General features: G+C 26.3%; 88 protein-coding genes and 1 pseudogene. 19 read left to right on the forward strand and 70 right to left on the reverse strand.

Going from position 1 to position 95578, the window contains the following annotated elements:
• From BUE91_RS00005 to BUE91_RS00030, 6 genes and pseudogenes are all read right to left on the reverse strand, one after another.
• Positions 1–947, reverse strand: a pseudogene (locus tag BUE91_RS00005) (YadA-like family protein); the annotation flags it as partial.
• Between the two features lie 141 nt (positions 948–1088).
• The gene (locus BUE91_RS00010; protein WP_073507542.1) at positions 1089–1775 is read right to left on the reverse strand and encodes a pseudouridine synthase; all 687 of its coding nucleotides are present in this window, start codon (positions 1773–1775) and stop codon (positions 1089–1091) included.
• A complete protein-coding gene (gene scpB, locus BUE91_RS00015) occupies positions 1762–2295 on the reverse strand; it encodes an SMC-Scp complex subunit ScpB (protein WP_066899936.1) in 534 nt (177 codons plus the stop codon). Before scpB ends, BUE91_RS00010 begins: the two co-directional genes overlap by 14 nt.
• An 8-nt stretch (positions 2296–2303) precedes the next feature.
• Positions 2304–3362, reverse strand: a complete 1059-nt coding sequence (gene mreB / locus BUE91_RS00020; protein ID WP_066899934.1) for a rod shape-determining protein — start codon at positions 3360–3362, stop codon at positions 2304–2306.
• A 13-nt stretch (positions 3363–3375) separates the two neighbouring features.
• Complete coding sequence (locus tag BUE91_RS00025; RefSeq protein WP_083573690.1) at positions 3376–5865, reverse strand: DNA translocase FtsK; 2490 nt, start codon at positions 5863–5865, stop codon at positions 3376–3378.
• 228 nt (positions 5866–6093) lie between these two features.
• A complete protein-coding gene (locus BUE91_RS00030; RefSeq protein WP_073507543.1) occupies positions 6094–6654 on the reverse strand; it encodes a histidine phosphatase family protein in 561 nt (186 codons plus the stop codon).
• 104 nt (positions 6655–6758) lie between these two features.
• On the opposite strand from BUE91_RS00030, the gene tsaD reads away from it, so the two are divergent.
• Together tsaD and BUE91_RS00040 are read left to right on the forward strand one after the other, a co-directional pair.
• Positions 6759–7757: a tRNA (adenosine(37)-N6)-threonylcarbamoyltransferase complex transferase subunit TsaD gene (gene tsaD, locus BUE91_RS00035; protein ID WP_073507544.1), complete on the forward strand. Its 999-nt coding sequence runs from the start codon at positions 6759–6761 to the stop codon at positions 7755–7757.
• Between the two features lie 84 nt (positions 7758–7841).
• Positions 7842–8654, forward strand: coding sequence for a DUF4912 domain-containing protein (locus tag BUE91_RS00040; protein ID WP_143605228.1), 813 nt, complete (start codon positions 7842–7844; stop codon positions 8652–8654).
• Positions 8655–8689: 35 nt separating this feature from the next.
• On the opposite strand, the gene BUE91_RS00045 is transcribed toward BUE91_RS00040, so the two are convergent.
• From BUE91_RS00045 to BUE91_RS00115, 15 genes are all read right to left on the reverse strand, one after another.
• Entirely contained in the window at positions 8690–9226 is a 537-nt protein-coding gene (locus BUE91_RS00045; protein WP_073507546.1) for a hypothetical protein, read from the reverse strand.
• Positions 9227–9245: 19 nt separating this feature from the next.
• On the reverse strand, positions 9246–9851 hold the full coding sequence (locus BUE91_RS00050; protein ID WP_073507547.1) for a hypothetical protein: 606 nt from the start codon (positions 9849–9851) through the stop codon (positions 9246–9248).
• Between the two features lie 16 nt (positions 9852–9867).
• Complete coding sequence (locus BUE91_RS00055; RefSeq protein ID WP_073507548.1) at positions 9868–10401, reverse strand: hypothetical protein; 534 nt, start codon at positions 10399–10401, stop codon at positions 9868–9870.
• A 102-nt stretch (positions 10402–10503) separates the two neighbouring features.
• On the reverse strand, positions 10504–11487 hold the full coding sequence (locus BUE91_RS00060; RefSeq protein WP_073507549.1) for an alpha/beta hydrolase: 984 nt from the start codon (positions 11485–11487) through the stop codon (positions 10504–10506).
• Positions 11478–12470, reverse strand: coding sequence for an alpha/beta hydrolase (locus BUE91_RS00065; RefSeq protein WP_066899915.1), 993 nt, complete (start codon positions 12468–12470; stop codon positions 11478–11480). Before BUE91_RS00065 ends, BUE91_RS00060 begins: the two co-directional genes overlap by 10 nt.
• A 49-nt stretch (positions 12471–12519) precedes the next feature.
• Positions 12520–14004, reverse strand: a complete 1485-nt coding sequence (locus BUE91_RS00070; protein WP_073507550.1) for a methyltransferase regulatory domain-containing protein — start codon at positions 14002–14004, stop codon at positions 12520–12522.
• Between the two features lie 8 nt (positions 14005–14012).
• Complete coding sequence (locus BUE91_RS00075; RefSeq protein WP_073507551.1) at positions 14013–15740, reverse strand: phospho-sugar mutase; 1728 nt, start codon at positions 15738–15740, stop codon at positions 14013–14015.
• A gap of 20 nt (positions 15741–15760) precedes the next feature.
• Positions 15761–17023 (reverse strand): murein hydrolase activator EnvC family protein, encoded by a 1263-nt coding sequence (locus tag BUE91_RS00080; RefSeq protein WP_073507552.1) that lies wholly within the window; start codon positions 17021–17023, stop codon positions 15761–15763.
• Between the two features lies 1 nt (position 17024).
• A complete protein-coding gene (locus BUE91_RS00085) occupies positions 17025–17963 on the reverse strand; it encodes a cell division protein FtsX (protein WP_073507553.1) in 939 nt (312 codons plus the stop codon).
• Positions 17964–17973: 10 nt separating this feature from the next.
• Entirely contained in the window at positions 17974–18894 is a 921-nt protein-coding gene (locus BUE91_RS00090) for a transketolase family protein (RefSeq protein ID WP_066899903.1), read from the reverse strand.
• A gap of 9 nt (positions 18895–18903) precedes the next feature.
• A complete protein-coding gene (locus BUE91_RS00095) occupies positions 18904–19713 on the reverse strand; it encodes a transketolase (RefSeq protein WP_066899901.1) in 810 nt (269 codons plus the stop codon).
• 13 nt (positions 19714–19726) lie between these two features.
• A complete protein-coding gene (locus tag BUE91_RS00100; RefSeq protein WP_073507554.1) occupies positions 19727–21046 on the reverse strand; it encodes an MFS transporter in 1320 nt (439 codons plus the stop codon).
• A 49-nt stretch (positions 21047–21095) separates the two neighbouring features.
• On the reverse strand, positions 21096–22013 hold the full coding sequence (locus tag BUE91_RS00105) for an alpha/beta hydrolase (RefSeq protein ID WP_073507555.1): 918 nt from the start codon (positions 22011–22013) through the stop codon (positions 21096–21098).
• A gap of 10 nt (positions 22014–22023) precedes the next feature.
• Positions 22024–23163 (reverse strand): nucleotidyltransferase family protein, encoded by a 1140-nt coding sequence (locus tag BUE91_RS00110; RefSeq protein WP_073507556.1) that lies wholly within the window; start codon positions 23161–23163, stop codon positions 22024–22026.
• A gap of 7 nt (positions 23164–23170) precedes the next feature.
• Positions 23171–24214 carry an oxidoreductase gene (locus tag BUE91_RS00115; RefSeq protein ID WP_073507557.1) on the reverse strand — a complete coding sequence of 348 codons (1044 nt, stop codon included), beginning with the start codon at positions 24212–24214 and terminating at the stop codon, positions 23171–23173.
• A gap of 93 nt (positions 24215–24307) precedes the next feature.
• Between BUE91_RS00115 and BUE91_RS00120 the strand changes: the two genes are divergently transcribed.
• The 5 genes from BUE91_RS00120 to BUE91_RS00135 all read left to right on the forward strand — a co-directional run bounded on the left by BUE91_RS00120 (position 24308) and on the right by BUE91_RS00135 (position 29161).
• Complete coding sequence (locus BUE91_RS00120; RefSeq protein ID WP_073507558.1) at positions 24308–27358, forward strand: alpha amylase N-terminal ig-like domain-containing protein; 3051 nt, start codon at positions 24308–24310, stop codon at positions 27356–27358.
• 733 nt (positions 27359–28091) lie between these two features.
• Positions 28092–28241, forward strand: a complete 150-nt coding sequence (locus BUE91_RS07380) for a hypothetical protein (RefSeq protein ID WP_241497045.1) — start codon at positions 28092–28094, stop codon at positions 28239–28241.
• Positions 28238–28552, forward strand: a complete 315-nt coding sequence (locus BUE91_RS07385) for a KilA-N domain-containing protein (RefSeq protein WP_244889854.1) — start codon at positions 28238–28240, stop codon at positions 28550–28552. The genes BUE91_RS07380 and BUE91_RS07385 overlap by 4 nt, the downstream gene beginning before the upstream one ends.
• A gap of 120 nt (positions 28553–28672) precedes the next feature.
• Positions 28673–28903 carry a hypothetical protein gene (locus BUE91_RS07390; protein WP_244889855.1) on the forward strand — a complete coding sequence of 77 codons (231 nt, stop codon included), beginning with the start codon at positions 28673–28675 and terminating at the stop codon, positions 28901–28903.
• 42 nt (positions 28904–28945) lie between these two features.
• On the forward strand, positions 28946–29161 hold the full coding sequence (locus BUE91_RS00135; protein ID WP_143605230.1) for a hypothetical protein: 216 nt from the start codon (positions 28946–28948) through the stop codon (positions 29159–29161).
• 320 nt (positions 29162–29481) lie between these two features.
• Here BUE91_RS00135 and BUE91_RS00140 read toward each other — a convergent pair whose 3' ends face one another.
• The 12 genes from BUE91_RS00140 to cls form a co-directional block, all read right to left on the reverse strand.
• On the reverse strand, positions 29482–30069 hold the full coding sequence (locus BUE91_RS00140; protein ID WP_073507561.1) for a hypothetical protein: 588 nt from the start codon (positions 30067–30069) through the stop codon (positions 29482–29484).
• Between the two features lie 93 nt (positions 30070–30162).
• Positions 30163–30729, reverse strand: coding sequence for a hypothetical protein (locus BUE91_RS00145; RefSeq protein WP_073507562.1), 567 nt, complete (start codon positions 30727–30729; stop codon positions 30163–30165).
• A 16-nt stretch (positions 30730–30745) separates the two neighbouring features.
• Positions 30746–31285 carry a hypothetical protein gene (locus BUE91_RS00150; protein ID WP_073507563.1) on the reverse strand — a complete coding sequence of 180 codons (540 nt, stop codon included), beginning with the start codon at positions 31283–31285 and terminating at the stop codon, positions 30746–30748.
• A gap of 87 nt (positions 31286–31372) precedes the next feature.
• Positions 31373–32701: a PTS galactitol transporter subunit IIC gene (locus BUE91_RS00155; RefSeq protein WP_073507564.1), complete on the reverse strand. Its 1329-nt coding sequence runs from the start codon at positions 32699–32701 to the stop codon at positions 31373–31375.
• A 15-nt stretch (positions 32702–32716) separates the two neighbouring features.
• Positions 32717–33553 carry a Cof-type HAD-IIB family hydrolase gene (locus BUE91_RS00160; protein WP_073507565.1) on the reverse strand — a complete coding sequence of 279 codons (837 nt, stop codon included), beginning with the start codon at positions 33551–33553 and terminating at the stop codon, positions 32717–32719.
• On the reverse strand, positions 33543–34511 hold the full coding sequence (pip, locus tag BUE91_RS00165) for a prolyl aminopeptidase (protein WP_073507566.1): 969 nt from the start codon (positions 34509–34511) through the stop codon (positions 33543–33545). Before pip ends, BUE91_RS00160 begins: the two co-directional genes overlap by 11 nt.
• Complete coding sequence (locus tag BUE91_RS00170; protein WP_073507567.1) at positions 34508–35497, reverse strand: alpha/beta hydrolase; 990 nt, start codon at positions 35495–35497, stop codon at positions 34508–34510. Before BUE91_RS00170 ends, pip begins: the two co-directional genes overlap by 4 nt.
• A complete protein-coding gene (locus tag BUE91_RS00175; RefSeq protein WP_066899875.1) occupies positions 35488–35955 on the reverse strand; it encodes a hypothetical protein in 468 nt (155 codons plus the stop codon). The genes BUE91_RS00170 and BUE91_RS00175 overlap by 10 nt, the downstream gene beginning before the upstream one ends.
• 123 nt (positions 35956–36078) lie before the next feature.
• Positions 36079–36495, reverse strand: coding sequence for a helix-hairpin-helix domain-containing protein (locus tag BUE91_RS00180; RefSeq protein WP_073507568.1), 417 nt, complete (start codon positions 36493–36495; stop codon positions 36079–36081).
• Positions 36492–37865: a coproporphyrinogen III oxidase gene (locus BUE91_RS00185; protein ID WP_066899871.1), complete on the reverse strand. Its 1374-nt coding sequence runs from the start codon at positions 37863–37865 to the stop codon at positions 36492–36494. The genes BUE91_RS00180 and BUE91_RS00185 overlap by 4 nt, the downstream gene beginning before the upstream one ends.
• A gap of 3 nt (positions 37866–37868) precedes the next feature.
• On the reverse strand, positions 37869–38675 hold the full coding sequence (locus BUE91_RS00190) for an undecaprenyl-diphosphate phosphatase (protein WP_066899868.1): 807 nt from the start codon (positions 38673–38675) through the stop codon (positions 37869–37871).
• 34 nt (positions 38676–38709) lie between these two features.
• Positions 38710–40263, reverse strand: coding sequence for a cardiolipin synthase (gene cls, locus BUE91_RS00195; protein WP_066899866.1), 1554 nt, complete (start codon positions 40261–40263; stop codon positions 38710–38712).
• A 632-nt stretch (positions 40264–40895) separates the two neighbouring features.
• Here cls and BUE91_RS07395 point away from each other — a divergent pair.
• Both BUE91_RS07395 and BUE91_RS00210 read left to right on the forward strand, forming a co-directional pair.
• Positions 40896–41294, forward strand: coding sequence for a hypothetical protein (locus BUE91_RS07395; protein ID WP_073507569.1), 399 nt, complete (start codon positions 40896–40898; stop codon positions 41292–41294).
• Between the two features lie 19 nt (positions 41295–41313).
• On the forward strand, positions 41314–41625 hold the full coding sequence (locus BUE91_RS00210) for a hypothetical protein (RefSeq protein WP_073507570.1): 312 nt from the start codon (positions 41314–41316) through the stop codon (positions 41623–41625).
• Between the two features lie 185 nt (positions 41626–41810).
• Here BUE91_RS00210 and BUE91_RS07495 read toward each other — a convergent pair whose 3' ends face one another.
• Complete coding sequence (locus BUE91_RS07495; RefSeq protein ID WP_280521775.1) at positions 41811–41939, reverse strand: hypothetical protein; 129 nt, start codon at positions 41937–41939, stop codon at positions 41811–41813.
• Between the two features lie 163 nt (positions 41940–42102).
• Here BUE91_RS07495 and BUE91_RS00215 point away from each other — a divergent pair, with 163 nt between their 5' ends.
• A complete protein-coding gene (locus BUE91_RS00215) occupies positions 42103–42975 on the forward strand; it encodes a PQQ-binding-like beta-propeller repeat protein (RefSeq protein WP_073507571.1) in 873 nt (290 codons plus the stop codon).
• On the forward strand, positions 42965–44533 hold the full coding sequence (locus BUE91_RS00220) for an ATP-binding cassette domain-containing protein (protein ID WP_073507572.1): 1569 nt from the start codon (positions 42965–42967) through the stop codon (positions 44531–44533). The genes BUE91_RS00215 and BUE91_RS00220 overlap by 11 nt, the downstream gene beginning before the upstream one ends.
• A 44-nt stretch (positions 44534–44577) precedes the next feature.
• Here the strand turns inward: BUE91_RS00220 and pulA are convergent, their stop codons facing one another.
• The 33 genes from pulA to BUE91_RS07025 all read right to left on the reverse strand — a co-directional run bounded on the left by pulA (position 44578) and on the right by BUE91_RS07025 (position 82359).
• Positions 44578–47364 carry a type I pullulanase gene (gene pulA / locus BUE91_RS00225; RefSeq protein WP_073507573.1) on the reverse strand — a complete coding sequence of 929 codons (2787 nt, stop codon included), beginning with the start codon at positions 47362–47364 and terminating at the stop codon, positions 44578–44580.
• A gap of 83 nt (positions 47365–47447) precedes the next feature.
• Entirely contained in the window at positions 47448–48656 is a 1209-nt protein-coding gene (gene purD, locus BUE91_RS00230) for a phosphoribosylamine--glycine ligase (RefSeq protein WP_066899854.1), read from the reverse strand.
• 8 nt (positions 48657–48664) lie between these two features.
• Positions 48665–50170 (reverse strand): bifunctional phosphoribosylaminoimidazolecarboxamide formyltransferase/IMP cyclohydrolase, encoded by a 1506-nt coding sequence (gene purH / locus BUE91_RS00235; RefSeq protein ID WP_073507574.1) that lies wholly within the window; start codon positions 50168–50170, stop codon positions 48665–48667.
• Complete coding sequence (gene purN, locus BUE91_RS00240; RefSeq protein WP_073507575.1) at positions 50167–50715, reverse strand: phosphoribosylglycinamide formyltransferase; 549 nt, start codon at positions 50713–50715, stop codon at positions 50167–50169. Before purN ends, purH begins: the two co-directional genes overlap by 4 nt.
• Complete coding sequence (gene purM / locus BUE91_RS00245; RefSeq protein ID WP_066899848.1) at positions 50703–51704, reverse strand: phosphoribosylformylglycinamidine cyclo-ligase; 1002 nt, start codon at positions 51702–51704, stop codon at positions 50703–50705. The genes purN and purM overlap by 13 nt, the downstream gene beginning before the upstream one ends.
• Before the next feature lie 20 nt (positions 51705–51724).
• Complete coding sequence (purF, locus tag BUE91_RS00250; protein WP_073507576.1) at positions 51725–53095, reverse strand: amidophosphoribosyltransferase; 1371 nt, start codon at positions 53093–53095, stop codon at positions 51725–51727.
• On the reverse strand, positions 53088–53807 hold the full coding sequence (gene purC, locus BUE91_RS00255; RefSeq protein WP_073507577.1) for a phosphoribosylaminoimidazolesuccinocarboxamide synthase: 720 nt from the start codon (positions 53805–53807) through the stop codon (positions 53088–53090). The genes purF and purC overlap by 8 nt, the downstream gene beginning before the upstream one ends.
• Before the next feature lie 18 nt (positions 53808–53825).
• On the reverse strand, positions 53826–54623 hold the full coding sequence (locus BUE91_RS00260) for a hypothetical protein (RefSeq protein WP_073507578.1): 798 nt from the start codon (positions 54621–54623) through the stop codon (positions 53826–53828).
• 2 nt (positions 54624–54625) lie between these two features.
• Entirely contained in the window at positions 54626–55093 is a 468-nt protein-coding gene (gene purE / locus BUE91_RS00265) for a 5-(carboxyamino)imidazole ribonucleotide mutase (RefSeq protein WP_066899840.1), read from the reverse strand.
• Positions 55094–55104: 11 nt separating this feature from the next.
• Entirely contained in the window at positions 55105–58815 is a 3711-nt protein-coding gene (locus BUE91_RS00270) for a phosphoribosylformylglycinamidine synthase (RefSeq protein WP_073507579.1), read from the reverse strand.
• 121 nt (positions 58816–58936) lie between these two features.
• Positions 58937–61636, reverse strand: a complete 2700-nt coding sequence (locus BUE91_RS00275) for a DEAD/DEAH box helicase (protein ID WP_073507580.1) — start codon at positions 61634–61636, stop codon at positions 58937–58939.
• Positions 61629–62471 carry a hypothetical protein gene (locus tag BUE91_RS00280; protein WP_066899835.1) on the reverse strand — a complete coding sequence of 281 codons (843 nt, stop codon included), beginning with the start codon at positions 62469–62471 and terminating at the stop codon, positions 61629–61631. The genes BUE91_RS00275 and BUE91_RS00280 overlap by 8 nt, the downstream gene beginning before the upstream one ends.
• The gene (gene recF / locus BUE91_RS00285; protein ID WP_073507581.1) at positions 62458–63534 is read right to left on the reverse strand and encodes a DNA replication/repair protein RecF; all 1077 of its coding nucleotides are present in this window, start codon (positions 63532–63534) and stop codon (positions 62458–62460) included. The genes BUE91_RS00280 and recF overlap by 14 nt, the downstream gene beginning before the upstream one ends.
• Complete coding sequence (locus BUE91_RS00290; protein ID WP_066899831.1) at positions 63531–63734, reverse strand: RNA-binding S4 domain-containing protein; 204 nt, start codon at positions 63732–63734, stop codon at positions 63531–63533. The genes recF and BUE91_RS00290 overlap by 4 nt, the downstream gene beginning before the upstream one ends.
• A gap of 44 nt (positions 63735–63778) precedes the next feature.
• Complete coding sequence (locus tag BUE91_RS00295) at positions 63779–65374, reverse strand: CTP synthase (protein WP_143605234.1); 1596 nt, start codon at positions 65372–65374, stop codon at positions 63779–63781.
• A gap of 1 nt (position 65375) precedes the next feature.
• Entirely contained in the window at positions 65376–65810 is a 435-nt protein-coding gene (locus BUE91_RS00300; RefSeq protein ID WP_066899827.1) for a hypothetical protein, read from the reverse strand.
• Positions 65811–65819: 9 nt separating this feature from the next.
• Positions 65820–66305: a hypothetical protein gene (locus BUE91_RS00305; RefSeq protein ID WP_066899825.1), complete on the reverse strand. Its 486-nt coding sequence runs from the start codon at positions 66303–66305 to the stop codon at positions 65820–65822.
• A 1-nt stretch (position 66306) separates the two neighbouring features.
• On the reverse strand, positions 66307–67269 hold the full coding sequence (locus BUE91_RS00310; RefSeq protein WP_073507583.1) for an ROK family protein: 963 nt from the start codon (positions 67267–67269) through the stop codon (positions 66307–66309).
• Positions 67270–67277: 8 nt separating this feature from the next.
• The gene (locus tag BUE91_RS00315) at positions 67278–67772 is read right to left on the reverse strand and encodes a PTS sugar transporter subunit IIB (RefSeq protein WP_073507584.1); all 495 of its coding nucleotides are present in this window, start codon (positions 67770–67772) and stop codon (positions 67278–67280) included.
• Positions 67773–67840: 68 nt separating this feature from the next.
• Positions 67841–68827, reverse strand: coding sequence for a class II fructose-bisphosphate aldolase (locus tag BUE91_RS00320; RefSeq protein ID WP_066899819.1), 987 nt, complete (start codon positions 68825–68827; stop codon positions 67841–67843).
• 267 nt (positions 68828–69094) lie between these two features.
• Entirely contained in the window at positions 69095–69535 is a 441-nt protein-coding gene (locus tag BUE91_RS00325; protein WP_219335332.1) for a Fic family protein, read from the reverse strand.
• 297 nt (positions 69536–69832) lie between these two features.
• The gene (locus BUE91_RS00330) at positions 69833–70474 is read right to left on the reverse strand and encodes a pyroglutamyl-peptidase I (protein ID WP_066899817.1); all 642 of its coding nucleotides are present in this window, start codon (positions 70472–70474) and stop codon (positions 69833–69835) included.
• Between the two features lie 2 nt (positions 70475–70476).
• Positions 70477–71523: an undecaprenyldiphospho-muramoylpentapeptide beta-N-acetylglucosaminyltransferase gene (gene murG / locus BUE91_RS00335; RefSeq protein WP_073507585.1), complete on the reverse strand. Its 1047-nt coding sequence runs from the start codon at positions 71521–71523 to the stop codon at positions 70477–70479.
• On the reverse strand, positions 71516–72634 hold the full coding sequence (locus tag BUE91_RS00340; RefSeq protein WP_073507586.1) for an FtsW/RodA/SpoVE family cell cycle protein: 1119 nt from the start codon (positions 72632–72634) through the stop codon (positions 71516–71518). The genes murG and BUE91_RS00340 overlap by 8 nt, the downstream gene beginning before the upstream one ends.
• Positions 72627–74000 carry a UDP-N-acetylmuramoyl-L-alanine--D-glutamate ligase gene (gene murD, locus BUE91_RS00345; protein WP_066899811.1) on the reverse strand — a complete coding sequence of 458 codons (1374 nt, stop codon included), beginning with the start codon at positions 73998–74000 and terminating at the stop codon, positions 72627–72629. Before murD ends, BUE91_RS00340 begins: the two co-directional genes overlap by 8 nt.
• A 9-nt stretch (positions 74001–74009) precedes the next feature.
• On the reverse strand, positions 74010–75098 hold the full coding sequence (gene mraY / locus BUE91_RS00350; protein WP_073507588.1) for a phospho-N-acetylmuramoyl-pentapeptide-transferase: 1089 nt from the start codon (positions 75096–75098) through the stop codon (positions 74010–74012).
• Positions 75098–76315: a UDP-N-acetylmuramoyl-tripeptide--D-alanyl-D-alanine ligase gene (locus tag BUE91_RS00355; protein WP_073507589.1), complete on the reverse strand. Its 1218-nt coding sequence runs from the start codon at positions 76313–76315 to the stop codon at positions 75098–75100. The genes mraY and BUE91_RS00355 overlap by 1 nt, the downstream gene beginning before the upstream one ends.
• Positions 76316–76380: 65 nt before the next feature.
• Positions 76381–78264 carry an ABC-F family ATP-binding cassette domain-containing protein gene (locus tag BUE91_RS00360; RefSeq protein WP_073507590.1) on the reverse strand — a complete coding sequence of 628 codons (1884 nt, stop codon included), beginning with the start codon at positions 78262–78264 and terminating at the stop codon, positions 76381–76383.
• Positions 78265–78300: 36 nt separating this feature from the next.
• A complete protein-coding gene (locus BUE91_RS00365) occupies positions 78301–79014 on the reverse strand; it encodes a GH25 family lysozyme (protein ID WP_066899803.1) in 714 nt (237 codons plus the stop codon).
• A gap of 8 nt (positions 79015–79022) precedes the next feature.
• A complete protein-coding gene (gene serS, locus BUE91_RS00370; protein WP_066899801.1) occupies positions 79023–80291 on the reverse strand; it encodes a serine--tRNA ligase in 1269 nt (422 codons plus the stop codon).
• The gene (locus BUE91_RS00375; protein WP_066899799.1) at positions 80285–80926 is read right to left on the reverse strand and encodes a hypothetical protein; all 642 of its coding nucleotides are present in this window, start codon (positions 80924–80926) and stop codon (positions 80285–80287) included. Before BUE91_RS00375 ends, serS begins: the two co-directional genes overlap by 7 nt.
• 4 nt (positions 80927–80930) lie before the next feature.
• The gene (whiA, locus tag BUE91_RS00380; RefSeq protein ID WP_066899797.1) at positions 80931–81821 is read right to left on the reverse strand and encodes a DNA-binding protein WhiA; all 891 of its coding nucleotides are present in this window, start codon (positions 81819–81821) and stop codon (positions 80931–80933) included.
• 385 nt (positions 81822–82206) lie between these two features.
• On the reverse strand, positions 82207–82359 hold the full coding sequence (locus BUE91_RS07025; RefSeq protein ID WP_180371189.1) for a hypothetical protein: 153 nt from the start codon (positions 82357–82359) through the stop codon (positions 82207–82209).
• A gap of 413 nt (positions 82360–82772) precedes the next feature.
• On the opposite strand from BUE91_RS07025, the gene gap reads away from it, so the two are divergent.
• The 8 genes from gap (at position 82773) to BUE91_RS00420 (ending at position 89127) form a co-directional block, all read left to right on the forward strand.
• A complete protein-coding gene (gap, locus tag BUE91_RS00385) occupies positions 82773–83780 on the forward strand; it encodes a type I glyceraldehyde-3-phosphate dehydrogenase (RefSeq protein WP_066899795.1) in 1008 nt (335 codons plus the stop codon).
• A 164-nt stretch (positions 83781–83944) separates the two neighbouring features.
• Positions 83945–84379 (forward strand): 50S ribosomal protein L13, encoded by a 435-nt coding sequence (gene rplM / locus BUE91_RS00390; RefSeq protein WP_066899793.1) that lies wholly within the window; start codon positions 83945–83947, stop codon positions 84377–84379.
• A gap of 12 nt (positions 84380–84391) precedes the next feature.
• The gene (gene rpsI / locus BUE91_RS00395; RefSeq protein ID WP_066899791.1) at positions 84392–84784 is read left to right on the forward strand and encodes a 30S ribosomal protein S9; all 393 of its coding nucleotides are present in this window, start codon (positions 84392–84394) and stop codon (positions 84782–84784) included.
• Positions 84785–84946: 162 nt separating this feature from the next.
• Positions 84947–86134, forward strand: a complete 1188-nt coding sequence (locus BUE91_RS00400) for an MFS transporter (protein ID WP_073507591.1) — start codon at positions 84947–84949, stop codon at positions 86132–86134.
• An 80-nt stretch (positions 86135–86214) separates the two neighbouring features.
• Entirely contained in the window at positions 86215–87159 is a 945-nt protein-coding gene (locus tag BUE91_RS00405) for a hypothetical protein (protein WP_143605886.1), read from the forward strand.
• Positions 87160–87176: 17 nt separating this feature from the next.
• Positions 87177–87416 (forward strand): DUF2087 domain-containing protein, encoded by a 240-nt coding sequence (locus BUE91_RS00410; RefSeq protein WP_066899782.1) that lies wholly within the window; start codon positions 87177–87179, stop codon positions 87414–87416.
• 68 nt (positions 87417–87484) lie between these two features.
• Positions 87485–87916 carry a DUF2185 domain-containing protein gene (locus BUE91_RS00415; protein ID WP_066899780.1) on the forward strand — a complete coding sequence of 144 codons (432 nt, stop codon included), beginning with the start codon at positions 87485–87487 and terminating at the stop codon, positions 87914–87916.
• Positions 87916–89127 (forward strand): hypothetical protein, encoded by a 1212-nt coding sequence (locus tag BUE91_RS00420; protein ID WP_073507593.1) that lies wholly within the window; start codon positions 87916–87918, stop codon positions 89125–89127. The genes BUE91_RS00415 and BUE91_RS00420 overlap by 1 nt, the downstream gene beginning before the upstream one ends.
• A gap of 13 nt (positions 89128–89140) precedes the next feature.
• On the opposite strand, the gene fni is transcribed toward BUE91_RS00420, so the two are convergent.
• The 3 genes from fni to BUE91_RS00435 all read right to left on the reverse strand — a co-directional run bounded on the left by fni (position 89141) and on the right by BUE91_RS00435 (position 95255).
• Positions 89141–90082, reverse strand: a complete 942-nt coding sequence (fni, locus tag BUE91_RS00425; protein WP_073507594.1) for a type 2 isopentenyl-diphosphate Delta-isomerase — start codon at positions 90080–90082, stop codon at positions 89141–89143.
• 8 nt (positions 90083–90090) lie between these two features.
• Positions 90091–92640, reverse strand: coding sequence for a DNA mismatch repair protein MutS (mutS, locus tag BUE91_RS00430; protein WP_066899774.1), 2550 nt, complete (start codon positions 92638–92640; stop codon positions 90091–90093).
• A gap of 68 nt (positions 92641–92708) precedes the next feature.
• A complete protein-coding gene (locus tag BUE91_RS00435) occupies positions 92709–95255 on the reverse strand; it encodes a sialidase family protein (RefSeq protein ID WP_073507595.1) in 2547 nt (848 codons plus the stop codon).
• Between the last annotated feature and the right edge of the window lie 323 nt (positions 95256–95578).

The raw sequence follows: 95578 nt of genomic DNA on the forward strand, positions 1-95578 counted from the left end.
CAAGCACTTGCTATTTTTGAGTATTCTCTATATTTTTCATCAATATTTGTTCCATTTTTTATAATTTTTTGCATTTTATTGCTAGAGTTAGGAACCATGTTAACTTTATCTTCAGTTTCAGCACTTTGTAATAATTTTTCAATTTCATTTTTTAAATCTGTGTACTTTTTCTTTTGATCATCTGTCAATTTATCTTCTAACTTAACTGTTTCATTAGTTAATGCATCATATCCCAGTCTTTCTTCATCATTCTTTTTAGCTACTGAATATGAACCTAATGCAACAGAATGATCAGACTCGACTTTTGCATTACTACCTAAAGCTGTTGCTCCAAATAGATCATCATCTATTTTACTATCTGCTCCTATAGCCACGTTATTTTCACTATATGAACCACTAGACTTAGCTCTATGACCTATTACTACTCCATTAAGTTGTGAATTAGTTTCCTCTCCTATAGATATTCCCTTATTGTGACTTATAGCCTTTTTTCCTAATGCTATAGATCCTGAATTAGCCTGACTTTCTGCTCCTATTGATATGGCATTTTGTCCATCAGTTTTTGAACTTTTACCTATTGCTATACTATCTGTTGTATTCGCCTCAGCTTTATTTCCTATTGCTATAGCATTATTTGAATGAGCCTTTGAGTTTGTACCTATTGCTATTGTATCTGAGCTTTCAGCACCATTAAGACCTTCTGTTTTAGCTCCTTTTCCTATAGATATACCACTAGTTGCTTTAGAGGTTGCCTCTGATCCTATTGCTATTGATTCTTGCTTTTCAGCTTCTGCCTTATATCCTATAGCTATTGATTTATCTCCAGTGTCTTTTGCTTCACTTCCTATTTTTACTTTATTATTATCTGTACTTATATTTGAATTTGTATTTGTATAGGTAATTACAGAAATTAATAAAAGAATTTTAATCAAATTAATGTTTCTCATCTTTAGTGCACACAATAAGGTTGTGCAATCTTCCCCTCCTTGTAACGACTTATTATACTTTTTATTTCCTCAATTATACCCCCCCCCAACTCGTTTTGTCAACATTTAAAAATATGAGAACTTTAAAATTCTCATATTTTATTATAGACTTTTAAGATACTTAATTTCTTCTTCTGTCATTTTTCTATATTTTCCAGTTTCCAATCCTTTAAGTGAAAGTTCCCCAACCTTTACCCTTATTAAAGATTTAACTGTATAACCTAAAACTTCAAACATTTTTCTAATCTGTCTATTTCTTCCTTCATGTATAGCAACCCTTACTTCTCTTTTAGTTATAACCTTAACTTTTGCAGGAAGAGTTCTTTGTCCTTCAATAACTACTCCATGTTTTAAAGCTTCTATATGATCATCAGTTATATCACTATCTATTTTTGCAATATAACTTTTGTATAATTTTTTCTTAGGATGCATAACATTATTATATATATTCCCATCATTACTAATTATTATTAGCCCTTCTGTCATATAGTCTAATCTACCATAAGTAAATAATCTTTTCTTAGACTTAATTAAATCTACAGCAAGTGTTCTTCCTTGTCTATCTTCATTAGAGCATAATACTCTTTTAGGCTTATTTAGAATATAGTATTCGTATTCTTTTTTTACTGTAACCTTTTCTCCATCTATTCTAACTATATCGCCATCTTCTACTTCACTACCTATAACAGCAATATTCTTATTAATAGTTACTCTACCTTCTATAATTAAATCATCAGCTTTTCTTCTGGAACAAAATCCAGATTCAGCTATATACTTATTTATTCTCATCTTCTTCCTTTCTGTTCATAAGCCAGTTACTTTTATCAAATTCTAGTAATTCATCTTTATTTCCTATACCTAAATAAGCATAAAAATCCTCAGTTACTTCATATAGATTAGGGTTACCTAAAGTTTTTTTTCTACCACTAATATATATTAGCTTCTTATCAAGTAGTACAGGTATAATATGATCTGCACCAGAACTTCTAATTTCCTCTATTTCAGATTTAGTTATAGGTCCTTTATATGCAATTATAGCTAAAACTTCAAAAGAAGATTTAGATAATTTTCTTAATTTAAGTTCTGGAGTGAAAAAGTTTTTAATAAGCTCACCTTTTAAAGCATTAGTTCTTAAAAAAACTTCTTCATTTTCAAAACATACATTTATTCCTTTTTCTTTATAATCATCAACTAATTCTTCTATAACTTTTTTCATTTCATCTTCATTTACTTTAAAAAAAGATGATAATTCTGAAAGACTTATACTTTCTTTAGAGATAAATAAAATTGCTTCTAAATCTGATTTCATATTTCCCCTTAATATTCATTCGTAGTTGGGAGTAGCATATTTTTATATTTTTCAAATTCTTGGAATATATTTGCTATCCCATTTATTACAGCGTATATAGGTTCGTTACATACCGTAACTTTTAATTTGAACTTCTCTTCTATTTTATCTTTTAATATTTTTATACTTGCTCCTCCACCAGATAGATATATACCTGTTTCATATATATCAGCAGCTATTTCTGGTGTAATTTCTTCAATAACCTTATCTATCTCATATATTATATGATCTATACTCTTATTAATAGCATCATTAACTTCCTTTACAGAAATTTTAATTTCCTTAGGTATGCCTGTTACAGATTCAGCTCCTTTAATTTGAAATAGTTCTTCTAAGTCATTTGAATTAGTTGCAGAAATTTTTAAATCTTCTGCTGTTTTTTCACCTACATTTAAATTAAATTTATCTCTAACATATTCCATTATATCTAAATTTAATTGATCCCCTGCTGTTTTAATAGAATGAGTTTTTGCAGCACCTCCAGAAACTATAAAGGCTATTTCTGTAGTTCCTCCACCTATATCAACTATTAAATGTCCCTTAGGTTCAAACATATCTATTCCTGCACCAACTGCTGCTGCTATAGGTTCTTCAATAAGATAAACTTCTTTAGCTCCTGCATCTTTAACAGCATCAACAACTGCACGTCTTTCAACCTGAGTAACTCCACTTGGTACACATATTATTACTCTATCGTTATATAGTTCTCCTTTTTTAATTTTACTTAGGAAAATAGATAACATTTTTTCAGTAATTTCATAATCAGATATAACCCCATTTTTTAAAGGTCTTTTTACTTCCATATATCCTGGAGTTCTTCCCATTATTTCTTTAGCTTTTTTTCCAATAAATTCTATACTATCTTCTGCTTTTGTATTTATTGCAACATATGTAGGTTCATTTATTACTATATTTTCTCCTTTAACATAAAGTACAGTATTAGCAGTTCCTAAATCTATTCCTATGTCTTTAACATCTTTATTTAAAACAAAGTTCCTTTTTAATGCCTTAATTATATTTTTAAACATATTTTTCCTCTCTTTAATCTAGTTCTGAATTTATATATCTATTTTGTTCGTCAATAACACCATTATTTCTAAGTTCTTCACATAATTTTGAAGCTCTGTTAAATCCTGTACTTAATTCTCTTTGCAATAATGAAATGGATAATCTATCTATATTATTTCTTTTAGCTATTTCAACTGCTTTTTCATAAAGTGGATCTCTCATATTATTATTCTGTTCTTCTTCAACCAATATCTCATTATTATATACCGCAACTTTCTTACTCTTAATAATATCTGTTAATCTATTAATTTCATCATCTGATATATATGCACCTTGCACTCTTTCAAGTTTAGCCTTACCATTATCCAAGAATAACATATCTCCCATGCCAAGTAATTTTTCTGCTCCAACCTGATCTAAAATAGTTCTTGAATCTGTATTAGATCTTAGAGCAAATGATATTCTACTTGGAAGATTCGCTTTAATCATACCTGTTACTACATCAACAGAAGGTCTTTGAGTTGCAACTATTAAATGTATACCTATAGCCCTAGCTTTTTGAGCTATTCTTGCTATAGATTGTTCTACATTATTTGAAGATACCATCATTAAATCTGCTAACTCATCTATTATTATCACTATATATGGCAACTTTTCCTTAGCATATTTATTATTATACGCCTCTATATTTCTAAGCCCAAGACTTGCAAGCTTCTTATATCTCTCTTCCATTTCATTAACAGCCCATTTAAGTGCTATAGCTGCCATGTTGGGATCTATAATAACAGGGGTTAATAAATGTGCTATACCATTATATGGCATAAGTTCAACCATTTTAGGGTCCACCATTATGAACTTAACTTCATCATCACTTTTCTTACTTATTAATGATGAAATTATGGTATTAATACAAACTGATTTACCACTTCCTGTAGTTCCTGCTATTAATAGATGAGGAAGTTTTGCAATATCTATAATCTTATTATTCCCAACTATATCCTTACCTAATACTACAGGTAATATTCCTTGATCAAGTTCTCTTGATTTTATAAGATTAGAAAAATATACTGGTTCTTTGATTTTATTTGGAGTTTCTATACCTATAGCATCCTTACCAGGAATAGGGGCTTCTATTCTTATTCTTTCAGCCTTTAAATACATAGCTATATCATCTTCAAGTTCAGTAACCTTTTTAACTCTTACATTCTTAGGTATTTTTATCTCATATCTTGTAATAGTTGGTCCCGTTCCATAATCTACAACCTTTGCATCTACTCCAAAATTTCTTAATACTTCTTCTAAATTTTCTATATTTTTTTCTATTTCCTTCTTCATTTCAGATATTTTTTCAGGATCCATACTCTTATCCTTAAACACTTCTGAAAGTGCAACCTTTAATTCTTCTCTATCTATAGCTTGAATCGGTTCTGGAATTATTTTTTCTTCTACTTTTTCAATTTCCTCTATTTCTTCTTCAAACTCTAAGTTTTCTTGAATTTCTTCTACTACTTTATTATGTTCAATAATTTCTTCTATTTCAGGTATTTCTATTTGTTCTTCTTGTTCCTCTTTTTTATTTAAAACTTCATAATTATCTTCTGCCATTTTTTGAAGAGCTTTTTTTTCTTGCTCTAATTTAGATTTTTCTATTTCATACTTTCTAATTTCAAGCATTCTATCATAATATTTATTCCATTCTTTTTGCTTAGCGCTCAATTCTTTTTCGCTATAATATTCTACTTCCTTATTTTCTTCAATCTTATCTTCATCTAATTTTTTGAATATCTCATCATCTAACTTTTTATTAGTCTTATTTACAAAGTAGTTTACAAAGTTTTCTTCAAATTGTTTTTCTTCTGCTTCCTGTAATCTCTTTTCATAAATTTTCTTTGCTTCAATTATTTTCTTCTTATTTAAATATTCTTCGCTTGAATAATAATCTAGTGTGTTAGTTATATTTAAATATATTAATCTAATAGTCTTACCCATAGCAAAAAAAGAAGTAAGTATAAAAAGTGCAACAGTTAAAACAAAAAACCAAGTCTTATTTATCACAGAAAAAAATGGTATAGAAAGTGCAGCCCCTATTATCCCACCACCTTTATACATAAAGGCATTTGCTAATATTTCCTGTCCTGCTTCAAACATTGTAGTTCCTGTTATTTTACCTAGATTAAATATAGTTAAGCTAACTGATAAGAACATAAATGCAAGAACCCACATTATTTTTCTTATTAAAGGCATAGCTCTTATATTCTTCCTATTTTTAATAGCTAAAAAATTAAAACTTATTACTAATAAAAGGAATATCTTTACCGTTTTACCAAAAACTATCTTTAGGTTTGCAACTATTAAGCCTAATAAAGTTTCTATAAAAGTATCCGTAGATATAAATCTTTCCATTAAAACTAATCCAAGTAAAAATACTGCTATTATTAGTATAATTGCATTTATCCATACATTAGGGTTGTTATTATTTATATTTTTATTTATACTCTTCTTACTTTTCTTATATTTAGACATATTTTCCTCCTAAAATACATTACTTTAATTTTAACATATCTACTACATTTTTTAAAGGGAAAATCTTCAAATTATATATTACATAGTAAAGAAAAAAGCCGTCGGTGAAACGGCCTTAAAAAGGAGTTATGAAGAAAAAGTTCTTATCTTTTTCTCTTGGTATGTTCTGATTATATATCATTAAACTTTGAATTATTCATTGTTAAAACTTAGTATTTCATTAGATGTTTAAATTTCTAATTTTAAAACTCCTCCATTTTCTATAATCACTGCCGGTTCATCTAACTCTTTACCATTATGTTCTAGTATAGACATAATAGAACCATGTGCAACAACTAATATAGTTGCATTTTCTCCATATATTCCTTTTAATTCACCAAGCTTATTTAAAGCTCTTGCTTTAACATCTTTTACACTCTCAAATCCTTCAAAAAAATCTGAGGGTACAAAATCTTCTGAATACGTTTTATATTTTTTCCATAAATCAGCATACTTACTTTTAAGAATTTCTATAGGAAGTCCTTCTAACACGCCAAAACCAACTTCTCTAAATTCCGGATGTTCATTTCCTTCATTTTTTATTCCAAGTATTTCTAATATTCTTTTCTTAGTTTCAACAGCTCTTCCTAAATCACTACTACAAACATAATCAAAATGTATTCCTTTTAATTTTTCAGCTGCTTTTTCATGTGATTTATCATCAGGTAGTAATGGAGAATCTTCCCAACCTTGTATTCTTTCTTCAAGGTTCCATTCCGTTTTCCCATGTCTTACTAAATATACTATCATTTCTACCTCCAAAACTTTTAATTACTACCATTTTAACACAATATATTTCCCTTTACAAGTTTATACAAATTTGTTAAAATGAAAACAGAAAAGAGGTATATAATATGTTGATTTTAGCTATTGAAAGTTCTTGCGATGAAACATCTGTTGCCATATTAAAAGATGGTAAAAATGTGTTAAGTAATATTATCGCAAGTCAAATAGATATACATAAGGAATATGGTGGAGTAGTTCCAGAAATTGCTTCAAGACATCATATAGAAAATATATTAACTATTTATGATAAAGCACTTAAAGAAGCTAATTGTAAAATTAGCGACATTTCATACATAGCTGTTACCAACACTCCTGGATTAATAGGTTCTCTTTTAGTTGGATTAATGTTTGCAAAAGGATTAAGTTTGTCAAATAATATACCTTTAATTCCTATAAACCATATTGATGGTCATATTTTTTCAACTTTTATAGATTATGAACCAAAACTTCCTATGTTAACTTTAGTTGCATCAGGTGGTCATACATCACTATACTTAGTTAATGAAAATAAGGGTTTAACATTACTTGGAGAAACTCTTGATGATGCCATAGGAGAGGCTTATGATAAAGTCGCAAGAATACTAGGACTTGAATATCCTGGTGGTCCTCTACTTGAAAAATTGGCAATTATGGGTAATAATAGTTTTGAGATACCTACTCCAAAAGTTTCAGATTATGAGTTTAGTTTTAGTGGTATAAAAACATTTATTACTAATTATGTAAACAAAAAGAGAATGAAAGGCGAAGATTTTAGTAAAGAAGATCTTGCAAAAACATTCCAAGATAAGATTATAGAGGTTTTAATAGATAAGTTATCAAAGGCAAGTAAAGAAAAAAATATTAAGAGTATATCTGTAGTTGGAGGAGTTTCGGCAAATAAAGCTATACGTGAAGCTATAATTAATTCTGAACACTTTAAAGGATTAGATATATTATTTCCTAAATTTGAATATTGCACAGATAATGCTGCAATGATAGCCTCTGCATGTTATCATAAAAATTTAAGAAAAGAGAATATGTTTATAGATGCAATAGACACAAAAAGAAAAAAACAAGGAGATGTATAAGTGTATTTTATATTACTGTTACTAATACTAATAATCTTATTTCTTATATACAAGAAAAAAAATAAAATAAAAGGGGATTATAACATGGAAAAAGTAGAAATGATAGATTTAGAAAATTCAGAACTTAGTCTTAGAGAAATGCTAAAAATTAAAAAAGCCAAATCTAGTAGTTATAGAAACTATCCTAACCAGACTTCATTAAGACAAATTTATAAGAAAAAACCAAAATATTTAAACCGTGGTTATATCTTTACTGAAAACAATCATGATGAAGATAAATTAAAAGTTGAGATGTCTAAATATTTAATATTTGAACAACAAGAAAAAAAATATTTTAATAAAAAAACTTTACCAAAACAATATCATAGTAATGAAATAGTATTAATACCAAAAAATTCTAATACATTATTTACTTATTGGGAAATTAGAGAAGATTTTTATTATAACTTAAATAATAATACTAAATTAATTAATGAAAATCCTGTTATAATACTCAAGAATATAGACGGAGAAGAAAAGGTAAGATTACAAACTCATTCAAGAAATGGAAGTATGTATATTAATAACGTTGATTCTAATCAAGAATATATAGCTTACTTAGTATACCTAGATGAATTTAATAATACCATAGAAGTTGAACATTCAACTGAAGCAAATGTGCCTAATCCATTACCTTCTGATAACTTTGATGTAAAATGGGGTATATCTGAGATTAAAAATATAAATGGTTATCAAGTTATATCTTTTAAAAATGTTGATAAAAATAATGTATCTTCTTATTTAGGATACAAACAAGAAGTTTTATATAAGGAATTATTATCAGATGAAGAGATACAATCATTAGTGAAAAAAGAAAATGAAATTAATCTATTAAATGGATCTTCATTTCAAGATTAATCAAAATAACAAAGGTGGTCAAAGACCGCCTTTATCTATTTAAAAATATAACCCATTTCTATACCAGCTACAAATCTATTTTCATATCCAGTAAATATCCCTATATTATATTTATCTAATACTTTTACACCAGATGATATTCTAAATAATGGTATAACACCAAAATATGGAATGTTATTAACTGATTCAATTTGTTTTATAAATACACCTGTCCCTAACTCTAATCCACCGTATATTTTAACATTTTTATTAATCAAAAAATTTCCTTCACCTTTAATTCCTAAACCAATATGACCACGTCCTATCATCCTGTTACTTGCAGAAGATTTAATAGTTAAACCAGTTAAAGAAACTTTAGGTCCAAATGTAACAGACCATTTATTTGAAAACTCATGCTTATACTCAGGAATAAAAGATATTGAAAAAGATATTCCAGATGAATTATTATTACCAGCTAAATCATTTTCTAAAACATAATATACCGAACTTTCAATTCTATATCTTTCATTTCTGGATTTTGTAAAATTTATTATACCCATAAATAACAAAAATATTAATAAACTTTTTTTCATTACTTCTCCTTAATTTTAATTAAAATGTATATCCTAGCTCTACACCAAAAATTCCCTTAGTATGTCCAGTATATATTCCTACATTATACCTGTCTTTCATCTTTAACCCAATTGAAAGTTTCGCAAGTGTTATAGATCTAAGTTTATCTCTATAACTATTATTTAAAATTCCATTCATAGAACTACTTACAAGATTATTATTTAATGGAAATTTTATTCCTATTCCTACACCTATCTCTATTCCGCTATATATCTTAAAATCTTCTTTCAATTTGTAATTAAAATCTGATTGTATCCCCAAAATTAAACTTGGAATATATTCTAAATTAACACTATTACTATCCATGTGAATTATCTCTGCATTCGCCGTAATTTTAGGTCCAAATGTTACATCTATCCTATTATTAAATTGTGCTTTCCATTCTGTTAAAAAAGATAAAGATGTAAAATAAAAATTTCCTCTCCACCAACTAGAAATTTCATCTTTATCAACAACACCCATTGTTGCTTCCACTCTATATCTTGGTCCTGTTATTTTAGTAGAAGCCTTTTTTAGAGTTTGATGCGTATTTGAAAATGAAATTAAACCAATAAATATAATTATTGATAATAGTATTTTTTTCATATATTATTCCTTTCTCTTAAAATGTATATCCTGCTTCTACACCTAACAGACCTTTAATATGTCCTGTATAAAATGCCACATTGTACTTGTCTTTTAATTTAACACCAAATGCGATTTTACTTATTGAAGTAAATTCAAATTGTACATGAGGATCACCTTTAATAATAGGAATTTGAAATCCTATACCTGCTCCTGCTTCTATTGATGTATATATTTTAATATTTTCTTTCAATTTATAGTTAATGTCAACTTCACCACCTAAAATTATACTCTGTCTTATTGTTGGCATTGTAGGCTTATCTAAATAAATAGCAAAATTTCCTGTAATTTTAGGTCCAAATGTAATATCAAACTTTTCGTTAACTTGACCCTTCCATTCCGATAAAAATGAAATAGAACTTGATAAAAAATTTTTATTTTGCGATACTTTTTTATGTTCTCTAAAACCAAGAGTTCCTAGAGATCCCTCTGCCCTATACCTTGGTCCAGTAACATCAACTGAAAATGAAATTATACATGAAAAATATAATATTAATAATAATTTTTTCATTTATTCTCTCCTATTTATACTTATTTTACTCAAATATTATACCCCCCCCCCATGTATTTTGTCAATATATAAATAAAAAAGGATACAGTTTGAACTGTATCCTTAATTAATAAACTCTTTTATCTCATTTACACTATCTATAGCACTATTACTATATCCTATTTTATCTATGAAGGCATGAACTTCACCAGCATATCTTATACATGTTGAATCTACTTTATTTTCTTTAAGTCTTTTATGGAAGTATTCTGCCTCTAATCTTAAATAATCATATTCTGATGTAAAAATTAATGTTTTTGGAAATTTTTTAAGCAACTCATCTGGTGTATTAATTTGAGATATTAAATAATTATCTTTAGATTCCTTAGTCTTAACATATGTATCTTTAACAACTGATATGATTTCTTTTAATTCCATTATTAAATCTTTTATTAATGGAGTATCAGAACTATTTTCATCTATATCATATTCTTTCATGTTCCACATAAAATCATCTCTACAATTATCATTTATATCTACAAGTAAAAAAGGATAATAAAGGATTAAACCTTTAGCTATTTTGCTTTTTTCTTCTACATCTTTAATACATATTGAAGTTGCAAGTCCTCCTCCAGCACTATCTCCACATAAATAAATATTTTTATATTTATTTTCTAAACACTTAAGTATTTCATAACCCTCATTTATAGATGTTGGATATGGGAATTCTGGCGCCAGTGAATAATCAACTGAAATTACTGTTGCTTCTGTTTGTTCTGCTATATATTTACAACTATTATGAACTATATCTGTAGATCCTCCAAAATATGCTCCACCGTGGAAATATATTATTAATTTATCTGTATTTTCTAAATTTTTAGAATATTTTACTACCCTAATACTATTTATCTTTTCTATTTCTATCTTAATGTTACTCGTTGTAATATCTTTATTGATAGAACAAGCTGCTGCTCTCATTTTTTCAATTTTTGAAGAGAATTGTTTTGTTTTTAGCTTCTCTACTTCTATCGTTCTTAGTTTTTCTATTTCTTTAACTTCTTTTAACAGGTAACCCTTGATATGTCCCTTTCCCTTTTTTATTTCCATACAAACTCCTTTATTTCATTTACACTATCTATAATATTACTATTATACCCTGTTTTGCTAATAAAAGCATGAACCTCACCTAAATATCTTATACACTTTGAATCTATTTTATTTTCCCTAAGTCTTTTATAAAAATATTCTGCTTCTAATCTTAAGTAATCATATTCTGAGGTAAAAATTAATGTTTTAGGAAACTTTTTAAGTAAACTATCTGGTGCATTAATTTGAGAAATTAGATAATTATCCTTAGATTCTTCAGTTTTAATATACATCTCCCTAATAAATGGCATAATATCCTTTAAGTATAATATTGATAGTTTTATAGCCTGTTTATCTATGCTATTTTCATCTATATTATATTCTTTAATGTCCCACACAAAATCATCTCTACAACTATCATTTAGGTCTATAAGTAACACAGGATAATACAAAATTAATCCCTTGGCTATATTACTTTCTGCTTCTATATCTTTAATACATACTGATGTTGCAAGTCCTCCACCTGCACTATCTCCACATAAATAAATATTTTTATATTCATTCTCTAAATACTTAAGTATTCTATAACCTTCATTTATAGCTATTGGATATGGAAATTCTGGTGCAAGTGAGTAATCAACCGAAATTACAGTTACATTTGTTTGTTCTGCTATATATTTACAGCTATTATGTACAAGATCTGTAGAACCTGCAAAGTATGCTCCTCCATGAAAATATATTATTAGATTATCTTTATCTTCTAAATCTTTTGAATATTTTATTACTCTAACTCCAGTTATATTTTCTATCTCAGTTTTAATATGAGTAGTTGTAATATCTATATTAGGTGCCCAAGTTTCATATCTAAGTTTTTCAAGTTTTGAAGAAAATTCTTTTAATTCTCTTTTTTTTGATTCTTTAATTCTTAATTTATTTATATATTTTACTTCAGAAGAAAGATTTCCCTCTTTATACTCCTCTTCTTTTGGTCTTCTTCTCTCCATAATACTCCCATCATTTTAAGTAAAAAGGATTCACTTTTTAAGCAAATCCTTATCTGTATAACTCATGTACCTTTACTAACCTTTTAATTTCACTTATTACAAAGTCTGCAAGTTCTGAAAAATTTTTATTTGTATTAGAAACTAATTCTTCTGTTTCAAATTTTTTAATTATCTCTTCTTTTAAATTATCTAAATCATCTTTGTATAATAGGTCTATTAAAGCGCTTAAATATTCAGGCATATCAATAATTTCACCCTTATAATTAGAAAATGCTATTTTACTATTACCCTCAAAATGATATTTTAAGTAATTTAAATTCATTGGACCAATTTTAGTTTCTTTAGAATTTCCTCTTTCATATACATCATATTCTATATTTTCTCTATATATCATTCCATATATTTTATAATATTCATCTTTACCAAATTTTTCAATTAATTCCTTAATTTTAATATTTCTAGGGTATCTTTCTGTTAAATATTTTAATAATTTTCCATTCTGATCTCCAACTTCTACTTCCCCATATTTCCATTTACCATCTTCAAAGTTATATATTCCTCTAACATAAATATCATTTAAATTTTCTAAAAATATTTCATCTGTTAAATTAATTTTTTTTGAATTTTCACTATGAGTTATAATGCTGGTTCTAAATTGTGCATTTCTTAAAAAATCATAATATTGTTCTTTTGCTATCCTATTTTCTCCACATTCATTATTGATTGCAGTTTTAACTTCTTTATTAAAGTTAGGATAAGAATTAGAAATACTACTATCTATTACATGGATTAAATCATGTTTTTCTAACATTTTAGAAAACTCATAAAAATATATAGGGGTGTTATATTTTTCAAAGTATTCATGGTATAAGTAGTGTTCATCTTTATCTAGTAAACTCTCTAATACTGATTTCATATTTTCATCAACTATAGAGTTATTTAAATAAAATCTAATTGCACTCTTACCAATTTCAACTTTATTTTGATCATTTATGTCTAAGGCTCTATCTTTCAAGTTTGTAATACTAAATAGCATTAAATCTCTTGCAATATCTATTCTCTTCCACCCAGGGTATGTATTATATGAAATTACAGCTACTCCATTTTCTGTCAAACTTGATTTAACAACTTTTAAGATAGCTTCCTTTACTTCATCGGGTACCCAAGAATATACCCCATGACAAATTATATAATCAAATTTTCCAAACTCATTATTATATTCCACAATATTTTTATGATACAATCTAATATTTTTTAATCCTATTTTTTCTATTATGCTATTACCCTCATCAATTTGTACCTTAGATAAATCTAATCCAATAACTTCTGAATTAGGGTTTGAAAGAGCTATAGGAATAATGTTTCCACCAAAAGAACAACCTATTTCTAAAACTCTCATTTTATTTAAATCTTGTGTTTCAAATTTTAATATCTTCATTACATTTTTTAGATGTAATGGTTGACATCTTTTAAAACTTTTAGAGATATATGGAATAGAATCATAAGATTTTTCCAACTCTTTTATATCATCCATAATAACCTCTAATCTATACTATATAAGATATCTAATACTTCTTTTTCAAATACAGTTAACTTTTCTAATGATTTTTCTTCTACTAAATCCTTAACATAGACATATAGTTTAATTTTAGGTTCTGTTCCAGATGGTCTTAATGTATACCAGCTTCCATCATCGTATAAGAATTTAATAGCATCTGTTGGTTCTATATCACATGGAGATATTTGCCCAGTTTCAACATCAAATATTGTTTGTTCCTTGTAATCTGTTATTTCTTTAAGTTCAGCATTTCCTATAGTTCTTGGGAAGATTTCTCTAAATTTAATCATCATTCTTTTAATTCTTTTTGCTCCTTCCATACCGTCAAGAACTACTGAAACACCTTTTTCTTTATAATATCCAAATTCTTCAAATAATTCATTTAAAACATCTATTAATGTTTTATTTTGCTTTTTATAATAAGCTGCCATTTCTGTTAACATAAGTGCAGATGAAACTCCATCCTTATCTCTTAAAAATGTCCCTATGTTATATCCTATACTTTCTTCATAACCAAAGATGTAGTTTTTTTCTTTACTTTCTTCATACATATTAGCTATAGCACATATGTTTTTAAATCCTGTAAGTACATTAATCATTTCTATTCCATATTTATTAGCCACAGCTGTTCCCATTTCTCCTGTAACTATAGATTTAACTATTACTGGATTTTTAGGGAAAATATTTTTTTCTTTCATAGTTGATACTATGTAATTGATTAATAATACTCCTGTTTGATTACCATTTAAAGCAACTACTTTGCCATTATGCATAACTTCAACAGCTAATCTATCACAATCAGGGTCTGTCGCAATTAATATATCTGCATTTTTTTCATATGCTAATTTTTCTGAATATTCAAATGCTGCTAAATCTTCTGGGTTAGGATAAATTAATGTAGGGAAAGTTCCATCTGGCATTTCTTGTTCTTTAACTACATAAACATTTTCATAGCCTTTTCTTTCTAAAACTGTTCTTACAGGAACATTACCTGCTCCATTTAATGGTGTATATACTACTTTAATGTTCATATCTAATTCATCATTAGATCTTAAAGAAGTATTAATAACTTCCTTATAGAAAGCTTCATCAACCTCTTCACCTATTATTACTAATAAGCCTTTTTCTATAGCTTCTTCCTTAGTTAAAGTAACATACTTACCAAAAATATCTAATTTAGAAATTTCTTCAAATACTGCATCAGATATTACTGATTTAATTTGAGAACCTTCTTCCCAGTATACCTTATATCCGTTATAGTTTTTAGGATTATGACTAGCTGTAATATTTACACCTGATATTGCTTTATAATATCTAATAGCATATGAAAGTTCTGGCGTAGGTCTTAAACTATCAAATAAATATGCACGTATACCATTACTAGCCATTACTAAAGCTGATAATAGAGCAAATTCTGGTGAAAATATTCTACAATCATGTGCAAAAGCCACTCCTCTATCCATCGCTTCTTGGCCTTCTTTTTTTATAACATTAGCCAAAGCTTGTGTTGCACGTGCTATTACATATTCATTCATTCTATTAGTACCTGCACCTAATTTACCTCTTAGTCCTGCTGTACCAAATTCTAATTCTTGATAAAATCTATCTTCTATTTCTTTTTCATCATTTGAAATTGATTCTAGTTGACTTCTTAAATCTGCATCTAAATTTTCATTGCTTAACCATTTATTATATTTATCCATATAATTCATGTTACCACTCCTCCTTTTTGTTATAAATAATTTATTGGATCTACATAGTTTACACCTTTTCTTACCTCGAAGTATAGATTTGGTTCTTTTGTTATGCTATCTCTTCCTAAAATACCTATAATTTGACCTTTATTTACTTTTGCTCCACTTGCAACTCTTACTGAAGAAAGATTTCCATAAACTGTTATAAAGTTACCATGGTCTATCATAATTACTGCACCTAATCCTTTAAGTGAACCTGAATATAGTACTACTCCACTATCTGAAGCTTTAACATTTTGACCTAAACTTCCACGTATTTCTATACCTTTACTCGTAATACCTTTAGTTTTTTCTTGACCATAAGCAACTACTATAATCCCATTAATAGGCATTATAAATTTACCTGTACCCTTAGGAACTGCAACTTCTTTAATAGTTTCTGTTTTACCTATATTTTCTCCACTAGTTTGATTTTTCTTAGCTGTTTCTGATTTTTTTCTAGCATCTTCTTCTCTTTTTTTAGCTGCTGCAATTATTGCATTAATTTGTTGTTCTAATCTTTTCTTTTCTGCTATTAAACTTGAATTTGTTATTTCTATCTTCTTGTTTTCATTTTTTAAACTATTTTGAAGATTTTGTAAGCTCTTAACTGCATTATCTTTATTAATCTTAGCTCTTCTTAATTCTTCTCTTTTACTTTCAAGTTCTTTTTTCTTCTTTTCTACTTTTCTTGCTTCTTGTTGTGTCTTATTTTTTAATATTTCTTCTTGTTTCTTATGAATTTCTTCTTGTTTCTTATACTTTTCGATTTTTTTAATATTATTTTGACCTTGCTCTAATATTTTTATTAAATCATTAGTTTTTTTAGCTGATTCTGAAGAAAATGATTGTTTTTGAAATACCTTAGCATTAATTACTTTATTCCATGTATTAATCTTATTTGAATAATCTGTTTTTCCCTCAGTAATTTTTCTACTACTTTCTTCAATTTTTCTTATGCTTGATCTAATTTCTTTCTCACTTTTACCTATTTCTTTAAGTAAAGAGACATATTCATTTTGAATAACACTATATTCTTTTTGTAACTTAGAAATTAATGTATCTAATTCCTGTATTTCTTTTCTTATAGCTGTCTCATCTTTTTTAGCATTATTTATCTTACTATTATTATTATTTATCTTATTTGTATTATCTTTTACCTGTTTATCAATCTGATTTATTCTATTCTTGTTTTTATCAATATTGTTTCCAAAAGATGCTAAAGATAAAAGAGAAAGAAAAAGCATAACCTTTTTCTTCATATTATTGCTCCTCTCTTAAATCTTTAAAATCTTCCTCTACTTCTTCTGTTATTTCATTTTTACTTTTTTCATAATATTTAATATTGTAGTATCTATTTAATAATAGATAATTAATAACAAATACTAATATTAGTGTAATTAATAAAACTATAAATAAAACATTAGTTTCTTTTCCTAAAGTACTAAATCCTTGAACAGCAGTAGAACCTTTAGCTTTTTCTATTAATCCTACTATAGAACTTCTAATTTGAACATACATTAAATAGCTTATAGCTCCTGAAATTAATACTGCTATTACTGATTCTAAAAAGAAAGTAGTTTTAATAAATTCTTTAGATTTTCCTTCTAATAAGCTCTCATATATTTCTCTTTTTCTTGTCTTAACTGTAAGTCCAACTATATTAAATATTATTATTACTGAAAAGATTATAAGGAAAATAACTGCATATTTAATGAAATAATCAAGTGCTGAACTAAACATTACTGTTTGATTAACAACTTTAGCCCTTAAATCTATGCTTGATACTTCACTTAATTCACTTAATTTAGTATTTAATTCATCTATATTAACATCTCTTCTTAAATGTACAAAAAAAGCATCTTCTAAAGGATTAGGTTCTGAACTTAAATCTACATTCAATTCTCTTTCTAAAGATTTTAATGCAACATCTTTAGATACAAATCTTAATGAACTAACTCCATCTAAGTTTAAAACTTTTTCTTGTAAAGCTTTCTTTTCTTCATCATTTAAATTATTGATATATAGAATTACTTGATTTGCTTGCTCTTCTTTTAATCTGTATGAATCAGCATTTAATGCCCCAAATACAAAAATATTTATCAGCGTAAAAATTAGTATAAATGTTGTAACTACTGAAAAAAAAGCTCCTTTTTCAGCTTCAATGTTTTCTTTAACCCCTCCAAATAATTTACGTGTCATTTCTTCCTCCTTAAATATTTTCAAGAATCAATTCTACTATTTTTCCAGCTCTTAAACCATATTTGTCTAACATTACATTTCCGTCAGCACTTTGTCCAAATACATCATTAATACCATGTTTAATTACTTTTGCTGGATAATTTTCAGAAAGATATTCAGATACAGCTCCTCCAAGGCCACCTATTATTGAATGTTCTTCTGAAGTAATAATAAATTTACATTCTTTTGCTGCTTTTAGAACAGTTTCTTCATCTAGAGGTTTAATAGTAGACATATTAATTACTCTAGCATTAACTCCTTTTTCTTTTAATATTTTCTCTGCTTTTAAAGCTTCATTAACTAATAGTCCTGTTGCAATAATTGCAACATCTGTACCTTCTGTTAATGTAGTTGCTTTACCTATCTTAAATTCATACTCATCAGTATATATATCCTCAACTGGTAATCTTCCAAGTCTTACATACACAGGTCCATTATATTCAGCTGCTGCAAATATCATTTTTTCTGTTTCTGTAGCATCTGCTGGTTGAAGTACTACCATACCTGGAATTACTCTCATTAATGCTATATCTTCTATAGATTGATGTGATCCTCCATCTTCTCCTAAAGAAATACCTGCATGTGTAGGACATATTTTAACATTTAATTTAGGGTATGCTATTGAGTTTCTTATTTGATCATAAGATCTTCCAGCTGCAAAAATTGCAAATGTTGATGCAAAAGGTATTTTCCCAGTAGTTGCCATACCAGCTGCTGTTCCTATCATATTTGCTTCTGCTATTCCTAAATTAATATGTCTTTCAGGAAATTCTTGATTAAAGAATGTAGTCATAGTAGATTTTGATAAATCAGCCTCTAAAACTACAACATCTTTGTTTACTTTACCTAATTTAACTAACGCTTCTCCATATGCTTGTCTTGTTGCTTTCATTTTTTCCTCCTACTTTAACTCTTCTAAAGCTTTATTTAATTCTTCAAGATTTGGTGCTTTACCATGCCAACCAGCATTATCTTCCATAAATGAAACTCCCTTACCTTTTGAAGTTTTAGCAATAATTACTGTTGGTTTTCCTTTAACTTCTTTTGCTTCTTTTAAAGCTGCTCTAATTTCATCAAAGCAATGTCCATTAATTTCTATTACATGCCAATTAAATGCTCTGTATTTATCTGCAATAGGTGTTATTGGCATAACTTCAGATACTTTACCATCTATTTGTAAATCGTTATAGTCTAAGAATGCAACTAAATTATCAAGTTTAAAATGAGCTGCTGACATAAATGCTTCCCAAATTTGTCCTTCTTGCATTTCTCCATCTCCTAATATAGCATAAACCCTATAATCTTCACCAGATATTTTAGCTGAGATTGCCATACCTTGTGCTGCTGATAATCCTTGTCCTAATGAACCAGTAGACATGTCAATTCCTGGTAATTTTTTTAAATCTGGGTGTCCTTGTAATGGAGAACCAAATTTTCTTAATTCAGTTACTAAACTTTTATCAATGTATCCTTTTTCCATTAAAGTAGCATAAAGTGCTGGCACTGCATGACCTTTGCTTAATACTAATCTATCTCTATTAGGCATTGTTGGATTTTTAGGATCTATGTTCATTTCTTCAAAATAAAGCACTGTTAAAATATCTGCTATTGAAAGTGATCCTCCTGGATGTCCTGATTTTGCGTGGTATATCATTTCCACGATGTTTCTTCTAATACTTTTTGAAATTTCTTTTAATTCATTTTTTTCCATTTTATTCCTCCAATTATATTTCACTTTTCTTTAAATAATAGCTGACAAATGATATGATTAAAAATACTACTGCTATTGTTAGAGTTGTCATTACTCCAAATCTAGTTGCTCCACCTTTTCCTCCTATAGAAAGCACTAAAGTTGTAGTTACTATTTGAAGTAATAATGCAAGTTTTAAAAATAGACCCTGCACCCCAAACATCATACCTTCAACACTTACATTGTATTTTTCATAAAGTTTTGTTGATATTTCACTTAGCATAGCTGGTGGGAATATGAAAGCTGATCCACTTACTCCTGCACCTACTATTGAAAACATTGCAAAAAACATTAATTTACTTTTTTCACCTAAAAACATTAACCCTAATATCCCAAGTATTATTAATGCTAAATCAAAAAGCATAATCTTTCTATAATCAAATTTCTTACATAAAAATTGAGTTATAGGGAAGAAAATTGCTGATACTGCAAATAATATAGTTGTTGGTGTACTAGCTGCTTTTTCACTTTGACCTAATATTACAGTTACATAATATAGTACAGAATTTCTAATAATATTAAATCCTGAAAAGAAGAAGAAAAATCCTATAAAATATAGCATTATTTCCTTATTCTTCAAATATGAAAAGGCTTCATTAAAATTAATTTTCTTAGCATCGCTTTTATTTTTATGCCCAACCTTATTTTCTTTTAATAATAATACAGAAACTATTACTATTATTGCACTTATTACAGAAAACCCTGTAACCATTATTCTCATAGCTTTAATAAAGCTCCGTCCAGATTTTATCATATTTGATAAAATAATAGGGCTAAATATTAATGGAACAGCTGTAAATACTAATCTAAATATTGATTGCATTGTAGAAAGATTTAATCTTTCTTCCTTATTTGATGCAAGATCAGGAATTAAAGCATTATATGGTCCTCCAACTAATGTATATGCTATAAAATATATACTACCTACAAACGCTAAATAAAGTGTTGCCATTAAAGGTCCACTAGTAAGTGGGAAGAAAAAAGCTATCATCGATAAGGCTAAAGGTATTATTCCTATTAGCATGTAAAATGATCTTCTTCCTAAACTAGAATTTGAATTATCCGACATATATCCTACTATAGGATCTGCTATAGCATCTACAAATCTCATAATTACAAATGCAATTGCTAGATATATAGGTGGCATTATTAAACTAATACCATAATCTGCTATAGCTTTTTCTGAAGGTAAATAAAAATATTGTATCCATTGATTAAAAACTTGATCTAACATAAAATATGCGACACCAAGTCCATAAAAAATATATGTTGCTTTCGTCAATTTTTTAGTCATAAATTTCTCCTTTTTTCTTTTCCCCTATTGTATATTTTATCATATTTTTTTATAAATTCAAAAAGTTTTCTAAAGAATAAGTATACTCCCACTTATACTGTAAATATATCCTTACATGCTGACCTTTTCTGAAAGCTTTAAATATTGGTCTTATAACCTTCTCATCTTCAACGCTCTTATCTTTAATTATTTGATATTCATTATTTATCATATCATAAGGCGTTATATCATCTTTTTCAGATTGAAGTATTAAAGTCGGAACTTTTCCTAACACCTTAGATAATCTTAATTCATTTAATTTACCATCTATTCTAAAATTAAATCTTGCAAGGGGGAGAGACATTATCACGTAAGGTATCTTAAAGCCTAAAAATAGTGAATGGTGTAATATTGTCTTCTTAACATTTGATACAGGAGAATCAAGTATCATCTTTTCTATTACAACCCCTCTTATTTTAAGTTCTTCCTCATATAGATATGGTACTAATGCACTTCCCATACCGCCTTGGGAGAAACCATAAAGTATAAACTCCTTTGTATTAAATTTCTCATTTAACATTAAAATAGTATTTTTAATATCTTCAGAAAACTTATAACCAAATGCAGTTTTTGCAACATCTGATTTTCCTGAATTCCTTAAATCTGGTATAAAAATATTATATTCTTCATTAAGTTGCATATCTGTAAATAGTTGTAAAAACTTAAGACAAAAAATCCTATTATTCTTTCTACCATGACTAATAATTATAGTCTTTTTTGCATTTTCTTTTTTAATATACCACCCATAAAGATTGATATTTGATGACATATATGCTATTTCTTCAAATTCCATATTAAAAGAAAGAGGCGAATATTTCCCGCAAATAAATTTATTTTTACTTTTCATTACATCTTTTAAAGACTCTTCAAGAGTAACCTTAGGATATTTTTCTATTACGTTTAAAAGATAATCATCTAATAAAAACACATCTTACCTCCTATCTTGTATAATATACATTTAATTTTTCCTTACATTCTGTAAGTATTTCGTGAATAATAAAAGCATTTTTTTCTATTTTAATTAAACTAGAGCCAATATGTTTTTCTATATCTTTCCAATTAACAAATATCTTAGGATTATTTAACTTTTTAAGATATTTTGCCCCTTTTTCATTTATTCCCAACACTCTTATATACTCAACATCTTTATCTAAGGATATATCATTTTTTTCAATATTTAAAAGTGTGTTAAGAATTACCCTTTTTATCCTACCTGCATTAAAATTTCTACTAACATAAAGCGATAAAAACTCTTCCATGTTTCTAGATTCTTTCATGCATCTTTTAACCCTATTATACATACTATCACTAAAATCATATACTTTTATTATATCTTCCTTTGTTCTAACATTAAATACATACTTAAACATATTAAATATCTTATCTTCAACAAAAATATTTTTCCTATCTTTAAGTACTTTTAAACAAGATTTAGGAACAAAATTAGATATGTCTTTAGAAATATTTTTTCTTATCATAGTTGCAGATACTATATTCCCATCACCTTCAATATCATTATATCCACTTCCTATCCTTTTTAAGCCATAAGGTAATATATTAAATGAATTTCTTTCTATACTCTTAATATATGATATAGCAAGGATATTATTTGACTTATATATATCCTTAAACCCATATTCATTTAATACTAATTCATGCGATTTAGTGTATGAATTTCCCTCTTTTATATACCCCCTTAATTTTTCATTATAACTTTCTTCTTTTTGCACCCTAGTTATTTTATAAATCTCATCAATATTTTCAGTCTCAATACCAAATACTTGAATATCACAACCTAGCTCATTTAATATCTTAACAGAGTACTCACAAAAAATATCAGCATTTTGTATAGAATAGTATACTGGAAGTTCAACTAAAATATCATAATCTTCTTCTAAAGCTATTTTAGCTTTTTCAAATTTATTAAGAATAGATATTTCTCCTCTTTGCACAAAATTTCCAGAGATTACACCTATCTTTATTAAAGGTTTTTGTTTAGATATCTCATTTATTTGATATTTATGTCCATTATGAAATGGATTAAATTCTGCTACTACACCTACTACCCTATCTTTCATAGCTCTCCTATTTTTTTAAATTTTTTTCAACAAATCTTTCTTTATAATAAGCTCTTTTTATTGATTTTCTTGAAGGAATATCTATATTATTCTTAAAGGCTTCTTCAATTATCCAATTAGGATTTCTAAGCAAAGCTCTTCCTGCAGCAATTAAATCTATTCCAAGATCTCTAATTGCAAATTCAGCTAAATCAAAATTATCTATTTGTCCAACTGCAATAACTGGAAGTCCAACTATTTGTTTAATAGTTTTTGCAAAATTTAATTGATAACCTGGATAAAAAGAAAGTGTCCCATCATTTACAGTTCCTCCACTACTTACATGTATTACATTGATATTTTCTTTGAAATCTATTAATACATTTGCTAAATCAGTAGAGGAATATCCTCCTTCTATCCATTCATATGCTGAGATTCTCACTCCTATTATACCCTTAAATTCTTTTTTTACCTCCTCAAGTATCTCTCCTAAAAATCTTGCCCTATTTTTTAAGCTACCCCCATATTCATCTTCTCTATTATTAGAAAAACTCGAAAGAAATTGATTAATTAAATATCCATGTGCAGCATGTAATTCTAGATAATCATAACCTGCAATTTCTGCCCTTCTTGCAGCTAATTTAAAATCATTTATTAAAGATAATATATCACCTTTTTCCATTTTTCTTGGTTTAGCAAAGTAATCACTAAATGGAAGATCTGAACTTGAAAGTATATCTGCATTTTTAACAAGACCTTTTCTTCCTGCATCACCTATTTGAATACCTATTTTACTTCCTAACTTATGTACACTCTCTACTAATTTTTTCAATCCTTCAATATGATCATCAGACCATATACCAAGATCTTGCTCGCTAATTCTACCATCTTTTCTTACAGCTGTAACTTCTTGTATTATTAATCCAACATTTCCTATAGCTCTTGCACCATAATGAGCTAAATGAAAATCATTTACATAGCCATCTTCTGCTTCATAAATATCCATAGGAGGCATTACTATCCTGTTTTTCAACTCTAAATTACCTAAAACGTATTTTTCCAATAATTTCATTAATATCTCCCTTCCTTTATTTATCTACCTAAAGTATAGCATAATTTTACATTTTTTGATATAATAGAGCTGGCTGTGAAAGGAGTTTTTTTAATGGAATATATTTTAGGAATTTACAAAAATGGCAAATTTTTTAAAGAAGTTAAATTAAATAGGAAAAACGATAAATATATATATAAATGGGCAAAGGTAGATGTTGCCTCATATTTTTTTACAATAACTAAAGTGGAAAATACTAATAGAGAAAATTTTAATATTACTTACAATCATACTAGTCCATTTGCTTCTGAATTTAGAGCATATGCAGATAGTAAAAGTTCTCCAAAAACTATTGCAGGTATACAATCAGGAATAGATATATTAGTAGTTTTTAATCCACATGATTTTAGTTTCTTGCTACAAAAGAAAAAATTTGTAAAATTTAATGTAGATATATCAAAATTCGGTTTATCTCAACCTAAAATATTTGAAATTTCTGGTGATTTTAATAATTGGTATCCTGAAACAGAACCTATAAGTCATATAAAAGATAGTGTGTATGAAGTAACATTAAATGTAGAAAATGGATTTTATCAATACAAATTTTTAATAGACCATAAATGGTATCCTGAAAAAAATGAAATTTTAGTTGTCGGAGAAAATGGAAATCTTTTCCCTAAAGGAGAATTAGGTAGTGGAAAATTTGTTAATGAAATTAATAAAAATATTAATACAGGTAGTAATATATCTGCAATATTACACGATATGAAAAAACTAATATATTTCAATAAAATCACAGAAAAAGAATTTGAGATGGGTATTAGAACTCAAAGATCCGATGTAGAAAGAGTTTACATATCAGTAATACCTTATACTAAAGAAGGTAAGGGCTTAAATAGAATATATGAGCTTGAAAGATATGTTGATTATACTAACTCTTTTGACTATTTTAAAAGAATGCTTACTTTTTCAGAAGATGTAGAAGGCCTTGAATACTTATTTATACTTGAAGATGGTGGAGTAAAAAACTATTATGGAGTAAATGGACTTGAAAAAGAATTAAGCAAACCATTAATTTATTCTAAAAAAGAAAATGAAGATATCTTCTATATTCCATATTGGTCAAGAGAAGCTATATGGTATAACATATTTCCAGATAGATTCTATAACGGAGATGTGTATAATGATCCAATATTTAATGAATTTGGTCCTGAAAAATTTAAGAAGAATTCAAATTATGAAAGTAAATTCGTTAAAGATTATAGATGGAATAACAATGAATATGCCTTAGAATTTGAAAGAAATAGATGGTGTTCGGATTTTAGTGATAAAACTAATTGGGAAATACATATGGAATCAAACATTGATTACTCTCTTAAATATGCAAGAATGTATGGTGGAGACTTAAAAGGTATTAAAGAAAAAATTCCATACCTTAAAAAATTAGGTATAAATGCAGTTTGGTTAAATCCTGTATTTTACTCTTTCCAAAATCATAAATATGGTGCTAACGATTTTAGGCATATATCTCCTGATTTTGGAACTATTAGAACTAGTGGTAAACTTCATAACGTATATATAGATCCAAAAAATGAATATGGTAATAAAAGTTACCTTGATGTACTCGGTAAAAATTCTGTTAATAATTCTGAACTTGAATTACTTGAAGTTAATTTAATAGGTGAAAATAAAGGGAAAAATGGATACTTTGAAACAGATGATCCTAAAACTTGGGTATGGACAGAATCTGATTTAATAATGGTAGATTTAATTAAAGAATTACATAAAAATGGTATAAGGGTAATATTTGATGCCGTGTTTAATCATAGTAGTAATTACAATTTTGCATTTAACCTAGCATTAGCTGAAGGAAAAGATTCAAAATATGCAAATTGGTATAAATTTAATGATTATTCAAACTATATAGAAGTTACAGAAAATATGAATGAAAATGAAGCTTATAGTATTATAAATCTTAATAGAAAGAATTTAAAATATAATGGGTGGGCAGGAATAGATACTCTACCTGTTTTTAATAGTTTTAACGAGGAATGGAAGGACTATATTTTTAATATTACAAGAAAATGGATGTTAGGTCCTGATGGAAAAGAACATAGTAATTGGCAGGAAGATGATGGTATAGACGGTTGGAGACTTGATGTGCCTAATAATCTTGAAAATCAAATGTTCTGGAAAGAATGGCGTCATGTTGTTAAAAAATGTAAAAAAGAATCATACATTACTGCTGAACTTTGGTCTAATGCTGGCGATGATATTAATTCAGGTGATAAATTTGATGCTGTAATGAATTATGAATGGCTTAAGGCTGTAATAGGTTTTTTCATTAATCAAGGAAGTGATTTCAATGAAAGTTACAAATTAACTGCCGAACAATTTTTACTAGAATTAAGAGAAAAAAGAACATGGTATCCTCTTCAAGCTGTTCAAGCTTGTCAAAACCTAAATGGTTCTCATGATACTGATAGACTTTATTCAAGAATAGTAAATGATAAAATAGGTAGAAACTTAGAAGAAGGTAAGCAATATGAAAAAGGGTATAACATTATTAGACCTGATCTTGCCAGAAACTATCACCCAAACACTACTATTGATTGGAAAAATTCTCATATTAAACCTAAAGACGTTCTAAAATTAATATCAATATTCCAAATGACTTATATAGGCGCTCCTATGATTTATTATGGAGATGAAGTAGGAATGTGGGGAGCTACAGATCCATATTGTAGAAAACCTATGCTTTGGGATGAGTTCTGGTATGATGATGAAAAAAATACTTCATATGTAAATAACGGAGAAATATATTCACAAAAACCAGATATGGATTTATTTGAATGGTATAGAAAAATAATTAAAATACGTAAAGAACATAAATCTCTTGTATATGGTAGAATAAAGCCAGTATACTTTAATAACGAAAAAGATATGATAGCTTATGAAAGATATGATAAGGAAGAAAGTATAATAGTTGTTATAAACAATAGTTTTAATGATTATACAGATATAGAAATAACTGCATTCCACAACTCTAAAACATATATTGATCTATTATCAGGTAAAAAAATCAAAAGTGATATCAATGGTAAAATGAAATTTGATATTAAAGCTAAAAAAGGATACATATTTTATTTATCAAAAAAGGAATAAATATCAAAAAGCAGAGATGTCTCTGCTTTTTCTATTACATTTATATTCAACTCCCTCATAATACATTTTTTTATCATCTTTTCTTTTTCTATATATAAATCCAATTCAAAACCTTTGAATTCCTCCCTTATTTGGAGTAATATCAATATTTTTTCTGAGTAACTCAATGAGTGTTGGTTCTTTCTCTTTTTTATCTATACTTAAACAATATACTTCATTTCAAGTAAACTCGATGAAGAGTTTAATTATTAACAAAATTTCATCGTTCTTGGAAGAAAAGAAAGCTATGATTATAAATGATCTATCAAGAGTTTTTATCTACTCTGACTTATGGAAGTCTGTAAAAGACAGTCTATACAAATGTTAAAAATAATATAATACCTATTTTCACATCTGCAAAGCATTTAGATTTCACGGAAAAATTATTTAATGTGTTGAATGAGTGGGTTGATATTCCTAATAGTGATAAGAACGATGTTATATTAACACCGAGATACGTAACTGAATTAATGGCAAAACTTTCTATGGTAAACAGGGATAACTATGTTTGGGACTTTACTGTGGGGTTTCGTGTCATAATAATGATAGAGGAAAATAGTTAAGTAAATAAGAATATTTTAGGACTTCTACTAGAATTTAAAACTGAAAAAATTAATAGTTGGTGTGCTATTTAGAGCAATTATTAAGAAAATAAATATTGTAAACAGTCCATCAGCATAGAGGAGGAATTCATATGTCTAAGATAAAAAAAGACAAAATTGAGGTACAAGGATTTTCAATTCAAATTTATACTGAAGACTTTAAAAATGATTATATAAGTCTTACCGATATTGCAAAGTACAGGAAAGTGATGATCCACGATTTGTTATTCAAAACTGGATGAGAAACCGAAATACATTAGAGTTTATAGGATTGTGGGAAGCTCTTAATAATGAAAATTTTAACCGTGTTCAATTCGACACGTTTAAAAATGAATCAGGGCTAAATAGATTTACTATGACTCCACAAAAGTGGATAGGGTCTACTAATGCTATTGGGATTATATCTAAAGCAGGAAGATATAGCGGTACATATGCACACTATGATATTGCTATGGAATTTGCTTCATGGTTATCTCCAGAGTTTAAGTTATATATTATTCAAGACTGCAAAAGACTTAAATCAGATGAAAATTCTAAGCTATCATTAGATTAGAATTTGAATAGAAAAATCTCAAAGATTAACTATAAAATCCATACAGATGCAATCAAAGAATATCTATTAAAGGATCTTACCAACGAACAGTTATCCTATAAATATGCAAGTGAAGCAGATATGCTCAATGTTGCCTTATTTAATAAGCGAGCAAAACAGTGGCGTGAAGAAAATCCTGACATAAAGGGTAATATAAGAGATTATGCAAGTTTGAATGAGTTACTTGTACTTGCAAATATGGAAAGCTATAATACGGTTCTTATCGGTAAAGATATGGATCAAAAAGAAAGAATAATAGAACTTAGAAAGCTTAATGATAATGGTATTAAAAAATTAGAGGGAAAGAAATAATTATTTTAAGTAATAAATAGATAAACAAATTTAAATTTGTAAATGAAAAATAGAAGCAGGAAAGGAATTAAAATAATGGTCGATATAAATTTAGACAGACTCATTGTTCCAATATATATTAATGAAAAGATTGTTTTAGATATGCTTGCTATTATGGAAGATGGTTTTTCAATGGTAAGCCAGATAAATTATACAGAACATAAAAAAAATCATTCTGCTCAATTAGACACATTTCTTCAAAAGGTAAAGGAAATTTAATTAATAAATATAAAAAAGAAATAAATAAAAATAATAAGGCTAAATATATTATTGTTTTTGATGTTGATGAAATTAACGACAACGAAAATAGTTTTATTTTAAACTTTACTAAAGAAAAAAATATAGAGGATATTTTAAATGTTGATTCAATTTCTACGAAAAAACGTAAAATAGCAGAAATACATTCATTTAAATCTAAAGAAATAGATTCATTTAAGTTTAAAAAAGAACAAATAAATGAACTTGAAAGTAATTTATATACAGTAATTGATAGTATTATATTTTAATAAAATTAATAAGGCAAGATAAATCTTGCCTTTTTATTCAAACGTATATCCAAACTCCACTCCCAAGAATCCTTTTCCTAAAATACCACCATATAAGGCTACATTATACTTATCCTTTAATTTAGCACCTATAGAACCCTTAAACATAATTGCTGGTATTACTTCTGAAGTATTATAACTAATGCTTTGACTACTACTACTTTTATTACTACTTCCACCATTTTTTTTATATGAAAAACTTACTCCAACTCCCAATCCTGCTTCCATTCCAAGATATATTTTAACGTTTTCTTTTACTCTAAAGTTTAAATCTGTTTCCATACTTAAAGTTGCATTAGGAAATATTTCAAATTTAGATTCAAATATTTGTTCTGATAAAATTACCGTAAGTTTAGGTCCAAATGTTACATCAAATATCTTACTTATTTCTGATTTCCATTCAGGTAAAAAAGCTATAGCTTGATAAATAAATGGTTCTATTTTTAACACTCCATTAGTACTATTACTAGGATATGGAAATGCACTAATTGCTCCCTCTAACCTATATCTTGGTCCACTTAATTTTGCTGGAAATGTTATTAACCCTATTAATAATGTTATCATTAACAATAATCTTTTCATTTATTATTCTCCTATTTTAGTTTTTATTCCAATTAATTATACCCCCCCCCCCGATATTTTGTCAATAAAAAAAACAGTAGTATCAACTACTGTTTAAAAAGTATATCCTGCTTCTAATCCAAGCATACCTTTAATATTATTTCCTAAATAAATCCCTACATTATATTTATCATTTATTTTAACACCTAGAGACATCTTACTTATAGTTGTAAGTATAGCTTCATAAGTATTACCATTCGCATAATCTATTGAAACCCCTACTCCTGTTCCAATTTCTACTCCACCATATACTTTAATTTTTTCTTTTATTCTATAATTTAAATTTGCTTCTACTCCCAAATTTAAATTAGGTTTAACTGTATAAAGACCACCAAATAAACTAAATGAAACATCTAATGTAACTTTAGGTCCAAACGTAGCATCTATTTTTTCATTAATTTGAGCCTTCCACTCTGGTAATAATGCTATAGAACCTGAAAAAAATCTATTATTTCTATAGCTATAATCTTCTTTACTACTTAAAAAACCAAAAGCTCCCTCTAATCTATATCTTGGTCCACTTATTTTAATAGAAGTAGATTTTATAGTAGGAACTTTATTTTTTGAATTACCAAATAAAAATACCCCAGTAATTAGTATTAATAACAATAATTTTTTCATATATTATTCTTCTCCCTTAAAATGTATATCCTGCTTCTATTCCTATCATTCCTTTAATGTCACCTGTATAAAGAGATATATTAAACTTATCCTTTATTTTAACTCCAAATGATATTTTACTTATAGATGTAAATTCTGGTATTTCAAAATGTGTATCATTTTTGTCAGGAAATATTTGAAATCCTATTCCTGCACCTGCTTCTATCCCAGCATATACTTTAATATCTTTTTTTATTTTATAATTTAAATCTACTTCTCCTCCTAAAATTAAACTAGGCCTTGTTGTTGGAGAAAAAAATTTAGAAAAATTAAGAGCTACATTTAATGTCATTTTAGGTCCAAAAGTAATATCAAATTTTTCATTAATCTTAATTTCCCATTCTGGTAATACTGAAATTGAACTTGAAAAAAATTCAAAACTTCTAAAATTCTTATTTTCTCTACCACTTATAGCACCTTGAGAAAACTCCAATCTATACCTTGGTCCTGTTATTTTATTAGATGAAAATGATACTAATCCTATTAATAATGTTATCATTAACAATAATCTTTTCATTTATTATTCTCCTATTTTAGTTTCTATTCCAATTAATTATACCCCCCCCTCATTATTTTGTCAACAAAAAATCTGAATATTAAATACTCAGATTTTTTTATTACCAAAGTTATTATAAAAATATATAAATAATAATACTAAAGTTATGAAAGAAATTATTCCATAAATTTTAAATTCAAATAATTTTATAAGTGACCATCTAAAATACGGACTTTCAAATGCATAATAACTTATTAACTGCCCCTCATTTTCTATTATATTAATATTTTTTGATAATTCTGTTATTGCTGGTGCAATATTAGTTGAAACCATAAGATATATTGGCGTTATTATAATTCCTAAAATTAACATTTTAAGTAAATTTCTATTTGATATTATTAAAGCTGGAACTACTATCATAGGATTAATTATTCCTGCTAATGGTAAAATAGAACTAAATCCTAATTTTGAAAATAATAATGCTAGTATTAATGTAATAGGAATTAAAAGTACTGAAACTATCCATAATTCAGCAATAGATCCAAGTATAGTCCATTCAAGTCCTATTACTATATCCCTATCCTTATACTTACTTTTCATAAAATTTTTAGCTACTTCTGATACTGGATTTAAAGCTTTTACAAACATATTAGCTATTATAGGGAGTAAAACTAATGCACTTGCAAGTTTTACTGAAATTTCTAGACTTTCAATTAATGAATATCCTGAAAATATTGAAAGTATCATTCCTATTAAAAATCCCATAACAGAATCTTCTCCAAATACACCTATTCTATTTTTCAAATATCCTATATCAAGTTTTGTATTTCTAATAAACGATACTTTATCTAATAAATTATTAATAGTATACATAATTAAACATTGTATAATAGAAACATGAGTAATTGTTGTAGCTACAATTCCTGTCATTTGCTCTACTCTAGGTCTAATCTTTTCAGAAATTTTTAATTCTAATAAAATTTGAATAATTGAAGCTATAAATCCAAAAATTATGCTTTTTGATACAACAGAAACTATAGCTGCTGTAAATACCTTAGTCCATATGTTAAAAATATCTACATTTAAAACATTAGTAAAATTAAAGTGTATCATTAATATATTTAGTATAATCTGTAAAGGAAACATTATTATCATGAATTTCCAAGCAAATGAAATAGTTACCATAGGTGAAAATCCTACATCTATAATATCAAGTTTAATACTTGTATATTCAACAAATCTTTGAGCTACAGGAGATATAGTGTTAAACATAAACCCTATAACCAAAGAAATAGATGTAAATGCAATTGCAAGTGTAATACCTGACATAAGTGCATCTTTTAATTTCATCTTCATAAATAAAGACATAATGATTATTATTATAGGTAATAGTATACTAGGGCTAATACCTAAAATATATTTAACTATTTCTGACATAGTTTATCCTTTCCACTAAATACCTAAAAAATCAATTATTTCTCTTTCTACACCAAATTCATTATTAGTATACTTAGTAATCCTTTTTACCTTATCAAGTAAAAGCTTTTCAGAATTTTTCATAGCAAAACCATAACCAACTTCAAGTAACATGTCTACATCATTTTCAGCATTACCAAAAGCAAGTACATCTTTTAAATCTATACATAATTTTGAACAAAGAAACTCAAGTCCTTTAGCTTTATTTATACCTTTTTTTGTTAGTTCATTTAAAAATACTGCACTTCTTGCTTGTGTAACTTTATCGTTAAATTCACTTTTTGAAATTAAATTGTATATTCCCTCTTGTTCTTCCTTATCATTAGTAAATATCATTAATTTAATCTTATTTTTCGGAAAATCTTTAACATCATCTATATTAATTAAATCAACAAAATTTACTTTTTGTTCTAAATCTATACTTTTTTCATATTCTTTTTTATTATTATATGTATAAAACTTATTCCAGTCGTGTATACTAAGAGGATTATTAAATCCATTTTTTTCTAAAAGTTCTATAATATTAAATACTACATCATCATCTATACATTCCTGATATATTATTTTATTTTCTTTTAAATCAAATATTTCAGAACCATTATGCCCTATTATATATCTAACCATATCTGTCATTTTCAATTTTTTTATAAGTTCTACTATACCTGCTGTTGCTCTTCCACTAGCAAATACTATTTCTTGACTTAAATTTTTTTCTCTTAATTTATCAACATAACTTAAATCCTGTTTGAAATGACTATCATCTAAAAAAGTACCATCAAAATCTATAGCTATTAATTTTATCTTATCTTTCACTATATTCCTCCATAATTTCCATCAATTTATGTGTAATACCTTTTTCTAAACTAGAATGTCCTGCATCTTGAATTATATAAAATTTTGCATTGTTTAGTTTTTTATATAATTCATAAGCTCCAATAATTCTACAATCAACATCATATCTACCATGAACTATATCTATTTCTAAATCTTTTATTTTATCAGTATTTTCTAAAATATATTTATCTGTTGGAAGAAAAGAATTATTATTAAAATACAGACATTCTATAATAGCCATAGAAATATCTGATTGCGATATCTCACTTAAATTATCTTTTCTAATAAGTCTTACACAAGAATGTTCCCAATCTGACCATACCTTGGCATACTTTTTAGCTATTTCTAAATCCATTTGTAAATATTTTAAATATGACTTAACTGGATCTTTTCTTTCTTCTATAGTTAATGGTGCTAAAAATTTTTCAAATTCTAATGGGTAAATATAGCTTGCCCCTTCTTTATATAGCCAATCTACATCTTCAGATCTTCCTAAAAATATTCCTCTTAAAACTAATTTTAAAACTCTTTCTGGATGATTTATAGCATAAACTAAAGATAATGTTGATCCCCATGAACCACCAAATACTATCCATTTTTCTATCCCAAGTTTTTCTCTTATTTTCTCCATATCATCTATCAGAGAAAAAGTATTATTTTCTTCTATTTTTGCAAAAGGTTTACTTTTTCCACAACCTCTTTGATCTATAACTATTATTTTAAATTTATCTTTATTAAAAAATCTTTTTGAATAATCACCCATAGGAGCTCCTGGTCCTCCATGAACAAACACTACAGGTATACCTTGTTCATTTCCACTAACTTCATAATATATTTCATGTTCATCATTTTTTAAATAATATCCTTTTTCATCATATTCATCATTATATAAAGTTAGAGGAGATGATATTTCTAATCCAATTATTTCTTTTATCATTTAATAAACTCCCTTATTTCATCTACGCTGTCTATAACGTTATCGTTATATCCTATTTTATCTATAAAGGCATGAACTTCACCTGCATATCTTATTCCTATCGATCTTACACCATTTTCTTTAAGCCTTTTATGAAAATATTCTGCTTCTAATCTTAAATAGTCATATTCTGCTGTAAAAATTAATGTTTTAGGAAACTTTTTAAGTAAATCATCTGGTGCATTAATTTGAGAAATATAGTAATTTTCTTTAACTTCATCTGTTTTTATATACATATCCTTAATATATGGCATAGCATATTTTAAACCACTTGCTTCAGATTTCATAAGTCCTGCATCAGGGCTTGTTTCATCTATATCATATTCTTTTATACTCCATATAAAATCTTCTCTGCAATTATCATTTAAATCTATAAGTAAAACTGGATAATACATTATTAGCCCATCTGTTATTTTACTTTCCTCTTCTATATCTTTAATACAAACAGAACATGCAAGTCCCCCACCAGCACTATCTCCACTTAAATAAATGCTTTCATATCTATTTTCAAAATACTTAAGTATAGTATAACCCTCGTTTATAGAAGTAGGGTATGGAAATTCTGGAGCTAGTGAATAATCAACAGAAACTACAGTAGCTCCTGTTTGTTCTACCATATATCTACAAGTATTCTGTACGGTATCTGTAGAACCTCCATAATATGCTCCACCATGAAAGAATATTATTAATTTTTCCTTATCTTCCTTAACTTTTGAATATTTTACTACTCTAATGCCCTCTACTTTTTGTATTTCATTTTTAATATGTTCTGTTGTAATGTCTATATTAGGAAACCACATTTCAGATCTCATTTTTTCAATTGTTGTAGCAAATTCTTTAACTTTTCTTTTTTCTCCCTCTTTAATCTTTAACTCCTTTGTAAATTTAACATTAGGAGAAAGATTACCAGGCTTATATCCCTCTACTTTAGGTCTTTTTATATCCATAATTTGCTATCATCCTCACTTTCTCTAATATACACTAAATTAGAATCTACATATCTAATATATTCTCTTCTTGTTTCATTAACAAATACTATTTTGCTAACTTTAAGTTTAATAAATGTATCTATTAAAAATGCTCCTAAAAATACCATTAATGATCTTCCTACTGTTAATCTTAGGTATAGGTAGGCAAAAAGTCCTGCTGCCATTCCTGTTAAAATATTAAAAAGTGTTTTTTTAATAAAATATTTTCTTTTTCTCTTAACAAAAAGATTTAAACCCTCATTAATGCTATCTTCTATTTCTCCTTTATCAACAAATTCATATATATTAATATTTTCTTGTTGATATTTGTATAATAGCGTTGCACAAAATTCTTTCTGCACTATATTATTATTAATTTCTGACATTTTAAGTCCAGATAATAGAGCAAAAATATTTTCTCTGTCTTTGTTATTCATAACTCCCTCCTAAAATACTATGTATTTATTAATAATGTCAATATTTACCTTACCTTTTAAATCAAGTTCAGATTTAATCTCCTTAACATCTCTAATCTTATTTATTACATCAATTTCCTTTTTTTAAAAACCTAATAAAAATAATCCTGTATCATCTAAATAGTTAATATTATGTTTCATATATTCCTTTTTATTCATTTCATCTATATATACAATTTTTTTTAACTTATCTAAAGTATTTTTATTAATCCCCTTTATTCTAGTAAGATTTTCTAAATTGTCAATATATCCAACAAATCCCCTATATTCAATTATACTATACCCTATTTTACTAGAAATCCCTGCATTAACCATTTCTTCAAAATCTACAGTATTAATGTCTAATTTTTTTTCTTTTTCATTTTCATTTTGAAAAGTTATTTCCTCATTAATTTCTACCTTTGGGTTATTAAAATCATTATCTATTCCTATTATATTTTTTATAATAGTAAATAGGAAAAGTACTATTAATATTGTTAGAATATATTTTAATTTTTTCATATTGACTCCCTTATTTCTTTTTTCTTTTCATTTAATCTATCTTCAAATTCATCTATCCACATTAAAGGATCTTTGGGATTAATAAGTCTTTTTATCTCATCTTTTTTTATTAATTTGGTTATAGCTCCTGCACCTATAGATATTATACTTTTAAATTCCTCTATCATCTCTATATTATATATTAACTGTTTACCTGATTTACAATATCCCATATTTTCTCCTGAAATACTAGAACTCTTTTGTCTGTACATATAGTAAGGGATATATTCTTTTTCCATCATAATTTCAGCTATCTTATTACTTATTAAATCATGATTTAGCATATCTTCTTTAAAGTACTTATTCTTAGTTAGAGTAGATGCTTTTTTCATTGCTAGATAATGAAAAGTTACATTTTCTGGATCATATTCCTTAAATTTTTCTAAACTGTTTAATACATCTTCTGTATCTTCAAGAGGTAAACCTATTATGAAATCCATATTAATATCTAACTTTAATCTCTTTGCTTCCATATATACTTCATTTAATTTATCTAAATTATGATATCTATTAACTAGTTTTAAAGTAGATTCTTTAAAAGATTGAGGATTAATACTTATTCTAGTCACACCATATTCTTTAAGCATGGATAATTTCACTTTATCAATAGTATCTATTCTTCCAGCCTCAAAGGTATATTCTTTTAAATTCCCCTTTTCTATATATTCATTAATAGTGTTTAACAATCTATCTAGATCATTATAGCTAAGATAACTAGGCGTTCCTCCACCTACATATATGCTATTTATCTTTAAATTAAGTTCCCTGCATAAAGTCCCTATTTCCTTAATTTCTCTAAGTAATGTTAAAAAATATTCATCATATCTTTTTTCATATTTGCCTTTTTTTAAATATGCAGGAAAAGAACAATAAGTGCATTTAGTAGGACAAAATGCCAACCCTATATATATTCCTATAGTTTTATCATCTAAAAAATCTATAGAGTTTTTTACTACTTCTATTAATAAAGTGGCTTTTTCATGACTTACAAAATATATTTCTTGTAATATCTTTAATACTCTATCAAAGTTATTACTTTCAAGTAATTTCCTTACAAGCTTAGTAGGTCTTACACCCACTAAAGATCCCCAAGGAACATTAATGTTATATAGCTTTAAAAGTGAGGCTTTAAGCATTACATCTATTTGATTATCTATCATTTTTAAAATAGAATATTCTACCATATTATCATGATTTTTTGATTTAATGTATATACTATCACCTAAATCTTTTACTTCTATGATAACTTCATCATCAACATTTTTAAAGAATACGTAAATAAATTCTTTCCACTTATTTTCATTTATCTCATAATTTGATATTATTTTCATTTTCTACCACACATATATATCTAAAATTATGATTAAAGCTATAGCTACCCTATAATACCCAAAAACTTTAAAGTCATGTTTTTTTATATATTTTAAAAATGAATTTATTATCATTAAAGACATAATGAAAGTAAATATTAATCCTAAAAATATTAAAAATAGTTCATATATACTTAAAAACGACCCTATTTTAATTAACTTTAAGATAGTAGCTCCAAGCATAGTTGGTATGGCTAAGAAAAATGAAAATTCTGTAGCTATAACCCGATTTAGTCCTAAAAGCATTGCCCCTATTATTGTGGCTGCTGAACGTGAAGTTCCAGGTATCATAGCAAGGCATTGAAATAGCCCGATAATCAGTGCTGCAATGTAGCTAAGATTTGAAATATCATTTATCTTTGCTTTTCTTTTTATGCTTTCTATAATTACAAGGAAAAAACCATAAATTAAAAGCATAATTGCAACTACATTTACATTAAAAAAATGTTTTTCAATATATTCATCAAATATTAAACCTAAAACTACTGCTGGTAATACTGCTATTACTATTTTACTCCAAAGATTTAAAAGCTCTTTCCTTTTCTCCCCTTTATATATGAAAGGGTAAAGTTTTTTAAAAAATATTACTACTACAGCAAGTATAGCCCCTAATTGAATTATTACCTGAAACGCTGTAACAAATTCCTTATTACTCGATAAATTAATATATTTATCTGCAAGTATCATATGTCCTGTTGAACTCACAGGAATAAATTCTGTAAAAGATTCAATAAGAGATAGTATAAATACCTTTAAAATGTCTAACAACATTTTTACCTCCTTGTTTTATAATTAAATAATTTGCCTATATTAATGGGGCAAATATTTTCATTAATTTACCTATTAATTTTCTTTGTAATTTATCATTTTTTAAATCCCTATTTGTAAATATTTTTGATTTTTTAAAAGTTTCAATAAAATCATTTTTAATATCTTTAATTGCATCAATATTATACATATATACTGCATTTTCAAAATGATGATAAAGACTTCTATAATCTAAATTAATAGTTCCAACCACTGCTTTAATATCATCTGAAATAAACATTTTAGCATGCATAAATCCTAAACTGTACTCATATATTTTAACACCAGCATCTATAAGCTCAGAATAATGACTATGTGCTAGAGCAAAAGGCATTTCCTTATCTGGAATATGTGGCAAAATTATTCTAACATCTACACCCTTACTAGCTACAAGTTTTATAGCTGCATTCATTTCATTATCTATAATTAAATATGGTGTCATAATATATACATATTCTTTAGCATTGTTTAATATATCTATATATATATTTTGTCCTAGAAGTTCATTATCAAATGGTTCATCTCCATATGCTATTACATAACCATCATTTTTAATATTATGTGTTGTATCTAAATATTTAATATATTCATCACTGCTATAATCAAAAATATTCCAAGATTGCATAAACATTAAAGTTAACGGTTTTACAGCATCTCCTATTATTCTTATACCTGTATCTTTCCAATGACCAAATTTAGAGATTTCATTAATATATTCATCTGCCAAATTAATTCCACCTGTAAATGCTATCTCTCCATCTATAACCATGATTTTTCTATGATTTCTATTATTGTAGTGGGTTGATATAAAAGGTTTTACTGGTGAAAATGCCTGTGCTTTAATACCATATTCCATTAATTCTTTAGGATAATCTCTATCTAATGTTGAATATTCACAAGTTCCATCATACATAACTCTAACTTCTACTCCCTCTAATACTTTTTGTTTAAGTATTTCAAGTATGGAATACCACATTTTACCCTCTTCTATTATGAAATATTCTAAAAATATGAATTTTTTAGCATTTTTTAAAGCTTTTAGCATATCAAGAAACATATATTCTCCTAAAGAATAGTATTTAATTTCACTATCTTGATATATATTATATCCCCCTGTTTTTTTAATATATCTAGCTATATTTCTAAGTTCAAATAGCTTATTATCCTTAATATTATTAATTATTTCCTGTTTTTGAATTAATATATTTTTAGTTTGATTTTGTATATATATTATCCTATTTTTCATCATTTTACTTCCAAAATCAAATTTAATAAACCAGTATAGGCAAATTCCAAAAAAAGGAATAAGTAGTATTAATATTATCCAAACTAATTTTACATTAGGATTTTGTCTGTTATTTATTAAATAAAGTATCATAGCAAAACTAGTTAATCTACTTCCACCTATTAGCAAATACATATTATTTCCTAGCCAAATTATTGATGCTAAAGCTAGAATTACCTGTATTAACAGTAAAAATGTTACTATTAAAGTTCTACTAAAAACTAAATTTAATATCCCTTTTTTACTTTTTTCTTTTATTTTAGACATATCCTCCTCCTTTTTTACCTATTATATCAAATATCAAAAAAAGGAGCAAATATACATAAATTATATAGAAATATACTACATTAATTATTTAAACTAAATTTCAACTATAATTCGCATATAAATATATTTAATATATGAAATCATTTAAAACTTATATCTCAAGTTTATTGATTTATGTATAAAAAATATGTAGAATAGATTATATGTTATTACTTATAAAATAACAAAAAAATTAGGAGGAATATTATGATTAAAAAAAAGAAACTTATGGTAAAGTAAATATTAAGAAAGTAACAGGATTAGCTCCTGTTATAAGCTATGAACCTTGGGTTTTAAGATCAATAGAAAGTGTCAAACAATCTATAATCGATGGTAAGCCGGTTTTAATAAGATTACATTCAGCAGCGAGTTATCCATGCAAAAATAAAGAAGATAATTATAAATTAGATTTAGAATCACACGCAGTTTTAATAGTTGAATTTAATGATGAAGAAAATAATTTTGATATCGTAGACCCATGGAACAACTTTGAAGGTAATAGAAAAGGTATATATAAATTATCGTATGAAGAATACCCACTTTTATGTGTAAACTGTTCACTTTCAAAAGATACAATAATAACTGAAGTTTCATTGGATATAGAAAAGGTAATAATCGGAAACCATTCAGGTATCAAATTAAAATTAGGTTTATACACACCTAAAGGATATATTATAGACCAAAACAATACATATATAAATGATATAAAACTAGAAATCAATTATACTTTAAAAGGAAAAGAAAAACATAGTGAAGTAGAAATAAAAGGAAATTATAAAATAGGTGAATATGCTTATAAAACTATATCTTTAGGTGAAAATATTAATGAAAAAATTAAATTTAATATTAAATCAACAGTAACTATTCATGGAATAAGACCTTATAAATATGATGATAAAATTATAACAAAATATACATTTATTGATAAATTTGAAAATAAAAATAACGAAAATTCTTCTCTAGAAATAGTAAAACTAGAAAGAGTAATATAAATTTAGGAGGCATCTGTAAATGTTCAGAAAAAATCTAGTAAATAATAATCCCTATGAAAATATATATATCTATAATAAGTGGAGTACAAAAATAAAGGGATTAATAAAAACGCCATTTTTTGATAATAATGATTTTGAAAATGGATATGTAGTTTATTATTCAGAAATTAAACAAGGATATTTCATTGTTAAATTTAATTTGAAAAATGGTGAGATAATATTTGAAAAAAAAGTTACAAATGGTAGTTATGGAACAGGTGCTATTTATAAAAATCAAATAATTTCATACAAAGAATTTAAGGATTTAGTTTCTTTTGATAAAAATACATGAGAATTTCTTTGGGAATTAAAAACTAATACAAGAATAAGAAGTTCTGTAAATATTTTAGAAAACCAAATTATATTTTCATCAGGAAATTATGTATATTTTGTAAATGAATTAGGTAAAATTCAAAAAAAAGTAAAAATAGATAATGCTTTCTTATACGGAACCATATCTAAAATAGGAAATTTTTATTATGTTCTTGGAACTAAATTTTCTAAAGAAAAAAAATGTTCTTGTTTATATTTATTTTCTTTTGAATATTCAGGAATAATTATATCTGAAAAAAATATAGGGAAAGCCGAAGTTATAAGCTCAGACACATCAGGACTTTGGATAACAAATAATAATATACTTTTAGCATGTAATGATGAAATTTTTCTAATTGATAGTTCTGAGTTTAAAATTATTTGGAAACAAAAAGTTTTAGGAATAGCAAGTCGTCATGTTGTAATTTCTGATGACAAAAATGTATATTATACGACTTTGAAAGGAAGAATAGGTTCAATAGACTTAAAAACTGGTAATAAAGTTTGGGAAATTTCAACTCAAGAGGGTTTAATATTTTCTCCCCCTAGTATATATGGAAAAACATTATTTGTTTTAGCAGATTGTGTAGTTTATCTTATAGATAAAACAACGGGAAGTGTGTATTTTAAAAAAATAATTGGTCATTCTCCATACAGTGCCCCAATTATTTTTAATAATAATTTATTTATAGGTGGAGGAGAACCACCATTAAATGGAGTTCTACTTTCTTTTGATATAAAGCATAGTTTAAATGAAATTAAAAATAAAGAAGAAGTTTTAAAAGTTATTGAATTTGGAAATTATGTAGAAAACAATAAAATGCAGATTTCAATTATATTTGAAAAAAAAGTTAAAAATATATACCTAGATGTTTCTGTTATATCAAATGATAATATAATCAAACCAATAGATATTAAAGAAAACAATTATATATTTGAATTTAATTTAAAAAAAAATAACCTTAGTGGATTGTATTCTCTTCCAATTACATTTGAAAAAGAAAATTTTAAAAAATCAGAAATGATAATTATAAATTTAATTTTAAAAGAAACTAAATCAAAAAAAATAAGATTAGATAAATTTTATTATGAAATAAAACAAGAAAAAGAATTTTATAGTGGAGCAGCTATAGCAAAATTTATTTTAAATAGATATGGTAAGGATATAACACAAGAAGAATTTAGAAAAATTATTAATCATGTTAAAGAAAAAAGTAATTGGAAAGATGCTGATTTTCAAACATGGAGATTAATTTTAAAAAGAGTATTAAGTACATCAAAAAATACATTAGAGGATTTTTTAAAGGAGGAAGAAAAAAATGAAAAATAATATAAAATATATATTTAATATATTAGAAAAAATAGGATTTAAAAAATCTCTTGTCTATTTTGTAACTGTTATTTTAGTTTTCATTCTAGTTGTATTTCAACCTATTTTCATAAGTAAAAGTATACAAGAAGTTTCTAAATATTTTATAGCCCTATTATGTATTTCTTTATTATTAGAAGAATTACTAGGCTTTTATAATAACTACATTGTTCAAAAAATTAGAAATTATTCTAAATTAATAATATGGGAGCAGATAGAAAAGAAAAGCTATTTTGAATTTGTTAATTTAAATTTAGGAGAAATACAGAATTTAATTCAAGAGGGTTCTTTTTTAGTTAGAGCAATATATGATGTCATTTTAAGAATATTTAAAAATTTCATTATGATAGTTATTTATTCAATATTATTATTTAATTTCTATAAATCTATAGGAATAGTATATTTAATTTTTTATGTACTATATGTTTATATATCATATAATTTTTTAAAAAATAATAGTGAAAATATTTCAAAATCTATAGATACAACATCAAAAATAAATAGTTTTATTGTTGATTATTTCATTAATTTTAATACGATATATAACGAAAATTCATATGAATATGAAAAAATAAAAATAAAAGATTTATTTAATAAAGAAGAAAAAAAATACTATTCAATACAATTTAATATATTAAAATCAAATCTTTTTCTAAGATTGTTTTTAATTATATCAAGTATCTTAGTAATTTCTATAGCTTTTAATAGGCAAGTTGATCTAAAAGTATTATTGATAATTATTTATTCAGTATTTAATTTAAATGATTTTGGGAAATATATTTTAAATTTCTTTGAATGTTGGGATAGACTAAATCTAGTTATATCTAAAATGAATATTTTTGATTCTAAATGTATAAAAGAAAATTTAAAAATAGAATATTTAGATAATGAGAATATAATAGTTTTAAAAAATATTAATTATAAATATTTAGATTCTGATGAAATGATTATAAATAATAAATCATTAGAAATAAAAGATGGTAGTAAAAATTTAATTATTGGAAAAAATGGTAAAGGGAAATCAACACTATGTAAAATAATTGCAAATATGTTAAATGTTTATTCTGGAGAGATTATATACAATAGTAAATATATAAAAAATAAAAATGAAATAATCTATTATTCTCAAAATATAAATTTATTTGATAGGAGCATAATAGAAAATATTATTTATCCTAAAAATGAACTGAATAAAGAAATAGAAAATAAAATAAAAGATATAATTAAAGAATTAGAATTAGATAATGTAATAAAAAATGATGATGATTTATTTAATAAGAAAATAGGAGATTTTAGCAAAAAGATTTCAGGTGGAGAAAAACAAAAAATATTAATAGCAAGAGCTTTATTAAGTGATAAAAAGGTTATTATATTTGATGAAATAAATTCTGGAATAGATAAATTTAATAATCTTAATTTCTATAAACTAATCTCTAAATACTTAAATGATAGAACTATCATAATAATATCTCATAGAGAGGAACATAATGAAATTATAGATAATATAATAAATTTATAGAAGATAATAATATTGGGTCAGTAAACAACTGACCCAATGTATTTTTATTTCTTTTTAAGTAATAATGCCGATTGCATAGGCACTATAACCTTACTTGCTTTTATTTCAATTTCTCCAAGTCCTTTTGAATTTGCCATGTTCCCTTTAACAAGAACTATATATTTACCATTAGGTATCTCTATTTCTTTATCTTTTGAACTAGCATTAAACGCTATTATTTTATCAGCTTGAGTATATGCAATTACTTGATCTATAACTTTAATAGGCTTTATTATTTTATTAACCTCATCAAATGTCTTTAAATTAAAATCAGGATTTTCTTTACGTATCTTGATTAATTCTCTAACTAATTTAACACTTGCCCTATTTTTTCTTGCAAGATCCCAATCAAACCTATTCACTTCATCACTTGATTTATATGAATTTTCATCTCCACCCTTAGTTCTTAAAAATTCTTGTCCTGCATGAATAAATGGAACTCCTTGAGATAAAAGAACTATTGTAGTTCCAAGATTATGTCTTCTAGTTATAGTTGCTAAATCCTCAGTGTCATTAGTTTTACTGATTTGATCAAATAAAGTAAGGTTATCATGTGCTTCAACATATTGTATTAATTGCATAGGTGATGTATATGTTCTTATACCTTCTCCACCTTTTATAGATGCAAATAATCTCTCTTCTTGTTTTAGATTTCCACTTATAAAGCCTTTACCTATTTCTCCAAAAGTTGAACCTTTAACTGCATCTCTAAAATCATCATTAAAGAATGCAATATTTTTAAGTTTATTAGCATTATTTTGATTTGCTTTAATTTCAGAATCTAATGTTCCCATATCCCAACCTTCTCCTAGTATAAAGAAATTAGGATTAATTTTTTTCATCTCATCTCTTAATTCATTCATAGTATCAATATCAAGTATACCCATTAAATCAAAACGGAATCCATCTAATTTAAATGTTTTCGCCCAATATTTTGCACTATCTATTATGAATTTTCTAACCATTTTTCTCTCACTAGCGATATCATTTCCTACTCCAGTACCATTAGTTAAATTTCCTTCATCATCATATCTATAATAATAATTTGGTACTATCTTATTAAATGCATGTTCACCTGCACTAAATACATGGTTATAAACAACATCCATAATTACACCTAAGTTATTTTTATGAAGTATGTCTATAGTTTTTTGTAATTCTTCTATTCTAACATTAGGATCATATGGATTAGTAGAATATGAACCTTCAACCGTGTTATAATTTACAGGATCATATCCCCAATTATATCTAGCAAATTGATTTTTTTCATCCACAGAATATGAGCTAAAATCATATATAGGTAAAAGTTGAATATATGTTACACCTAATGATTTAATATAGTCAAGTCCTGTAATTTGACCACTTTTTGTTTTAGTTCCTGTCTCTGTTAATCCTAAAAATTTCCCTTTATTCTTTATTCCACTTGCTGGATGAGATGATAAATCCCTTACATGTAATTCATATATTATTACATTATTAATATTGGGATAATCTACATTTGAAATAGTTGGGTTAACTACTACTGATTTTTCTCCATTTATTGTAGTTGAGTAAGTATATGGATCATTAGTAATATTTACTTCACCATTTACACCAACTTCAAATTGATAAACTAATCCCAATTTATCTCCAGATAAAGTTATAGAATAAACTCCTTTTTCTCCTAAAGTCATAGTCTTTTTAATGATTTTTTCTCCTTCATATATTAAAAGGTTTACAAAATCTGCTGTAGGAGCCCATACTTTAATAGTTGTCTCATCTTTAGTATATATAGCTCCAAGATCTCCATCATATGCATAAAAATCATCAAAGCTTTTATCTCTAACTACAGCGCCTAAATTAACTTTAGCTTCACCAAATGTAGACATTATTACTCTTCCATCTTTATTTCTTAAATCTAAATTTTTATCAAAAACTATTTTAAATTTATCAGTTTGTACTCCAGCTTCTGTTAATGAAATAATTTCTTTTATACTATTATCAAGGTTTGTTATAATTCCTCTAGATATCTCTTTTTTTAAATTAAAGTTCTTATTTGTCTTAACTGTTATGCTATTCATTGAATCTATACTAGCATTTTCAATAAGCTTTGGTTTAGTTGCTGCTTTTTCTGATTTATATATAGCCTTATCTTCCTGATTTATATAAATATCTACATTAGCACTTTCATCAATTTTAGTAATTTCTCTTAAAACATCAACTTTCTTTTCAAAGAAAAACCACCATCTCTTAGTAATCTCAAAATTTAATTTAGTAATATCCTTACCTTCATAATTACCTTTAGCTACGAATTTTTCTCCATCTTTAACTAGATTAATATATTTAGGTTTTAATCCATCTGCCCATACTTTTACCCTATATTTTTTAGCATCTTTTTCAACTGGATAATATTTAATATCTAAATTAACATTATCAAACATTAATGGTGCCTTATCTGGATTAGAATAATATGCATTAGAGTCCTTAGATTTAACCCATATTTCAGCTTCTCCATCTTCAATATTAATAAATCTATCTTCTCCTACATCTTTCTTAGACCAATCTGAAAGCCTAACTATATATCCTACCTTTTTATGATTACCCTCTAAGGTAATTTCTGCATATTTACCAAATTCATCTTCTTTATCAAAAGCGTATGCATTTCCACTCCCTTTATCTGGCCAAACCCATAAATCCCATTCTAAGTTTTCACTTGGCTGATAATGTATAGTTACCTTAGTACTTGCTGAAAATACAATTATTTGCATTAGAAGTAAAAAAGTAAATATTAATTTCCTAAATAATTTATTCATATATACCTCCACTCTACACAATATTATACCTCGACATGCAAGCGTTTACAATATTAAAATAGGGATGAAAATATTTTTCATCCCTATCTACCTATATCTTTTCTAAAATACTTACCTTCAAATGATATTTTTTCTAGCTCTTCATATACTTTTTTTATAACTTCTTCTCTTGTTTTTGCCTGAGATACAATATTTAGTACTCTTCCACCATTTGTATAATACTTTCCAGCCTCTTTTTTTACTCCAGCTAAAAATACCTGTGTATCCTTATCTACCATTTCTATACCTGTAATTTCTTTGCCTTTTTCATATTTTTCTGGATAACCACTTGCTGCAATAACTACACAACAAGAATGTTCATTCTTCCATTTAATTTCTACCTCATCTAATCTTTTTTCTAAGGACATATTAATTATTTCTATTAAATCACTTTCCATTAAAGGTAACAAACATTGTGTTTCAGGATCTCCTAATCTCATATTATATTCAAGTAAATAAACTCCATCTTCTGTTATCATTAATCCAAAAAATATTATACCTGAAAAGCTCATTTTTTCCTGTTTTAATCCTTTAAGAGTAGGATTTAATATTTTTTCTATAAATTCTCTTTCCACTCTTTCATTATAGTATGGATTAGGTGATATTACACCCATACCTCCAGTATTTAATCCTTTTTCGTTCTCAAGTATTTTTTTATGATCCTTTGCAGACTTAAACGGTAATATTACATTACCATCAGTTATTGAAAGTATAGAAACCTCAACTCCTTTTAAAAACTCTTCTATTACTAATACATCTCCAGCTGATCCAAAAACTTTATCTTCCATAATATCAGTTATAGCTTTTAAAGCTTCATTTTCATTTTTAGCTATTATTACTCCTTTACCAGCTGCAAGTCCACTTGCTTTAATAACTATAGGATATTTCATATTTTCCCTAATATATTCTTCTGCTTTTACCTTATCTGTAAATGATTCATATTTTGCAGTATTAACCCCATATTTTTTCATAAATTTTTTAGCAAAATCTTTAGACCCCTCTAACATTGCTGCCTTTTTATCAGGTCCAAATATTTTTAATCCGAAATTATTAAATTCATTTACTATACCTTTAACTAAAAGTTCTTCACTTCCAACTATAGTTAAATCTATTTTTTCCTTTAAAGCAAAGTTCCTTATTTCAAATATATCACTAGATGTCATCGTATATACCATTTCTACATTAGGGTTTTGTTTAAGTTTCCACATAATGGCATCTTCTCTTCCACCTGATCCTATTATTAATATCTTCATAAAACTCCTTAATGTTTAAAATGTCTAATTTTTGAAATTATCATAGCTATATTATTCTCATCACAAGCTTTTATTGATTTTTCATCATTAATAGATCCACCTGGCTGTATTATTGATGATATCTTATATTTTCCAGCCATATTTACTACATCCTCAAATGGGAAGAAAGCATCAGATGCCATTATAGCACCACTAGTTTCCTTAGATCTTTCAAGTGCTTTTTCAGCTGCCCAAATTCTACTAACTTCTCCTGCTCCTATTCCTAAAGTTCTTCCATCCTTAGCTATAACTATTGCATTAGATTTTACATACTTAACTACCTTTAATCCAAATATTAAATCTTTCATTTCTAGTTCTTCAACTTTCTTTTTAGTAACGACTTCAAGATCTGAATAAAGGATGTTATCCACGTCCTGATAAAGCATACCCCCATCTACCTTAACCATTTCTTTTTTATCAATAGGTTTTTTATTACACTCTATTACTCTTAAATTCTTTTTAGTTTTTAACTTTTCTAAAGCCTCTTTTGTAAAGCTAGGAGCTATAACTATCTCTAAGAAGATTTTACTTAAAAGTTCAGCTGTTTCTAAATCAACTTCATTATTTATTGCAACTATACCACCAAAAATAGATACAGGATCACATTCATATGCTTTAATGTAAGCATCTTTAACATCACTACCTATAGCAACCCCACAAGGAGTAGAATGTTTAACTGCACAACAAGCAATTTCATCAAATTCACAAACTACTTTCCAAGCTAAATCCATATCTCTAATATTATTATATGAAAGTTCTTTTCCATTTAATTGTTTAAAATCTTTCATAGCCCCTTCATTCATATTATCTACATAATATGCTGCAATTTGATGAGAATTTTCTCCATATCTCATTTCACTTTCTTTAGTGTACGATATAGTTAAATATTTTGGAAACTCTTCTTCATTTAAAAAATTAAATATTGCACTATCATAAGCAGAAGTTAAATTAAATACTTTAGCTGCAAGTTTTTTTCTTGTACTTAAACTTATATCTCCTGTTTCATTAATTTCATTCATTATTGGATTATAGTCTGCTTTATCACTAATTACTACTACATCTTTAAAAGATTTAGCAGCTGATCTAAGCATACTTGGTCCACCTATATCTATAAACTCAATTTTTTCAGCTTCTGTTAAATCTTCCTTAACCTTATCAAAAAATGGGTAAAGATTAACTATCACATAATCTATTGTATCTATATTATATTCTCTAATAGTATTCATATGCTCTTTTTTATCTCTTATAGCAAGTATTCCACCATGTATATTAGGGTGTAAGCTTTTAACTCTTCCGTCTAACATTTCTGGAAAATTTGTAACTTCACTAATATCAATAACTTTAACATCATTTTCTTTAAGGTAGTTATAGCTACCACCTGTAGATATTATTTCAACTCCTTTTTTTTCTAAAAATCTAGCAATTTCTAAAATATTTTCTTTATCAAAAACAGAAATTAAAGCTCTTTTCATTATTTTCTCCCATCTAATATTTCTTTTATTATTCTAGGATAAACTTCCCATTCTCTTTCAAGTATTAACCTTTGAATATCCTCAGGACTTCTAGCATCTTTAATATCAACTACTTCCTGTCTAATTATTTTACCCTCATCTACACCTTTTGTTACATAATGTATGGTTGTTCCACTTATTTTTTCTTTATTTTCAAATACTTTTTCATGTATTTTCATCCCATACATACCAACCCCTGAATACTTAGGTATTAAAGAGGGATGTATATTAATTATTCTATTTTCATATTTATCTAAAATATCCCCTTTAATTATAGAGAGAAAGCCTGCAAGTACTATTAAATCAATATCAAAATCATTAAGTAGATTTAATATCTTATTTGAAATATCTTTTCTTTCAAGCTCAAAATATGGAATATTATATTCTTTTGCTATATCCTCTGATAAACATTTTCTATCTGAAATCACAGTAGCTACTTCAATATCATTTTCTAATATTTTTCTCAAATTAGTTCCACTACCTGAAACTAAAACTGCTATTTTAGACATAATGTGTTATCTCCTTTTTCTATATGACCTATTATAAAGGGCATCTCTCCTAAATTATATAATTCTTTTAATATATTATCTGCATCTTCTTTATCAACTATTAAAGTAAAACCTACTCCCATGTTAAATGTTCCAAACATTTCATCCTCACTTATATTACCCCTTTTTTGTAATTCTTTAAATATTTCAGGAACTATTAACTTATCTTTAAATATCACAGGTGATAAATCTTTACTCATAGCCCTTGGTAAATTTTCTATCAATCCTCCTCCTGTAATATGTGCCATACCATTAACATTGAACTTATCTAAGATTTGAAGTACATTTTTTACATAAATTCTTGTAGGAGTAAGTAAAATTTCATCAATTTTTCTACCAAAAACCTCTTCATTATAGTCTGAAAATACTTTTCTTATTAATGAATAACCATTACTATGAAATCCACTTGATGCCAGTCCTATTATTATATCCCCGTCTTTAACCTTTGAACCATTTATTATTCTATCTTTTTCAACAACTCCTACACAAAATCCTGCTATATCATAATCTCCTGGTTTATAAAAGCCTGGCATTTCAGCAGTTTCTCCACCTATTAAAGCCATTTTACTCTCAAGACAACCTTGAGCTATTCCAGATACAATTTCTACTGCAACTTCTGCTGATAATTTACCACAGGCTATATAATCAAGAAAAAATAGAGGTTTTGCACCATGACATAATATATCATTTACACACATTGCTACTGCATCTATACCTATTGTGTCATATTTTTTTTGTTTTAATGCTATATGAAGTTTAGTTCCTACACCATCAGTTCCTGAGACAAGAACAGGGTTTTTATATCTTCCAAGTTCATACATTGCACCAAAACCACCCAAGTCATTTAAAACTGAACTATTATGAGTCTTTGAAACTCTTTCTCTCATTAATTTTACAGCCTTATATCCCTCCTCTTTATCTACACCAGATAATTTATATGAATTTGACATCAATATTCCTCCAATTATATTTATTTAAAACAATCTAAGTTACAATCTAATCCATTTAAAGCTTTTACTAAATTCTCTATTGATAAATATCCTAGTGTAGTTGCACCTATATGATCCCTTATTTCATCAATAGTCATAATATTTCCTATTAACTCCTTATCACTGGCTATACTTGCACCAAAATATGATTCACTTATTACTACAGGTGATGCTGACCTAAAGTGAACCTCACTTGCTCCAGCTTCATAAAGTATTTTTATTAATATTTTAGATGTAGTTCCACGAACTAATGAATCATCTACAACAACTATTCTCTTACCTGATATTAATGTTTTCATTGCATTTAATTTTAATCTAACTGCCATTTCCCTTGAAGCCTGACCTGGCATAATAAAGGTTCTACCTATATACTTATTTTTTAATAATGCTGTGGCATAAGGTATTCCACTTGCTTCTGAAAATCCAATACCTGCAGCTACTCCTGAATCAGGAACACCTATTACTAAATCTGCTTTAATAGGATTTTGTTCATAAAGATATTTACCGCAAGAATGTCTTGCTTCATAAACACTTAAACCATCAATAACACTATCAGGTCTTGCAAAATATATGTATTCAAAAGATGAATAAGCTCTTTCTTTCTGAGAATTATATATTATTGATTCTATGCCATTCTTATCTATTATTATCATTTCTCCTGGCTCTATATCCCTAATAAAGCTTGCCCCAATACTATCAATAGCACAAGATTCTGATGCAACTATATAAGTTCCATCTTTAAACCTACCTAAACAAAGAGGTCTTATACCATAAGGATCTCTTACTGCTACCAATTTGTCTTCTATAATAACTGCGATAGCAAAAGCTCCTTCTATTCTTTTTATAGTGTTTAATATAGCGTTTTTATACCCAAACTTTGCATTTTTACCTATAAGTTTTAGTATAATTTCTGTATCTGTTTCAGTTTGAAACATTGATCCTTCTTCTAATAATTCATTAATGATTTTATCTGTATTTATTAAATTTCCTGCATGTACAATAGATAGTTTTCCTAATAATGAATCTCCTCTTAATGGTTGGTAATTTCTATTAGATGTTCCACTTTCAATCCCATATTTAATATGTCCTACTAATATATTTCCAACATAACTTCTTAAATCTTCAACTGAGAATACATCTGAGACAAGACCCTTACCTCTAATTGTCTTATGCCTTATATTTTCACTAGAAGTAGCATCACAAATTGTTATCCCTGCACTTTCTTGTCCTCTATGTTGCAGTGCGTAAAGTCCATAATATGAAATTGATACTAGATCATCTCTTAAATCATTTGAATAAAGTGCAAATAATCCACCCTCTTCAATTCTTTTTACTACTTTTGTATTATTCATTATCTTTTCTCCCTAATCTTTTAAATATTTCTAAATAAGCTTCTTCAACATTTCCTAGATCTCTTCTAAATCTATCTTTATCTAATTTTTCTCCAGTAAATTTATCCCAAAATCTACAAGTATCAGGAGTAATTTCATCTGCAAGTAATATTTCTCCCTTTGAATTTTTACCAAATTCAATTTTAAAATCAACTAAATTTATTCCTAATTTATCAAATTTTTCTTTTAATAAGTTATTTATTTTATCTGTTATATCATATATTTTTTTTAATTCATCATATGTTGCAAGACCTAAAGCTACAGCGTGATGATCATTAATTAAAGGATCTCCATAACTATCATTTTTATAGCAAATCTCAAATATTGTATTAACTGGTTTTGTACCCTCTTTTATTCCTAGTCTTTCAGACATAGACCCTGCTATTATATTTCTTACTATAACTTCAAGTGGAAAAATATCAACCTTTTGACAAAGTTGCTCTCTTTCATTTATTTTCTTTACAAAATGAGTTTTAATTCCATGATCTTCCAAAAGATTAAAAATTAATGTAGTTATATCATTATTTAATATCCCCTTATTCTTAATACTTCCTTTTTTTACACCATTTCCAGCAGTTGCATCATCTTTATACAGAACTATAACTAAATCTTTATCATCTGTTAAATAAAGTTGCTTTGCCTTTCCTTCGTATAAAAAGTCTCTTTTTTCCATGTTGCCTCCTTATATATTTTAATTAAATACTTGATATATTTGAATAAATCCTATTAATAGCCCTAATATTGTAAATACAATTCCCAATATTTGAATTATATATTCTCTTCTATTTATCAATTTTTCTTCCTTTTTTTGTATTTGATAAAATATTGCATCTTTTATTATTGTTAAATTTCTTGTTAATTCTTCCATTTGTTTATCTATGTTATAGTGTTCCATTAAATAGTCAATTATTTCTGATGTTTCCCTTATCTCATTTAAAGGATATTTATAGTAAGTTTTCACATAAAATGTTGTTATGTATCTTAATAAATTTTCCACTTTCCTATATTCTAATTCATCATATTTATTATATAGCTTATTCATATCTAACTTTGATATTTCATGTTGAAAATATTTAAGCATTTTAGAATAATATATTACTATAGCAAGAGAAACTAATATTAATTTCACTGTATTTTTTTCTGTATTTTTCTCATAATTTTCAGGAAAAGTTTCTTTTAAATTCTTAAAATTTTTTAAAGTATCTAAAAAATGAGCTTTATTTCTTTCATTCAAATATTTTTTAACAATATTGTAATTTTTATTTAATTCATCATATGTAACTTTAACTATTTTATCATCTGAAAATTTAAAATAATAATTTAAATTTTCATTATCTATGTTATATACATCAAAGCAAATATTTTCATATAAATTAGGTTTTAGAGCTTGTTCTCCACAAATTTTTTTCCTATTTTTTTTATCGTTATATTCTTTTATAACTTTTTTATATTCATCTAAATCTTTTAAAAACAATTGTTCATATGACATATCTAAATTTCTACCTTTACTTCAAATTTTTCCTTAATTTCTTTCCTAAATATTATTAACTTCTCCTTTATTTCTGGATATTTTATAGAAAGAATCTGAACTGCCAACATACCTGCATTATATGAATTATCTATACCAACTGTTGCAACAGGTATACTCTTAGGCATTTGTACTATAGAATAAAGTGCATCAAGACCACTAAGTGAAACATTAATAGGTACTCCTATTACAGGTAATGTAGTTTTTGATGCAATTACACCTGGAAGATGTGCTGCAAGACCTGCTCCTGCAATAATTATCTCACAACCTTTTTCTTCTATTTTTCTTAAAGTTTCTTCTAACAATTCTGGAACTCTATGTGCTGAAAGAATAAAAGCTTCATATTTAATATCAAATTCTTTTAAAACATTTGCTGCACCTTTCATAATATCTAAGTCTGACTTACTTCCAAAAATTATTGATACTTTCATTTTTCCTCCTATTATTTAAAGTATTCTATACCATTTTTAAATATATTCTGATATTTATTTCCATTAACATTTTTAAGTGTATTTTCTCCTGCTCTTTCTGAATGTCCCATTTTACCTAATATTTTACCATCAGGAGAAATTATACCCTCTATTGCTAGTTCTGAACCATTAGGATTAAATTTAAACTCATTGGTAGCCTTACCATTAAAGTCAACATATTGAGTTGCTATTTGACCATTTTCTATTAATTTTTGTAGTGTTTTATCACTTGCAAAAAATCTACCTTCTCCATGTGAAACTGGTATATCAAATTCATCTCCTACATTAAAACTTGAAAGCCATGGTGATCTATTTGTGGCAATTCTTGTTTTAACCATCTGAGATATATGCCTTCCTATCTTATTATATGTTAAGGTTGGACTATCCTTTGTTATTTCTCCTATATTACCATAAGGAAGAAGTCCTGATTTAACTAGTGCTTGGAATCCATTACATATACCTAAAATTAATCCATCTCTTTGTAAAAATCTTTCTATTTCTTCTTTAATTCTAGGATTTTGTAATACTGTAGCTATAAATTTACCTGAACCATCTGGCTCATCTCCTGCTGAAAACCCACCTGGCAGTACAAATATCTGACTATTTTTAAGTTCTTTACATATATCATTTATAGATGATTCTATATGTAATTTATTTAGATTTTTGAATAAAAGAATATTAGTAATAGCCCCATTTCTTTCAAAAATATTTTTCATATCATATTCACAATTAGTTCCAGGGAAGGCTGTTATTAAAACCCTAGGCTTTGCTACTTTTATACTAGATGTATAAATTATATCCTTAGGCTTAGATAGAGTTATAGTTGGCTTTTTCCCCTCTTTATACTCATAAGGGAATATACTAGATAATTTATCCAACCATGACTTTAATACCTTTTCTAAGTCTATTATTTCATCTTTAAAAGTTATATTAAATTCTTTAATACTCTTTCCTATAAGTGTAAAATCAAGTTCTTCCTTTGATTCAACAATTATACTACCAGGCATATATTTAAAGTAATCTAGATCTAAATTATCTAACTTAACTCCTATCCTGTTACCAAAACACATTTGAGATAAGCTTCCTGAAATTCCTCCCATACCTACAACTTTAGCAGATAAAATCTTACCTTTTTTTATATAATCTAAAACTTTAGAATATTTATTCTTAATATCTTGTAAGTTATAGCTTAAATCATCATTAATCTTATTTTCTACTAAATATATTTTATTTCCTATTTCTTTAATTTCAGTTGATATTACATCTTTAGCATTTACAGTATTTACTGCAAAAGAAATTAATGTTGGAGGAACAGAAATATCTTCAAAAGTTCCACTCATAGAATCTTTTCCACCTATTGCTGCTATTTCAAAATCTAATTGACATCTCATAGCACCAAGTAATGCAATCATAGGTTTTGACCATCTAACACTATCTTTCCCTAATTTTTCAAAATATTCTTGAAATGATAAATGTATGCCTTTATAATTAACACCAGCAGCCACTAATTTAGCGATTGATTCAAGCACAGCATACATAGAACCATGATATGGTGATTTTTCTGTTAAATAAGGGTTATATCCCCAAGTTATTGCTGATGAAGTATTAGTCTTCTTAGAAATCATAGGTATTTTCATTATTGATACATCTATAGGACTTAACTGATATTTACCACCATAAGGCATAAGTACAGTAGATGCTCCTATACTTGAATCAAACATTTCACTTAAACCCTTAGTTCCTGCAACATTTAACTTTCCTATATTCTCTAACCATTTTTCTTTAAATGTATTAGACGATAATTCTCTGTTTAAAAAATCTTTTACATTAATATCTTCTATTTTTATATCAATTTCTTGAGTAGCACCATTAGTATTTAAGAACTTTCTTGAAATATTAACTACAGCTTCTCCTCTATGTCTTAGTATTAATCTTTCATTATCAGTAATTTGACCAACTACTGTTGCAATTAAATTTTCTTTATCTGCCTCTTCTAAAAACTTTTCTACATCTTCTCTTGCAACTACTACAGCCATTCTTTCCTGTGATTCTGATATCGCAAGTTCTGTACCATTTAATCCCTCATATTTAACTGGAATTAGATCAAGATTTACATCTATACCATCAGCAAGTTCTCCTATGGCTACTGAAACTCCTCCTGCACCAAAATCATTACATTTTTTAATTAATCTTGTAACATTACCATTTCTAAATAGTCTTTGTATTTTTCTTTCTTCAGGGGCATTTCCTTTTTGAACTTCTGCTCCACATAAAAATAGAGATTTATTAGTATGTTCCTTAGATGAGCCTGTTGCTCCTCCACAACCATCTCTTCCTGTTTTTCCACCAAATAAAATTATTTTATCTCCATTTTCTGGAGTTTTTCTTAATACATTTTCAAGTGGAGCAGCTGCAACTACTGCTCCAACCTCCATTCTCTTTGCCTTATATCCTTCATGATATATCTCAGATACTAAAGATGTTGCTATTCCTATCTGATTTCCATAAGATGAATATCCTTGTGCTGCTCCAGTTGTAATCTTCTTTTGAGATAGTTTACCTTTTAAAGTATTTTCTATATTTTCAAGAGGATTTGCAGATCCAGTTACTCTTATTGCTTGATAAACATATGCTCTACCTGAAAGAGGATCTCTTATAGCTCCACCTAAACAAGTTGAAGCTCCACCAAAAGGTTCTATTTCTGTTGGATGATTATGTGTTTCATTCTTAAACATTAATAACCATTTTTCTATATTTTTTTCTCCATTAAATTTTTCAGTTTCAACATCTATATATACTGAACATGCATTATTTTCTTCACTAATTTCTAAACTGTCTAATTTGTTAATTTTTTTAAAGTATTTAGCTACTACAGTTGCCATATCCATTAAAGTTATATTCTTATTTTTTGAAACTATTTCTTTTATTTCCAAATACTTTTTAAATTCTAAATTTAAAAACTTTCCATATTCACTATCTGGAAATTGAACTTTATTTATTTTTGTTTCAAAAGTAGTATGTCTACAATGATCTGACCAATATGTATCAAATACCTTTATTTCTGTTTCTGTTGGATTTCTTTTTTCTGATTTATAGTAATTTTGAATGTGTAGAATATCTTCATAAGTCATTGATAAACCTAATTTTTTTCTCAAGTTTTCCAATTCTTCTGAATTTAAATTTGTGAAATTATTATATGAAATTAAATTTGTATTTATATTTAATTTTTCTTTTTCTAGAATATTTAGATTTTTTTCCCTTGTTTCTATAGGGTTTATTAGATAATTTTTGATTTTTTGAAGTTCATCATTTGACACTTCACCATATATTATGAAAATTTTAGAAGTTGTTATTTCGACATTTGTAGTTGATGTTAAAATATCTATACACTGCATTGCAGAGTTAGCCCTTTGATCAAATTGACCTGGAAGGTACTCAATAGCAAAGTATTTCTCATTACTTAAGTCTAGATTTTCAAAAATATCATCTGTTACTGGTTCAGATAATATCATTTTCTTTATATCTTCTACATTACTAGGACAGTTGAAAATATCGTAGCAATTAAGTATTCTTATGTCATTTAAAGACACTACGCCCAACTCCTCTTGTAGCTGTTTTAATAACCTCCTTTTTTCAAAGTCGCAATGTTTTTTCTTTTCTACAAAAAATCTTAAGTCTGACATATGTCCTCCATAATTTATATTTATATCTCAATTTAGCACAATTTTTAAATATATTCAACACATTTAAAAAGTTTTCTTTTTCACAAATTATAACTAAAAAGGAGTAGCTAATAACTACTCCTTATTTAATTCTTTTAACAAATTCCTCTTTTGTTAATGTGATTTCATAATTAGATAAAGTTAAGATATATTCTCTGTGATTCTCTTCTATTTTATCTATACCATTTTCTATCATATATAGCTTTATTTTTATAGAATAAATAAAATTTTGCATCTCCTTTGGTATTTTACCAAATCTATCCCTAATCTCATCTGTAAGATCTTTTAATTCATTTTCATTTTGAACCTCAGCATACCTTTTATATACAACTAGCCTTTCATCTTTTTCTATATATTCTTGGGGTATATATCCATTATTTAAAAGATTAATTTCAGTATTTTTAAATTCCCTTACTTTTTCACCTTTTAATTTATTTATCTCATTTTTAAGCATTTTAAGATAAAGATCATATCCAAACATATCTATGGCTCCATGTTGTTTTTCTCCAAGTATCTCTCCTGCTCCACGAATATTTAAATCTTCTAAAGAAAGTAGATATCCTCCACCTTCTACTCCCTCTATCTTTTCTAAACTCTTATCCTTTTCCCTACCCTTTTTACTCTTATACTCACTATCAAGTAAATAGCAATATCCTTGTCTTTTACCACGACCTACTCTTCCTCTTAATTGATAAATTTGAGAAAGTCCAAGACTTGAGTAATTTTCTATAATTATACTATTAGCATTAGTAATATCTATACCATTTTCTACTATAGTTGAGGCTATTAATATATCAAATTTCCCCTCATCAAAATCATTTATTTTTCGTTTAATTTCCTTAGGGTTTAATTGACCATGTATATATTCAATATTTACAAAATCTGGCATTAATTTCTTTAAACTTTTTTGTTTTTCTGCCATTCCTTTAATATTGTTTGTGATATAGAAAACCTGTCCATCTCTTGCAAGTTCTTTTAAAATTATTTTCTTCATTTCATCTTCTTGTATTTTTTGTGTAATAATAGGTAATCTATCCATAGGAGAACTTTGTATTAAAGATATATCTCTAATACCTAAAAGGGCTAAATTTAAAGTTCTAGGTATAGGTGTTGCACTTAAAGTAAGCAAATGAATATCTTCTTTTCTTTTTTTTATTTTTTCCTTTGCTGTAACTCCAAATTTTTGCTCCTCATCTATTATTAATAATCCTAGATTTTTAAATCTTACATCTTCTCCAAGTAATCTATGTGTTCCTATTACTAAGTCAATTTTACCATTTTTTAATCCATCTAAAACACTATCAGTATTTTTCCCAGTAAGTCTTGAAAGATTAGCTACATTAATACCAAAATCTTCAAATCTTTTATGACATCTTTCAAAATGTTGATTAGCAAGTACAGTTGTAGGAGCAAGTATAGCACATTGATATCCATTTTCAATGGCTTTAAAAGCTGCCCTCATAGCAACTTCTGTTTTACCATAACCTACATCTCCTACTAGCAATCTATCCATTAATCTTCCACTTTCTAAATCCTGTTTAATATCATCTACTGCTTTTTGTTGATCAAATGTTAGATTAAAAGGAAATTTTTCTTCAAATTCTTCCTGCCATAATGTATCTTTAATAAAGGGATTTTTAATAACAAGCTTTCTTTTAGCCTGTATATTAACTAACTCTTGTGCAAATTTTTCAACATCTTCTCTTATTCTCTTCTCACGTCTTCTATATCCTTTAGTACCTAAAGAATAAAGTTTTGGTGCTGTTCCTGCTGATACATACTTACTAATCCTATCTAATTTTTCAACAGGAATATATAGCTTATCATTATCAGCATATTGTATATATAGGTAATCTCTATCATTAATATTTACACTACCTTTATATATCCCTATACCAAATTCTACATGTATTACATAATCTCCTTCTAATATTTGATTTACATTATTATACTTAATTCCCTTTTTCTCTATTCTTTCTCTTTTATCCTTAATTTCATCTTGATAATTTCTATCCTTACTTCTACTTACCTCAAGTAAATTACCTTTTTCTATCAATTTATCAAATCTTTTCTTTAAGGTTTTTTCATTATCTTTATCAAGCATTAACATTTGTTCTAACTTAATTTCAAGAAATTCCTTATTTTCTAAAAATATTTCTATATTACCTTTAGTAAATACTTCTATCATATCAACAATTTCTCTTTCTATACCACTTAATACATTACCAAATATTTTTATTTCTTCAATATTTTCTATAGATCTTTGATCATAGGTAGAGAAGATCTTAATATTTTCAAGTATATTATCAAAAAAATCAAGTCTTATAGGGTTATCTAAATTAGATGGATATATATCAATAATATCCCCCCTAATTGAAAACTCTCCCTTATTAAGAACGGTATATTCTTTCTTATACCTATTTTCAATTAAATATTTTAATATTTCATCTCTTGAATATTCTTCATCAACCTTAAATTCCTTTGATTTAAATTCATCAAAAAATATCTTTAACGCTAAATTAATATCAAGGAATAATATACCTTTAGTATTTTTATTTAAAAATTCTAATATTTCAATATTAACACCTATTAGATCAAGGTTTGAGTATGAACTTAAATTTACATATTTACTCTCATAATCACTTTTTTCTTGTTTTAAAATGTTATAGTAATATTCTAAATTATTTGATGCTGAACTTATGAAAACCATTTTAAAAATATTCATACTTGTAAGTTTAGTAACAACTTCTTCTTTAAGTAAGGTAATATTTTTTTTAATCATTATTTTCTCCTAGTGCAGGTATATTAATATTTATTTTTTTGTAATAACGAAATAGTTTTTTTCTTAATTCATCTGCTGCTAAAAACTGTATTTCTGTATCCATAGTTCCCACTTTATATATAGCATAGTCCATAAATAACAGGTTTATCATATTAATATCTGCTTTTTCTTTTTTATCATCAAGGTATTTAAATATCTTATCCACCTTTTCTTCTACTATTTTTCTTCTGGCATCTACATATATTTTAGAATTATTTAATATATATGGATTTTTTATTAGATTATAGTAAGCTTCTTTCCTAATATATTCTAATTCTTCTTGTATACATAATAAGCATTTATCTCCTACTAGACTAGTTCTATCCATATTACAAATAGGGCAAGTAGTTTTAACTTCAGCTCCTTTTTTAAAATATATTTCAGCTATATCATATAGATGATTTTTTACTTCTTCACTTGATGATATTTTGGAAATATCTCCAAGTATTTTATTTTTTTCTTCTTCAGTAATTTCAATGTATTCTAAATTATCATTAAATTCTGTATTTTCTTTCATCATCTGTCTTTTCATATTTCTAGTATTAACAATATTTTTTTTATCATCTAATATTCTAATATCAATTATTTCCCCATATTTTCTGGCTTCTAATAATATATTATACTTAATTTGATTAATAAAGATTTTAACATTAGGATCATTTACATATATATTTATATACCCATCTTTAATAGAACATATACTACAATTACTAATTAATGCATCATCAACAAATTTATCATAATTAAAACCAAAAAATTTTTTTAATTCTAGTACAATATTACTAACCTTTCTCATTAATTATCCCCCCATCAACATCAAATTTTTTACCCACTATCTTTAAATCTTCTGTTGAAGTTAAAAAACATTGTATTTCTTTTTCTAAGAAGTAGTGTATAATTTGATTTTTTCTAAAATTATCAAAAAATGAAGTAATATCATCCATTAAGAATATAGGTTTTTTATTTTCCTTTTTTTCTATTAATTCAATTTCAGATATTTTTAGTATAAATACTATAGATTTTTTTTCGCCCTGAGAAGAGTAATGTCTTGCATTCTTACCATTTAATTCAAAAATATATTCATCTTTATGTACACCATAATTAGAATATCCCATTTGCACGTCATATAGTTCTTTACTTTTTAATAGTTTTTCTATAATTTTTTTAGTTTCTTCTATATCTGAAACATCTTCTAACCTTAAAAAATTTTCATAAATTAATTTAAAGTCATGTTCACTATTAAATAGCTTTTTATAGTTAACATCTAGGTATTTATTTAATTCATCTACGTATTCTTTTCTAATTTTAAGTATTCTTGCACATATATCTATATACTTTTCATCATATATTAAATAAAGTTCTTCTTTATGATTTTTTTCTTTAAGCATCTTATTTCTTACTTTAAGTATTTTTTCATAATCTACTATCAAATGAAGGTATTCTTTATTAATTTGAGAAATTTCATAATTGAAAAACCCCCTCCTAATAGAAGGGTTACCCATTACTAATTCTACATCTTCTGGTATAAATGAAACTGCTAAAATATCTCCAATATATTCCACGTATTTTATTTTTTCACCATTTTTAAAGTATTTTTTTTCATTTTTAAAAAGATTAATAGAATAATTTGATGTATTATCTAATTTAACAAAAATTTTAGCATCACTACTGCTATATTTTATCATTTCATTATTCTTTTTAGTCCTAAAGCTTCTACCTGTTGCTCCAAAATATATAGCTTCCATAAAAGATGTTTTTCCCTGTGCATTTTCACCATAAATTAGGTTAAATCCACTAGATAATTTTATCCTCTTATCAATTAAATTTCTAAATCCTGAAAAAAATATTTCTTTTATCATTTAATTTCTACTCTTTCTCCTTCAAATTCAACTATCATACCTCTATATATTTTTCTACCTCTTCTAAGCTCAACCTCATTATCTACTAATACACGCCCAGCAAGTATCATCTCTTTTGCACTACCCCCATTTTCAACTAAATTTGCATACTTAAGTAGTTGATCTAACTTAATATATTCTGTATTTATCTTTATTTCCATTACTTTCCCCTTTTTAAAAAGAATGCAGGTTTCCCTGCATTACTCTATTTAATGTTTTTCTTATCTAAAATTGCCTTTATCCACCCTTTAAATAAAGAATGCGGTTTATTTGGTCTACTCATAAATTCTGGATGGAATTGAGCAGCTACAAAGAATGGATGATTTTCTATTTCAATTATTTCTACATAATTTCCATCAGGTGATTTTCCTACTATCTTGAAACCATGTTTTTCAAATTCTTCTATATATCTTTGATTAAACTCATATCTATGTCTATGTCTTTCTAATACTTCAGACTGTCCATATAGGGCATATACTTTACTATTAGGATCTAATTTACAAGGATATGCTCCAAGTCTCATAGTTCCACCTAAGTTTTCAACATCTCCTTGTTCTTCAATTAAACTAATAACAGGATTTGAAGTGTTTTCATCAAATTCTGTAGAATTTGCATCTTTCATTCCCAATACATTTCTTGCAAACTCTATAGTTGCCATTTGCATACCTAAACAAATACCAAAAAAAGGTATCTTATTTTCTCTTGCAAATCTTACAGTATTAATTTTACCTTCAATTCCACGTCCACCAAATCCTCCTGGAACTAAAATACCGTCATATTCTTTTAATTCTGTTAAATCAAACTCTTCTGCTTTTAAATAATCTATTTTAACTTTAGTGTCATAATGAAACCCTGCATGTTCTATAGATTCATTTATACTAATATATGCATCCTTTAATTCAACATATTTACCTACTACTGCTACTTTAATTTCATGTTTAGGATTCATGAATTTATTTACCATTTTCTTCCATTTTTCAAGATTAGGTTTAATATTTTCTAAATTTAATTTTTTACATACTTCATCTGCAAGACCTAATTCTTCCATATGTATAGGAATTTCATATAGGTTATTAGCATCTAAAGCTTCAATTACTGAGCTTTCATCTACATCACAGAATAAAGAAACTTTAGATTTAATATTTTTATCTACTGGATGTTCACTTCTAAGGATTATAATGTCGGGATTAACTCCAAGACCTTGCAACATCTTAACGCTTTGTTGTGTAGGTTTAGTTTTTAATTCTCCTGCAGCCTTTAAATATGGAAGTAATGTTACATGTATATATGTTACATTTTCTCTTCCAACATCTTTTTTAAATTGTCTTATAGCCTCTATAAATGGATTTGATTCTATATCTCCTATAGTTCCACCAATTTCAGTTATTACTATATCTGAATTAGATGCTTTACCAGCCTGCATAATTTTTTTCTTGATCTCATTAGTAACATGTGGTATTACTTGAACTGTTCCTCCAAGATAGTCGCCTTTTCTTTCTTTATTAATTATTGTCGACATTATTTTACCACTAGTTACATTATTATACTTAGTAAGTTCTTCATTTATAAATCTTTCATAATGCCCTAAATCTAAATCTGTTTCAGCTCCGTCTGCTGTAACAAAAACTTCACCATGTTGATACGGACTCATAGTACCAGGATCTACATTTAAATAAGGATCAAATTTTTGAATAGTTACCTTATATCCTCTTTCTTTTAATAATCTCCCTAAAGATGCGGCAGTAATTCCTTTTCCTAGAGAAGAAACTACCCCTCCTGTAACAAATATATAATTAATCATTTTAATCCCTTCCAGAAGATTTCTCTTGTATTATTGTATTTTTAGTACTACTACTTGGGACTTGTAGTAATTTTAATCTTTTATCACTTTCTTCTTCAGCTACGATACTATATATATTATCAAAATCATCTTTTTCTATAGGACTATCAGCAAATATTACTAAATTATTTACATTTTTAGAAGAGTAAATTTTAACATCAGCAATATCAAATACATATTTTGAAAAAAACTTGAGATAAAGGGTTTCATTAAATATTCTTAATTGATTTGTACTTTTCTCACTTTTATCACTAAAATCTATATTCATTACCTCTTTATATTTTTTAATTAACTCTTTTTTTATTTTTTTCAATTCCGCTAATCCCTCTTCTTTATCTATCATAGAAAAAGAATTAAAAGATAATAGTAACATAATAGCTATAACTATCTTTTTCATAAAAATCCCTTATTTTTTCTCTTTTGTTAATTTCACATCAGTATATAGCTTAAATGTAATTTCTGTTGGTTTTTGATAAAGATTGTTTAATATTTCTACAACAGCCTTGTCTAAATAATATGCATCTTTTGAATTTATTGTTTTATCAACATAATATTTAAATTCTGCCTTATTTCCATTTAATTCTTTAATAACAAAATTAGATTCATAACCTATTTGTGCAAAAATGTGTTTTAATCCTAAAATATATAGGTTCTTTTTATTTTCAAATTTAGTCTCATCATATTTAGAATTTTTACTTTTTTCATTTTTAATTAAATCTGCTACATGATTATTAAAATCAGCATATATTAAATCTAATGTTCCTTTTTCTGCTATTTTTGTAAGTTCTGCTTGAATAATTGATTGCTCTACCTCAGCTAATTTATACTTTGCTTCCACACTAAATGTAATTGCAGATAATACTATAGCTAGTGCCAATAATGTTTTTTTCATTTTAATTCTCCTTATTTTTGTTCATAATCAAAGATGCAGCTCCTTTTACTCCAGCTGAATCTAATAAATTGCTTTTAACTATAGGTATATTAATACTCATATTTAAAGCATATTTAGGTAAATGTTTTTTTATTCCTGATATAATTAGATCTGAAGATTTAGCAAGCCCTCCTGCAATAACTATTATTTCAGGATTAACTAAATTAATTAATACTCCTATACCATAGGCTAACTTATTACAAAAATTATCAACTATAATCTCAGCAACTTCATCTCCTCTTCTTACATTATCGAAAATATGAAATGCTTCAAGTTTTTCAAAGTTATCTTTAAAAGTTTCATAAAGCAAGCCTTTTTGTTCTTGTTTTAATATCTTAATTCCTTGCCTTACTATACCTCTAGCTGATGTAAATAATTCTAAACACCCTGTTAATCCACAACCACATTTATCTCCATTTAAATCAACTGAAATATGACCTATTTCTCCAGCAGCTCCATCATTTCCTGATATTAATTGCCCATTTATTATCATACCTGCTGCTATACCTGTTCCTATAGGTAAAATTATACTATTTTTATAACCCTTACTTGCACCAAATAGATTTTCTCCTAATGCTATTGCTCTTACGTCATTTTCTACTATTACTCTCTTACCTGAAATTCTTTCAAATAACTCCTTAGCATTAAAATCATTACCCCATGAAAAATTAGCTGCTATTTTAACTATAGCCCTATCTACTACAGGTCCAGGTATTCCCAATCCTATTCCTTCAAGTTTTGATATATCTGCTGATATTTTTGTAAATAATTCTTGTATCTTATCCCAAATTCTAGTAAATGTATCTTCAGGTCCTCTTTTTGACTCAGTTTTAACACTTTCTTCTATAAGTATATTATATCCTAAATCTAATATCCCTATTTTAACATTAGTGCCACCTAAATCTACTCCAACAAAGTATTTCATATTATCACCTATATTAATTTTTTTAGATCTTCTAAAATTTTTGGTGCTTTAGGTCCCATTACTACTTGTACATTATTTTCATCAATAACTATTACATCTAATGCCCCTAATTCTTTTAAAGCTTTATTATTAACCTTGTCTAAATTTTTAACCCCTACTCTAAGTCTTGTAAAACAGCTTTCTAATGAATCTATATTTTCTTTTTTTCCTAATGCTTCTATAATTTTAGATTCTTCATCTAAATTTTGAGCTTCATTGTTGTTTATAATCTCAAGTATCTTAGGGGCTTTAGGTCCCATTACTACCTGTAAATTATTTTCATCTACAATTACTACATCAATTGCTCCAGATTCTTTTAATACTTCCATATTAACTTTATCTAAATTTTTAACTCCCACCCTAAGTCTTGTAAAACAACTTTCTAATGAATCTATGTTTTCTTTTTTTCCTAATCCTTTCAAAATGATTTTTGCCATCTCTAAATCTGTCATTCTACCAAACATAATATCCTCCTTAATATATATGTAAAAGCCTTATTCCAACTATTTAGAAACAAGGCTTTTAACTATTATTATTTAACTTCTACTCCTCTTTTATATGCATCTTGTGATCCAAATACATCAACTATTTTAGATTTGTAATATTCTTTCATATATTCTTTTGCTTTTCCAGTATATTTTCTAGGGTCAAATTCTCCTGGGTTGTTTGTAAGAACTTCTCTTACTCCTGCAGTAAATGCTAATCTTCCATCTGTATCTACATTTATTTTAGCTACTGCTGATTTAGAAGATAACAATAATTGTTCATCAGGTATACCTATAGCATCTTTCATAGTTCCACCATATTGAATTATTTTATCAACAAATTGTTTAGGTACTGAAGATGAACCATGTAATACTATAGGGAATCCAGGTATTCTTTCTTCAATTTCTTTAAGTATGTCTAAACGAATTTTAGGGTCATCTCCTGGTTTGAATTTATGAGCTCCATGAGAAGTTCCTATAGCTATTGCTAATGAATCTACTCCTGTTCTATTAACAAATTCTTCAACTTCATCTGGTTGAGTATAAATAGTATGTTCAGCAACTACATCATCTTCAACTCCAGCAAGTACTCCAAGTTCCGCTTCTACAGTTACGTTATGTTGATGAGCAAAATCTGCAACTGATTTAGATAATTCAATATTTTCATCAAATGAATAATGAGATGCATCTATCATTACTGATGAGAACCCGTATTCTATACAATCTTTACAAGCCTCAAAGCTTGGTCCATGATCTAAGTGTAATGCTATTGGTATATCTGATCCTGAAGCTTTAACATATGCTGTAGCTGCTTTAGCTAAGAATGGTAACATTTCTTTTCCTATGTATTTTCTAGCTCCTGTAGATACTTGTAAGATTACAGGTGATCCCATTTCAACACAAGCTTCTACAATAGCTTGTAATTGTTCTAAATTATTAAAATTAAATGCTGGCACTGAATACCCTTCTTTATTTGCTTTTTCAAACATTTCTTTAGTATTTACTAAACCTAAGTCTTTGTAATTATACTTCATTTTTACTCCTCCTAGAACTTTATTTTTTCATACATTTAAATTTTATCAAATTTAATGTAAAAAATCAATAATTAATGTATATACTATTACACAAATATCAAATGAAATAACTTTACAGTATATAATCTTGTTTTAATTTCATATACAACTGTACTTTTATTGTTATCCTATCTGACTTTTAATATATAAAAAGCACCTACTTTTAAGTAGATGCTTTCTTTAATTTTTTACATAAAAAGTTGCTTTTCCTTTACCATGTCTTTTAATCTAGCCTTCTTCTATTAAATTCTTAAGCATATTTTCAATTGTAGACTTACCTACTTTAGGAACTAATTCCATTATATCGTTTTTGGTAAATTTACCTAACTTACTATTAACTGCATTTCTTACAAGATAAATTGTAGGGATTTTTTCATCTACATAATCAGTTCTTTCTTCAAAATCAATATACGCTGCTAATATAGTTCTAAGTATATATTTTATAAACGACAATTTATCCTCTTCACTTTCATGCCAACCTATACCATTTTTTTCTAGTGCTAAGTAATAACTTTCTTTATTTTTTTCTATCTTACTTTCTAAACTTATATATTTCCCAACAACATATCCTTGTCTATAAAGTAAAAGAGTGGTTAGCAAACTGCTCATTCTTCCATTTCTATCATTAAAAGGATGGATACAAAGAAAATCATGTATAAAAATTGGAATTAAAAGTAGTGAATCTACTTCCTACGCCTTGTTGATTTTCTGTTGGATCTTTTTCATAATCCTCTGAATAAGATATATTACTTAAAAAGCTTCCTGTTATTAAAATAGCCCTTATTAGCCTTACATTCCCTCTTAACCATTTTTTTAATTTACCTTTTTTTTAATTCTTTTACTCCTTTTTAATTAATTGTTATCCGTAAAAGTATACCTCTACCCAACGATATTTTGTTAAGAGTTTGTGTAAAAAATTATTTTTGTTTTAAAATAAAAAGAGTTTCTGATTTTAGAAACTCTTTATTAAAATATTTCACCTGCTACTATTTTTTTATCTTCATTATAGTTTGATATGACCTCTATAGCTTTAACTACTGCATTTAATATATCTTCAATAGGCATAGAAAATGATGTGTTTCCTTTTACCTGTTCACTCATATATGGTAAATGTATAAATCCTGCCTTGATTCCAAGATTTTCTTTTTCTATAATATATCTAATTCCATATAGTACATGATTACATACAAAAGTTCCTGCAGTATTAGAAATTTTTACTGGATAGCCTTTGCTTTCTAATTTTTCATATATTCTTTTAATTGGTAAAGTTGAAAAATATGCATTTTCTCCATCATCAAAAATCTTCTCATCCACAGGTTGATTCCCCTCATTATCTTTTATCCTATAATCATCAACATTAATACCTATTCTTTCTATAGATACATTCTTTATTCCTCCTGCTTGTCCCAAAGCTAATATATATTTAGGGTTTTCTTTTCTTATTTCATCTTTAATTTTATCTAAACTTTTATTTCTTACTACAGGTAATAAAAGTTTAACTATCTTTAAATTTCCTATTTTTTCTGGAAGAAAGTTTAAAACCTTTTCTGAAACATTTAAATCATCTCCTCCAAATGGTTCAAATGCTGTTATTAAAATTTTATCCATAACTAACTCTCAAGATAGCTAATAATATTATTTACTGCATTACCTGGGTTAATTTTAGAAATATTATCTCTCATATATTTAAGTTTATCACCACTATTTACAAGTCTTATAGCTTCTTCTATAGCATTTTCAACTTCTTCATTTCCATATATTTTAGCAGAATTAATAGCTTCTAATATTTCTGCATTTTCTTTTTGTCCAACAAAATTATATGGTACAAGTATAGAAGGTTTTTCAAGTTCTATTAATTCAGATATAGTTGATGCTCCAGCACGACATAAAAGTATATCTGAGGCTGCCATAACATTGTACACTTCTTCAAAATATGGGACTACTATAGTATTTTCATTTTCTTCTATCCTATTTATAGTATCCTTATATAGCTCCTTACCAGTAGCCCAATAAAATATAACCTGAGAATTTTTAATATATTCAAATTTCTTAACTATAGCATCATTAATATTTTTAGCTCCTAATGATCCTCCCATTACAGCTATTACTTTAGCATTTTTATCTATACCCATTTTTTCTCTAGCTTCTTCTTTAGAGATATTATAGAACTCTGGTCTAATGGGATTGCCCGTTACAACAAATTTTTCTTTATGAGCATTTTTAATGTTTTTTAGTGTTTCTTCAAATGCTATAAATACTGTTTTAGCATAAGGATAAAGCCATTTATTTGCCTGTCCCATAGTTACATTTTGTTCTTGTAAAAATATATCAAGTTTTAATGTTTTAGCTGCAAGTAAGGCTGGAAGTGAGATATAGTTTCCAAAACCTATTACATAATCAATTTTTTCTTTTTTTAATATTTTTCTTGCATCATAAATACCTTTAAATAACTTGATTATTCCGATTATACTTCTAATAGGAAGTATATCAAGTCCATAAAACTTATATCCTCTTTCTGGAACTATATCTTTTTCCATTCTATGACATGTTCCCATAAATACTAATTCATGTCCTTTATTTTCAAGTTTTTCTGCAAGTGATAATGCTGGATAAATATGACCTCCAGTACCACCTGTGGTAATTAAGATTTTACTCATATATAACACCTTCTTCTAGTTTATCATTCATATTTAAAATTATACCTATAACCAAACCAAGTCCTATACCCACACTAACCATTGATGATCCCCCAGCACTTAAAAATGGCAATGTTACTCCTGTTGATGGAAGTATATTAACATTTATGCCTATATGAAGAATAAACTGATTGGATATCATAAATCCTACTCCATAAATTATCATTTTTTCATATATAGAATTAGCAAATTTTGCACTATAAAATATGAAATAAATTAATAATATAAAAAGCGATATTAAAACTATAGCCCCTATAAATCCCCATTCATCAACAAACCCTGCAAAAATATAGTCTGTTTGTACTTCTGGAAGATAAAAATTCCTTGAAATACCATTTCCATAACCTGAACCAAATATTCCACCATTACTTATAGACTTCATAGAAAGCAGAGCATGTTCATTTTCAAGATTTAACCTTGATATTCTATACCCCTTTGAAAAAATAGACCCTAATCCTGCAAGAACAAGGCATACTACTGTAAATATTACCTTTTTATATGAAATTACCTCACTTATCCAATACATACAAAGGAATAATAGTATAAATTGTACAGTAGATGAAAAAGATCTAGAAATTAGTATTAATCCTGCACAAAAAAGTGTATAAATTCCTGTGTACATATATATATTTAATCTTTCTCTTTTAATATAGTAAGCTCTTTCTATCATATATGCTAAAACTAATACTAATCCAACCTTGGAAAATTCTGAAAACTGTATAGTGAGATTCCCTATCTTTATCCATCTTTTAGCTCCATTTATAGCCTTACCTGCATACAAGGTATACACTAATCCAGCTACAATAAAAATCATAATAAATACTGTTTTTTTATTTAAATAATTAAAATTAACAAAGAGGATTATAAACAGCATAAAAGAAAAAGTTACCGCTAAATATATCAAATGTTTACTAATTATTGACACATGACTTAAACCTAAAGTGTTTTTTAAACTTTCAGGTGATGTTAAACTAAGTAAATTAAATACTCCTATGATATTTAATATTAAAATTAGTATAATTATTGTAGTAATTAACTTTTTTTTACTATCTGTCTTAAAAAAATTATACATTTTTTTCTCCTAAAATTTCTATAACTTTACTCTTAAAATATTTACCTCTTTCTTCAAAATTCTTAAACTGATCAAAACTTGAAGTAGCTGGAGAATAAAGTATGGTATTATTTTCTTCAAAGTCTACATTATCTTTAATGTGTTTTATACACTCATCAACTGTTTCAAAAATGATATATTTTCTATATCCAACTTTTTTTAATTCATTTTCTATTAAATATCTATTTTCTCCATATATGTATGTAAATTTAATTTTTTTTCCTATTGCTTTACCTAATTCATATAAAGGAACTTTCTTATCTTCTCCACCACATATTAATATCACATCATTTTCATATGAATATATAGCTTTACTAGTTGAGGCTACATTAGTTCCCTTTGAATCATTAATAAATACTGTATTTAATTTACTAAAAAAGTCTTCCATTCTATGTTCTATACTTTTTACTTCCTTTAAGAAATTTCTAATTACCTTATTAGGCACACCACAAATTTTAGCTGTAGCAATTAGAAATAGCATGTTTTCTAAATTATGTTCTCCTTTTAATGCAATATCTTTAACTGCAATTAATTTATCTGCACTTTGACTTAAACTAAATTTAGAATTATACATTTCACTTAAATCTTTCATAACATATATTTGATCATTTTTAACAAATATACTACCCTTATTATTAATACTAATATATACCCTTTTAGGATTTCTATAATTTTCTAATTCCTTAGCTTTTTTGTATAGATTTAAAAAAGTAACATCATCTACATTAACTATCATTCTATCTTTTTTATCTTGATTTGAAAAAATATTAAATTTAGTCATGTAATAATCTTCAACATCTTTATATCTTCCTAAATGATCTGGCGTTAAATTTATTATTCCTGATATATATGGTTTTATTTTAGGATTATTTTCAAGTTGATAACTACTTAATTCAAGTACTATATAGTCAAGTTCCTTCCCCTCTTTTACTATCTCTGCAAAAGATCTTCCAACATTACCCCCTAATTCCACGTTAAAACCTGCTTTTTTAAGCATTTCATATGTTTTAGTACAAGTGGTTGTCTTACCATTAGTTCCTGTAAATGCAATAATTTGTATATCTTTATTCATATACTCATATGCTATATCTATTTCAGAATATATGGGTATATTTTTATCCATAGCCTTTTTAATAAAACTATTTTCAAAAGATATTCCTGGTGATTTAACTATATATTCTATTTCCTTACTTTCAATAATTTCTAATGCCTTGTCAGTAGTTATTTCACCAACTTTATCATCAACTAATATTACCTCTTTACCCTTTGATTCTAATAAATCTTTAGCTCCTATTCCACTAATACCTGCACCAAATACTATAATCATTTTTATCTCCTATCTTAACTTAAGTATCATTAATGCTAGTAGTCCAGCAATAATTGTAATAATTAAAAATCTAACAGTTACTTTTGTTTCTGGCATACCTAATTTCTCAAAATGATGGTGTATAGGTGCCATTTTAAATACTCTTTTCTTAAATTTTCTAAATGATATTACTTGTATTATTACAGATAAAGCTTCGACAAAGAAAATGATTCCCATAACAGGTAAAAGTAATTCCTGTTTTAATAATATGAATATAGTCCCTAATAATCCACCTATAGTAAGAGAACCTACATCTCCCATAAACATCTGTGCAGGATAAAAGTTAAACCATAAAAATCCTAAACAACCTCCAACTATAGATGATAAAAATACAGCTATTTCCCCTGCTCCCATTACATAATAAATATTAATATATTCTGACCAGTTATAGTGTCCTACTGCATAAGCTATTAACATTAATATAGATGATACTGTAACTATTTGGCTACTAACTAAACCATCTAAACCATCTGTTAAATTAACAGCATTAGATGTTCCTACTATTATGAAGAACATGAAAATGAAAAATGCTATAGGTCCAATATATATATATGATTTTTTTAATACAGGATTAATTATTGAAAAATCTATAGTTTTATTAACTAAACCTAATTTATATATGAAAATGAAGACTATTAAAGTCATTATAGTTTGAAATAAAAGTTTTTTCTTTCCAGAAAGACCTTTTTTACTTTTAGTAAGTTTTAAATAATCATCATAAAATCCTATAGTAGAAAATACTATAGTCATGAAAAATAGGAAAATAGTAAATTTATTAGTAAAATTTCCTGCAATAAATGTTGAAAACAAAATAGAAGCTACGATTAAAAGACCACCCATAGTAGGTGTTCCTTGTTTAAGATAATGACTCTCAGGTCCATATTCTCTTATAGTGTCTCCAAATTTCTTATATTTCAACCATCTAATAAATGAATTTCCAAATATTATCATAAAACACAATGAAACACCAAATGCAACTCCCATTCTTATTGATATATATTTAAATATTCTTAAATATGTGTATTGGTCTATAAATAGACTTTGAATATAGTATAGCATTAATTATTTCCCTCCATTATATCTTCCATTTTCATGGATCTTGATCCCTTTAATAATACAACTTTTTCTTTAGTAGTATCTATATTATTTATAGTTATTTTTATTTCTTCCTTGTTATCAAAATGCTTAAATTTAAAATAGATGTTATCTAAATTACATAATTTTTCATAAAGATATTTCATGCAAATTCCATAAAGATATATTTCATCAAAATTTATTTCTTTTAATACATAACTTAAATCCTCATGATATTTTTTTTCATCTTTTCCAAGCTCTAGCATATCTCCTAATACAATTATTTTAAATTTATCATTATATATCTTAGAAAATGTTTCAAGAGATGCTTTCATAGATATAGGTGAAGCATTGTAAGCATCATTAATATATATGTATTTTCCATTTACTATTTGAAATCTTCCTTCTGTTAATTCAATATTTTCATAACATAAATCTGTATATCCCATATATTTAAGCAAACTATCAACTATTGATACATTTAATAAATTATGTTCTCCTAAAAGATTAGTTTTAATATCCTTAATCTCAACTTTTATAACATCGTCTAATTTAGAAAGAAATTTATCTTTTCCATTAACTACAACCTTTTTTGATGTATGAGGTATAATTTCTGTTTTAGCTTTAAAAACATTTTCCATAGTTTTTAGATATTCTAAATGAGATTGCCCTATATTAGTTATTATTGAATAATCTGGTTTAGATATATTACCAAGTAAATCAATTTCACCTAAATTTGACATTCCCATCTCAAGTAATAGTATTTCATCACTATCTTTTGCTGAAAGTATAGTAAATGGTAAGCCTATATGATTATTATAGTTCCCCTGTGTCTTACATACCCTTACACCCTTATTCTTTAAAACAGAGTATAATATGTCCTTAACAGTTGTTTTACCATTTGAACCAGTGATACCAATAACTGTAAATTTATTGTTTTTTCTATAACTTTTTGCAAATTCTTGCATAAACTTAACGCTATTTTCTACATAATATCCATTACTTATTTTAAGTTCTTTTTTATCATAAATTACAAAAGCCCCCATATTTTCAGCTTCTTTTGCATAATCATTCCCTTTATTAATAGCAAAAAAAACACTATTTGGGCTTGATTCTTTAGAATTTATAACAACTCTAAAATCTTCTTTTAAAGAAGGAATTTTCTTTCCTAAAAGTCCTTCTAATATATTTAATTTACTCATATTTAATCAAGGAATTTCCCTTTCTCGTGTTGTATTTTAATTATATCAAAAAAAAATAATAAAAACTACTCTAATTCACTCCACAATAATATTAATTCATCTTCCCTAGCTTTCATATCTTCTATTTCTTTTTGCACATTAATCATTTTCTCTAAATCATTAACACGCCCTGCTCTAGTCATCTCATCATCTAAAACTTTAAGTTTTTTAGAAATTTCTTCTAACTCCTTTTCTATCTTTTCTATATCTTTTTTCCTTTTAATTTCTACCTTTTGTTTAGCCTTCCTTTCTTCATAACTAAGCTTTTCTTCTGTTTTATCTATAACTTCTTTCTTGCTTTTAATATTTTCCTTATACTTACCATAATTCCCTTTAAATTCTTCTAAACCATTCTCAGATAAGAAATATATCTTATTACATACTGAATTTAAAAAATGTCTATTATGAGAAATTAAAAGCATAGTTCCTGTATAATCTATAAGAGCGTTTTCTAAAACTTCTATAGAATATATGTCTAAATGGTTAGTTGGTTCATCAAGTATTAATAAATTCGCCTTTTCTTCTATTAATTTAAGTAAGGAAACTCTAACTTTTTCTCCTCCTGATAATGATGATATCTGTTTTAACACATCATCACTTGTAAATAGAAAAGAAGCTGCCTTACTTCTTAAATATTCTTCTGTATATAAAATAGAACTATTAATTTCTTGTAAAATATTATTATTTGAATAAAGATTTTGATGATCTTGATCATAATATCCAACATGAACCCTTTCTCCTATTTTAAAATCTCCACTATCTTGCTTTAATTTCCCTATTAATATTTTTAAAAGGGTTGATTTTCCTATTCCATTCTTTCCTATTATTCCTACCTTATCTCCTTTGTATAGATCAAAGCTTACATTATTTAAAACTTTCTTATTATCAAAACTTTTAGATACATTAACAACATTTAATACCCTATCTGCTGATTCAGATCTCATCTCAAATTTTAACTTCATTCTTCCTGGATTAAATAAGGGATTATCCATTCTTTCCATTCTATCTAATATAGTTTGTCTTCCCCTTGCTTGTTTTGCCTTTATCCCCGCCTTATATCTACTTACATATTCTTCTATTTTTCTTATCTTTTCACTTTCTTTTTCAAATCTTTTAATTTCACCTTTAATATATAATTCTTTTTGTATAACAAAATCTGAAAAATTCCCATTATATTCATAAATTTTCTTATTTTCTATTTCCATTATCTTATTACACACTTCATCTAAGAATATTCTATCATGTGATATTAATATGAATGCTTTAGTATATTTTTTTAAGTACTCTTCCAACCATTCTATAGAAACTATATCCAAATGGTTAGTAGGCTCATCAAGTATTAATAAATCTGGCTCTTGAAGTAATAACTTAGCAAGTGTAACTCTAGTTTTTTCACCACCTGAAAGTGATGATATATGAGAGCCTTTAAAATGATTTAATTCAAGCCCTTGCATAACTTGTTTAATCTTAAATTCTATTTCATATCCACCAGTTATCTCATATTCATGTTGTAATTTTTCATAATCTTTTAATAATTTATCTATATTCTCAGATACTGCCATTAAAGTATTAAGCTTATTAATTTCATAAAGTAATTCTTTTTGTCTAGAATATACCTCAAGTAATTCCTCATAAACTGTATTTTTTTCAGAAGCAAATGAATGGTTTTGAGAAAGATAACCTACTTTAATATTAGGATTAAGAAAAACATTACCTTTTTCATTAACATTTCCTTCCATACCATCATGATTTTCTTTACCTAAAAGTATCTTAATAAGTGATGATTTCCCAACACCATTTAATCCTATTAATCCAATTTTGTCCATATGATTAACATTAAAATTAATGCCTTTTAATATGTATTCCCCGTTATATTGCTTCCATACATTATTAAATTGTACTAAATTCATTCTTTCCCCTTACATGAAAAATAGTTCCATGAGATTTCATTGAACTATTTTATTTTTTATTCTATTTTGGTTTATAAAATGATCAATATCTGATCCTCTAAAAGCATTTCTATCAGTAAATCCTGATATACCCTTAACTCTTCCTCTATTAGAATATTGCCAAAAATCCCATCTTTTTTGACTTGGATACCACTTAATATTCCTAATCCATATAGGGTTATCTAAAAACTCATTTTCTATATACGCCTTATATGTATGTCTTGTAGCATATATGATAACCTTTTTCCTATAATGCTTTTCTAGTCTATCTATTAAATCCTTAAGTTCTTTATTAACTCTCTCTTTTGGATATTTAATCGGTATTTCTAGATCAATTATAGGTGGAAATGCCTTTTCAACTATAGGTACTTTGGAAATATAGAATTTAGCCTGTTCTTCTCCTTTAGATAGCATAGAAAAGAAATGATATGCCCCCACTCTAAATCCTGTAAGTTGTGCCTTCTTCCAGTTATAGAAAAAATCTCTATCTAAATGATCTTTACCTTCTGTTGCCTTCATAAATACAAACTTATACCTTTTATCTATTTGATACCAATTAAGCCTTACCTTATGATGAGATATATCTATGCCATGTATATCATATTTCATAGATAAAATATGATTATGATAAAGATAACCTGAAAATTCTAAATACCAAGCTAATATTCCTAATAAAAATAGGACTGTTAGCACTTTTATTAATTTTTTCATATTTCCTCTTATCTTATTTCTGTTTTACCACCCATATATGGAACTAATGCTTCTGGAATTAAAATACTTCCATCCTCTTGTTGATAATTTTCTATTATTGCAAGTAAAGTTCTTCCTACAGCTAGTCCTGATCCATTTAATGTGTGTACAAAATAGCTTTTCTTATCTTCCGCTCTAAACTTAATCATAGCACGTCTTGCTTGGAAATCTTCTGTATTTGAACAACTTGATATTTCTCTATATTTATTTTGAGATGGAACCCACACTTCTATATCATATGTTTTTGCTGCTGAAAATCCCATATCTCCTGTACATAATGAAAGCACTCTATAAGGAAGACCTAATTTTTGTAATATTTTTTCTGCACAATTTGTCATATGTTCTAATTCTTCATAAGACTTATCTGGATGAACTATTTTAACCATTTCAACCTTATTAAATTGATGTTGTCTAATTAATCCTTTTAAATCTCTTCCACCACTACCTGCTTCTTGACGGAAACAAGCTGTAAATCCACAAAAATGTTTAGGTAATTCTTCTTCTTTAAGAATTTCTCCAGCATACATATTTGTTAAAGTTACCTCAGCAGTAGGTATAAGGTAAAGATCTTGTCCTTTTATCTTATACATATCCTCTTCAAATTTAGGAAGTTGTCCTGTTCCTACCATAATGTCTCTTTTAGCAAGTTGAGGTGTTAAAATTTCTGTAAATCCATGTTCTTCTGTATGTATATCTAACATGAAATTAATTAATGCTCTTTCAAGCCTTGCTCCCAGCCCTTTATATACCGTAAATCTTGAACCTGAAAGCTTTACCCCTCTTTCAAAATCAAGTATATCTAAGTTTACTCCTAATTCATCATGTGATTTAACTTCAAAATTAAAATTCTTAGGTTCACCCCATTTTCTAATTTCAACATTATCATCTTCACTTTCTCCAACAGGAGTAGAGTTATGCGGAATATTAGGTATAGTTAAAAGCATCATTTTTTGTTTTTCTTCTATTTCTAAAACTTCTATATCTAATTCTTTAATTTTATTAGAAACTTTGGCCATATTTTCTTTAAGTTCAGTTGAATCTATACCCTCTCTTGCATTCTTACCTATTATAGCTGAAACATCATTTCTCTCTTTTTTAAGAGTTTCAACCTCAGTTAATAGTTCTCTTCTTTTAATATCTAAATCAATTAATTCATCTAAATTATATTCACTTTTTCTATTTTTTAATCCTTGTTTTACAAGTTCTACATTTTCTCTTATAAATTTCATTTCTAGCATTTTTCTTCCTCCAAAAATTTAAGTATTATTCTATTATCATCACTTATTTCATCAACATTAATCTCTATTTTTTCATTAAATTTAATCTTAAATATATGTGCATAAAGTCTATCAATCTTTTTTTCATTTCCATAGCCTTCTTTTGACTTACATACATAACCTATTAAATTTCTTAAAAAAGGAATACTTACTCCTATATCAGAAAATATTTTCTCAAAAAGATAGACTTTAATTAACCTATTTTCATCATCTGATAATCTCGCATTAAGATAAAGAATATTAAAAAATGAAATAGGTTCTCTTCTAATTAATTCATTTGCAAGACTTAATGCATGTACTTCATCTCTATTAAATATTGCTCTAAAAAAGCTTTCTTCTACTTTCCTTATTTCAATACTTGAATGCCTTTTTATCTTTTTTTCTTTTCTTAAATAAATATCTTTTAAACTAAATATTTCATCTACTTTAGTAAATCCTTTAACATGATACATATATCCATATTCTAATATATAGGACGGTTCTTTAATTAATATATTAGCTTCCATATCTATTTTAAAATATTTTGCTTTTTCATTAAAATTTTTAAAATCATTTAAAAATTCCTCAAATCCACTATACTTATTTAACTTTACCATAATTTTATTCCTTTAATTCTAAATATATTTCTTCTAATCTCCTAAATCTATTTCTTATACCCGATTTAGATATCTTTAATTTATCAGCTAATTCTTGAAATGAATCTTCATCATATTTTAATCTTAATTTAGCAAGTTCTGATAAAGCTTTAGTTAAATTTTCAAGCCCTATTTTTTCATCAATATATTCTATCATATCTACCTGTTTAATAGAAGCTGACATCTTTTTAGTCTCATTTGCAAGTTCATAATTCATGTTTCTATTTATCTTATTATTCAATTCTTTTTGAACAGTAACGTTTTCATACTCAAAAAAAACTTGAAGCCCACCTATCATGTGTATTATATCTAAAATATCTTCTGAGTTTCTAATATATACAATGTTTTTATTCTTTTTTTCTGTCTGAAAAACCTTTTTATTAATATGTTTTAATAACATGTATAAAAAAGTTGAAGCATCTTCTGTGTCTATAAAAAAATCAAGTGTATATCCCTTATTAGGATCTTTAATATATCCTGAATTTAAAAAATATCCTCTCAAAATACCAGATATATTCTTATTATCAGAATACTTTTTAAAGGAAAACAGTTCTTTTAAAAATGCTCCATAATTTTCTTCTATGTCTATAATATTAGTTATACTTATAGTATAAACTCTTGGTTTAGAAAATCTTCTAGCTGTAATATATCTAAGTTGTGGAGCAATGTTAGTCACTTTAAGTATATTATTATACACCCTTTGTGCTAATTTTAAATTTTCTGTACTAAATTCTATCCCACTATTTTTTATACAATTTTTAGATAGAAGTAAACCAAAAAGTTCTGACATAATATCATTTTTATCTACATTTTTTTTATCTAAAATTTCATCTTTTAATTTTGAAGAATATGACATAATTTCCCCTATCTAATTTTTTTAAATTATACCATAATAACTGTTTGTAAGCAAATAAGCTAATAAATATAAAAAGAGATAACAAACTGTTATCCCCACACAATTAAAATGTATATCCAAATTCTACTCCTACAAAACCCTTACTTCCATAACCATTAAATAAGGCTGTTATATTTATCAAATAATCTAACCCCCACAGACATTTTATATAACGGTTTAATTGATACTATTAATGGATTGACTTTCGGGCTAGAATTACTTTTTCCCATTTCTTCAATATCATAATTAATTGTAGCAGATAAATTTTTTCCAACATACACCCCTACTCCTAATTCAACACCACTATAAATTCTAATGTTTTCCTCAACTAAATAAGTAAACTCATTTACATATTACTAGGACTAGGTCTATTTGAAGCACTTCCAGATCCACTTTGTCCAATTCTACCAGAAATAAAAGCTTTTGGTCCAAACATGAAATCTATTTTTGGAGATATCTTGTATTTCATCTCAACCATTAATCCTAATGAAGCATTCACCTCATTATATATGAATTTACCATGAAGATCTTCTTTATCATATGCAACCGAACTTTAAAGTTTATATCCTAATTTTATTTGATCTGAAAAACTTACAAAACTTGTAACCAATGAAAAATATATTAAAAACTTATTCGTTTTTTTCTTCTAATTTTTGAAATTACAACAACTTTAATTTTCATAAAATTTAAAAATTTAATAAATTTTAATTGAAACAAATTGTTTTACTCTTTTTTTCATTTTTATTATTAAAAATCTAGCTGTATACTTCATTATACAGCACTATAAATTATACTTCACTTTATTAGCTATGTCAATAATCATCTACCATCATTTAACCTTTTTATCTTGCATTGAAAAAAAGAATATGATATAATTAAGCGTAAATTAAAATTACTTAGGAGGTACTTTACATGGCAGTAAAAGTTGCAATTAATGGATTTGGAAGAATAGGAAGATTAGCATTAAGATTAATGATTAACGATCCTAACTTCGATGTAGTAGCTGTAAACGATTTATCAGACGCTAAAACTTTAGCACACTTATTTAAATACGATTCAGCTCAAGGAAGATTTGATGGAACAGTAGAAGTTAAAGAAGGAGCATTCATAGTAAATGGAAAAGAAATTAAATCTTTCGCAGATGCAGATCCTAAAAACTTACCATGGGGAGAATTAGGTGTAGATGTAGTATTAGAATGTACTGGATTCTTCACTAAAAAAGAAAAAGCAGAAGCTCATATAGAAGCTGGAGCTAAAAAAGTTGTTATTTCAGCACCTGGACAAGGAGATTTAAAAACAGTAGTATTTAATGTTAACCACAACATTTTAGATGGTTCAGAAACTGTAGTATCAGCAGCTTCTTGTACAACTAACTGTTTAGCACCTATGGCTAAAGTTTTAAATGACAAATTTGGAATAGTTGCAGGAACAATGACAACTATACATGCTTACACAGGAGATCAAAACACATTAGATGCACCTCATAGAAAAGGTGATTTAAGAAGAGCTAGAGCAGCAGCAGAAAACATAGTTCCTAACTCAACAGGAGCAGCAAAAGCAATAGGACTTGTTATACCTGAATTATCTGGTAAATTAGATGGTGGAGCACAAAGAGTTCCAGTACCTACAGGATCATTAACAGAACTTGTTTCTGTATTAGAAAAAACAGTTACTGCAGCTGAAATTAACGCAGCTATGAAAGAAGCAGCTAACGAATCATTTGGATACACTGAAGAAGAATTAGTATCATCTGATATAATTGGAATTAAATTTGGATCATTATTTGATGCAACTCAAACTAAAGTTGTTACAGTTGGAGATAAACAAATCGTTAAAACAGTGTCTTGGTACGATAACGAAATGTCATATACTGCACAATTAATTAGAACTTTAGATTACATCGTAAATTTATCTAAATAATATATATTTTTAAGAATCAGAGAAAGCTCTGATTCTTTTTATTTTACATAACTTTAGTAAAGAAAAACATCTTGACAAAATCAATTATTTTATTATATACTAATATAGTAAAATTTCCTTTCCCACAAAGGAACCGTTATTCACAAAAAATATAGGAGGCTAAAGTGAATAAAGATACAAAAATGCAAAGAAAAGAAGATGTAGTAAGAAATTGGCATTTAGTTGATGCTGAAGGATTAGTACTTGGAAAACTAGCAGTAGAAATTGCTAAAAAATTAATTGGAAAAGATAAAGTAAGTTACACACCACACGTAGACGGTGGAGATTATGTAGTAGTTATTAATGCAGAAAAAATTGCTGTTACTGGTAAAAAATTAACTGATAAAAAATACTACAGACACAGTGGATACCCTGGAGGATTAAAAACTAGAAGTTTAGAAGAAATGCTTGCTAAAAAACCAACTGAAGTATTAAGAAAAGCTGTTGAAAGAATGTTACCTAAAAACAAATTAGGAAGACAAATGATTAACAGACTAAAATTAAATGTAGGACCAACTCATTCAAATGAAGCTCAAAAACCTACAAAAATGGAAATATAGGGAGGTATTTAAGTGAGTAAACAATTTTTAGGAACAGGTAGAAGAAAAACTTCAGTAGCAAGAGTAAGATTATTACCAGGACAAACAGGTGTAATAATAAATGGTAAAGACATGAGAGAATTTTTTGCAGGAAGAGAAATCTTAGCAAAAATAGTTGAACAACCACTAGAATTAACAAATACATTAAATAAATTTGGTGTAAATGTTACAGTACATGGTGGTGGAAATTCTGGTCAAGCAGGAGCTATAAGATTAGGAATTTCTAGAGCATTAGTAGAAAATGATGCTGAATTAAAACTTGTATTAAGAGAAGCAGGATTCTTAACAAGAGATTCACGTATGGTTGAAAGAAAGAAATACGGAAAGAAAAAAGCAAGAAGAAGTCCACAATTCTCAAAACGTTAATATTATTAAACAAAAAAATACTAGACATAAACTTAAGTTTATGTCTTTTTTTTATTTATATATAACGTATATCCATTTATATCTTATATACCAAATTTATTAACATATATAATTAAAATAGGTTATTATTAAAACATTAGAAAGGTGGTTATAAAACTAGTTTTGGATGAATTAAAAATTAATATTAAAGATAAAATCAAAATTTTTTATACACTAGGTTTCCTGTATAATGTTTCTATTACTGTTTTTTCATCAATATCATATATATTTTTAGTTAAATCAGGTTTTAGTTACGAACAAATAGGTATATATATGTCATTTTTTTGGATTACAAATATGATATCTGAAATACCAACAGGTATAATTGTTGATGTGTATAAACATAAATTAACCTTATTAGGGGCAAACTTTACAAGGATGATAGGTATATTAATGCTTGCATTTAACGGCACTAATATGACAATCTTATTAACCTCAGCACTATTAACTGGATTTGCTTCAGCTATTCTATCCGGTAATTTAACTTCATGGATAGTTAATGAAATAAATAAATCAGGAGAAGATATAAAGTTAAATGTAATATTTTCTAAATCATCTGTAATAGCGAGCATTTTTGGACTTATTTCCGGTTACATAGGTTCAGATATTTTATTTAAGTACGATATCAAATTACCATTTTTAATTTCTGTCTTTATTTTTGGAATAATTTCAGTATTAATAATGATATTTTTCAAAAAAGAAGAACATGGTGATGAAAGTAGATTGAAAATAAAAGAACAATATGTAGAAGTTCTAACACAAATAAAAGAAACTATTTTCAGAAAAGAATTATACTATTTTTTAATGTTCTTTTTAATTATTAATTTAATAGATTTAGGTCCTAATCAACAATGGCAAGCTGTATATTTAGAACATATAGGTATAATTTGGGTATTTCTTGGAATTTCCGGAATAATAGGTTCATATCTTGCTTCAAAAATAAATATTAAAAAGTTTTCTAGTAAAACTTATCTAGTTGTATTATTAGTAGTAGATGCTGCTATTGTTTTAATTCAATCTATATCTACATATTTTGTTCCGATGTTTTTCATACATATAGCTATGCTTTCAATATTAGGTATTATATTAAGTTCATATGAGCATTCAAATTTAATAAAAAATGATAAAATTAGAACAACAGTTGTTTCTGTGTTAAACACATTTGATTCATTAATTATGACAATCTTATTACCATTAAATGGATTACTTTCAACAAAATTTGGAATATTAAATTCATGGAAAATATTTATAGCTATATCATTAATAGCTATCTTAGTAATTTCTATGTGGAAAGAACCAAAATATGAATAGTATTTTTATAGCTTATGCTGAAAGAATTTATAACAATGACAAAAAATGAATATAAGATTATGATAAATGAGAAATCTATTATGCTCTTAAAACAATTAAACGAAATATTAAATTTAAATATAGATTTAAATAGATATAAAACAACAATAAACAAAAAAGAAAATGAAAAAATAAAATTTAAAGATTTACCATTTGAAGTTTTAGATTTAGTTATTGATAAAAATAAAACAAAATTACAAAAAAATAAATTAATGAATAAAATATTAAAAAGCAGATTAAAGGGTTATTTTAATTATGATTCATGGAGAAAAGAGAATAATTTAGAAAAAATTGATGAAAAAAGATTTTTAACTAACTTAAATTACAATAATTTTTCAGAAAATAAAATTTTTATTACTGAGAAAGAAATAATAAATAGTGTAAAAAATTATAAAGGTGTTCATTTTATAGAAAATAATTTAAAAAATAATGAAGTTAAAATAATAAAAACAAATGAAATGCTAGGATATTCTGCCTGTTTAGAATTTCCGTTTACAGGAGAAAGTATAATAATTTTTGATGAAAAACTTGAATATGAAGAAGCGTTATATTATTTTATTCATGAACTATCACATTCTATTTTCAATAAATATAAATTTTTAAAAAATATAGTAACACCTATAGAAGAAGATGAAAAAATAGCTTATTCAATCCAAACAGAAATAATATTAAATGTATTTCCAGAGTACAAAAAAAATTATATGTGTCATATTTATAATTTATATAAAACTGCTTGTTTACATTATGAGTTTGAAAAAAGTTTATATAATAATCCAAATGATACATTTTACAAAAGAAGTGAAAATAATTTAAACTTATTGAAAAAGTATAATTTTAATGAAAAATATTATGAAGATTGGATTAATAATGAAAATTATTTTAACAATCCCTTCTATAATTCAAGTTATGTAATTCCATTAGAAAATATTTTAAATAGTAAATATAAAAAAAATTTAAAACAACTAGAACTTATATACCATAATTAAATAGGAGAAGAAAAGGTATGATTAATAAATTTTTTAAAAATGAAAAGCTTATAAAAATCCCTAAAAAACACGAAGCAAAATTAGAGGTATTTGAGTTTTTTCATAGTAAATTTGAATATAATAAAGAGTATTCAGAAAAAGATGTAAATGAAATATTAAAAGAATATTTTGATGATTACGCTGTACTTAGAAGATATTTAGTAGATTTTAAATACTTAAAAAGAGATAAAAACGGAAAAATTTATGAAAAGATGTAAATACACCTTGGTTTGAGGTGTATATTTTTTTATGGTATAATAAGTTATCAACATTATGGAGGAAATAAATGAATAAATGGTTTTATAGAGCTATTTCTATTTTTATTGGAGTTTTTGCCCTACTATTTTTTAATACTCCCAAAATATTCATATATTTATTAATAATTTTAGGACTTATACTTACCATATTAGGATTCATACATTTAAAAGTTAATTCTGGTCAAGGTTGCATAATTTCAAATCGTATTACAGTTGACGGTGAAAATGTAGGATATTGTTATAGGCAAAAAGAAAAACTTGGAAAAAATGATAGTGGTTGGAGATTTTTTGCTGGAGATGAAGATGAAAACTATTTAAAAGATCCGTCTAATTTTGGTGTGTATAAATTAAGTATAGTCTGTAACTTAGATAAAAATGTAAAAGAAATATTAAATTTACCTTATGAAACAGAATTAAGAGTTAATGAAGAAGGTATTTTAGTTAAGGTGGAAAATAATTAATGAAAAAAATATTAATAATTCTTATCTTTTTACAATTTTTAATATTTCCAAAAGAAAATGTGAAAATTGTAAATGGATTTAAACAGGGTGAATTCACAGATAAATTAGAAGACGGATCTATAGAAAAAGGTACCTATATTAATAATATAAAAAATGGAAAATATTCTTTTGAAATTCCTGATAGCAACTTATTATTAAAAGGTAATTACTTAAACGGATTATTAAATGGTGTTGAAAGAATATATAAAAATGGGAAGTTTGTAGGTGAAATTACATATTTTCAAAATAATGTTTTAGGTAATCAAATTGAACATATAGATGAATTAATTCGTACTGGATATATAGGACTTAATAAAAATGGTTATTTTGAAATAAAAACACCTGATTCAGTTATAGAATACAAACAAGAAAATGAATTAATAAATGGACAAGTTATAATACACAAAAATAATGGTGATAAAATATATTTAACTTTCTTTAATGGTATAAGTTTAGGAGATGTTAAATATGTTAAAGCTAATGGTAAAATATCATATCATGAATACCTTTTTGATATAGAAAATATAGGCTCATCAGAGAAAAAATTTTTAGAAAATATATACCTTTATTTAAAGGAAAATAAGGTTAATAAAGTTAATAACTTAAAAAATGGAAATGTAAAAATTGAATTTAATGGAGCAATTATAGAATACCCCTATATTAACAATGAAATAACTGGAACTGTTAGAATTACTTATCCTGATATTATAAAAGAAATAATATTTAAAAATGGTAAAAGAGAAGGAAAATCAACATATATGTCAGGTAATTTTTCTGAAACTAGAGAATACAAAAATGATATGTTAGACGGTAAAGTTGATAAGAATGATGAAACTTTAATATATTCTAAAGGAAAGCTTATCAAAATGATTCAATATGTAGATAATAATTCATTTATTACAACTAATTTTATTGATGAAAAACCAGTTGGAAACTTAATAATTACAGAAAATGGAAAAGAAAGAATACTTGCAACATATGATAAAAATCACATGTTGGTTTTTGATGTTAAAGAATATGCAAAAAAAGGAGATAAACTCCTATTTTATAATTCATTAACTAACCCTATATTTATAATAGTTCACAAAAAAAATGGAGAAAAAAGACAATATAAGTCTATTAAAGATTATTTAGAGAATAAAGAATATATAAAACTGCACCCAAAATCTTAAAAGTGCAGTTTTTTCATTTCTTCCTTATTTTCCCCTTCAATTTTTCTATATTTATTGAATCTGTTAAAAGCATTAAATTTTTAACGTCTTTTTTCCATGTATTTATTGTATCTATTAGAGCATCTTTACCTTCTTTTTCTAATATTTCTAAGAATACTTTTGAAATTCCTACAGCTTTAGCACCTAACGCTAATGCTTTAACAACATCTAATGGGTGTCTTATTCCACCACTAGCAATAATCTCAAAATCATTTTCAAATTCTTTAGCTATTTCAAGACTTTCAGTAGTAGAATATCCAATTTCTTCATAATAATTTTTAGCTATGCTTCTTCTCATATTCTCTATTTTTGAAAAATCCGTTCCACCCTTACCACTAACATCTACTATCTTAACACCTAATTCTTTTGCTCTAATAAAGGTTCCTCTTCCCATACCAAATCCCGTTTCCTTTAAAATAACTGGGATTTTTACTAAAGAAAGTATATCTTTTAAGTTTGATTCCCAAATCTCAAAATTTCTATCTCCCTCTGGCATAAGCATTTCTTGTATAATGTTTACATGAACTTGTAATAACTTTGCATTTGTTTTATTTATAGCTTCTAAATGCAAAAAAGCCTGCTTATCTATACCCAAATTTACACCTTGATTTTTAGGGTAATTTATTTCTTTTTTATTTAAAAACGGAGAATAAGATCCTGGGAAAAAAAATATTCCTGTTTTTTTAGACACATATTCTAAATCTTCATTTATTTTATTCCCTTTATCACTTCCACCTGTAATAGCATTTATGAAAAAAGGATATTTAGACTCTACTCCACCTATTTTTGTACTAATATCTACATCATTTAATCCAAATGAAGGAATAGAAATATATTCTAACCTATATTCATCAAAACTATTTTTAATACTAACACTCTCTAATGCAAATTTTAAATGATCATCTTTTCTACTCATAAAACTCCTTATTTCACTTCTTCTTTTAATTGCATAAGTAAATTTAAGGCATTAAGAGGTGTCATATTATTAATATCTATATTTCTTAATTTATCTAATTTTTCATTTAAATTATCTATAGTTTCTTCAAGTTTTTCTATTTTATCATAATTTTCATACTCAAAGTTTTCAAATAAAGATATTTGACCCCTTTTATTCTCAACTTCAAATGATTTAAGTAATTTTGTAGATTCTCTAATTATTGATTTAGGTAACCCTGCAAGTTTAGCAACTTCTATACCATATGATCTATCTGCACCACCTTTAACTATAGTTCTTAAAAAGTTTACTTTACCATTTTTTTCTTCTACTTCTATTCTATAATTTTTAATAGTATCGTATTCATTTTCAAGTTCAGTTAACTCATGATAATGTGTCGCAAATATAGCTTTTGCATTAATGTTTTCAACTATATATTTAGATATAGAACTTGCAATTGCAAGTCCATCATAAGTTGATGTTCCTCTTCCTACCTCATCAAGTATAATTAAGGAATTAATTGTTGCAGAGTTAATAATACTTGCAACTTCACTCATTTCAACCATAAATGTTGATTGACCTGATAATATATCATCACTTGCACCTATTCTTGTAAGTATTTTATCTACCATATTTAAACTTGCACTACTTGCTGGTACAAATGAACCTATTTGAGCCATAATACTTATTAAAGCAATTTGTTTCATGTATGTTGATTTCCCTGACATATTAGGTCCTGTAAGGATTATAAATCTATTTTTATCATCAAAATATACGTTGTTAGATATAAAAGTATTATCTCCTATTAATTTTTCAACAACGGGATGTCTTGCATCTTTAATTTCAAAATACTCTTCATTAAAGCTAGGTCTTACATAATTATTTTCAAGTGCGGTAATAGCAAATGAAATAAGTATATCTATATATGCTAAAGTGTTAGATAGTTCAATGAATATATTTTTAAACTCTTTAATATATGAACTTAAACTTTTAAAAATCATGTATTCAAGTTCAGCAATTTTAGCCTTTGAATTAATTATCTTATCTTCATAACTTTTAATTTCTTCGGTTATATATCTTTCTGCATTAGATAATGTTTGTTTTCTAATGTATGTTTCTGGAACCATGTTTAAATTAGATTTAGATATCTCAATAAAATATCCAAAAACATTATTATACTTAATTTTTAAATTTTTAATTCCTGTTTTTTCTCTTTCTCTTGCTTCTATTTCAAGTAAAATTCCTGTTCCATTGTTCATGATATTTCTTAATTCATCTAATTCTGAATTAACTCCACTTTTAATCATATTTCCTTCTCTTACTGAAAATGGAGCATCTTCAAGTAAAATACTATCTATCTTAGAATATATTTCTTTTAATATATTAAAGTCTATATTTTCAAATTTTTCAGACCATAAATCTCTTATTTTAAAACTAGAATAAATAGTATTTTTTAAGGCATTAATATCTTTACCATTTTCATTTGAAAATATTACTTTTCCTAAAAGTCTTTCTATATCATATACATTATCAAGTAAAGATCTAATTTCTTCTCTTTTTATTATTTCTTTACAAAGATATTCTATATCATCATACCTTTTGTTTATTTCTTCTAAATCAAGTAAAGGACTCTGTAATAATTGTTTTAATTTTCTAGATCCTGTTGATGATTTACATTTATCAAGTACCCATAAAAGTGAACCATATGTTGTCTTATCTCTTTGGTTTTTAATTACTTCTAGATTTCTTAGAGTTGAAGAAGATATTTCAACAAATTTTGATTTGTTTATAACCTCAATTTTTCTAATAGTTAATTCATTATTAAATTGCATAGCTAAAACATAATCTAATATACAGGCACAAGCATCTATCATAGCTTTTTTACCAAATATACCATAACTATCTAAAGAAACTATATTAAAGTAATCTTTTAAAAATTTTTCTGCATCATTTACTTTACTAATTGTTGAAATATTAACATCAAGCTTGTCTATTATATTCTCAAATTTTTCTTTTAAGCTTTGTGTTAATAATATCTCTTTTGGTTCTATTTTATATATCTCACTAATTAAATTATCTTCATCACATTCTAATACTTTAAATTCTCCTGTAGTTATATCTAAATAAGCTATAGCATAACTTTGATTAGTATAATATATACAAGCTAAATAATTATTAGATTTTGAATCTAAATAATCAACATCTTGCATAGTCCCTGAAGTTACAATTTGAACAACTTCTCTTTTAACTATACCCTTAACATCTTTAGGATTTTCTGTTTGTTCACATATAGCTACCTTATATCCTGCATTAACAAGTTTAGCTATGTATGGTTTAGAAGAATGATAAGGTATACCTGCAAGAGGTATATTCATATCTTTTTCTTTGTTTCTTGATGTAAGAGTTAAACCTAGTACTCTTGAAGCAATCTCTGCATCTTCAAAAAACATTTCATAAAAATCACCTAACCTAAAAAATAGTATATATTCCTTGTATTCCTTTTTTATTTCATTATACTGTTTCATTAAAGGTGTAGACATCTCTTTGCTCCTTTTTTTCTTTCAATTATATCATAAAAAGAAGAAGAATAAAAACACTCTTAAATATGTTACCAGCTATATCCTACTCCAAATCTTAATTCAACATTAGTTTTTTGTGTTTCAATATTATTAAAATCCAAATCTATATCAAAATTTAAACCATTAATTTTAGTTCCCATACCAAGTTGTATGTTATACTCAAATATTTTGCTACCTATTTGTGCTTTCTTTGTCTCTAAATTACTTTGAGAAATATATTGAGTATTATCTAATAGCATAATTTCTGGTTTAATTTTAAATTTAAAACTTCTAAAATACGCTTCTGCTTTAACTGAAAAATCAGAACTTGCACTTATTCTTTTATCAAGTTTTGCATCTTCATCTAATAAAGCCCCACTAGAATATGTTAATAATAGTCCAGCTTTTGGCGTTATACTTAAGTTTTTATTTAAATTAAATTTATTTTCATATGATGAATAAATATCTACATTATGAACTATTACATCATTATACTTATCACTTTTATCATTTATTTTGATATTAGATAAAGATTGTTGTCTATATCTAACAAAATTTTTAAATGTATACTTATTATTTAATACTGTTTTAAATGTCGCACCAACAGATATATTTTTAGAATTATTTACTGATCTAAAAACTTCAAAAAATCCACCAAGTTTAAAATTAGATATACTATGATTGTATCCAAATCTAAAATCTTCTTCAGCACCATTAGTTAATCTACCATAACTTGCAAATATTCTATCATCATTATTAATTACATCTCTTCTATAATATATGAATTTTTTAGCTACTAATTTATATGGCTCAAAATCAATTTTTTGATTAAGATTTTCTCCTGAAGTTTTTATTATATAATTTAAATTCATAGCATGTAATGCTTTTGACATTGTATTTTTTTCTTTTAACCCTTCCAAGCTTTCATTAAATTTTCTAATATTAGAAGGAATAGCTTCACTCATATTACCCTTATATTTTTTCACATTTTCATCAATTTCTTTTAATTCTTTATCCAAAACCATAGCTTCAGTGAATGCTCTATCATTATCTTTCATCATCTCATTTGTTAATATTTGTTTTTGTTCTTCACTTAAAGACTTTAATTTTTTAACTGTTTCTATATCTTTAGATCTTTCATCTTCTAAATTCCACTCAGTTGCAGCTTTTTCTATTTCTGCTATTTTATCTGTTAAATTCTTTACTGATATATCCCCCGCATCTTCATAGGCAACGAACAAATTTCCACCCTTATATGCAAGTGAAGAATATCCTGCACCTAGACCATTTCCTGAACCAGATCTAATTGTTGTAATTTTCTTTTTTTGATCTTTATTCTTTCCTGATAATACATAAAGTGATAAATTTCCTCTTTTATATCCATCATTTCCATTTCCATCAGGAGCTGATACAAGTATTACCTTTTTACCACTAGGAAGAGTTACATAAAGTGTAGATCCTTGTGATGCCTGACTTGTTACAGTCTGAAAAGTATGTAATGGTTCAAATTTTTTCCATGTTTGACCCATGTCTGTAGTATAATATGCCCATCTATGTTTATTATCTCTTTGTACATTATTTTTTTGCTTATTATTTTTTTGTATATTATTGCTACTATCGATTCCTCTACCAGTTAATATCAACTTATCTCCCATTTGAAAGACCATATTTTCAAGTGATGAACCATTAGGCATTAATATCTTACTATTATCAATTTTGGGCATTTGCCATGTTTTACCATTATCATATGAATACATTATAGTGGCACCTATAGCTTTTTTACCACTACTAGCCTGATGTGATGTTTGTACAGGCATTACTAAAGTACCATCTCTCATAACTATTCCTGTTCCAACTCCACCAAGAAAAGCCTTTAATGGATTATCAGGAGTATGATTAATAAAAATATTATTATTATTTTTATCAAATTTATGAGTTCTTTCCCAAGTCTTACCACCATCTTTTGATTTATGCATTAACGCTGCCCAAATTTCTTTATTATAATAATCATTTCTTTTGACATGCCAGTTACCTCCAGCAAATTCATTCCAAGAGCCATGTAATGAAATAATTTCATCTGTTAAATAATTATATATTAAAGTTGGATCCATTAATCTTCTTCTATATTTCTGAGGTTCTGTTTTTTTTCCAAATTTCCAAACATCATCAAATTTTATTCCTGTCTTAGTTTTCCAAGTTTTACCACCGTCTTCTGAAATTGATATTCCCTGATCTATTCTTCCATGATCTGCCCCAATTTTCTCATTTCTAGCTGTATTGTCTGGTAAATCTGGATTTTGCCATCTTAAATCATACATTACAATAAGCTTATTATCATTAGTAATTATCATAGATGGTATTCTTGTATACCTTAAAGTATATGTCCCCTCTGCTTCACCGTTAGGACCAACACCTGGCCATTTTCCTTCATTACCATTTTTACCAATTACACCTTCATTATTTTGATATCGTGTATCATATTTTACCTTTGTAAGATTTTCTTCTTTAAAGTTATTAAAATATCCATTGTTATAATTTGTTCTTGCATTTAACGTACAAGATAAAATAATAAAACTAAATAATACCTTATTATTCATATTAACCTTAAAACTCCTTTTTTAAACTCAGTATATTATGACTTATTTCTTTCAAAAATCAATATTTTTATGAAAAAATTTTTCGTTTTTAACTAAATGTCGTATTCAATAAAAATATTTACAAAAATTTATAAAAGAAGAAATAGATAAAATAAAGCGTATAAAATATTGAGTATATAAAGTAAATGAAGATTTTGTAATATATTAAATAGATGAATAGGACATATAATAAACAGAAATCGTACAAGAAATTAATTCAATAACATTAAAAATATTAACAAACTTTATTGAAGATAAAACATATCCAATTCCAGCCTTACCAA

The organism is Streptobacillus notomytis (assembly GCF_001902585.1).
Taxonomy (GTDB): Bacteria; Fusobacteriota; Fusobacteriia; order Fusobacteriales; family Leptotrichiaceae; genus Streptobacillus; species Streptobacillus notomytis.

Excerpts from the sequence above, each read along its gene's own strand:
- BUE91_RS00025 (WP_083573690.1), bottom strand. The coding sequence starts at position 5,865 with ATGTCTAAATATAAGAAAAGTAAGAAGAGTATAAATAAAAATATAAAT.
- BUE91_RS00010 (WP_073507542.1), bottom strand. The coding sequence starts at position 1,775 with ATGAGAATAAATAAGTATATAGCTGAATCTGGATTTTGTTCCAGAAGA.
- BUE91_RS00210 (WP_073507570.1), top strand. The coding sequence starts at position 41,314 with ATGTTCAGAAAAAATCTAGTAAATAATAATCCCTATGAAAATATATAT.
- BUE91_RS00360 (WP_073507590.1), bottom strand. The coding sequence starts at position 78,264 with ATGAATTTAGTACAATTTAATAATGTATGGAAGCAATATAACGGGGAA.
- purM (WP_066899848.1), bottom strand. The coding sequence starts at position 51,704 with ATGTCAAATTCATATAAATTATCTGGTGTAGATAAAGAGGAGGGATAT.
- BUE91_RS00365 (WP_066899803.1), bottom strand. The coding sequence starts at position 79,014 with ATGAAAAAATTAATAAAAGTGCTAACAGTCCTATTTTTATTAGGAATA.
- purF (WP_073507576.1), bottom strand. The coding sequence starts at position 53,095 with ATGAATAATACAAAAGTAGTAAAAAGAATTGAAGAGGGTGGATTATTT.
- purN (WP_073507575.1), bottom strand. The coding sequence starts at position 50,715 with ATGTCTAAAATAGCAGTTTTAGTTTCAGGTAGTGGAACTAATTTGAGA.
- pip (WP_073507566.1), bottom strand. The coding sequence starts at position 34,511 with ATGATAAAAGAAATAATTGGATTAGAAATATCATCTCCTCTAACTTTA.
- BUE91_RS00300 (WP_066899827.1), bottom strand. The coding sequence starts at position 65,810 with ATGAAAAAGATAGTTATAGCTATTATGTTACTATTATCTTTTAATTCT.
- BUE91_RS00270 (WP_073507579.1), bottom strand. The coding sequence starts at position 58,815 with ATGTCAGACTTAAGATTTTTTGTAGAAAAGAAAAAACATTGCGACTTT.
- scpB (WP_066899936.1), bottom strand. The coding sequence starts at position 2,295 with ATGAAATCAGATTTAGAAGCAATTTTATTTATCTCTAAAGAAAGTATA.
- BUE91_RS00145 (WP_073507562.1), bottom strand. The coding sequence starts at position 30,729 with ATGAAAAAATTATTGTTATTAATACTAATTACTGGGGTATTTTTATTT.
- BUE91_RS00355 (WP_073507589.1), bottom strand. The coding sequence starts at position 76,315 with ATGAGTAAATTAAATATATTAGAAGGACTTTTAGGAAAGAAAATTCCT.
- BUE91_RS00140 (WP_073507561.1), bottom strand. The coding sequence starts at position 30,069 with ATGAAAAGATTATTGTTAATGATAACATTATTAATAGGGTTAATAACA.
- BUE91_RS00110 (WP_073507556.1), bottom strand. The coding sequence starts at position 23,163 with ATGAAAGATAGGGTAGTAGGTGTAGTAGCAGAATTTAATCCATTTCAT.
- cls (WP_066899866.1), bottom strand. The coding sequence starts at position 40,263 with ATGTCTAAAATAAAAGAAAAAAGTAAAAAAGGGATATTAAATTTAGTT.
- BUE91_RS00090 (WP_066899903.1), bottom strand. The coding sequence starts at position 18,894 with ATGAAAGCAACAAGACAAGCATATGGAGAAGCGTTAGTTAAATTAGGT.
- BUE91_RS00405 (WP_143605886.1), top strand. The coding sequence starts at position 86,215 with ATGCTCTTAAAACAATTAAACGAAATATTAAATTTAAATATAGATTTA.
- BUE91_RS00190 (WP_066899868.1), bottom strand. The coding sequence starts at position 38,675 with ATGTTGTTAGACATTTTAAAGGTATTTATACTATCTCTTATTGAATCT.
- BUE91_RS00320 (WP_066899819.1), bottom strand. The coding sequence starts at position 68,827 with ATGAAGTATAATTACAAAGACTTAGGTTTAGTAAATACTAAAGAAATG.
- whiA (WP_066899797.1), bottom strand. The coding sequence starts at position 81,821 with ATGTCATATTCTTCAAAATTAAAAGATGAAATTTTAGATAAAAAAAAT.
- BUE91_RS00040 (WP_143605228.1), top strand. The coding sequence starts at position 7,842 with ATGGAAAAAGTAGAAATGATAGATTTAGAAAATTCAGAACTTAGTCTT.
- BUE91_RS00415 (WP_066899780.1), top strand. The coding sequence starts at position 87,485 with ATGAATAAATGGTTTTATAGAGCTATTTCTATTTTTATTGGAGTTTTT.
- BUE91_RS00280 (WP_066899835.1), bottom strand. The coding sequence starts at position 62,471 with ATGAGAAAGGTTAGTAATATTGTACTAGAATTAAAAAAATTTTTTGGT.
- BUE91_RS00070 (WP_073507550.1), bottom strand. The coding sequence starts at position 14,004 with ATGGATGATATAAAAGAGTTGGAAAAATCTTATGATTCTATTCCATAT.
- mraY (WP_073507588.1), bottom strand. The coding sequence starts at position 75,098 with ATGCTATACTATATTCAAAGTCTATTTATAGACCAATACACATATTTA.
- BUE91_RS00220 (WP_073507572.1), top strand. The coding sequence starts at position 42,965 with ATGAAAAATAATATAAAATATATATTTAATATATTAGAAAAAATAGGA.
- BUE91_RS00305 (WP_066899825.1), bottom strand. The coding sequence starts at position 66,305 with ATGAAAAAAACATTATTGGCACTAGCTATAGTATTATCTGCAATTACA.
- BUE91_RS00115 (WP_073507557.1), bottom strand. The coding sequence starts at position 24,214 with ATGAAATTATTGGAAAAATACGTTTTAGGTAATTTAGAGTTGAAAAAC.
- recF (WP_073507581.1), bottom strand. The coding sequence starts at position 63,534 with ATGATAAAAGAAATATTTTTTTCAGGATTTAGAAATTTAATTGATAAG.
- BUE91_RS00170 (WP_073507567.1), bottom strand. The coding sequence starts at position 35,497 with ATGGATATAAAAAGACCTAAAGTAGAGGGATATAAGCCTGGTAATCTT.
- purD (WP_066899854.1), bottom strand. The coding sequence starts at position 48,656 with ATGAAGATATTAATAATAGGATCAGGTGGAAGAGAAGATGCCATTATG.
- BUE91_RS00330 (WP_066899817.1), bottom strand. The coding sequence starts at position 70,474 with ATGGATAAAATTTTAATAACAGCATTTGAACCATTTGGAGGAGATGAT.
- BUE91_RS00085 (WP_073507553.1), bottom strand. The coding sequence starts at position 17,963 with ATGACACGTAAATTATTTGGAGGGGTTAAAGAAAACATTGAAGCTGAA.
- BUE91_RS00095 (WP_066899901.1), bottom strand. The coding sequence starts at position 19,713 with ATGGAAAAAAATGAATTAAAAGAAATTTCAAAAAGTATTAGAAGAAAC.
- BUE91_RS00410 (WP_066899782.1), top strand. The coding sequence starts at position 87,177 with ATGATTAATAAATTTTTTAAAAATGAAAAGCTTATAAAAATCCCTAAA.
- BUE91_RS00100 (WP_073507554.1), bottom strand. The coding sequence starts at position 21,046 with ATGACTAAAAAATTGACGAAAGCAACATATATTTTTTATGGACTTGGT.
- BUE91_RS00135 (WP_143605230.1), top strand. The coding sequence starts at position 28,946 with ATGAAAAATAGAAGCAGGAAAGGAATTAAAATAATGGTCGATATAAAT.
- BUE91_RS00290 (WP_066899831.1), bottom strand. The coding sequence starts at position 63,734 with ATGGAAATAAAGATAAATACAGAATATATTAAGTTAGATCAACTACTT.
- mreB (WP_066899934.1), bottom strand. The coding sequence starts at position 3,362 with ATGTTTAAAAATATAATTAAGGCATTAAAAAGGAACTTTGTTTTAAAT.
- BUE91_RS07385 (WP_244889854.1), top strand. The coding sequence starts at position 28,238 with ATGAGAAACCGAAATACATTAGAGTTTATAGGATTGTGGGAAGCTCTT.
- BUE91_RS00030 (WP_073507543.1), bottom strand. The coding sequence starts at position 6,654 with ATGATAGTATATTTAGTAAGACATGGGAAAACGGAATGGAACCTTGAA.
- purE (WP_066899840.1), bottom strand. The coding sequence starts at position 55,093 with ATGAAAGTATCAATAATTTTTGGAAGTAAGTCAGACTTAGATATTATG.
- BUE91_RS00315 (WP_073507584.1), bottom strand. The coding sequence starts at position 67,772 with ATGTTTGGTAGAATGACAGATTTAGAGATGGCAAAAATCATTTTGAAA.
- BUE91_RS00050 (WP_073507547.1), bottom strand. The coding sequence starts at position 9,851 with ATGAAAAAAATACTATTATCAATAATTATATTTATTGGTTTAATTTCA.
- serS (WP_066899801.1), bottom strand. The coding sequence starts at position 80,291 with ATGCTAGAAATGAAATTTATAAGAGAAAATGTAGAACTTGTAAAACAA.
- tsaD (WP_073507544.1), top strand. The coding sequence starts at position 6,759 with ATGTTGATTTTAGCTATTGAAAGTTCTTGCGATGAAACATCTGTTGCC.
- BUE91_RS00075 (WP_073507551.1), bottom strand. The coding sequence starts at position 15,740 with ATGAATTATATGGATAAATATAATAAATGGTTAAGCAATGAAAATTTA.
- BUE91_RS00310 (WP_073507583.1), bottom strand. The coding sequence starts at position 67,269 with ATGAAATACTTTGTTGGAGTAGATTTAGGTGGCACTAATGTTAAAATA.
- BUE91_RS00150 (WP_073507563.1), bottom strand. The coding sequence starts at position 31,285 with ATGAAAAGATTATTGTTAATGATAACATTATTAATAGGATTAGTATCA.
- mutS (WP_066899774.1), bottom strand. The coding sequence starts at position 92,640 with ATGTCTACACCTTTAATGAAACAGTATAATGAAATAAAAAAGGAATAC.
- BUE91_RS00055 (WP_073507548.1), bottom strand. The coding sequence starts at position 10,401 with ATGAAAAAATTATTATTAATATTATATTTTTCATGTATAATTTCATTT.
- BUE91_RS00045 (WP_073507546.1), bottom strand. The coding sequence starts at position 9,226 with ATGAAAAAAAGTTTATTAATATTTTTGTTATTTATGGGTATAATAAAT.
- BUE91_RS00340 (WP_073507586.1), bottom strand. The coding sequence starts at position 72,634 with ATGTATAATTTTTTTAAGACAGATAGTAAAAAAAAGTTAATTACTACA.
- fni (WP_073507594.1), bottom strand. The coding sequence starts at position 90,082 with ATGAGTAGAAAAGATGATCATTTAAAATTTGCATTAGAGAGTGTTAGT.
- murG (WP_073507585.1), bottom strand. The coding sequence starts at position 71,523 with ATGAGTAAAATCTTAATTACCACAGGTGGTACTGGAGGTCATATTTAT.
- BUE91_RS00120 (WP_073507558.1), top strand. The coding sequence starts at position 24,308 with ATGGAATATATTTTAGGAATTTACAAAAATGGCAAATTTTTTAAAGAA.
- BUE91_RS00180 (WP_073507568.1), bottom strand. The coding sequence starts at position 36,495 with ATGAAAAAATTAAAATATATTCTAACAATATTAATAGTACTTTTCCTA.
- BUE91_RS00260 (WP_073507578.1), bottom strand. The coding sequence starts at position 54,623 with ATGTCATATGAACAATTGTTTTTAAAAGATTTAGATGAATATAAAAAA.
- BUE91_RS07390 (WP_244889855.1), top strand. The coding sequence starts at position 28,673 with ATGCTCAATGTTGCCTTATTTAATAAGCGAGCAAAACAGTGGCGTGAA.
- BUE91_RS00375 (WP_066899799.1), bottom strand. The coding sequence starts at position 80,926 with ATGGTAAAGTTAAATAAGTATAGTGGATTTGAGGAATTTTTAAATGAT.
- BUE91_RS07380 (WP_241497045.1), top strand. The coding sequence starts at position 28,092 with ATGTCTAAGATAAAAAAAGACAAAATTGAGGTACAAGGATTTTCAATT.
- BUE91_RS00185 (WP_066899871.1), bottom strand. The coding sequence starts at position 37,865 with ATGAAAATAATATCAAATTATGAGATAAATGAAAATAAGTGGAAAGAA.
- purC (WP_073507577.1), bottom strand. The coding sequence starts at position 53,807 with ATGGAAAAAAGAGACTTTTTATACGAAGGAAAGGCAAAGCAACTTTAT.
- BUE91_RS00060 (WP_073507549.1), bottom strand. The coding sequence starts at position 11,487 with ATGGAAATAAAAAAGGGAAAGGGACATATCAAGGGTTACCTGTTAAAA.
- BUE91_RS00420 (WP_073507593.1), top strand. The coding sequence starts at position 87,916 with ATGAAAAAAATATTAATAATTCTTATCTTTTTACAATTTTTAATATTT.
- BUE91_RS00155 (WP_073507564.1), bottom strand. The coding sequence starts at position 32,701 with ATGTCAGAAATAGTTAAATATATTTTAGGTATTAGCCCTAGTATACTA.
- BUE91_RS00080 (WP_073507552.1), bottom strand. The coding sequence starts at position 17,023 with ATGAAGAAAAAGGTTATGCTTTTTCTTTCTCTTTTATCTTTAGCATCT.
- BUE91_RS00275 (WP_073507580.1), bottom strand. The coding sequence starts at position 61,636 with ATGATTAAAAAAAATATTACCTTACTTAAAGAAGAAGTTGTTACTAAA.
- gap (WP_066899795.1), top strand. The coding sequence starts at position 82,773 with ATGGCAGTAAAAGTTGCAATTAATGGATTTGGAAGAATAGGAAGATTA.
- BUE91_RS00175 (WP_066899875.1), bottom strand. The coding sequence starts at position 35,955 with ATGAATAACAAAGACAGAGAAAATATTTTTGCTCTATTATCTGGACTT.
- murD (WP_066899811.1), bottom strand. The coding sequence starts at position 74,000 with ATGATTATAGTATTTGGTGCAGGTATTAGTGGAATAGGAGCTAAAGAT.
- pulA (WP_073507573.1), bottom strand. The coding sequence starts at position 47,364 with ATGAATAAATTATTTAGGAAATTAATATTTACTTTTTTACTTCTAATG.
- BUE91_RS00295 (WP_143605234.1), bottom strand. The coding sequence starts at position 65,374 with ATGATTAATTATATATTTGTTACAGGAGGGGTAGTTTCTTCTCTAGGA.
- BUE91_RS00065 (WP_066899915.1), bottom strand. The coding sequence starts at position 12,470 with ATGGAGAGAAGAAGACCAAAAGAAGAGGAGTATAAAGAGGGAAATCTT.
- BUE91_RS00435 (WP_073507595.1), bottom strand. The coding sequence starts at position 95,255 with ATGAATAATAAGGTATTATTTAGTTTTATTATTTTATCTTGTACGTTA.